This is a genomic window from Flavobacterium degerlachei (genome assembly GCF_900106645.1).
In the GTDB taxonomy this organism is placed as follows: domain Bacteria; phylum Bacteroidota; class Bacteroidia; order Flavobacteriales; family Flavobacteriaceae; genus Flavobacterium; species Flavobacterium degerlachei.
Genome location: NZ_FNMV01000016.1, coordinates 1 through 100,024 on the forward strand (window position 1 = coordinate 1; position 100,024 = coordinate 100,024).

Genomic DNA, 100,024 nt, shown 5'->3' on the forward strand with positions numbered 1-100,024 from the left:
TATTATCGAAGAATTAAAAGAAAAAGCAACAAGGAAGCTAAAGCAATTGAAGTCGTGTCAATGATTAATCAAGTTAGGAAAACAATGCTCAGGCTTGGTGGTAAGAAATCATATCACATACTAATGAATGATCTTAAGCCGATGAAAGTTGGAAGAGATAAATTATTTGATATACTCAGGGCTAATCATTTATTGATACAGCCAAAACGTAGTTATCATGTAACCACTAATTCTCATCATCGATTTAGAAAACATCAAAATCAAATTCTTGACTTAGAAATATACAGGCCTGATCAAGTGTGGGTTTCAGACATAACATATATCGGAAAACGAGAAAAACCGTGTTATTTGAGCATTGTTACAGATGCATATTCTAAGAAAATTATGGGATATTATGTTGCTGACAACATGAATACAGAAAGCAGTGTTAAGGCTCTTAATATGGCTATAAAGCAGAGAAAGAACAATGAAATACCATTGATTCATCATTCAGACAGAGGATTGCAATATTGTGCGAATGATTACCAAAATACTCTAAATAAAAACGGAATATTGCCAAGTATGACGCAAAACTCTGATCCATATGAAAATGCGGTAGCTGAAAGAATAAACGGAATATTAAAACAGGAATTCATGATTGATAAATACAATTTAGATTTAAAAATCATGAAGCAAATTGTGAAAGAATCTGTCAATATATACAATGAATTAAGACCTCATTATTCTAACTATATGCTGACTCCAAACAAAATGCACTTACAAAGTCAAATTAAAATGAGAACATATAAAACAAAAAACACTTGCAAAAACGTTTTTGCAAGTGTTTAATTAAATATTTTTGTTTAATAATCTGTATCGGTTATTCAGGACGAGACATAGGTAAACGGTATTATTCAGTTACCACTGCATCATTAATTCCAACCACTTCAAGGTCAAAAGTTAAATCTTTTCCTGCTAAAGGATGATTCCCGTCCAAGACGATGCTTTCTTCTCTCACTTCAGCAACAAGCAGATTCATTTCTTGTCCATCAGGAGATTTAGAAACAAGTCCCATTCCAACTTCAGGAGTGATTTCTTGTGGAAGTTCGCTTTTAGCAACCTCTTGTATCAAATCTTCTCTAACAGCACCATACGCCTCATCAGAAGCAATTGTGATGGTTTTTTTCTCATTCAATTTCATATTGATTAAGCCTTTTTCAAAACCTGGAATTAAACGTCCTTGTCCTAAAGTAAATTCTAACGGCTCTTTTCCTTCAGAACTATCAAATACCTGTCCATCAGATAATTTTCCAGTGTAATGTACTTTAACCGTGTTATTCTCTTTAACTTGACTCATAGTTTTATTTTTTAATTTTAAAAAATATTCTTCGCATAATTATTACGCAGCAAATATTTTAGTTTAAACATATGTTTCTACTGTCCGCCAAAACCAAGCCAAAGAGCCCTTATTTTAAAGAAAATCTTAGAAATCATTAAACAAAACAGGCTTTTTTTGACCAAATGGCAGTTTTATCTACTAAAAGTCGCTTTTTGAAATAGATATAGAATCATACCTCAAAATCACTGTTTGCGAACTTGAAAAAATAGCTTTTAATTGTATTTCGGTAACCTATTTTTAGAATCGTATTATAAAATCAGTTTTTAAATTTAAGTAGTATTTGCTCTAAATTTTTCTTTGGCGAAGACTCCAGAAATTCAAAATAGAATCTTCTTAATATTCATAAATAGTTCTATTACTTTTTGACTTCTTACATCAGTAAAATGAGGCTACCGCTCCAAAAAAAAAAGGAATATCAATTATCAAATTGAAGTATATACAATTCAATTCATTACTAATGGTCATAAAAGAGGATACTACTCATGCCGCTGTTTCTAAGTAGTGTAAAGCTTGTGATATCCTGATTTTAGATCTAATCAAAGAATAATTTCATTCGTTTTATTTATCAGTTTCTTTAAAATCTGTCTTTAGGTTGTTTTAAAAAAATGTTTCCTAACACACTTTATTAGCACAAAAAAGAATGTTTTGTTTATCAGACCGTTTTAGTTTGTCATTAATCGGAATCGAGCTTTATAATAGCCAGAATTTGGATCGATACCTTGAGCTTATTGGAACAAAAACAACAAACCCAATTTAGATTTTAAAGCTCATTTTCTCTAAGCTTAATTTATAAGCTTCCTTTTAGAATTAGAACGATAGCTTATTGCAACCGAAACAATAATTAGTAGCTAGCACATCAAATAGTATATTTATTTTAAACATTTTAGGAGCAACAACTACAAAGTTGTCATAGTGCCACATAATTTTCTGCAATAATGGCAGTTTTGAGTAAATCTCTAATGAAATGACTTCTAGACAAAGAGGCTAGCCATCTTTAAAGTGGATCCCTTTTTTACTAGTATCGAGTTTTCTGTAAGAAAAAAATGAAGTAAATTTGAGAATGCATTAAAAAAAGAATCCTCTACAAAAAGCTAAAGAAGACTTAAACTAGCTAAATAAGATTATATTTATCTTTCTTACTATAAAGCAACTATTGGCAATAAACAATATGAAAAATAAAACGATATCATTTCAAAACTCAAAAGGGATACTTCTTTCAGCTAAACTTGAATTACCGGCTGACCAACATCCTAAGGCTTATGCACTTTTTGCTCATTGCTTTACCTGTAACAAAAACCTAACAGCCATTAGAAACATATCAAAGGCGCTAACGCAGAACGGTTTTGGTGTGATTCGTTTCGATTTTACTGGATTAGGAGAAAGTGAAGGAGAGTTCTCAGAAACTAATTTCTCTTCTAATATTCAAGATCTAGAAGATATTTCGACTTATATGACTCAAGAATTGGAGTCTCCTAAACTTTTAATCGGACATTCATTAGGTGGAGCTGCAGCTATTTTTGCAGCTAAAAACATTTCTTCTGTTCAGGCGGTGGCTACGATAGGAGCACCATCATCTCCTCAGCATATTCAACATCTTTTTAAGGATGACATTAATGAAATTCAGGCTAATGGAAAAGCTATGGTTGATATTGGCGGAAGACCATTTTCGATCTCCAAGCAGTTTATTGATGACATTAGCAAAACAAATATGACTGAAGTGGTAAAGTCACTGCGAAAACCACTATTACTGTTGCACTCACCACAAGATACTGTTGTAGGCGTTAATAACGCGGCTGAAATTTATGCAGCGGCCTTGCATCCCAAGAGTTTCGTGTCATTAGATGGTGCAAATCATTTGCTTTCTAACAAGGAGGATTCAATGTATGCAGGTCAAATTATAGCGCAATGGGCTTCTAGATATATTGATAAAAATGACACTAAAAAGCTCACGACTTCTAAACAGGTTGTGGTAAGAATTGGAAATCAAGACCTCACAACTGATATTATTGCTGCAGGACACTCCTTGATTGCTGATGAGCCAGAAGAGGTAGGGGGTAATAATTTTGGTCCATCACCTTATGATTTGTTGCTTTCCTCGTTAGGAGCTTGCACCGCGATGACCTTACGTTTATATGCTGATCGGAAAGAATGGGATTTAGAAGAGGTAATTGTTCATCTTTCGCATGGTAAGGATTATGCAACGGATTGTAAAGAATGTGATCAACCGCAGGCAAAAATTGATCATATTGAAAAAAACATTGAATTAATAGGCAATCTAGATGAAACTCAAAAAAAACGATTGCTTTATATAGCCGAAAAATGTCCGGTACATAAAACACTGCAACAAACGGTTATGATAACATCTAAAATAATAGCATAAAGCCATTTACTTATAAATCCTAAACTGTACTAATGCGCAGTTTAGAGCTAGTACAGAAAAACAATTCAAAAATAGTGTAAAGCTTTCTTTAGTTTTAAAATTTGGCGAAAGCCAATTCCCATATTTACCATCTTTAGGCCGGTATTTACCTTTTAGGATCTGCCAATTTAAGTGAACTTTGAATTCTAATTTAAACCTAAAAAAAAAATTATGAGTCAAGTAGCTAATTGTCCATGCTGTGGTGGTAAATCTAAAATTAAAGAAAAGGATGGCGAAGTTAGCTATCATGCCATTCAGGATGAAGAAACCTTAAATAAAATAGGCCAACTTAAAAAAGCGATGGATAAATTCAAAGAAAAAGCGGAAGCATTGCAAAAAGAATTAAATCTATTACAATCCATAAAATAGCTATAGTATGAATTTAGATCAAAATAAAAAGAACGCGATTGCTTTTTATAAAATGGCTTATGAAGGCAATCCAAAAAAGGCTACAGAATTATATGTGGGCAATGAATACATTCAGCACAATCCTTTAGTAGGAGATGGGATTCAGGCTTTTATTGATTATTTTGATCGAATGCAAAGCGAGTATCCTGTCAAATCAATAGATTTTGTGAGAGCGATAGCTGAAGGAAATTTAGTTGCATTGCATACACACCAAATTTGGCCAGACAATGACGAGTATGTCACCATGGATTTTTTCAGGTTCACTGATGACGGAAAAATAGTAGAACACTGGGACAGCCTGCAACAAATTCCAAAAATGGCTTTGCATAATAACAGTATGTATTAAAAAAAAAGTTAAGTATGACATTTATTAAAAAAAATTATGGCTGGATGCTAGTGGCTATTTTAGCTATATTCCCTTTGTTTGTTATCTTTAAGATGATAAATATTGATTTTTCTAATGGCTTATCGATCACATTAATTGAAGGTGCAGCTAGTGAGGGCAAAACAACATTAGAAATGTTATATCATGTTTCTGGTGAGTTTGCTATACGATGGATGACCGCCGTTCTTACATGCACGCCATTCTTTATCCTTTTTGGTGCAAACAATCTTTTTGTACGACAAGCAATGGGAATTGCTACCGCAGTTTGGAGTTTTATTCATTTTATCCTATTTTTATTTGCCGAAGGTTTTTTAGAAACCTTTACAGAACTAAACTACATAGCTGGTTTTCTCGCTGTTTTAATATTGATTCCATTGTTTTTTACTTCTAATAGAAAATCAATGAAGAAAATGAAATCAAAATGGAAAAAGCTACAAAGCCTCGCTTATGCTACAATCTTTTTAAGTTTGCTGCACGTGGCTATTTTAGATAAAACTTGGATAATTTATGCTGTAATAGTAGGAGTAGGGTTTGGTATTAGAATTCCAGTTATCAAAGATAATTTGATTGGGTTTCGAAAAAAAAGAAGAATCACTAAGGTTTAAATAATTAATAATGAACGTAAGCGAAAAATACAAGGACATTAGGATGCAAACCATCGCGTTTTGTAAGCACCTCCATATTGAAGATTATGCATTACAAGTAGTGCAATTTGCCAGTCCGCCCAAATGGCATTTAGCGCATACTACTTGGTTTTTTGAAACCTTTATTTTAATTCCAAATTCAAAGAATTACACGCCTTTTAATCCTGATTTCAACTTCCTTTTCAATAGTTATTACAACAATGTAGGCGATAGAATTTTGCAAGCGAGCAGAGGAAATATGTCGCGACCAAGCACCGATGAAATTTACAAATATCGGGAATATGTTGATGCTAAAATGCAAGAATTGCTGGCTGAAGTTTCTGATAATACTATAATCGATTTGGTTATTTTGGGTTTAAACCACGAACAACAGCATCAGGAATTATTGATTACTGATGTCAAATATATGCTGGGGCACAACCCTCTTTTTCCTGTTTTCAATAAAGAGTACAATCTGGTAAGTGATGTGAATTCACACACAGGAACGATTAAAATAAATGGCGGTGTTTATGAAATTGGATACCAAGGCAACGATTTTTGTTATGATAATGAGCTAGGTGTTCACAAAGTATATGTTGATGATTTTGAGATCAACAACTATTTAGTGACCAATTCTGATTTTATAGAGTTTATGGAAGCTGGCGGTTATGCTGACTTTAATCTTTGGCTAGACGATGGATGGTCTTGGGTAAATGCTAACAATATTAATTCTCCTATGTATTGGCACAAAATAGAGGGAGATTGGCATTGTTACAGCCTTAGTGGTTTGCAAAAAATTGATCCATTGGCAGTCTTGTGCCACATTAATTATTATGAAGCGAATGCTTTTGCTGAATGGAAAGGAATGCGATTACCTACAGAGTTTGAATGGGAAATTGCCGCCCAGCAATTAGACTGGGGTAAACGTTGGGAATGGACAAACAGTGCTTACTTAGCATATCCAAGATTCAAAAAAGAAAATGGTGCTGTAGGCGAATACAATGGCAAGTTTATGAGCAACAGAATGGTGCTGAGAGGAGCGTCTGTAGCTACTTCAAAAGATCATAGCAGAACTACTTATCGCAATTTTTTTAACCCAACGGAACGCTGGCAATATACCGGAATCCGATTAGCTAAATAAGATGATTGAAACTTTCAAAAATGATGTAGAAAAAGGACTCAATACAACTCCCAAAATACTTCCGTCAAAATATTTTTATGATAAAAAAGGAGATGCTCTTTTTGTAGAAATAATGAATCTGCCGGAATATTATCTAACGCGATGTGAATTGGATATTTTTCAGAATAAAACACAACAACTAATTGATAAACTTCAACTTAGGCCCAATAGCTATTTTGAATTAATTGAATTAGGAGCTGGAGATGGTTTAAAAACTAAAGAATTACTGCGATTATTAGATTCACAAAATTTTAAGTTTGACTATTTACCCATAGATATCTCTATAAATTCCCTGAAGCTTTTAGAACAAGATTTAAAGAAAGAATTGCCCAATGTTTCTGTACAAACACAACAGGGCGATTATTTTGAGGTTTTAGCTTCTTTAAAAATGAGTTCAGCTCCTAAAATCGTGTTGTTTCTGGGTTCTAATATTGGGAATATGACTGATGAACAGGCCGCTCAGTTTATCTATAATTTAGGTGCTAATCTTCAGGCTGGTGATCAATTACTGTTAGGCGTTGACTTGATAAAACCTAAGGAATTAGTACTAGCTGCTTATGATGATAGTAAAGGTATTACAGCTCAATTCAACCTGAATCTTTTAGAAAGAATCAATGAAGAATTAGGAGGGAACTTCGACTTAAATTATTTTAAACATCAACCCGAATATAATGAGGAAGAGGGGATAGCTAAAAGTTTTATTGTAAGTACAATTCAACAAAAAGTAACCATAAAAGCCGTGGGAAAAACATTCGAATTTGCCGCAGCTGAAAAAATACATACCGAAGTTTCTAGAAAATATAATGATGGCTTAATCGAAAAAATCATTGCCAATACTGATTTTAAGATTACTGATAAAATAATGGACAGCAAAAACTATTTTGCCGACTATATTCTCAAAAGAAGCTAAAAATGGATAAGATGAAATTGGGAATATTAGGATTAGGAAGTCGTTCTACACTATTTTATATCAATGAATTGAATACATTGTACAATCAAGAAAAAGGGGGATATAGCAGTTGTCCTTTTATGCTGTTGAACTCCAATTTTGATACTATCAATTCACTTTTACCAGATACTTCAGATTCATTAAATGCGATAGTTCAAGATTATATTAAAGAATTAGAAAAAATGGATATCGAAAGTATCTTGATTCCAAATATTACGCTACATGAAACTATTGACCGATTAGTTATTAAAAAAAGGATTATTCACCCTATTCATTTAGCTATAGCAAAAATTAAAGAAAACAATTGGACTAAAATCGTGCTATTAGGGTCCTTACACAGCATGCAATCGCAGTATATTAGTTCCGCTTTTAAAGCCAAGGGCATCGAAGTAGCCCTTCCTTCAGAAGAAGATCGATTTCTGGTAGATGAAGTTCGTAAAAGGGTTTATGCTGAAACAGAAACTATAGGCCTTATTGAAGACTACTATTTGCTGATAGAAAAGTATACTAAAGATAATCCAGTAGTATTAGCTTGTACGGAGTTGTCTGTCTTTAAACCTATGAACAACAACAACCTTTTAGATATGGCACAACTTCAAATTATTGAAGCTGTTCAAATTGTTTTATAAACTAGCTTTCAATTTAACTAGTTTGATTTCCTTGAGCATTATTTAATTCATAACAACAGCCCAATTTTTAATTTTATAATCATACAAAATCATGAAAATAGCAGTAACATCAGCAAATGGACAATTGGGATCATCGATAGTAAAGCACTTAATTAAGGTAATTGGGAAAGAAAATGTAATAGGAATCGCCCGAACACCAGAGAAAGCAAAACACTTAGGAATTGAAATTAGAAAAGGGGATTACAACAGCCGTGAAGAATTTGAAGTCGCTTTACAAGGTATCGACGCTGTACTTTTGCTCTCGGGTATGGACGAACCTCAAAAGAGGATTCAACAACACCGCAATGTTATTGAGGCTGCAAAAGCTAACGGTGTCAAAAAAATAGTGTATACGAGCATCGTAGGAGACGAAGAGAAAAATGCTTTTAGCCCCGTTGTGCAAAGCAATCGTCAAACCGAACTTGATGTGCAAAACTCAGGAATGGAATGGGTTATTGGTCGGAACGGGATTTATATTGAACCTGATTTAGAATACATTGACAATTATGTGAAAGAAGGTGAAATACGTAATTGTGCCGGAGAAGGAAAATGCGCGTATACAAGTCGCGAAGAGCTAGGTTATGCTCATACAAAAATGATCACTGAAGCTGAACACAACGGAGAAATTTATAATTTAGTTGGCGAAGCCATAACTCAAACAGAACTTGGCTCTTATATCAATGAGGTGTACAATACTAACTTTGGCTATCATTATATCTCTTCAGAAGTTTATGCCATTGAAAGAAAAGCAGAACTAGGCGATTTTATAGGATCTGTAGTAACTGGAATTTATGAAGGCATACATAGCGGTGCTTATTATGTTCCTTCTGATTTTGAAAAAGCTACGGGTAGAACACACAAATCAGCAATTGAAATGATTAAGGCATTCAAAAACAAATAAAATAATAGGGTGGTTAGGCTTAGATCCAAGTCACGGTATTCTTACAGGAAATAAGTATTTCCCGATTGCTTCAAGTGCGCACTTCTCAAACACAATGCCCGTTCCTGGAGTTATATGAGGTAGTGGAACTTCTAAATTAGAAACCCAACTTTCGATAGAAAAATATAAGTAAACCATTATAGGCTGAAAGTCCATACATTTGCAGTTCCAGACAAAGGTCTAGAAGATTAAAAATTAACCTTGAATTTCACAAATTAATTAGTGCAAATCTGTGAAATTTGTCCTGAAAAATAGTTGCAGAAGCTAAAGCGAGATGAACTAAAGCGCAAATTTTTAGCTATAAATACATCAAGATTAAATTTATGAAAATATTTCAATGTGGTCATTGTGCTCAATCTCTGTTTTTCGAAAGTTATACTTGTGAAAATTGTGGGCATTTATCAGGTTTTAGAGATCAAGATCGCAAGATGCTAACCTTTGATCCTCTAGGTATATCTTTGATTTCTGATCAGGAGCACATTGAATATAAGTATTGTAAAAATAAAGAATACAACGTTTGTAACTGGCTAATTGAGAAGAATTCACCTGAAGAATTTTGTAATGCTTGCCAGCTAAACAGAACAATACCTAATCTTTCAGATACTGAAAATTTTGAAAAATGGAAAAATCTTGAAATTGCAAAGCACCGCTTGATTTATCAACTTCAAAAAATTGGACTTCCACTGCCAAGTAAAATAATCAATGACGAAGGATTGTGTTTTGACTTTGTTGTAAAACAAAATGATCCTGATTTAATGACAGGTCACGCAGACGGAGTTATTACTATCCTCTTAAGTGAGGCAGATTCTGCCCTAAGAGAGCAAATGCGAAAACAATTTCTAGAACCTTATCGCACATTGATTGGCCATCTTAGACATGAAGTAGGTCACTATTTCTGGGATCGTTTAATATATACTAACGAGCAATTATTAACCGAGTTTAGAGCCATTTTTGGAGACGAACAAGTGAGTTATGCCGATGCTTTGCAAAAATATTACAAGGAAGGAGCTCCAGCACATTGGCAAAAGTCATTTGTTAGCAAATATGCTACATCACATCCGTGGGAAGATTGGGCCGAAACTTGGGCACACTACCTCCATATTATGGATATGCTAGAAACAGCCTATTTTTTTGGTTTAAATGTGAAGCCAATCGATCCGTCAAACACTATGAAAGCTAATGTTTCTTTCGACCCTTATACTGTAGCTAATTTTGATGTGATTATCGAGACTTGTATTCCTTTATCATTTGCCGTCAATAGTATCAATAGAGCAATGGGAATTCCTGATGTTTATCCATTTATTATTACACCGAATATGGTTGAAAAAATGAAGTTTATTCATAAAATGCTATTACCAAAACGCTAGAAAAACTAGAAAAAAAAATTCATTTTTATATTTAAATAAGCAGCCATAACCATTGGATTATTAGACTAAAAAGTATGCTGTAATAGTTTATATTTTTTGAGCATGTCCCTTTAGTTAACTTCGTCGTTCCTCCTCGTTACTTTTGGGTCGGGCTATTCGCTATATCTTTTATTCCGCAAGCTCCATAAAAGGATACCACTACTATCCCTCATGCAAATTTGACTAAGAGAAATGATGGAGTTTTTAGACTAAATCAAAAATTTGTATTAAGATATTTTAGGTAGTAGAGTAGTGACTGCCTTTTAAATACTACTTTGGGATGTTTTTGCTATTTCGTATCTCATTTGCTTTACAGTAAAAGTACTTCCATCATGGCTCCAGCCGGGAGCGCCAAAAACATACTTGAACTTGTGATATTAATTGTTTGATTTTTTCATGTCTTCCCAAATATTTTTGTACTCAGGCGTTAAAATAACATATAGATTATAAAAAGCATTCTAAAAGTTAGTCAAAATCCGGAAATTCACGATTGAATTGTTTGAGAATCTGTTGCTGCCCAAGGTTTAGTTCATCAACTACCTTAATGGATTTAGACAATTGGCTTATGATGAAATTATATTCAAAAACTAATTTTAAATTTGTCCTTACTGTTGGGTTCAGACTACAAAATTATATCGAGAACTGATTTCAAAAAATGGAATTGGTCTCGATTTTTTTTGGAACGAAGTAGATATGATGTTCGAAGAGATCATTATCCCCGAAATTTCAAAATTTGGCAATTTATTATCATAATGCATTCTTTAATTGGACTGCATTTTTTTATTTTTATGCTTTACAGTAAATAACGTTCAAGCGAACTCAAAAAATATACATAATGGCAAGTACTACAACTATAAATCCGTCAACAGGAGAAAAAATAGCAGATTACAATCGTCTTTCGATAAATGAAACAAAAGATAAAATTGCTCAATCAAGAAAGGCATATGAAAGCTGGAAACAAAAAACGTATGAAGAACGAGCTCAACTGATGCACAAATTAGCGGATGTTCTAGATGAAAATAAAGAAGAATACGCGCAGTTAGCCACTAGAGAAATGGGGAAAACTATTGGTCAGTCCCGCAAAGAAATTGAAAAATGTGCATTAGTATGTAGGTACTACGCAGATAATTCCAAAGGTTTATTGTCAGACGAAATCGTAAAAACGGAGGCTACCAAAAGTTATGTCACTTTTCAACCCATCGGAGTAGTTTTAGCCGTTATGCCTTGGAATTTTCCTTTCTATCAAGTGATTCGGTTTGCTGCTCCAGCCTTGATGGCAGGAAATACAGGAGTTTTGAAACATGCTTCTAATGTGCAAGGTTGTGCATTTGCACTAGAAGATGCTTTTACTAAAGCCGGATTTCCAGTAGGAGCTTTTACCAACTTGAATATTGACTCTAAACTGGTAAAAGATGTTATTGAAGATAAAAATATTGTTGCCGTAACCCTAACCGGAAGCGATCCTGCGGGTCGTTCTGTAGCTTCAATTGCGGGACAAAATTTAAAGAAAACCGTAATGGAACTAGGAGGGAGCGATGCTTATATCATTCTAGATGATGTCGATATGCAAGAAGCTACTGATTTAGCCACTTTGGGAAGATTACAAAATAATGGACAAACTTGTATAGCAGCAAAAAGATTTGTGGTACTAGACAAAATTTATGATGAATTTTTAGCACTTTTCACAAAGAAAATGAAAGCCGCTAAAATGGGTGAACCTACAGCTGAGGATTCTTATTATGGTCCGATGGCAAGATTCGATTTGCGCGATGAACTACACGAGCAAGTACTAAAAACGATCGCTCAAGGTGGACGATTGGTTTTGGGAGGAGAAATTCCGCTCTGCAAAGGCGCTTATTATCCAGCTACTATCTTGGCTGATTTAGAACTAGGAATGGAAGGTTTTGACAATGAGCTGTTTGGTCCCGTGGCATCTGTAATACGTGCTAAGGACGATGCACATGCTGTTGAATTGGCTAATAACTCTCAGTTTGGTTTGGGTTCTGGTGTATTTACAGGAAATAATGAAAGAGGAGAAAAGCTGGCGCTACAATTAGAAGCGGGTAGTAGTTTTGTCAATAAATTAGTGGTTTCTGATCCTCGATTGCCTTTCGGCGGAATTAAAAATAGTGGATACGGAAGAGAATTAGCTGCTTATGGAATCCGCGAATTTGTGAATACAAAAACCATTTGGATAAAATAATTTAAATGACAGCAGCGATTAAACTTTATAACACCGAAGCATTACAATTGGATAAAAAAAAGCAAGAACCCCTTTAGATGAGGATTGAAACAACTGGATTGAAAAGTTAATATGACATTAAAAGAAAGTAAGATTGCCTTAGGCGGCGGCTGTCACTGGTGCACTGAAGCAGTGTTTCAGTCGTTGCTGGGTGTTGTAAAAGTAGAACAAGGTTATGTGGCATCGATAGGAGATAATAGCTCGTTTTCTGAAGGCGTAATCGTGTATTTTAATTCTGAAGAGATTTCTTTAAAAACCCTAATTGAAATTCATTTGCATACGCACAAAAGTACGTCAAATCATTCGATGCGAAGTAAATACGATCGGCAGTTTACACATTTTCTGAAGTCCAAAGACAAGAAGTTGAGCAAATCATTGAAAGATTTCAAGTGCTATTTGAAAACAAATTATTGACACAAGTATTTCCATTTCATAATTTTAAAGCTTCAAGATCCGAAATAACCAATTACTATTATAAGAATCCAAAGAAACCTTTCTGCGAAAGCTTTATAAACCCTAAATTGAAACTGCTATTAGATCAGTTTTCAAGCGCAGTCAATCAAGAGAAATTAAAACATCTAAAATAAATTATAACCATATTAATTGTATGTCAAAGACAGAAATACAGCTGCTGATTAACTATTAAGCTGGTTATTTTGCCTTTTTTTATAATTTTATGTTGGTAATTTTTCAGCATAAAACTCCTGTTCAAAATCATACTATTTCTTTTTTACCACATAGTATCAAAATAATGAAAGGTTTGTATTTAGTATTACCGGCATTCCATACTTTTATTTATTTCGACTTGGCTTAGTTATTTTAACCAGATATGCTTTAAAACCTTTAAAATAAAATTAATGACGTTATCTTTGCTATACACCGAAGGCAATAAACATGGAATCAAATAAGAAAATTACAATAATTGGAGCAGGAATTAGCGGATTAATAGCCGCTATAGAACTAGAAAAATTAGGTTTTAATCCCATAGTTATTGAAGCTACTGATCGTGTTGGCGGCCGTGTTAAAACAGATATTGTCGATGAATTTCAATTGGATCATGGATTTCAGGTACTTTTAGAAGCGTACCCAAAAGCAAAGAAATATCTAAATTACAAAACGTTAGAACTCCAAAAATTAATACCAGGAGCCGTTATTTATAAAAATAGGGAAACCACATTAATTGGTGATCCACTAAGGGATTTTTCACTATTGGTACCAACGATTTTGGCTAATGTGGGTTCGATAAAAGACAAACTTGCCATTTTTAAATTGAATTTAGAACTCAAAAACAAATCCCTAGAGGCTATTTTTGATTCTGAACAAGTAAGTACACTGCAATATTTAAGGGACAAAGGTTTTTCTGAACGTATTATTAAAAATTTTTTCAAACCTTTTTTTAGCGATATCTTTTTAGAAACAGATTTACGCACCTCAAGTGCCATGTTTCAGTTCACTTACAAAATGTTTGGTGAAGGTTTGGCAGTTATCCCAAAAGATGGTATTCAGGCCATTCCCAATCAGTTAAAATCACAACTGACCAAAACAGTATTCAGATTCAATACCAGAGTAAAAACAGTGGAAGAGGGGTGTATCGTTTTAGAAGACGATTCCGTTATCACATCAGATATTATCGTAATTGCGACCGATGCTTCCAAAATACTAGGTTTGGAAAAGCCTGTTGTTTGGAAATCCTGTGATAATCTTTATTTTGAAGTGGAACAGAATACTTTGAAAAAACCAATTATAGGTTTACTAGCTAATAATGATTCCTTAATAAACAATATTTTTTACACTACAAGCGTTGCTAATAACAACAAATCGAAAGGACATTTACTTTCGGTTACAATTGTCAAGAGTCATAATTTGGGTGAAACAAACTTAATTAGTCAGGTTAAATCCGAGCTGAAAAACAACTGCGGCATTATTGCCGGGCGCTTTGTAAAACGGTACAGAATAAAAAAAGCACTCCCAGATTTAGAACGAGTTGATTATAAAGGTAATGAAGACAATTTTAAGTTTTCTGAAACTATTTATCTAGCTGGAGATACGCAGCTTAACGGTTCTTTAAACGCGGCTATGACAAGTGGAGAAGCTGTTGCTAAGTTAATCGCTGAGCGTTTTAAATAGTATATAATCCTAATGACCCGTATTTTAGTGCCAATTGATCCGTTTCATTTAAATCTATTTTTGGAGCTACATCAGCTTTTTCAGCTTAAATAATATTCTTATAGCTATTAACATGCTGTATCTGATTTTTTTTTGTTTGGATTGTTTTGGAAATGCGCATAATAGATCTAATTTAGTATCAAACTTTTGCGGCAATGATATTGTATTTCATTTTGCTCAGATAACCGCGGTTTATCAAAAAATTCTAAAAAATACAATCTTCGATGAATAATAGACACGCAACTTGGCTGGAACTTTTTTTCGATTTGATTTTTGTTGTAGCCTTGGGAAAGGTAACTCATGTTTTGGCCTATACCCATAACAATCAATTAGATAAAGGTACATTTTTGAAATTCACAGTGTTATTTCTTCCTTTTTGGTGGATTTGGGTGCTACATACAGCATTTTCAAATCGATATGACACTGACAATCGTTTTCACAGAGCCTTTACATTACTCTTAATGTTCATGCTAATTATATTGTCAATCACATTAGATGGCGATGTTGAAAAAAATCATATGCCTTTTTTACTGGTATACGGCGTTGCAAAAATAATTATTGCGGGATTATATGCGAAGGATGTCCTTAAAATAAATAATCGCCCTATAAACAAAAGTGTAATGTGGGCGATGGGATTGGGAACTCTTCTGGCGACAATAGGGACATTATTCAACTACAAAATAGCCGCTGTGTTACTGACAAGTAGTATTTTTTTTGAAATAATAGTGATTGAAATCGCGCTTAATCATAAAAATTCTACCAAAGCTGCGGACAAGGAACATTTGGTCGAACGCATCGGTCTTTTTGCCATAATTCTATTGGGAGAATCCATCATTTCAATAGTATCTGGCCTAACAAAAGTAGATTGGACGGGCTTAACCATTATAACAGGAGCGGTTGGTTTCGCAATTATAGCCATCATATGGTGGATTTATTTTGACTCACTCAATTTTTTGATAGAAAGCAAAAAAGATAAAAACGGCACAGGAGTTATGTACTCACAGCTTTTAGTCTTTATGTCTTTTGCCATACTGGCAAATACAATAAGGCATGCGATACTGCAGGATTTAAATGATTTAGAATTTAAAATCATGGCCATTTCAGGAATGTTGCTACTTTACATAGGTAAACAGACAGCATATGCCATTAATATACCGGAGCATGGGAAGTATAGAGTTATAAACACTATTATAGCGTTGTCAATAGCCTCGATATCTTTACTACTACCTAAGCAAGAATACATTCTTATAGGAGTCGCATTATCCTTTATGGTGTACATTATAGTAAATTATAAATCCCAGATGAAATTGTACGGTAAAGTAAATTTTTGAAAACTTACTCGATAAACTATTCCTTTTTTCTCTGAATGGTTATAAATGACCATTTATAGTTTTTAAAAAAAGATACGTAAATGAACTTGATAATTTGCGATCGCTTGGAATCGCGTATTTGAAAAAAGACCGATATAGTTGTTCAGATTCGACTGTGCCTGTCCTATTTACTATACTAACTAAATTGAACTATAATTTATATTATGTAAAATAGAATTTATAAGGAATCCCTTATTCAACTTTAAATAAACAAAATACATATTCCTAATTATAATAAAATGACTAGTGCTACCAACACATAATTGTATTTCTAGCTTTCAAATACTTTTAAAACTACATTTTTCATAAATCTTATATTTTACAACAGATATCATTCTTTTATAAATGTTTATTTTATTATTTTTACTGAAAATATTATCAAAAGTAACATGAATACAATTGCAGCGCATATTGCGGATTTTTTAAAAGAATACTCACCGTTTGATCATCTGACAATTCAAGAGTTATCCGAAATTGCTGCGAATATTCGTGTAGTGAATTTACAAAAGCATAAATCCCTTTTCCAGATAAATGATATCGTGCATGATAGTTTTTATGTTGTAGCCTCAGGAGTTATCGATTTATCCATAATTGCTGATGCTGAAGAAACTATTTTAAACAAATGTCATGTAGGTGCTATTTTTGGTTTGCGTCCATTTTTCGCAAAAAACAATTACAGGATGACAGCAAAAGCGCGAGAAGAAAGCATTGTTTATGCTATTCCTATAGCTGTTTTCAGACCTTTTTTGGCTAATAACACTGAAGTTTTAAATTTCTTGCTGGAGAATTTTGCCACCAATACACCTAATTCTAAAGACAGTGAAAGTTTACGGGGAAATCTAATTTCTGATTCGGTTTTCTATACGGACCAACAATCTGAAATGCAATTTTTCCAGACGCTATCCTATAATACTAATCCGTTAACAACGACTGTATACGGCATTGTAAAAGATGTTGCGCAATTAATGGCTGAAACACGAATCAATAGCACTATCGTATGTGAGAATGATGTTCCGCTTGGTATTGTCACTGATACCGATATGTCTTCTAAAATTGCTACCGGCAGATATCCTGTTACAGTTACAGTTGATAAAATCATGTCAAAGCCAGTAATAACGGTTTTGGAAAATGTTTCTTTGGCGGAAGCCCAATTATTAATGTTAAAAAATAATGTGACCCATCTTTGCGTGACTTTAGACGGAACGGATACTACTATTGTAAAAGGTGTGATTTCTGAACATGATTTAATAATTGCACAAGCCAGTAACCCAGGGGTTTTAATCAAGGAAATCAAACGTTCCCAAAGTGCAAACGAACTGAAACAAATTCGAGTACGCTTAACAAATCTTGTTCAAACCTCAATTCAAAAAAATATTCCTCTTACTCATATTGCTAATATTACAAGTGAAATCAATTTTGCTATTTTAAAACGTGCAATTGAATTATCTATTTTGGATTTAGGCTCTCCTCCTGCTCGATTTGCTTGGTTAAGCATTGGAAGTCAAGGAAGAAAAGAACAATTATTGCTGACAGATCAAGATAGTATTTTAATATTTGAGGATGTTGCAGATGAAAAATATAGAGATGTAAAGGACTATTTTGTCACTTTAGGAAAAAGAACGACTTTGACTCTTGAAAAAGTTGGATATGAATTATGTCCAAATGGGCATATGGCAAGCAATATGATTTGGTGTAAGTCATTGACTGACTGGATTAAACAATATGACAGTTGGATGAAAGCTCCAGGAGAAAAGAACAACAATGTAAGCAGTATTTTCTTTGACTATGAGCTTGTTTTTGGAGACCAAAAACTAGAAGACGCTATTAGTAATGTAGTTTTTAAAAATGTAAAAAATAATACCCTATTCTTTGACTATTTAGGGAATGATGCTTTAAGGAAACATTCGCCATTGACTTTTTTCAAAAATTTCAATGTAGAGGAAGAAGGTCCGTATAAAAACATGTTTGATATTAAGACACGTGCCATCATGCCTCTTGTTGATAGTGCTCGTTTATTTACTTTGTATTTTGATCTAAAAGGTATTAACAATACATATGTTCGATTCAAGCAATTATCCATATCTGACCCTAAACACTCTGAAATATACCTGAACTGTGCAGAAGCTTATTTGATTTTATCTAAATTCAGGACCCTCGAGGGACTTAAAAATGAAAACTCGGGACAATATATAAATTTAGAAGAATTATCAAAAATAGATAAGGAAAAACTAAAAAATGCGTTGTTACCAATGAAAGAATTGGAGGAATTAATAAAAAGTAAATTTCAACTGACTCAATTTTCATAGTTATGCTAGACTGGCTAAAACATATCAATAAAGATTTTCCTGAATTCTGGAAATCCTACCTATCAAAATTCGATAAAAAATCGAAGCGTTATGTCATTTTATCTACTCAAACTTCAGGTTTAAACTTCTCTAAAGATGTTATTTTCTCTATTGGAGCTTTTGCCGTAGTAGATGATAGCATCCTTATTGGTGATAGTTTTGAGGCCATTTTATTGCAATATAAATTCCTTCATGACAACAAGCTTTCCAATACCTTTATTATTGAAAGCAAAATGAAGAAATTAGGAGAACCCGATGCAATTATAGAATTGATTGAGTTTATTGGAAATGCTATATTAGTAGGCCATCATATAGATGATCATGTTGAGATGATTAATGCTGCTTTGGAAAGATTAGATTGTGGTCGACTGAAAAATGAAGCTTTGGATATTGATATTATGCATCGAAAACTACATGCTATTACCGATCAGAAATTCACATTAGATGAGTTATCTGAAATTTATAAAATACCCAAAAGCGATAGGAATTCCGCATCGGAAGATGCCTATAAAACATCTTTGTTATTCTTGAAATTAAAATCAAGATTGGGAATCAATTAAGTATACTTTAAGCCACACTTACCCTGGAAATGAAACGCCCGTGATGACTTATGGAAATTGGCTTTAGCACATTTTTAGCGTCATTTACATAAGGAATACCATTTTTCTTATAGACTTGCACATTGGCCTGTAGCTCTTTTATTGCTTTAAAATCACATATTCGGCTAACAGCAACAGTCGATATTTTATCTTTTGAAACTTCTGTTTTAGTATAGTAAATATTCCCTTTACAGCATACAGAACCTGAACTCGCGGTCTCATAATTACATTCTAACTGCAGGGGTATATAAGCCCTAATTCCCGTTTGTCTATTGTAAATCTTATAAGCAGCTTCTTTCCTGCTCCAGAGATTCCAGACCATAATTTCAGGATTCTCAGCATTCAAAATAAGGAGCTGCTCTTTATTGGTGAAAATTTTCTCTAAAAAACCAGGCCGTTGCCAATTGCTTTCTTTTTTGGCTAAAGCCAAATCGACAATATCATTCCCAATCATCTATTAGCTAATTTAGTTTCAATAATTTCCAGAGTTGATTTTACATCAATCATTTTCTCCATCGATTCATTATCGATATGAATTTTAAAAGCATCTTCTACATCTAAAATGATATCCACCAGATTGGCTGAGTTGATATTCAAGTCAGTAATAAAATCAGTCTCTGCGGTAAAATTTTCAATTGCTAATTGATTGTTTGTGTAAGGCTTAATTATTTCCTTTAATTGGTTTAAGGTCTCTTCTTTATTCATTTTTGTTTAAAATTTAGGTGGTATACTTTTTTAAAATAATACAGCCATTGACATCTCCAAAACCAAAACTGGCTTTTGCGATAATATTCAATTCTGTTTCAATTAATTGCTGCGGTATTTTTGAGGCGTCAACTATACTGCTAATCTCGGGATGTATATCCTCACAATTGATATTTGGAAATATAAATCCCTGATGTAATTGTAACACTGAAGCAACAGTTTCAATACTTCCAGCAGCTGACAGACAATGCCCTACCATTGATTTCAATGAATTTATGTATGGAAAATCAGTTCCTTTTCTGCCCAAGGCTTCACTCCAATTCTGAATTTCCAAACTGTCCTTTGACGTAGCGGTAAGATGTCCATTAATAGCATCGATTGAACTAGCTTCAATTCCTGCATTTTCTATAGCGCTCTTTATACATTTTTTAACGGCAGTTGGGTTTGGGGCAGTCATAGTTCCAAGACCACGTTGCCCACCCGAATTGATATTTCCGCCTAGTACTTCTGCATAAATTCGAGCTCCGCGGGCCAAAGCCGTTTCCAGATCTTCTAGTACCAAAGCCCCTGCTCCACTTCCTGGAACAAAACCAGAAGCACTTACACTCATTGGTCTCGAGCCATCTTCAGGAGTATCATTGTGTTTAAAAGTACACACTCGCATCGCATCAAATCCTCCCCAAATATAGGGCCCGCTATCACTGGTGCTTCCAGCTAATATTCGTTTAGCCTGTCCTGATTTTATACGTTCGTAGGCCATTAAGATACTTTCGGCGCCAGTAGTACAGGCAGAGGAATTGGTTGTGACTTGATTCCCCAGACCCAATTTCCCACCTATATAAGCGCTTACACCACTATTCATAGTTTGAGCCACGGCGGTGCTTCCTAATCTACGGGTTTGTAAATCGTCAATTTTATAGATGCTTTCGCGAAATTTATCAATTCCCGAAGTACCTGTTCCAAAAATTGTTCCGCTGTCCCAATCAGGCTCATCAGCTATCGCAATAGATAAACCTGCGTCTTTCCATGCGTCCATACCAGCAATCACTCCGTATAAAATACCAGATGAGTTAAAATTTCGAAGTTCCAGCTCAGTGAAATAATTCAAGGAGTATTCAGTTGAAATTTCCGGCTTTCCTGAAATCTGACAGGAAAACTGTAATCTTTCCAATTCAGGATCCTTTTTGATTCCAGAAATTCCATTTCTTATCGCGATAGTAAACGCATCTAGCCCCACTCCATTTGGAGAGACAACGCCAAGTCCTGTGATTACAACTCTCCTACTCATTTTTTCGCCTCTTTTAAGTTTAGAAAATCTAAAAATTATTTATGAAAACTTATATTTTATTAACTATCATTCCCGCAATTTCTCCCATACAAACTAGCTCACCACTTTCATTTGTCATCCTGAGCTTGCATTTCAACTTTCCAAATCGAAAGTATAATTTCTCTGAAACAACAGTTACTTTTTCATTTGGAAAAACAGGTTTTACAAACTCAACAGACGTTGATGTTAAGGCAATTGAAGTGCTTTCATTAAACGTATCGTCTAACAAGTAAATCCCTAAACAAACCAAGCCAATTTGAGCCATAACTTCCGTCAAAATAACCCCTGGTGTCACTGGATATTCTTTAAAATGTCCTTTATAAAAATCTAAGTTTTTATTGAAAGTAAAACTCCCAGTTACGCCGTTTTCATTAATTTCCGTTAGTTCGTCAACAAATAAAAATGGTTTAGAATACGGCAATTTCGAAATGATTTCCTGATGTGTCATTATATTGTTTCTTGATTTAAGAATTCTAAAACTGCAATAAAACTCTTTGGGCCGAAAAGCCAGGTCCAAAACTCAACATTAAAGCTTTTTCCCCTTTTGCAGGCTTCTCATCAATAAAACGTTCTAAAACATATAGCACCGTTGCACTAGACATGTTTCCGTACAAACGCAAGACTTCTTTTGTGTGATCAATATTTTTACCTAAATCTGAGAACAAAGCTTCAACTGTCTGCACGATTTTTTTTCCTCCAGGATGAAATATCAAATGATCGATATTTTCAATCGTTAAATCGTTTTTCTCTAAAAAAGGATGAATGATTGCCGGAAAATGAGAAGCTATGGTGTCCGGAACATCAATATCTAGAATCATTTGCAAACCTGAATTTGTAAGTTTAAAACCCATCATGTGCTCGTTATCATAAAAATGATACATTTCTTCGGCTAATACTTCAGGTCCTTCATCATCTTCATGTGACGAAAGCAGGACACAAGCCGCACCATCACCAAAAATGGCAGCGCTAACAATATTAGCCATCGAGAAATCGTCAAGCTGAAATGTTGCCGTGGGGCTTTCGACCGCAATTACTGCCGCACGTTTACCGGGATTGGCCTGCAGGAAGTTCTTCGCATAAATTATCCCTGAAATTCCAGCCGCACAACCCATTTCTGTAACGGGAAGCCGCACTATATCCTGACGCAGTTTCAATTTATTAATTAAGTAAGCATCTAACGAAGGAATCATTATGCCAGTACAACTTACAGTGATAATATAATCCAAGTCTTCTGGTTTCCATTTTGATTTCTCTAATGCTTTTTGAAGCACCTTTTCACCTAGGTCAATGACCTCACGGATATATATGTCATTTCTTTCCTCAAATGATGTTTTTGTAAAAACTTCAATTGGATCCATAATGGAATAGCGTTTATCAACTGCTGCCCCTTCAAATATTTTTTTTACTTTTCTGATGAATCGCTCGTCCTGCCCGTCCAACCAAGCGTCCAAAAACGGGATGATTTCTTCAGTCGTTCTTGAATATTTGGGTAGTTGTTTTGTTACGGTATGTATTTTTACACTCATATTTTTGAAATTATCCATTGGTAACGGAAAGCCCATTTCCACTTAATGATATAGTTGCTGAAATTTAATTTTTTTGAAAAATCTATCAAATCGTCTCTTTTAAATCCTCTTAAAATAGAAATCAAACCATCCTCACGGGACATGGCATTCAATTGAAAAACAAAACATAAAGATTGAAATAATCGGTAGGCCAGACTGCTACGTTGTAAATCATTAATCACGACACCATGAGAGGCGTTTGTATGAAACACATTCATTATATCTAGAATTTCAATATCTTTAAAATGATGTAATGTCAACGTACATAATACGATATCGTACTTCAACTCTCTAAAAGGTTTATCAAATATATCTTCACATCTGTAAGATATATTAGGATAATTCTCTGATAGTTTAAGTGCATGATTACAGGTGAAATTATTGGCGTCAACTCCGATTAAATTAAACTTTAAATTATTTTTCACTGCGTAATCTGCAAGGCTTCTTAACATATCGCCATTACCACAACCTACATCAACAATCGTGATTTCAGAGTTATTAGGAACGTCAGCTATCAAAGCTTTCACTCCAAGTAAAGTTAGTTTGTTTCCACCCAAAAGCTGATTAATTTTGGCAATTTTATCCAAAGCCTCACGTAAAACTTCACCTTCCATTTCGAAATCATCCATGATTTCAGCTTTATCAGTCCTGTATTTGGTATTTAACAACATTTAATATTTGTTTATAATAGGTTTGCCGTGCGTCTTTTTTATTATGATAGGCAATAAGAAAGGGAATCTCACTAATATACGTAATAGTACATCGGATAGGTTTTGATGTTGCAATATTTTTGCTAATAGTCTTCCCGTTTTTAATCTTTTACCAAAATTCTCATGCCATTCCCTAAAATATCTATTTTCTAATTCCGCTCTTGTTTTAATTACACCATTAAAATAGTCTGCAATCAATTCCGAAACAATTTTAGCGCTATGTATGGCCATCGCCATTCCATTTCCACACAAAGGATGAATTAACCCCGCCGTATCTCCTACCATTAAGATATGATTTTCTACGGTTTGTTTTTTATCGAAAGAAATTTGGCTAATCGTTATAGGCTTGTCAAATACTAAATTGCAGTTATCAAAAATATTCTTCATATGAGGATTTCCAGAAACTACTTTATCTTGATACTCTTCTATATTCTTATATCGTTTAAACGTTTCATAATCTGCCAAATAGCAAATGTTTATTCTTTCATCTTCCACTTTTGAAACACCACAATATCCTCCTTTAAAATTATGCAAGCCCACTAAATCATTCGGAAAATCACCTGAATAATGCGCTTTGACTGCTAGCCAAGACGATTTTTTTTGAATAAAAACTCTGTTTAATTTTTGATCTATATTAGAACGTTTCCCAAAAGCTCCTATAACAACATCGGCTTTAAGAACCGTGTTATTTGAAGTGGTTACAGTAAATGCGTTATTATCAAAAACTATGTTTTCTGCTGTATCTTGTAGTATTATGCATCCGTTAGCCAAAGCTTTTTCATATAGAAACAGATCCAAAGCATAACGACTGATACCGAAACCTCCTAGAGGTAAATCGCCATTAATCAGTTTTCCTTTTATGTTTGAAAATTGTAATTTATAGATGGAAGTTGGCTGTAATTCAGATACTTTTATATCTAACCAATCAAAATAGGGTACAACTTCATTTGAGATGTATTCCCCACATACCTTATGTTTAGGATAACTATTCTTTTCAATAACCGTAACTTGAAGCCCTAACTTAGACAGATGTATAGCCGAAGTCAATCCAGCTAAGCCTCCGCCAATAATTATTACTTCTTTGTCTTTCATAGTAAAGTAAATTTATGGATTTGTTTGATATAAAAGCCATAACATATCATAAAAAACTTACTAAAACCACTTATTTTTTTTCAATAATAAAGAAAGATTATCAATTATTTTAAACAGGATAGTCATAATTATCTGATGAAATTTCGAAAGTCATTTCCTGTAGGCTCTTCAAAAACTTCCAGTTCAAAATCAGAAATAATGGTATATAGATGATCAAATATATTTGAAACAACACTCTCATATTTTATCCATTCTCTTTCTGAAGTAAAGCAGTAAATTTCTAACGGCAATCCTTTGGATGTAGATTCCAACTGACGTACCATTAATGTCATATTCTCATTAATTTTAGGATGAGCCGTAATATATTTTTCAGCATAAATTCTAAAAACACCTATATTAGTTATCCTTCGATTATTTACAGAATCTATCTCATTGTCAATCATTTTCGAATTGAATTTCTTCACATCATTTTCATTTTCAATGATGAAATCTTCAATTAGCTTGTATTTTTTAAATTGTGAAAGCATTTTTTCATCACAAAACTTAAAACTGCTAACCTTTAAGTTTATGGCTCTATTTATTCGTCTTCCACCAGAATCATTCATACCACGCCAGTTCTTAAAAGAGTCTGTGATAAAAGCATAAGTAGGTATTGTAGTAATGGTTTTATCCCAGTTCTGAACTTTTACTGTGTTTAAATTGATTGACATAACATCACCATCTGCATCATATTTTGGCATCGAAATCCAGTCTCCTACACGAACCATGTCATAAACGGACATTTGAATACTAGCAACAAAACCCAGAATGGTATCTTTGAAAATTAAAAGCAAAATAGCAGTCATCGCTCCCATTGCACCTAAAAAATAGAAAGGACTTTTTCCTAAAATTAAAGATAAAACTAGAATTCCCCCAATGAAATATACCCCAATTTTAAGAACTTGGATATAGGTCGTAATGGGCTTGTCTGCTAAAATAACAATATGGGATAGAATTTCATCAAAGACTGACAATAAAGTAATTGTGGAACGGATTATTACTATAATTATAAAAATATTTGATAGGAAAACGGCATACTCAATTACTTTTGGGAAATCTCCAAAAATGTATGGAGCAACCAAAACGATTATAAAAGCAGGTACCAAATAAGCCATTTTTTCGAAGACTTTTTTTTCTACTAGGACATCATCCCAAACTACTTTTGTTTTTAAAAAGATTTTATGGACAGAACGAACAATGATTATTTTCGTTAAGTACCAAGACAACGTGCAAATTATAAATAATACTACAATAAGAGTCAAAAGTTTTAAATACAAAGCCAACATTGGATCTAAGCCAAAATCTTCAATAAACCATTTGTCTAACCAGAGTGCGATGTTGTATTTTTTTTCAATTTGAATCATAGAAAATTTAGCTTTTTTTGTAAATATAACCTTCCTATGCTACGCAGTCTAAAACTAGCTTCGTATTGTGCTTACATTAACATCTAAACTAGTTATCTAAAACCGTTTTTACCGCATTAAAAGACATATTAATCATTGAATTTCAGTCATTTAAAACAAAAGACCCTTTCAGAATTTCATTTCCGAAAGGGTTTTAAAAAATAAAGGGATACTATAAGCACCCCCTTTTTATGTAAAATGGTATATTAATTCTTTCCTGCAATAATTTCTTCAATAATCTCTGGGTTTAACAGCGTGGATGTATCACCAAAATTTGAAAAATCACCTTCTGCTATTTTTCTAAGAATACGACGCATGATTTTACCAGAACGTGTTTTTGGCAAACCAGAAACAAATTGTATTTTATCTAATTTGGCTATCGGCCCAACGTGATCTGAAATATGCTGGTTTATCTCTTTAAATAAGTTTTCTTTATTTCTTAGCTCACCTGTTTCTTTCAAGATAACATATCCATATAATGCATTTCCTTTTACATCATGCGGAAAACCTATTATAGCACTTTCTGCAACAGCTGGATGTTCATTTATAGCATCTTCGATTGGTGCAGTACCTAAATTATGCCCTGATACAATCACAACATCATCTACACGACCTGTAATTCTATAATAGCCTACTTCATCACGTAAAGCACCGTCACCAGTAAAATAATTACCTGGATAAGCAGAAAAATAAGTGTCTTTGTACCTTTGGTGATTTCCCCAAATTGTTCTGGCAATTCCTGGCCATGGAAATTTAATACATAAGCTACCCACTTCTTGATTTTTTTCAATTTCAACACCCTTATCGTTCATTAACACGGGTTGAATTCCAGGCAATGGTAAGGTCGCATAGGTTGGTTTTGTAGGTGTAATGAAGGCTAAGGGCGAAATCATGATTCCTCCTGTTTCTGTTTGCCACCAGGTATCAACAATTGGACACTTTTTTGTACCAACATTATCATTATACCAATGCCAAGCTTCTTCATTAATTGGTTCACCCACAGAACCTATAACTTTTAAGGTTTTCAAATGGTGTTTTTGAACATATTCTAAGTTTTCTTTTGCCAAAGCACGAATTGCAGTTGGAGCTGTATAGAACTGGCTCACCTTATGCTTTTCGATAATTTCCCAAAAACGGCTGAAATCAGGATAAGAAGGAACTCCTTCAAAAATAACTGTGGTTGCACCATTCAATAAAGGACCATATAATATATAGGAGTGACCAGTTATCCAACCGATATCTGCAGTACACCAAAAAATGTCGTTTTCTTCGTAATTGAAAACATTTTTAAATGTGTAAGCCGAGTAAACCATATATCCAGCGGTAGTATGAACCATTCCTTTAGGTTTTCCTGTAGAACCGGAGGTATAAAGAATAAATAACGGATCTTCGGAATCCATTATTTCTGCTACACTATTATCTGAAGCTTCATCTAAAAGAGGCTGTAGCCAAATATCTCTACCTGACTTCATGTCTATCTCAGTATTGGTTCTTTTTACAACCAAAACTGAACTAACTGACGGGCATTTTTCTAATGCTTCATCAATGATTGATTTTAATTCTATCGTTTTATTACCACGGTATCCACCATCAGATGTGATAACCATTTTACAATCACTATCAAGAATACGAGTAGCTACCGCTGAGGAAGAAAAACCAGCAAAAACAACAGAATGAATTGCTCCTATCCTTGCACAAGCTAACATTGATACAGCAAGTTCAGGAATCATAGGTAGGTAAATACAAACTCGATCTCCTTTTTCTATTCCTTGCTCGCGTAAAACATTGGCCATTTTACAAACACGTTGATGCAATTCATTATATGATATATGTAATGCTTTTTCGGTTGGGTCGTTGGGTTCAAAAATAATAGCAGTCTTCTCCCCTCTTTTATTCAAATGTCTGTCAATACAGTTTTTGGCCATATTAACTTTTGCTTCAGTAAACCATTTTATTTCGGCATCAGCCATATTGAAATCTACAACTTTATCCCACTGTTGATACCAAGTAAAGTTCTCTTCAGCGATCTTACCCCAAAATTTTCGGGGTTCACGCACAGATTTGTTGTAATGTTTGAAGTATTGCTCCAGATTTTCTATCTTATAGTAACTCATCCGATTTTTTTTTTTATAAATGTATTAAATCTCCCTCGATTGCAAAAGTGTTTTGTTTTATAAATTAGTATGAAAAATTAAATACTTTTCACAAAATCACACTATTTTGTAAGTATTCGACATTATCAAACTAAATTAGACAAAACTATGGTACTATAAAAATAAAAAAGACGCAGAAGATAAACCTCCACGTCTTTTTAAATTAACAATAATTATAACAATTAATAAAGCGATACAAAAATAAACTACTATAATCAATTCATTTTGTAAATTGATTTTTGTCTTTCTATACCACTTAACTTTTAAGTATCACTTACTTTCTCTATCAGCAATTAGTAACACACAATTAAGTTCCTTATATATTAAAGGAATTACTTCACTTAACTTCCAAGTTCGAAGTAAGTTAAGTGAATGTAATAATGCTACCATATTCATTATCAAGTTTAATATGTTGTTTACTAATCCAAAATAGTAGAAAAACAAATGATATAGTGCAAATCTCAACACACTCTCATGTGTGGTAATTCCTAAATTTAATCTATCCAATTTTTTTCATTGCAGTCATAGACTCTCTCAACCATGTTCCAACTTCTTCAATTGGATGTTGACGAATACTTTTATTAACAGCAATTAGTACTGCATTGTCAACTCCATTTGTAGTTGAAAATGGTTTTCCAATAATATTAGTTTCAACCGTTTTCATGAATTCAGTTAATAATGGTTTACAAGCATGATCAAATAAATAACAACCATATTCAGCAGTATCCGAAATGATTCTGTTCATTTCATACAATTTTTTTCTTGCTACTGTATTTGCAATTAAAGGCAATTCGTGTAATGACTCATAATAAGCAGACTCTTCAATAATTCCAGATTCTGTCATAGTCTCAAAAGCTAGCTCAACACCTGCTTTTACCATTGCAATCATTAATACTCCATTGTCAAAGTATTCTTGTTCAGAAATCGCAGCTTCAGTTGGAGCTGTTTTTTCAAAATTAGTTTCAGCTGTAGCTGCTCTCCAAGTCAATAAATTAACATCATCGTTAGCCCAGTCAATCATCATATTTTTAGAGAATTCTCCCGAGATGATATCATCCATGTGTTTTTGAAACAACGGACGCATGATGTCTTTCAACTCATCAGCTAATCTATAGGCTTCAATTTTTGAAGGATTAGACAAACGATCCATCATATTTGTAATTCCACCATGTTTCAAAGCCTCAGTTACAGTTTCCCAACCGTATTGAATCAATTTTGAAGCATATGCAGGCTCAATTCCTTTTTCAACCATTTTGTCGAAGCATAAAATAGATCCCGTTTGCAACATTCCGCAAAGAATAGTTTGCTCTCCCATTAAATCTGATTTTACTTCGGCAACAAAAGAAGAGTTCAAAACTCCAGCTTTATGACCACCAGTTGCAACAGCATATGCTTTTGCTTGTTCAAAACCTTCATTATTTGGGTCATTTTCAGGGTGAACAGCGATAAGTGTTGGTACACCAAAACCTCTTTTATATTCTTCACGAACTTCTGATCCGGGACATTTTGGAGCACACATAATAACAGTGATGTCTTTACGTATTTGCATTCCTTCTTCAACGATATTAAAGCCGTGAGAATAAGCCAAAGTTGAACCTTGTTTCATCAACGGCATGATTGCAGTAACCACTGCTGTATGCTGCTTGTCTGGTGTAAGGTTACAAACCAAATCAGCAGTTGGTATTAATTCTTCATAAGTTCCCACATTGAAACCATTATCAGCAGCATTCATAAAAGAAGCTCTTTTTTGAGCGATTGCTTCTGCACGTAATGCGTAAGAAATATCTAAGCCTGAATCTCTCATGTTCAAACCTTGGTTTAAACCTTGAGCTCCACAACCTACAATAACTACTTTTTTACCTTTTAAAGCTGCTATTCCATTTGCAAACTCTGCTTGATCCATGAATTCGCAAACGCCTAATTGTTCTAATTGTAATCTTAGTGGTAATGAATTGAAATAATTTGCCATTTTTTAAATTTTATTTTTGTTTTAATTCTTCTAATAATGCTGAGATTTCCATTTTTTCTTTAGAAATCGATATTCTTCCTGAACGCACAAATTGCATGATTCCGAAAGGTTTTAATTTTTCATATAATTCTTCTATCTCTGAACGTTTTCCTGATTTTGAAATCACAAAAAAGTCTCTTGAAACTGTAACTATTTCCGAGTTACTTTCTTTGATAATATTTTGAATTTGTCTTTCGTCGAATAATAAACTAGACTCGATTTTGAATAAAGCATTTTCCAAGAAAATAGTTTCCTCATCAATATGATAAAACGCTTTAATCACCTCAATTTGTTTCTCTATTTGACCAACGATGTTTTGAACCCATTTTTCGGTAGTATTTACTACTATAATAAAACGTGAAACTGTCTCAATTTCTGATTCTGAAACATTTAAACTCAATATATTAATGTGACGCTTTAAGAATATACCTGATATTCTATTTAAAAGTCCAACGTTGTTTTCTGAATAAACAGAAATCGTAAATGTTTGATTTTCCATACTATTAACTTAATCTGATATCAGAAACGGATGCTCCTGTAGGTATCATTGGGAATACATTATTTTCTTTCTCTACCATAACTTCAAGGAAGTATGAATCTTTTGACGCCATCATTTCGGCTACAGCTGCATCCAAGTCTTCTCTTTTAGTTACCTTTTTAGCTTTGATATAATATCCTTCGGCAATAGCAATAAAGTTAGGATTTGTCATCTCTGTCGAAGCATATCTTTTGTCAAAGAACAGTTGCTGCCATTGGCGCACCATTCCTAAAAATTCATTGTTCAACACCACAATTTTCACAGGAACTTTGGTTTGAAAAATAGTTCCTAATTCTTGAATGGTCATTTGAAAACCACCATCACCAATAATAGCAACCACTTCACGTTCTGGCATTCCCATTTTGGCACCAATTGCAGCAGGTAAAGCAAATCCCATAGTACCTAATCCACCTGAATTAATGATACTTTTAGAATGATTAAACTTTGCATAACGACAAGCAAACATTTGATGTTGACCTACGTCAGGAACAATAATAGCATCTCCTTTTGAATGTTTATTAATCATTTCAATAGTTTCTCCCATAGAAATACCTTCTTTCTTAGGTGCTAACTCATCATTGATTACTGTATCTAACTCAATTTGATATAATTTCTTGAATTCATTATGCCAAGACTCGTGTGCTCTTTTTTCGATTAAAGGAATAATAGCCGCCAAAGATTCTTTAACATCAGCTAAAACCGCTACATCTGTTTTTACATTTTTATCGATTTCCGCAGGGTCAATATCAAAGTGAATCACTTTGGCTTGTTTAGCATAAGTAGCTAAATTTCCTGTTACACGGTCATCAAAACGCATCCCTAACGCAATTAAAACATCACATTCGTTAGTCAATACATTAGGACCATAGTTACCATGCATACCAAGCATCCCTACATTTAGTGGGTGATCAGTAGGCAATGCCGAAAGACCTAAAATAGTCCATGCAGCAGGTATTCCTGATTTTTCAATAAACTCTTTTAATAATGCTTCAGCCTGACCAAGTATAATACCTTGACCAAAAACAATCATCGGTTTTTTGGCATTATTAATTAAAGCTGCAGCAGCTTCTACTTTTTTTAATTTTAATTTAGGATACGCTACATAGCTTCTAATTCCAGTACATTTTTCATAACTGAAATCCAATTCATCAAATTGTGCATTTTTAGTAATGTCTACTAAAACCGGACCTGGACGCCCTGATCGAGCTATGTAAAATGCCTTTGCCATGATTTCTGGAATCTCAGAAGCCTCAGTAATCTGGTAATTCCATTTTGTTACTGGAGTCGAAATCCCAATAATATCAGTTTCTTGAAATGCATCAGAACCCAATAAATGTTTTCCAACCTGTCCCGTAATACAAACCATGGGAGTTGAATCGATTTGCGCATCAGCTATACCTGTAACTAGGTTAGTTGCTCCTGGCCCTGAAGTAGCAATTGCAACTCCAACTTTCCCAGTAGCTCTTGCAAATCCTTGAGCAGCATGTGTTGCACCTTGTTCGTGGCGTACTAATACATGATGCAATTGATCTTTAAATTTATATAATTCGTCATAAACTGGCATAATCGCACCACCTGGGTAACCGTAAACCAAATCTACTCCTTCTTCTAATAAGCATCTAATAACGGCTTCAGCGCCTGATATTTTATTTGTTCCCATTGATTAAAATTTATTGGCTTTGAGCCTTACACTCTTCGCTTTATTTATCAGTTACACATCCTGTTGAAGCACTTGAAACTGATCTGATATATTTTAGTAAAACTCCTTTTTTAATATTTGATTCGGGTTGAACCCAATTTGCTTTTCTTGCTGCAAACTCTTCATCAGAAATTTTTAGATTGATTGTGTTTTTGACTGCATCAATAGTGATAATATCCCCATTTTGTACAAGTGCAATTCCACCACCATCAAAAGCTTCAGGTGTAACATGTCCTACAACAAAACCATGTGAACCACCAGAAAATCTACCATCAGTAATTAAAGCTACACTCTTACCTAAACCTGCACCCATAATGGCTGACGTTGGTTTAAGCATTTCAGGCATTCCTGGCCCTCCTTTGGGTCCACAATATCTGATGACGACTACATTACCCGGTTTTACATCACCGTTACGAACTCCAGTTATTACATCGTATTCGTTTTCAAAAACAATAGCATCTCCTTCGAAATACTCTCCTTCGTTTCCACTAATTTTAGCAACACATCCTTCTTCTGCAAGATTTCCATAAAGAATTTGGATATTTCCAGTCGCTTTTAACGCTTTTTGAATTTCGTGTATTACTTCTTGTCCGTCATTTAAATCTGGAACGCTAGCTAAATTTTCAGCTAATGTTTTTCCGGTAACAGTTAAACATTCTCCGTGCAGCAATCCTTCTTTTAATAAATATTTCATTACTGCAGGAACTCCACCAGCTTCATGTAGATCTTCCATCAAGTATTTACCACTTGGTTTCAAATCGGCTAGCAACGGTGTTTTATCACTGATATCTTGGAAATCTTTAAGTGTAATCTCGATATCAACTGAATGAGCCATTGCAATTAAGTGCATAACCGCATTTGTTGATCCTCCTAAAACAGCTACCATGGTAATCGCATTTTCAAATGCTTTACGTGTCATGATATCTCTAGGTTTTATATCTTTTTCTAACAAGATTCTAATTGCCTTTCCTGCATCAACACATTCTTGTTTTTTCTCTTCACTAAGTGCTGGATTAGATGAACTGTATGGCAAACTCATACCTAAAGCTTCAATAGCCGATGACATTGTATTGGCAGTATACATTCCGCCACAAGCACCAGCTCCTGGACAAGCATTTTGAATAACTCCTTTAAAATCCTCAGGAGCAATCGTATTACTAAATTTTTTTCCTAATGCTTCAAAAGCAGAAACAATATTCAATGATTCCCCTTTCCATTTACCAGAATGAATAGAACCTCCATAAACCATAATAGCAGGGCGATTTACTCTTCCCATTGCAATTACAGAACCTGGCATATTTTTATCGCAACCCGGAATAGCAATTAAACCATCGTACCATTGTGCACCCATTACAGTTTCGATAGAATCTGCGATTACATCTCTAGATACTAAGGAAAAACGCATTCCGTCAGTACCATTTGAAATACCATCACTAACTCCGATGGTATTAAAAATCAAACCAACTAAATCTTCTTTCCAAACACCTGCTTTAACATCTTTGGCTAAATCATTTAAATGCATGTTACAGGTATTCCCTTCGTAACCCATGCTAACAATACCAACTTGTGCTTTCTTTAAATCTTGTTCAGTTAAACCAATACCGTACAACATAGCTTGTGCTGCTGGTTGAGTTTCATCTTGAGTTATGGTTTTACTGTATTTATTTAATTCCATTATGTATCTATTTGTATAAGTATTTCTTTTATTTTAATCTTTAGTAAGCTTTAAACAATAGTCGATTGTCCTAAATTGACGTTGTCCATTTTAAAATACAAATCGCCTTTTTCTAATATATAGTTTGCTATATAATCGCCCACTTCATTAGTTCCAAATTTAGAATCCACTTTTAAATCTATGGTCACAATATGATTGATTATTGCTTTTTCAACTGCTTGAAAAACGGTTAAAGCCTCTTTTATTAGTCCAAAATGTTCTAATAACATCCCTGCTGATAAAATTGAAGCAATTGGATTTGCACAGTTTTTATCTTTCACTTCATTATAACTCCCGTGAATAGGTTCAAAAAGTGAATATTTTTCACCTACAGATGCTGATGCCATTAATCCTTTAGAACCTGCAATAACACTAGCTTCGTCTGATAATATATCACCAAACAAATTATCAGTCAATATAACATCAAATTGTCTTGGGTTCAATATTAGTTGCATGGCTGCATTATCTACATATAGAAAATCTACAGTTACATCTGGATATTGTTTAGCAATTTTTTGAACTACTTTTCTCCACAAGCGAGACGTTTCTAATACATTAGCTTTATCTACTAATGTTAATTTTTTGCGTCTTTCTTGCGCTGATTTAAATGCCAAATGTGTTATTTTGGAAATTTCCTCTTCGCTATATTCACAAAGATCAGAAGCGTATGTTCCTTCTTCGTTTAAATGTTTTTTACCAAAATACATTCCTCCATTTAATTCTCTATAAATTATAAAATCAGTTCCTTGAAGAATTTCTTTTTTTATAGGAGAGGCATCCATTAATTTTGGATATGCTTTTATAGGTCTAATATTAGCATATAAACCCAATTCCTTACGAAGTTTTAGTAAACCTTGTTCAGGACGAATTTTAGATTCTGGATCGTTATCATACATTGGATCACCAATGGCACCAAACAAAATAGAATCAGTGTTCTTACATAAATTTAAGGTTTGGTCCGGTAACGGTTTCCCTGTTCTTTCTATTGCGACTGCTCCAATTAAAGCATCTTCAAAAGTAAACTCATGACCAAATACTAATGCGATGGCACCTAACGCTTTTTTGGCTTGCAAAATCACCTCTGGTCCTATCCCATCACCTGCTAAAACGGCTATTTTTAATTTCTTCATAGAATTAGGTATAAAGGCTGTTAATTTCTAATTAAATCACTTTCTATTTTACAAACTTCAATTATTTGATGAATATCATCATCCATCACTTCTTTTTTAATATCTGCAAATTTTAAAAACTCTACATATACAATATCCAATTGCACTTTTGTAAGTTCATAACCCACTTTCTTAGCTCTATATGCTAATGCAGCTCTACCACTTCTGGCAGTAAGTACTATTGAAGATTCATTAACACCTACATCAAGAGGATCCATGATTTCATAAGTAGCTCTATTTTTTATTACACCATCCTGATGAATTCCTGAACTATGTGCAAAAGCATTTGCTCCTACTATAGCTTTATTAGGCTGTACAATCATTCCCATGCTTTCAGAAACCAAACGACTCATTTCGTTTAATTGCTTTGTATCTATATCAGTATATAAATTTAAGTAAGGATGTTGTTTGAAAATCATTACCACTTCTTCAAGTGCTGTATTTCCAGCTCTCTCTCCTATTCCATTTATAGTACATTCTATTTGTCTTGCTCCGTTTACAGCTCCTGCAATAGAATTTGCAGTTGCCATACCTAAATCATTATGACAATGACAAGAAAGAATTACATTTTCAATCCCTTTTACATTCTCTCTTAAGTACTTTATTTTTGCACCGTATTCTTCTGGCAAGCAATATCCAGTAGTATCTGGAATATTTAATACCGTAGCACCTGATTTAATTACTTCCTCACAGACTCGCGCTAAAAAATCATTATCAGTTCTACCTGCGTCCTCTGCATAAAATTCAACATCTTCAACATAAGATCTAGCATGTGCCACAGCAAATTTTGCTCTAACAATAATATCTTCTCTAGTTGTATTTAATTTATGTATTATATGTGAATTTGAAGTACCAATTCCTGTGTGTATACGTGGTTTTTTTGCATGCTTTAAGGCCGCAGCTGCTACATCAATATCATTTTTAACTGCTCTAGTCAATCCGCAAACAGTGGCATTTTTTACAATTTTACTTATTTCAGAAACAGATAAAAAATCACCTGGACTAGATACGGGAAAGCCTGCCTCAATAATATCAACACCCATTTCATCCAGTCGATTTGCTATAACGAGTTTTTGTTTGGTATCTAATTTACATCCTGGGACCTGTTCTCCATCTCTTAAAGTGGTATCAAAAATTTGGACTTTCTCTCTATTCATTTTCATTTATTTAATGTAATTTCACGTCTCAATAACAAATTTAGATTTCATTAGATTAAAATAAAACTCAATTTAACGAAATATACTGTTCATAAAACAACTAAAAACTTTGTAAACTATTGTTTTACAATGAATTAAGCTTCTATATTCTACAATGGCTAACCATCAAAAAGATTTCTTATTTGTATTAATAAAATCGCTTTCAAAATCTGAAAAAAGACAATTTAAGATTTTTGCAAGCCGACTTGAGACAAGTTCAAATACAAAATTTATAGAATTATTTAACATTTTAGACAAATCAGAAGTCTATGATGAGAAAATTATATTGAAAAGTGGCATCATCAAAAAAGTGCAATTATCAAATTTAAAGCACTATTTATATAAGCAAATTCTGGTAAGTATTCGATTGAATATTCCGAGTCAAAACATTCGATATCAGCTGAGAGAGCAGATTGATTTTGCAACTATTTTATACAATAAAGGACTTTACAAACAAAGTCTTAAAATATTAGATAAGACAAAAATACTAGCGTTAGAAAATGACGAAAAGTATATGGCTTTTGAAATTGTTGAATTTGAAAAATTAATCGAATCACAGTACATCACCCGAAGTATTCAAGGTCGTGCAGATGAACTAGTCATTCAAGCCAAAGAATTAAATTATCGCAACACTATTTCGAGTAAACTGTCTAATCTTTCCTTACAGTTGTACGGAATCATGTTAAAAACCGGTTATGTAAAAAGCGACGAAGAATATCAATATATAGACGACTATTTTAACAAGCACATTTCGAAATTTGACGAGGAGAAGTTTGGTTTCCGAGAAAAATACTGGTTTTACAATGCTAACCTTTGGCGCAGTTTTCTGGTACAGGATTTTTTGGGGAGTTATAAATATGCCTATAAATGGGTGACTCTTTTCTATGATAATCCAAATATGATTTTTCTAAATCCTGTGTTTTTCATAAAAGGAAATCACTATTTATTAGAATCGTTGTTTATGTTAAAATACAAATCAAAATTCAAAAAATACCTCCTTCTACTTGAGAAGACGATTGCAGATCCTCGCTTTCCTGTAAATGATAATATTGCATCGCTGTCATTCCTTTATTTGTACAATAATAAATTAAACTATCACATTCTGGAAGGCTCATTTGATGAAAGTGAATATTTGATTCCAGAAATCTTAGAAAAGATAAAACTGCATAGCGAACATCTTGATGAGCATCATGAGATGATGTTTTATTATAAAATTGCCTGTATTTATTTTGGAACAGAAAAGTACGCTGAGTCTATTTATTATTTGGAAAAAATAATAAACAATAAAAATCTTATCATGCGTGAAGATCTAATGTGTTTTGCGCGTCTTCTTTATTTAATTGTCCATTACGAAATGGGTAAAGATTTTAATTTGGAGTCCCAACTTAAAAGTACCTATAAATTTTTATTAAAAATGAATGATTTGCAAGAGGTGCAAAAAGAAATTATTCGCTTTTTGAAAAATCTAAATACATTATACCCAGGTGATATTAAAAAGGAGTTTATAAAAATGAGGGAACGTTTTATCGAATTAGAGAAAAACACCTATGAGAAAAGAGCTTTCCTTTACTTGGACATTATTTCTTGGCTCGAAAGTAAAATCGAAAACCGAAGAATAAGTGATATCATAAGAGATAAAGCTAAATTGAATAATAGATAATATATAAAAAGCTCCTTCCGCAATTGTCAGAAGGAGCTTTTTATTTTTTGAAAGATATTTATGCTACTCTCGAAGTGCTGTAAACTATAGGCTCTACTTCTAAAAGTGTTTTTGCAGTCGCAAAAAACTCTTGAATATAACTTTGTTGATTGTGATTATCAAGTCCTTCTTTATCCTTCCATGTTTCGTGGAAAATAAAAATGCTAGGATCTTCTTTACTTTGATGTAAATCATATTGCAGGCAAGCCGCTTCTTTTGTAGACTGAGTCACTAATTCCTTTAATTTACTTGCAAAGAGCTCAATATTTTCTGTTTTACTTTTTAGTATTACTGTCAAATGTATTTTCATAATTAATTTAAAAATAGTTTTGTTAAATGCTTTTGATACAAACCAAGGTCTTTTTCGATATCAGCATTTTTTTCAATATCATGAAAATGGATACTCTCTAAGGGTTCCATTCCGGTAAAAGCATTCATTCTATGAAATCCAAATAATGCACCATCATCAACACTACGTTGATTAAAAAATTCCCCTGCTAAAGTAAATGCTTCTTTTGGAGCATTCCAAGAAGAAGTTACCATGTATTTTTTTCCATGGAGCATTCCGCCTGTACCATAGTTAATTGTAGGATTAGCAGAAGACCTTCCATCACTTTTGTAGATTCCTTTAGCATGCCCTTCAGTAAAGACAACATCAATGTACTTTTTGAAGCCATGCGGCAACTGAAACCACCAGATTGGGGTGTGGTAAATAATGACATCTGCCCAAACATAATTAGCTACTTCTTCAGCCGGATCATATTCATCATTTATATTAGTTGCTCTAACTTCAAAACCTGTGTTGGATTCAAAGAAATTTAAAGTTTCATTTGCAATGGTTTCGTTAAATCTACCTCCTGAATGGCCAAACTTTTGTCCACCATTAATTATAAATATTTTTGTCATAACTATTTTCTTTTAATTTGATCTTGCAAAGGTAAAACCTCAATTACTATAATTAAAATAATATAAATCATACCTTTGCATCATAAATATAATAGTAATGGTAAATCTAGAATGGTATCGCACTTTTAAAGAAGTCTATAAAACGGGAACATTAACAAAAGCCGCAGCAGCACTGTTTATATCACAACCGGGCGTTAGTTTGCATTTAAGCGCACTCGAAAACTATGTAGGCTATAAGTTATTTGACAGAACAGGAAGAAAAATGGTTCCTACAGAAAAGGGAAAGGTTCTTTATAATTTTATTATTGAGCCTTTAGCTAAACTGGAAGAGGCCGAAAAAAACTTTCAAAAAAGTACCGAGAAGAATACACCGACAATCAGTATTGGAATGTGTTTTGAAACTTTCCAAATTACTTTAGAACAGTATATTTCGAGTTTGCCATTTAACGTTATCATTCAATTTGGTGAATATCCTGATATGGTGGAAAACCTCGAAAAAGGAATTTTAGATTTAATAATTACGCCTCAAATGGTGGTTAAAAATGGGATTGAATACCAAGAATTTTCATCAGAAACAATTGTGCTTGTTGGTGGTAATGAAATTGATACTACTGAATTTAACGACATTGAAAAAAAGGCAAGTGTACTTGAATTAGAACAATGGTTAAAACAACAAAAATGGTATGGAACGACAGGAGACATGGAACATTTGAGGCATTTTTGGCAGTTAAATTTTAATAAACACCCCGATTTCAGACCCAATTATATTGTTCCAAATTTAAATTCTATTGTCCGTTGTTTAAGCAGTGGAAAGGGATTAGCAGTAGTTCCTGATTTTTTATGCCGAAAAGAAATCGAAAGCGGATTAATAAAACTCATCTGGGAAGGAAAAACTCCGCTAACAAACATACTCTATTTCGCCACCAGAAAGAAAACAATGTATGAAGAAGAAATCCAGAAGATTAAACAAATTTTCATAGAATTAAACTAAACATAAAGTAGTTAACGCTAAAAGTTTAATATTTAACACGAATTAATTTATCAGAATTAATGAGATTCGTATTTTTCCTTATTCGTGGTTTCAAAATCCATAATTATCAATATTATAGCATTTTGTTTCAAGATTTACAGTTCTTATTTTTCGTATTTAATAAAAGATTATTTTTATAAAAATATTTAAACAAAAAAGATATGAATGGTTTTTTCAAAACAATTATTGCGGGCTACGGTGCCAAAAAATTAGGCGGAGGATGCTTTGGGACGATTCTTTTATTTATAATTCTATATTGGATATTAGGCCAATTTTAGAATTATAAAAGTAACTAAGCTCAAAAAATGTAATTATTTTTTGAGCTCTTTCAACATTAATCCTTTGATGTATTTTACAGGAGCACTACCATAACTTAGAAATTTTTCGTGGAATTGTTTCAAATTAAAATTTGCTCCTTGTTCTTTCTTCAACAAATCTCTAAATTCATATATTTCAGTATATCCAGTAAAATAGGAGCTCAATTGCACTTGCGATAATGTTACCCTTTTCCATTTGCCTTCAGCCTCTGCTTTTTGTTGAAATGCCTCTACAGTAAGTAATTTCATTGCATCATCCTGACTCATGTTCTTAACATGAACTCCATAGTCTAAAATGGTATTACATGTTGTTCTCAAATTCCATTTATAATACATCAGCCACATTTCGTCTGAGTTTTTGTATCCGTTTTCTAACATCATCAATTCCGCATAAACAGCCCAACCTTCAACCATAGCTCCGTTTCCAAGAATTGATTTAATAATACTTGGTGATTGATTACTATATACTAATTGAGTATAATGCCCCGGAATCGCTTCATGAATGTTTAGAATTTGCAATATATAATCATTGTATTCCCTTAAATAGCTTTCTGATTTCTCAGTGCTCCACCCTTTCATGCTCCCTACATTATAATAGGTATTTGCATTTTTATCATATGGTCCAGGTGCTGATATGGATGCTCCAGCAACACCAGCCATATAGTCTGGTTCTCTGCGCACAACCAAAGGTTTTGAAGGATCAATATAGAGTAAGTCCTTTTCTTCTATAAATGTAACCAATTCCGGAATTTGCTTCTCTATTGTTGATTGAAACTTTTGAGCGGTAGTGTGTTGCAACGAAATCTTATCTATAACCGTTTTAATAACTACTAAACTGTCCAGGGGCTTAGGCTCCGTTTTCATGTATTTTGGCCATAATTTATCAGCCAAAACAAACATTTTTTTATGCAGTTCTTTTTTATGATCAACCGCTTTCTTAAATATGGTATCGGCTTTATAACTTGATTGTATGTCCAAGTTGAATTTTTCTCTATACAAATCTTCCCCAATTCTAAAGGAACGCGGGTTTAAATTGTCCAAATCCTTCAACCAATTAGCATAAGTTGTAATTGCGTTTATAGCTACTTTAGACCTATTTTTTATTGCTTTTTTTTCAGATTCAGCTAATTTACTTTTGCCTAAAGCGATAAGCAAGTCCTTTTCAAAAACAGATAGTCCACCTAAATTTTGGTCGATTGCTAGGGAAGTATGCTCTAAGGTAGGATTCTTAATATTACTTTTTGCGGCCTCATAATAAGCTGGAATTGCATTCATTTTTAAGTAAAAACTATGCAGTCGCACATCTAAAGAGTCATATTTTCCATTTAATATCTCAGCAAAAGCACCACAAACATTATATTCAGCTGGGTTCCATTGGTATGATTTTAATTTATCTATTCTAAAAATAGAGCTTTGTAACTGATTTTTTATAATGTAATAATCAATTATATTATTATCCGAAAGATCATCAATGGAATAATGCTGCAACGAATCTAATTGAGCATGGGAAAAATCGAGCTCCTTTTTTATACCTAGGGAATCCGAAACTACTAGTACACTATCCAATTTATGATAACCTTGACTGGCTGCCCAATCTGGATTTATTTCCCAAAGACCTATTACAAACCCTTCTTTATATTTATCAAATTGTTCATTCAGTACTTTGGTATCAATCGTTTCTGCTTTTTTACTGCATGAAAACAGCAAAATGGAAAATAAAATCGAAACAAATATTTTTTTCATGTGTAGTTAATTCAGAAAAATAAAGATATAAAAAATGCCGCTCAGTGAACGGCATTTTTTATTCTAAATTATTAATAAGCTAAAAGTGCCATTAAATCTGTTTCAAATCTGCCTTTCGGCAAATATTGATCCTCTAGTGCTTTGGTGAATGGAATTGGGGTATCTAAACTGGCTACTCTTTTTACTGGAGCATCCAGATATTTAAAACATTCCTCCATAATCATTGCTGAAATGTCACTGGCAACACCACCAAACATAGAATCCTCTTGATAAATAATCACCCTTCCCGTTTTCTTCACAGATGCAAAAATAGCTTCAGTGTCTAAGGGTTGCAACGTTCTTAAATCTAATAAATCAGCTGAAATTTCTGGATTTTTTTCTAAGGTATCCAAAGCCCAATGTACTGCTGCTCCAAAAGATATGATAGTTACCTCATTTCCTTCTTTCAATAAAGCCGCTTTCCCTAATGGCAAAGTGTAATAGTCTTTTGGTACTTCTTGGTAAACACTTCTATATAATTGTTTGTGCTCAAAAAACATCACCGGATTCGGATCGTTAATTGAAGCGTTCAACAAGCCTTTAGCATCATAAGGAAAAGCAGGATAAACTACTTTCAGTCCAGGAGTTTTGGTAAACCAAGCCTCGTTAGTCTGAGAATGAAAAGGTCCTGCCTGGGTTCCGCCACCGCATGGCATTCGAACCACAACATCCGCATTTTCTAACCAACGGTAATGTGACTTGGCCAGCAAATTTACTATTGGATTAAAACCAGTTGAGACAAAGTCAGCAAACTGCATTTCGACAATTGCTTTATATCCGTTTATTGACAATCCCATTCCTGCAGAGACTACGGCGCTCTCACAAATTGGAGTATTTATAACACGTTCTTTTCCAAATTGTGCTACAAATCCATCAGTGATTTTAAAAGCACCACCGTATTCAGCAATGTCTTGTCCCATAATAACCAAGTTTTCATGACGTTCCATAGATTGTTTTAAACTACTGGAAATAGCATCTATAAAACGTATTTTTTCTTTTTCTTCTGTAGGCTTAACTTGTTCAAATACAAAAGTTTTGTATACATCATTTAATTCTTCACTTAATGAAGCTTCAATCTCAGGCTCAGCATTGGCAATAGCCAAACTTTCGTCAATATCTTTCTTAATTTCACTTCGTAAAGTTTCATCAAACTCTTCAGTAAGTATTTTATTTTCTTTTAAAAATGTTCTGTAATTTTCTACAGGATCTTTAATTGCCCATTGATCCATTAATTCCTGAGGGACATATTTAGTACCACTAGCCTCTTCATGTCCACGCATTCTAAAGGTTTTAAATTCCAATAAAACGGGACGCGGATTAATCTTCATCGAAGATTTCAATTCTGATAATAAATTATATACTTCTAAGATATTATTACCATCAACAATATGACTTTCCATTCCGTATCCTTTCCCTTTATCGGCTAGATTTTCGCAACGGTATTGCTCATTTGTAGGTGTCGAAAGACCGTAACCGTTATTCTCTATAACAAATAGAACTGGTAATTCCCAAACTGAAGCAATATTCAATGCTTCATGAAAATCACCTTCAGATGTAGCTCCTTCTCCAGTAAAAACGGCAGTTACTTTACCGTTTTTCTTCAATTTATTGGCTAATGCAATTCCGTCAGCCACACCTAATTGTGGACCTAAATGCGAAATCATTCCAATAATCTTATATTGTTGTGTCCCAAAGTGAAAGCTTCGATCTCTACCTTTAGTAAAACCATTAGCTTTTCCTTGCCATTGCGAGAATAAACGGTAAAGTGGAATATCTCTTCCTGTAAATACACCTAAGTTTCGGTGCATAGGCAAAATGTATTCATCCTTATCTAAAACAGCGGTTACTCCCACTGCAATAGCTTCTTGTCCTATTCCTGAAAACCATTTAGATACCTTTCCTTGCCGAATTAGGATTAGCATTTTCTCCTCTATAAGCCTCGGCCTTAGAATTCTTCTGTATAAATCTAATAAAGTTTCGTCAGTAAGATTTTGTCTTTCAAATTTCATTTGTTGGGCTTTAATTCGCATTTCAAAGATAAAAAAATATAACAGTATCGGCCTAAATTGTTATATTATTTTGTTTTGTTTATAACTTTTAAAATTCTAATTTAAATATATTCAATACCTTTGTGATTGGAAGGCTCTTAAGGCCTTCTAAGTTATTAAAAAATATGTATAGTATGCAAAACATTCCTAGTGTTGACTTGCGTGATTTCCTTTCGGACGACCCGAAACGTAAACAAAAATTTGTAAATGAAATCGGAAGTGCATTTGAAGATATTGGCTTCGTAGCATTAAAAGGTCATTTTTTAGATGACAAATTGGTAAATGAACTGTATGGTGAAATAAGAAATTTTTTCGCTTTACCTCTAGAAACAAAACACAGCTATGAAATTCCAGGTATTGGAGGTCAGAGAGGTTATGTTTCTTTTGGAACAGAACATGCCAAAGGCAGAAAAGAAGGAGATTTGAAAGAATTTTGGCATTTTGGCCAGTATGTGAGTGAAAACTCAAAATACGCTTCAGAGTATCCTGAAAATGTTGAAGTAAAAGAATTACCTCGCTTTAATGCTGTAGGTAAGGAAGCGTACCAAATGCTTGAAAAAACAGGTGTTTATGTCTTGCGTGCTTTGGCATTGCGTTTAGGTTTAGATGAATTCCATTTTGACGATTTTGCCAAAGACGGAAATTCAATCTTGAGACCTATTCACTACCCACCTATTACTTCAGAACCTGCAAATGCGATTCGCGCTGCAGCTCATGGTGATATCAACTTGATTACCTTATTAATGGGAGCTCAAGGAAAAGGACTTCAGGTTCAAAACCACAACGGAGATTGGATTGATGCCATTGCTGAACCAGATGAGTTGGTTATTAATGTAGGTGATATGTTATCTCGTTATACGAACAACAAATTGAAGTCTACAATTCACCAAGTGGTAAACCCACCAAGAGAATTATGGGGAACTTCACGTTATTCAGTACCGTTTTTTATGCACCCTGTGAGTGATATGCCATTGAACTGTTTAGAGAACTGCGTTGATGCAGAACATCCAAAACAATTTGAAGATATTACTGCTGGTGATTATTTATACGAACGCTTAGTAGATTTAGGATTAATCAAAAAATAATTCCTAATTTTACTTCTAGTAATAAAAGACATTGAGTTTACTTAATGTCTTTTTTCTTTTTGTTCAACACTGAAATAACTGAGAACGTCAATTCAGCTTTAAAGTAATTGGAACACGGATAACACTGATTTAAACTGATTTTCGCTGATCTTAAATTATTAGAATTAAATAAAAAGGACAATGTCTCAATATTCAAAAAAGTATAAATATATATGAGTAGTATTTTACATCGAGACATAACTCAATCTATTTTAAAACACTTTTATGATGTTTACAATGAACTAGGATATGGTTTTCTTGAGAGAGTATATCAAAATGCATTATTTTATGAACTTAAGGAAAATGGCTTTAAAGTTGAAGCTCAGAAAAAAATAAAAGTTTATTATAAAGAAATTGAGGTCGGAGAATACTTTGCAGATATAATAGTAAACGATTTAATAATTTTGGAGTTGAAAGCTCAGGAGTATCTGATTGAAGCAAATGAGTTCCAATTAATAAATTATTTAAAATCTACTCATTGTGAAGTTGGTTTACTTTTGAATTTTGGAAAAAAACCTGAATTTATTAGAAAAATATATCAGAACAACAGAAAGTAAATTTATAATTAAACAATTTAAAATAGTGAGTACTCGATTTAAATCTGCGTGATCTCAGTTCTATTATGAAAAACCATATTCATATTAAACAAAGCGATAAAAGAAAGCAAAATTACAAGTAAACAATAAAAAATCCGCGATTTCTCATTTTAAATCCGCGTAATCTGCGTTCGATTAATTGACATAAAAAGCAGTATTAAAACATAAAATATGGATTTACAAGACCAATTAAAAAACCTTTTCCCAGATCATGAGCCCGCTCCAGTAGAAAAAACTGAAGAGGTTGCCCATGAATTATACGTTCAAAAAGAACCTATGATTTGCAAATTTGAAAAAAGAAAAGGCAAAGCAACAACCATCATCGAAGGTTATGAAGGAACCGACGAAGACTTTAAAATTTTGGCTAAAGAAATCAAAACAAAATTGAGCGTTGGCGGTACTTTCAAAGACGATTCCATTATCATTCAAGGAGACTACCGCGATAAAATAATGGAAATACTTAAAGTTAAAGGTTTCAAAGTAAAACGAGTGGGAGGTTAACCAATTGATAATTGAAAATGTATAATTAATAATTATTTTTTTTTCAATTGTCCATTGTCAATTATTAACTATCAATTAAAATAAAATGATACAATCATCAGAATTAATACTTAATCCAGACGGAAGTGTATACCACTTAAATCTAAAACCGGAACACGTTGCACACAATATCATCTTTGTAGGAGATCAGAATCGTGTCGAAAAAATCACCCAATTCTTTGACAGTATTGAATTTTCGACTCAAAAAAGAGAATTCAAAACCCAAACTGGAATTTTCAAAGGAAAAAGAATTACCGTAATGTCAACAGGAATTGGACCTGACAATATTGATATTGTAATCAACGAACTAGATGCGTTAGTGAATATCGACTTAGAAACTCGTCAACCAAAAGAAAAACTTACTTCCTTAAACATTATCCGTATTGGAACATCAGGCTCTTTGCACGCCGATATTCCCGTAGATAGTTTTGTGATGTCTAAATTTGGTTTAGGTCTTGACAATATGCTTCGCTCCTACTTGATTGATGCGGTTTCGAATATCGAAATGGAAGATGCTTTTGTACAGCATACCAACTGGGATTTACGCAAAGGAAAACCCTATGTGATTTCTTGCTCTGAAAAATTAGAAAAAATCATAGAAAGCGACAAAATGCATAAAGGAATTACGGCAACTGCTGGAGGATTTTATGGTCCTCAAGGACGTGTTTTACGTTTGGATATTCAGGATGAAAAACTGAATTCCAAAATGGATAATTTCAAATTTGAAGAAAACCGAATCACAAATCTAGAGATGGAAACAGCTGCTATATATGGTCTATCGGCACTTTTAGGACACAATGCCTTGTCATTGAATGCGATTATCGCCAATCGTGCTAACGGTACTTTCAGTGAAGATCCCTACAAAGCCGTGGATGAATTGATTGCTTATACCTTAGAAAAATTATCTCAACAGGAATAATGCACTTTAGGAGCTATTTCCCGCTATACGTTTCAATCTTTTTATTTTAAAGAAAAATAAAAAGGATTTTCACTGCTATCGGGGCTATAATCTGGTCACTATAAAAATTTTAAATAAAATGAAAATAGGAACTATTGAAACCGAACGATTAATTTTAAGAAAACTAATTCCTTCTGACGATGAAGGAATGTTTTTGTTAGACAGCAATCCAAATGTACACCGATACCTTGGAAACAAACCGGTCACCTCCATTGAGGAAAGCAGGGAGTACATCAATAACATTCTAATACAATATATTCAAAACGGAGTTGGCCGATTTGCAGTAATTCTCAAGGAAACTAATGAGTTTATCGGCTGGGCGGGATTGAAATTCATTACAGAACCAGTAAACGAACGTCTTAATTTTTATGACATTGGATATCGATTCATAGAAGATTATTGGGGCAAAGGATACGCACAAGAAGCGGCAAAAGCATGGCTTGACTATGGTTTTAACCAACTGAAGATTCAAAAAATATGTGCCTATGCTGATATCGAAAACAAAGGTTCTAGGAAAATATTAGAAAAAATAGGACTGCAGCATATTTCAGAGTTTGATGATGAAGGAACAACATGCGCTTGGCTAGAATTGACTAAAACAGACTACTTAAAATGAAAACAATAAAAATAGCTGGAGTACCAGAACATTTCAATTTACCTTGGCATTTAGCCATTGAAAATAAAGAATTTGAAGCTCAAAATATTGATTTAAACTGGACAGATGTTCCCGAAGGAACTGGTAAAATGTGTCAAATTCTTCGTTCTGGAGAAACTGACATAGCTGTAATCCTAACAGAGGGAATTGTTAAGGATATCGTTGCCGGAAATCAGAGTAAGATCGTCCAGGTTTATGTAGAATCTCCTTTAATATGGGGAATTCATGTTGCCGCTAATTCTAAATATAAAACAGCATCTGATTTAGAAAATACAAAAGTGGCTATCTCAAGATTGGGTTCTGGGTCACAATTAATGGCGTATGTAAATGCCGATAATCAAGGCTGGAAAACTGATGATTTGCAATTCGAAATCATAAATACAATTGATGGTGCTGTTGAAGCGCTTACAAATGGTACTGCTGATTATTTTATGTGGGAACGCTTTATGACTAAACCTTTAGTCGACAAAGGAGTTTTTAGGAGAGTTGGCGACTGCCCTACTCCTTGGCCTTGCTTTGTAATCGCCGTTCGCGATACGATTTTAGAACAACATCCTGAAGTTATTAGAACAATTCTCGAAGTAATAAACAAAAAAACGGCAACGTTTAAGGATATTCCAAATATTGATAAAACATTAGCAACAAAATTTAACCAAAAAACTGAGGATATTCAGCAATGGTTGTCACTAACGGAATGGTCACAAAAACCATTAGCTAAAGAAATGTTAAACAAAGTTCAAAATCAGTTATTTCAGCTGAAAATCATCGATAAAAAAGGTACTTTTGATGAAATTGTAAAAACAGTCTAGTTTTTACATTTTTTTGGTTTCTATGATAAACAGTAAAAAATTTTCTTTTCAAAATATAAAACAAAAACTTCAGGTTAAAAAACCCTGGGATGATGTCATTATTTTTGTCCTGAATATTTTAATAGCTGTGCCTGTTTTTATAATTGCACATCAAAATTTAATAGAACTTAATTGGTTTTTCAACATAGACAGAATCCTTCTTTTTTTACTAATAATTGTAGTTATACAGCTAATATTAAGACTGTTACGTACAGTGATAATTGTGTGCAGTATTTTATATATATTGGTTTTGTTATATGGTACTGCTTCTGGGAATTATGGGTTCAATAGCGTTTATGAAGATTATGACTCGATGATTTACACCATGTCTGATAACCCATTCCCTCAAGACATAATCATTGCAAAGCTGCTCCCTTTTCCCAATAAATCAAAGATTCTTAGTGCTATTGAGTATCAAAATCCAAAAGTTAGAAATTTTGCTATTATGGCTACTTCTAAAAATTTCAAAAACATAAAAGGATATTCTGATTATAGAACCATCATACAATGCTTTGCAGTTTTTAAAGAAATAAACAGCCGCTGGAATTATGTAAGTGATCCAAAAGATACTGATTACATTGCTTCTGCCAGTGAATCATTAGAATATTTTTCTGGGGATTGCGACGACCATTCCATATTAATGGCTGCAGCAGTTAGAGCAATTGGCGGAACTCCAAGACTAATTCACACCAAGGGACACATTTATCCCGAAATATTAATAGGATCTCTAAATGATCTGGAAACGGTGAATTATTTGATCAAAAATGTTTTGTTTATTAATGAAAGTTACAAAAAACAACTTCACTATCATATAGACGAACGTGGCCAAGTATGGCTAAACTTAGATTATACTGCAAAATATCCTGGCGGCCCTTTTATGTCAGAAGAAATTCTGGGTGCCTTAACATTGAACTAAATAATGTAATAGCTCTTTGGCGGAGGAATTGCTACTATTGTTTTATTATCTATTTCAGCTAAAGTATTTTCAATCATTTCTGACATCGCTTCTAAGGCCAAATCATTAGGTTGAGTACCAAAAGGATCTTCGAGTTCATCAGCTATCGCTTCTAAAGCGACAAAAGTGTAAGCGATAAAAACAATCACAAAAGGCGTAACCCAAACCGTTGACTCTACAAATCCAAAAGGAAGTAAAAAGCAATAAATATAAACGGTACGATGCAATAAGATGCTGTAGGTATATGGAATTGGAGTGCTTGCAATTCTTTCGCAGCCACCAATTATATCTGATATTTTATTCAAATTTGCATCAAAAGCAGCTTGAGTAATTGAATCTATTCTACCAGAAAGTTTCGCTTTATTAACCCAAACACCTAAGTCTTTCAAAATCATGATTGGTTTAAAAACCATAGGTCTAAACTTATCATCCTCTGAATTAAGTAGTAATCTTTTCAAATCACCATCGGCCTCTGTTTGCCTTAATTGGTGTTTTAAAGCATGGACTAAAGCAGTCAACAAGCTAATAAAATGAGTTCGTTCCTTGTTATAATCGCTTCCTTCAACAAGTGTATGGGCTTGTCTGGCTAAAGAACGGGTATCATTTAATAAGGCACCCCATAATTTTCTACCTTCCCAAAATCGATCATAGCTTACGGTATTCCTGAATCCTAAAAATATAGCTAATGCTATTCCAAAAAGAGTGAAAATGGCCGGATTAATATAAATATTATAACTAAGTAAATCTTCTCTAAAATAGACAACTAACAGAGAATAAATAAAAAGGATAGATAAACGTGGCAAAAGTTGCGGCAGCACAGATCCATTCCACTCAAAGAGCATTCTGAACCAATTTGTTTTTTTCTTAGTGATCATAACACAAATCTAATGCTTTATGAGGGTTTAAGAATGAAGTTTTCTTAGAAAAACAAAGTATCGTCTTTATGATTTATTTTAAACTGTATCCAACTTGAAAATCATTTTATGTAAGATTTAAAGAAAATTGTAACATCATAAGTTAATCGTAAATATTATTTTTAAATTCGCATTGTGAAAATATGGGTAACAATTTTATCGTTTATTGTGCTGTTTCTTTCAACAGTACCTTGCTCTGCTTACGCTAAACAATCAGAATGTGCAGTAGAGAAAACCTGTGAGAATGAATCTGACGATTGCGGTAATGATTGCAACGGAAAGTGTTCTCCATTTTATTCTTGTGGTAGCTGCATTGGTTTCGCAATAAACTTCAGTTTCACCCCTCTCAGTGAAAAACTAGATTTTTCTACAGATGAGATAGTACAACCATTATCATATGATAAATTTGTATATTCTTCATTCATTTGTAACATTTGGCAACCGCCTAAAATCGCTTAATATAAAACAGTTATGACTTGCTTGATTTTGATATCAGGCAAACACCTTATGTTTATTAATATTAAGAAAATTTAAATGTTTAAATATATTTTATTGATTGTGGCAATCGCAACTATTGGCACAGCACAAGCACAGAATACAATCAGAATCGTTATTAAAGATGCTGAAACAAATCAGCCCATTAATGCAGTGACGGCTAAAATTGAGCAAACTAATTTAGTATCTACATCAGATGCGAATGGTACTATTATTTTTGAAAACCTTCCAGAAGGTATTCATAATGTATCTTTCTTTATTGAAGGTTATAGCAAACACAATACATCATTTACAATCCCTTTTACTAGCGAATTTTTAGAAGTTTTATTAGAAAGTGAAGCCGAGGAAATGGATGAAATTGTCATTACTTCTACCAGAGGAACTAGAAGTATTAGTAACATTCCCACCAAAGTAGAATTTATTGCTGGAGAAGAACTGGAAGAAAAAGCTAATATGAAACCAGGTGATATCCGTATGATGCTAAATGAAAGTACAGGTATACAAACACAGCAAACATCTGCGACCTCAGGAAATTCATCTATTAGAATACAAGGTTTAGACGGAAGATACACTCAAATATTAAAAGATGGTTTTCCTGTTTTTTCTGGCGCTTCAAGCGGGCTGGGGTTACTACAAACACCACCTTTAGATTTGAAACAAGTGGAGATAATTAAAGGATCCGCATCTACCTTATATGGTGGTGGAGCAATTGCTGGTTTGGTTAATCTTATTTCTAAAACTCCTACAGAAGAAAGAGAATTACGCTTTTTATTAAATGGAACTTCCGCTCTTGGACTGGATATTAACGGGTTTTATTCACAAAGATTCAATAAAGTTGGATTGACAGTTTTCGCATCACATGATAGAAATGCTCCTTATGACCCTGCGGATATTAAGCTTACCGCTATCCCCAAGTTTGAACGTTTTAATTTTAATCCAAAATTATTTCTCTACCTTAATGAAAATACAAATCTTAATTTTGGTATAAATACGGTTTTTGAAAATAGAATTGGTGGAAACATTGATTATATCAAAGATCAAAGTAGTTATCCAAACAGTTATTTTGAAAAGAATAAAACACAAAGAATAAGCACACAGTTTACTCTTACTCATAAATTCAACGAAAAGGAATCCGTAATATTCAAAAACAGCTTTAACAATTTTAATCGTGTTGTTACTATTCCAGATTATGTTTTTGATGGTTTGCAGAACAGTACTTTTTCTGAACTTGCCTATTCTTATAATGGTGCTAGCTCTGAATGGGTTGCAGGAGCGAACTTATATACTGATAATTTTACTGAAGACGGCAACACAGCTTTTCCTTTGAGAGATTACAATCAAATAACGTACGGTACTTTTGCTCAAAATACGGTGAAAGCGAATGATTGGTTGGATATAGAAACGGGACTTAGAGGTGATTATGTTGTTGATTATGGCTTTTCTCTTTTACCAAGAGTTTCTGCTTTATTTAAAATTAACAACCAACTTACTTCTAGAGTTGGTGGTGGATTGGGTTATAAAACACCAACCATATTTACTGAGGAAAGCGAACGCATTCAATATCAAAAAGTACGTCCTATTGATAGCGATTTCAATACACTTGAAAAGAGTTATGGGGTAAATTTCGATATAAATTATAAGACTTATATTACTGAAGATCTATCTCTAACTGTGAATCAGTTATTCTTTTTTACAAATGTTGACAATCCTCTTGTTTTAACTCCTCTTTCTAATGACGACTATCAGTTCGTTAATATTGATGGTTATTTAGATACTAAAGGAACTGAAACAAATGTAAAATTAGGACATAAAGATTTCAAATTATTTCTTGGTTATACCTACACCGATGCATCGGTAAATGATTCTGGTGTAAAATCTGAAAACCCATTAACATCTAAACACCGATTAAATAATGTTTTAATGTATGAAGTGGAAGATCAATGGAAAGTAGGATTAGAAGGATATTATTACAGTCCACAAAAATTGAATGACGGCACTACAGCAAGAGAATACTGGATTTTTGGTTTAATGATCGAAAAGTTATGGGAGAATTTTTCAGTTTATTGCAATTTTGAAAACTATACAGATACTAGACAAACCAAATTTGGTAGTATATACACAGGAACACTTTCAAATCCTGTTTTCAAAGACATTTATGCGCCATTAGACGGCTTTGTAGTAAATGCAGGGATTAAAATAAAAATTTAAACATTATAAATCATTAACCCAGATATTTTTGGGATCGATCCCTGAAAAAATGATGCAGCATTAGTATAAAATAAAAAAACTCCATTATATCTAATGGAGTTTTCTGTGGGCAAATAGGAAAGCCTTTTAAAACTTAATACTTTACTTTAAAAACTATTATGTTGTAACAAATTTATTTTAAGAATTATATATTGCAGTTGAAGACTATTTTTTATCAAATCATATTTTGCAGAAAGAAATTGATTTTTTACAGAAGAATAGAGAATTGCTTCTACTCTACCGTTAGTAAACTTTGCCTGCATAGTATTAAAAGAAGCCTTAGCATAGCTTAGTCTGTCATTTAATTTTTCTTGAAGAAGCAAATAATTTTTTTTGTTTTGTTCCTCTAACACAACTTGTTTATCCAACTCTTGTTTTTCCTGATTAATAACTAGTTTTGCTTTCTCACTTTCAATTTTTGAAGCAATTATTTTTTTGTTATTTCTAAATCCATTAAAAACAGGAATCATCAACTGCATTCCTACCTCCTGATTTTTATTATCAGATAATTGAGTTGAAAAAGAATCAGAGAAATCGCTTGCTTCTTTTATATTTTTATAATAAAAGGTCGAATACCCATAATAGGCTGATAATACTGGTAAATTATTAGCTCTCTCTAAATGAATGGTTTTCAGACTATTTTGATATTGAAATTCAGCAAGTTTTTTTTTTGGATTAGAATGAGTTTTTTTAATGTTATCCACATTATTTTCATCAAAATAAATTTCTAGAATAACTGCATCCGTTTCAACATTCGAAACATTTATCAACTGAAACAATTGTGTTTTCTGTATGCCGTAGAGTTGTTGTGTTTCTAAATAGCTATTTTCCTCTTCTGAAAAGCTCAATTGCATATCGTATAAATCACTTTGGGGTTTACTTCCAATGGCAACTTCTTTAGAAATTCGGTCTAAATTAAAAGTAGCTTGTTTCAATTGTTCTTTCTGAATTTTTATTAATTCCTGCGTATAAAGCGTCTGATAATAACTTTCTAAAAGCTGCAATTTATATTCATTTTCAATGACTTCTTTTTCTGCTTTAGCAATTTCAATACTAATTTTATCTTTTTGAGCATTTGCAAAAGCACTAAAATCAATCAAATTTGTTCTTGTATTGATATAAAAATTATCATTCTGAATGTTTGAACTTACTCTTCCATTAGTTGATGGATCAATGGTAGAACCGAAACTATACTGTTGCTCTCCATATAAACTTACAGTGGGTAACATTCTATTTAAAATAGAGTTTTGTGACTTCAGAGTTTTTTTTATTTCTAACTGTCTAATTTTTATTTCAATATTATTCTGCAAAGCCGTTTCAAAGCATTTTATAAGCGACCAAGAAACTTCCTGACCGCTTGCAAAAGTACAAAATGCTAAAAATACAACTGTTAATACTCTTTTTCTATTCATATTTTAAATATTTCAAAACATCTGTTTTAGTTGCCTGATATGCTCTAGACAGCACAATGATTAGCGTTAAAACCAATAGAATTAGGAATCCAAAAATAAATGGATATACAGTGACATCGATTCTAAAGGCAAAATTTTCAAGCCATTTATTCAATAAATAATACACCGGAAATACTGCAAGTAGAAAACCGATGATGCAATACATAATGTACTGTTTTGATAATTCTTTTAACAAATTATTCGTTTCGGCACCAAGCGTTTTTCGAATAGCAATTTCTTTCATCCGACTTTGTATCGAAAAAGAAGCCAAGGCAAACAATCCGAATAGAGCGATTAAAATAACCACTACATTCAATGATGAAAATAGATTCTTTTGCTTTACATACGATTCATAGGTTCTCGCGTATTGTTTATCTACAAAATCATATTTAAAAGTATATTCATTATCTGCTTTTACCCATAACTTTTCGATATCAGCAATCGTATTTTCAATATTATCCGATTTTAGTTTTACGAAAACCTTATTGATATTTTGAGCAATATCTACCGTTTTAAGATGATAGAAATACATCCCTGACACCGCTACTTCAGGACTTAATAAATTAAAATCTTTAACAACTCCTATGATTTTTAATTTTCTTTGTTTGATAATTAGTTCTTTTCCTATAGGCTCTTTCATATTCATCAACTTTTGTGCTGTTTCATTAATCACCACAGAAGTAATAGTATCCGAAGCATATTTCTGACAAAGAGACCTTCCTTTAACTACTTCTATTTTCATCATTTCGAACATACCAAAATCAACTGCAATTGTTCGTGCTTTAAAAAGTTCATCATTATACAATACACCTCCTAAAGAATCATCTGAACCATCAAATGAAATCAATCCTGTGGAAGCTTGTTCTACCCCTTTTATTTTAGCCAGCTCTTGTTTTATTGTACTGTATTTGTTGTAAATATTTTGCCCTACGCTTTCCACTTCATAATCCGAATTAGGAAAATCCAAATTAATTTCAATCACTTGATCTCCTTTAAAACCTAAATCTTTATTGGTTAGATAATCGATTTGCTGATACACAATATAAGAACCAACAATAAAGAAAGTAGCCACTGTAAACTGGAAAATCAACATTCCGTTACGCAACCAGATTCCGTTTTTACTTCTTCCAAAATTGCCTTTCAGAACTTTTAAAGTTTCGAAATTAGCAACATAAACCGCTGGAAGTATTCCTGCCACCAAAACTGTAATACTGAAAATTAGAATTAATTGCAGATAAAACTGACTGCCAATTATTCGTAAACTCTTATTTAAAAAATCATTGTAATACGGCAAAGTCAACTCAACAATAACCAATGCTAGTAAAATCGAAAACAAACTTATTAGAGCAGTTTCAAAAATAAATTGAATAACAATAGTATTTTTTGAAGCACCCACAACTTTACGAACACCAACTTCTTTAGCACGTTTAACTGCATTAGCTGTAGCCAAATTGATATAATTTACAATCGAAAGAATGAGTATTAAAACAGATAAGCCGACCATAATCAACAAAAACTGATAATTCCCTCTGCCTTCAGGATATCCATCTGCAATAGAATGTAATCTCGCTTTTGAAAGTGGCTCTATAGCTACATTAAAATGACCTATTTTACTGGCCATTTCTTCGTAAGTAAAACCTTCTTCCTTAGCATTTCTTTTAACAAAATCAATATTGTATAAATTTCCCAAGCTCTTTCTAGTATTCTCAATTTTTGACGGATCTTTTACTTTTAAAAGTAATTTAAGGACAAAAGGAGATGTCATATTCCCACTCGTCCACTCTTTCATTTTATTCATTACAACATCTGGAGCAATTGAAGAATTCCCTGGAATATGATACACAGCGCGTACTACAAACATTTGATCCAAACATATTATTTGTTTTCCAATTGGGTTTTCATCACCAAAAACTCGTTTGGCAATAACATCTGAAATAGCAGCACTTGAATCATCTTTTAATGCCGAAACATCATCTCCCTGAATCATTTCAAATGGAAAAAGAGTAAAGAAATCAGCTTCAACATTAATAATTTTATCAACTATTTCTTTCTTGCCTTTGTAGGTAATTTTATCCTTTTGATACCAGCTGTCAGCATAAACTACATTTTCAATATTAGCATCTTTATCTAAAATAGGTTTTAGGAATAAAGCACAATCTGAAAAAACGGGCATTCCAGTTAACTGTACTAATACTTGATGTACCTTTTCCTTTTCAGGATTCCAAGCGTCATAACTTTGCTCGTCATTCCAATACAATAAGGCAAAAATCAATCCTGCAATTCCAATCGCCAATCCAAAAACATTTAAAGCCGAAAAAAGCTTGTTGTTTTTAATGTGGTATAAAAAAATATTTGTCCAATTTTTCAGCATTTTTTTTTAGGATTTATTGACTTATTAAAATATCAATATTTTGATTATTCATTTTTTCGGAAAGTATCATTCCATCTTTCATCAAAATAGTTTTTTGAGAAAAGGAGGCATCATAATCCGAATGAGTAACCATCAGAATCGTGGCTCCATTGACATGTAAGTCAGTCAAAAGCTCCATTACTTCATTGCCGTTTTTACTATCTAAATTTCCTGTAGGTTCATCAGCAAGGATAATCTTAGGATCGTTGATTAAGGCTCTGGCAACGGCGACGCGTTGTTGTTGCCCTCCGGAAAGTTGCTGTGGATAATGTTTCAATCGGTATGAAATACCTAATTTATCTGCGATTGCTATTACTTTTTTCTTTCTCTCCTCCGAAGAAACTTTATTGTAAATCAATGGCAACTCGATATTGTCATATACTGATAATTCATCAATTAAGTTGAAATTCTGAAAAATAAAACCAATATTTTCTTTTCTCGCTTTTGATTTTTCTTTTCCTTTCAAACCAATCATTTCTTGATTCAATAATTGAAAACTTCCGCTAGAGGCGCTGTCCAACAATCCTACTATATTCAACAAGGTCGACTTTCCGCATCCTGAAGGCCCCATGATCGAAACAAAATCACCTTGCTTGATACTTAACGAAATCTCGCTCAAAGCTTTAGTTTCCACTTCCTCCGTTCTGAATACTCTTGAAAGGTTTTTAATTTTTATCATAATTGTAGTTTTAAAAATTTGATGTTATTCTATGTCTAATATTTCGATTTCATTATAATCTTTATAAGAAGAAGTAATCACTTTCTCATTCGAATTCAATCCGCTCAAAACTTCGTAATATAGCGGATTTTCTCTTCCCAATTTAATAGCTCTTTTTTCTGCTTTGTTTCCCTTGACAACAAAAATCCATTTTCCATTGGTCTCTCCATAAAAACTTCCTTTTGAAAGTACTTTTGTTTTTGTTTTTTCTGACAGATTTAATTTTACCCCAAAACTCAATCCTTGTCTTAAATCTAATTTTTTAAGGGAAACAAAATCTAATTCCACTTGAAACCTCCCGTTTTTAATTTCGGGATTCAATTTAGTTATTTGGACTTCAATAATCTTATTGACAAAATCTACCGTTCCTTTCTGTCCTACAGCAATTCTAGCTAAATAAAACTCATCTAAATCTGCCACTAATTTGTATCCTTTCCTGTCATCAATAGTTCCAATACTTGTATTTTGCGCATAGGTTTTTCCGAGGATTGGTTCAAACGAAGATAGCCTTCCTGCAAGGGGCGCAGCGATTAAAAAATTTTTCTTATTCGTTCTGAGGATCCCGAGACTTTTATCCATTATGGTTATGGATTGGTTAAGTTGCTGTATTTGAATTTGATTTGCCTGTTTTTCCTTTTTAACACTTTGCTGAATAATATTCATGCGTTCCTTTTGAAAACGATAATTTTCTTTTGTTTTCTCCCATTCATTTTTAGACAGAATTTCCTCTTCAAAAAGCTTGGTATTCAAGACATATAAATTTTTAGCATCCAAATAATCATGTTCAATCGAAATCAAATCTTTCGCTAAATTCAACTCTTGGTTTCTCAGATCAAGTTTCGCTTTATTTAAATTATTGATTTGCTCTATAATAGCCGTTTCCTGCTGCATATAAGCAAGTTCTGAATTAGGATTATACAATCTTGCCAAAGGCTGCCCTTTTATAACTTTATCTCCATTTTCGACAAATATTTCCTGAACAGCTCCGCCTTCAATGATATTAATGAACATGGAGTTTAACGGAACCGCTCTTGCTTGAAAAGCCATAAAATCTTCAAAAAAATCATTTTCAACTGTCTTGATTGTAATTTCGGATGCTTTTATTGTAAGGCTTCTTTTCTTGGTTACAGAAGTAAAAATGAAAAAACCAAAAAGTAAGATAATAGGTAATGCGATTAAAAGATACTTATTTTTGTTAGTTTTACGTTTGATTATGGTGTCCATAGTTACTGATTTGATAAACCTATTGGGATTTTCATGCCAATAAATTAAATAGTGTAACCACCTTATTTTTAAGTTTTTAATTTCAATGAAATTTTAAAGATGTTCACTATTGAACAGCTTTTGTCCGAAACCGCACACTAATGAAAAAGACCAACGCCTCTATTTTAGTAATAGACGATCAAGAAGATATACTTTTCGCCTCAAAAATGCTTCTAAAAAAGTATTTTGAAAACATTTATACACTCAGTAATCCAAAAAATGTGGTTGAATTATTAGCAAATAATGATATCGATGTGGTTTTGCTCGACATGAATTACCGAATAGGATTTGAAGAAGGCAAAGAGGGTTTGTATTTATTAAATGAAATAAAAATGCTTTCGCCAAAAACAGTCGTTATTTTGATGACGGCTTTTGGTAAAGTAGAAACTGCTGTGGAAGGATTAAAATCAGGTGCTTTTGATTATATTTTAAAACCTTGGGAAAATCATAAATTACTTGAAGTTGTTAAACTAGCCGTTGATAAATCTCGAAAAGAAAAAAAGAAAAAAGTCAATATTCCTGTCTACAATGATTATTTCTTAGGTACTTCTGAAGTTATTAAAAAAGTATATTCGGTAGCTGATAAAGTAGCTAAAACAGATGCTAACGTATTAATTTTAGGAGAAAATGGAACAGGAAAATTTGTGTTAGCACACCATATTTACAGTCATTCTGAACGAAAAAACAATCCTTTTATACATGTTGATTTAGGTTCATTAAATTCTAATATTTTTGAAAGTGAATTGTTTGGCTACGCTAAAGGTGCTTTTACGGATGCCAAAATTGATACTCCAGGACGTTTTGAAATGGCTGAAAACGGAACGATTTTTTTGGATGAAATAGGGAATGTTCCTTTGCATTTGCAGTCTAAACTCTTGCAGGTAATCCAAACTAAAACCGTAACCCGATTGGGAGAATCGAAAGCGAGAGCTTTGAATGTGCGTATTATTTCAGCCACCAACTTAGATTTGAAACAAGAAGTCGCCGACAAAAACTTTAGGGAGGATTTGTATTATCGAATCAACACCATGGAAATTGTATTACCTCCATTGAGAGATCGCGATGAAGATAAAATTCCGTTAGCCGAATATCTTTTGCAAAAAATGATAGTCAAATATGGTAGAGACGAAATCACTTTTGACGAAAAAGTATTAGAACAATTTGAAAAACATGCTTGGAATGGGAACATTCGGGAAATGGAAAACAGGATAGAACGTGCTGTGATTCTTTGTGAAAACAATCATATTAATCCTTCTGACTTAGATTTAGAAGAAATTACAAAATACAAAGAAAACCCAGAAGACATTCAACTTTCGTCAATCGAAAAAACAACTGTTGAAAAGGCACTTTTAAAAAACAACAATAATATTACTAAAACGGCGGATGAATTGGGTTTATCAAGGGCTTCATTGTATCGTCGCTTAGAAAAACACAACATTACTCCCAATTAAGATGTTTAAAGCCTTAAAAATATACCAACTTTTATTTCTTCGCATATTACTTATTCTTGTGAATGCGGGAATTTTAATTTGGCTACTTCAAAATGAATTGATTTTTACAACTGTATTTGCATTTCTTATAATCCTACTTCTAGTTATAGAAATTTATTTTTATCTCAAAAAAGCATTTTTAATTTACGACAGAACCATTACCTCTATTTTGCAAAATGATTTCACCTCTGATTTTTCAAAGCATAAGTTATATAAAAACTATTCCAACTTATTCAAATTGTATGAAAATCTTAAAAACAAACAAAACGAAGAGGTTTCAAAAGACATTATTTACCGTTCTATTTTAAACAATATTGAAACAGGAATTATAATTCTTCAAAAAGAAGAGAATGATTGGAACATTTTTTTAATGAATGATTATTTTTCCAAACATTTTGATGTTCCAAAAGTGAGTAAATGGAAATATCTGAAAAATCAATTACACTCCTTATGTGCAATTATTGAAGAAGAAAAATTTCAAGAAATCAAAACTTCATTAGAAATTCGTGTGAACCATCAAGATACACAAACTTTTGTTTTACAAACTTCTAGAAGTCAAGTTTACAATCAGGATTTTTTTATTATTGTGCTCGATTCAATTCAAAATGTTGTGGAGAAAAAAGAAAAGGAAGCTTGGGGTAATTTAATGAAAGTTATTTCACATGAGCTTTTAAATTCGATTACTCCCATTCGGTCACTTTCTCAGAATTTACAGGATTTAGTTCAACAGGAAACTATTTCTCAAGAAGACCGCGATGATATGAAAAACAGTGTCGCTACAATGTTGCGTAGAAGCGATCATTTACAGCAATTCATAGAAAGCTACCGTAAATTAGCCATGTTACCATCTCCCAAAAAAGAAAAAGTAACACTTCAAAAACTACTTAAAGGGAGTTTAGATATTATGTCTCCATTGTTTAAAGAAGAAAACATAGAAGTCACGAATACGATCTCTATGAATAATTGGCTAAATATTGATTCGCAACAAATGGAACAAGTCTTAATCAACTTGCTGACAAATTGCATTTATGCGTTGAATGATACGGAGCAAAAAAAAGTATTTATTTCGGCGGAGGCCAAAGAAAATAGAACATTTATTACTATTGCAGATAATGGAAAAGGAATTGAAACCGAAATTGAAAATAAAATATTCCTGCCGTTTTTCACTACTCGTAAAGAAGGTGCCGGAATTGGATTAACTCTATCCAAAAGTATTATTGAGTCTCATGGTGGCTATCTTGTATACAGAAAAGAGGCTGAAAAAACTTCGTTTGTAATTTGTCTGCTCACTGATTAAGGATCTATTCCAAATATTTCTAGAAAAATCTAAAGCAAAAAAAAACTCCTCAATTTCTTGAGAAGTTTTGTGGGCGATGAGGGGTTCGAACCCCCGACCCCCTCGGTGTAAACGAGGTGCTCTGAACCAGCTGAGCTAATCGCCCTATTTCAACAATTAAAGATGTTTTGTTATCCCTTATTGCTGGTGCAAATATACACCTAGAATTGGTATTTACAAGAATAATTTAAAAAAAAATCAATAAAAAATCACTGCTAAATCCTTTCATACTCTGTTACAACGGATTAATCCTTTTTTATAGGAATACTATTTTTTTGTAATGAATCCCTATAGTATTACATTTGCGATATAAACAAGATATAATGGCAAGGTTCAAAGAAAATGATTTACCAAAATCAAAAATTACAGCAACTTCACTCAGTAAAGCAACGCTAATATTTCAATATGCGGGGAATCACCGTTGGAAATTTTATGTAGGCCTATTATTCTTATTGCTTACTGGTGCAACTGCTTTAGCATTTCCTAAATTAATGGGAATGTTAATTGACTGTGTTAAGAATAAAGATAACGGCCAAGCCAACAATATTGCCTTATTATTGATTGGTATACTTTTTATGCAATCGATTTTTTCGTTTTTTAGGCTATCCTTATTTATCAATTTCACCGAACATACTTTAGCTAACCTTAGACTATCATTATACAGTAATCTGGTTAAGCTTCCTATGACTTTCTTTTCGCAAAAACGCGTTGGTGAATTAAACAGTAGAATTAGCTCAGATATTACCCAAATACAAGATACTTTAACATCCACGATCGCAGAGTTCTTAAGACAATTTATCTTAATTATTGGTGGAGTTGCCCTATTAGCCACTGAGAGTATCAAACTAACATTATTAATGTTATCAGTTGTTCCTTTAGTTGCTGTGGCTGCTGTTATTTTTGGCCGATTCATTCGAAAATATTCGAAAAATGTTCAGGATCAGGTTGCCGAAAGTCAGGTAATTGTTGAAGAAACTATGCAAGGAATCAGTATTGTTAAGGCTTTCGCCAATGAATGGTACGAAATCGCCCGTTATGATGGAAAAATAAAAGAAGTGGTTAAAATTGCTATTAAAGGAGGAAAATATAGAGGGTACTTTGCTTCCTTTATCATTTTCTGTCTTTTTGGAGCCATTGTTGCCGTAGTTTGGTTTGGTGTTCGATTAAGCATTAGTGGCGAAATGAGCGTGGGACAATTAATCTCGTTTGTCCTTTACTCTACTTTTGTAGGAGCCTCATTTGGTGGAATCGCTGAATTGTATGCCCAAATCCAAAAAGCTATTGGAGCAACCGAACGTGTTTTTGAATTATTGGACGAAACTCCTGAAAAGATCAAATCAGAACAGAACACAGCACCAATTGAAAAGATAAAAGGAAATGTAACTTTCAAAAATGTAGCTTTCAGCTATCCTTCCAGAAAAGAGATAAAAGTATTGAAAGACGTGAATTTTACGGCAAACTTTGGTCAAAAAATAGCGATTGTAGGCCCTAGTGGAACAGGAAAGTCAACTGTTGCTTCCCTTCTACTTCGTTTTTATGATATTGATAGTGGAGAAATCTTGGTCGACGGAAAAAATATTTATGATTTTGACTTGGAAACCCTCAGAGGAAATATGAGTATTGTTCCCCAAGATGTGATTTTATTTGGTGGAACTATCAAGGAAAATATTGCTTACGGAAAACCCGATGCAACTGAAGAAGAGATTCTTCTAGCTGCAAAACAAGCTAATGCCTTTAATTTCATCGAAGGTTTCCCAGAAAAATTCGAAACCATTGTTGGAGAAAGAGGAATCAAGCTTTCCGGAGGACAAAGACAACGTATCGCCATAGCTCGTGCGCTTTTAAAAAACCCGAGTATTTTAATTCTTGATGAGGCAACGTCATCATTAGACAGCGAAAGTGAAAAATTAGTTCAGGAAGCTTTAGAAATTCTAATGGAAGGAAGAACGAGTATCATCATCGCACACCGTTTATCTACTATTCGTAGTGCAGATCAAATTTTAGTACTTGATAATGGTGTCATTTCTGAACAAGGAACACATCAAGAATTAATAATCTTAGAGAACGGGATTTATAAAAACTTAAGTAATCTACAGTTTAGTAACTCTTAAACTTTAGAATAAATATCCCACAAAAAAACTCCAATTAGTATAATTGGAGTTTTTTTTTATTTAAAATTGAAGTAAGTCTTTTCTAAAAAATACTTAATCTATTCTATTTTCCTTTTCTTCTTTTTCTTTCTGCTTTTATCAAAGATAATTCTCTGCTGGTTTGCCCAGCTACTGAGGTGTTTTCTTCGGCACGACGTATTAAGTAAGGCATAACATCTTTTACAGGACCAAAAGGTAAATATTTAGCAACATTATAACCTTGTTCTGCTAAGTTGTAACTAATATTGTCACTCATTCCGTATAATTGACCAAACCAAATTCTGCTATCATTTGTTTTGATTCCTCTTTCTTTCATCAAGTTCATCAAGAAATAAGTGCTTTCTTCATTATGCGTTCCCGCAAAAATTGACATACTGTCTAAATGATCTACCATATAGCTAACTGCAGCATCATAATTAATATCCGTAGCTTCTTTTGTAGAGCAAATTGGTGACGGATATCCTTTTTCCTCAGCACGTACATTCTCCTTTTCCATGTAAGCTCCGCGAACTATTTTTATTCCTATAAAAAAACCTTCGTTTTTAGCTTGCGTGTGTAAATTTCTTAAATAATCTAACCTATCCCAACGGTACATTTGAAGGGTGTTGTAAACAATAGTCTTTTCTTTATTGTATTTACGCATCATTTCAGTCACTACTTCATCAGCTGCATCTTGCATCCAGCTTTCCTCAGCATCGATTAGTAAGCCCACATCTTTTTTATGTCCTTCGCTACACACTAAATCAAAACGAGCTACTACTCTATCCCATTCGGCTTGTTCCTTTGGACTTAGCGCTTGTTTCTCTCCTACTTTTTGATACAATTCAAAACGGCCAAGACCTGTAGGTTTAAAAACTGCAAATGGAATTGCCTGACGTTCTTTGGCAAAATCAATTGTTTTTAAAGTCATTCTCAAAGCAGCATCAAATTGATCTTCTTCTTCTTTTCCTTCAACTGAATAATCCAATACAGATGAAACCCCTTTGGTATACATTTTATCAACAACAGAAAGACAATCATCTTCATTTACACCTCCACAAAAATGGTCAAAAACGGTGGCACGAATTAAACCTTCAACAGGTAGATTTACATTCAATGCAAAATTAGTAACTGCTGCTCCAATTCTTACTAAGGGTTGGTTTGCAATCATTTTAAAAAGAAAATAAGCTCTATCAAGTTCTGTATCGCTTTTTAATGAAAAGGCAACTTGTGTATTATTGAATAATTTTTCCATCTATTGTGATATTTTTGGACAAATATAGAGAGACTTTTCAATATTATTTAGCAAAAATTACCTTATTTTGCGCATTCAATTAATCTACAATGATGCAATCAATACAAGCCAGTAATTATCCGATTCATTTTAATGAAAAAGGATATGAAGCCCTAAACCTTCATTTAAAAGAAAATAAGTATTCTAATTTATTTATTATAGTAGACAGCAATACAAATGAGTTTTGTTTGCCCAAATTTCTACCCTTTATAGAAACCGATTTGACCATTGAAATAATCGAATTTGAAAATGGAGAAGAGAATAAAAACATTGAAACATGCGTCCAAATTTGGAATGTTTTAACCGAGCTTGGCGCTGACAGGAAGACTTTAATAATCAATCTTGGAGGTGGAGTTGTTACTGATTTAGGCGGCTTTGTATCTTCTACTTTCAAACGCGGAGTTGATTTTATTCATATTCCTACTACCCTACTTTCCATGGTAGATGCTTCTGTAGGAGGAAAAAACGGTGTCGATTTAGGTAATTTAAAAAACCAAATTGGAGTTATTAATACTCCAACCATGGTACTGATTGATACTGAATACCTTGAGACGCTACCACAAAACGAAATGCGCTCTGGATTGGCAGAAATGCTAAAACACGGCTTAATATATGACAAGGTATATTGGGAACAATTTCTGGATCTTAAAGCCATCGACTTTGTTGATTTAGATGAACTTATTCATAGATCTGTAGTTATAAAAAATGAGATCGTTTCGCAAGACCCTACAGAAAAACACATTCGAAAATCATTGAACTTTGGCCATACATTAGGGCATGCCATTGAAAGTTACTTTTTAGAAAATGAAAATAAGACTACATTATTACATGGTGAGGCGATTGCTGTGGGGATGATTTTAGAAAGTTACATTTCATTAGACAAAAAACTAATAAACGCTGATGAATACAACCTTATTAAGACCACAATAAAGTCTATCTTTGAAGATGTCACAATTTTAGATAACGACATTCAACCAATCTTAGAATTGCTAATCCATGACAAAAAAAATGAGTATGGAACAATTCAGTTTGCCTTGATAGAAGGCATTGGTCAAATCAAAATAAATCAATCTGTTGAAAATGAATTAATTCTTAGAGCATTTAATGATTATAAATCATAATTATTTTTTAGCCAAAAGGATTGGATTACGTATAAATTATTTTTTACATTTGCCCCAATGAAAAACAGTCGAAACCAAAGAAATTACAGCTCGCATGAGAATAGAAACAATAGATCTTTAAAGAGGATCTTGAAACGTTTCTATTCAATTAAGGAGAACTTCAGTTTTGACTTATCTCAATATCTAAAAGTGGATCACGAAAAGCTACAGATAATATATGCAAATATTAGGGTTTGAATTTTAGCTTATTTTATTTCAATTTAATTAATATAAAACACTAAAAGCTAAATGAATACTAAATATACAGACTTAATAAATCAAACATACTATTTTCCACAAGAGGAATTTAAATTAAATAAAGACAACCTTCAGTTTCATAATATTGATTTAATGAAATTGGTAGAACAATATGGTACTCCTTTAAAGTTTACCTACTTACCTCAAATTTCCAATAATATTAACAAAGCCAAAAGCTGGTTTCGTAAATCAATGGAAAAAAACAAATATGAGGCGAAATACTATTACTGTTACTGTACTAAAAGTTCTCACTTTGAATTTATTATGAACGAAGCGTTCAAGAACAATATTCATGTTGAAACTTCATCTGCTTTTGATATCAACATTGTTGAAAATTTAATGGCTAATGGTAAAATCAATAAAAGTACGTTTGTAATTTGTAATGGATTCAAAAGAGATCAATACATTGAAAACATTGCCCGCTTAATCAATAACGGACATAAAAATACCATTCCAATTATTGACAACTATGAAGAACTAGATTTACTTCAAGCTGAAATCAAAGGGAAATTTAAAATTGGTATTCGTATTGCTGCAGAAGAAGAACCAAAATTTGAGTTCTATACTTCTAGACTAGGAATCGGGTACAAAAACATTGTTAGTTTTTACAAAAAACAGATTCAGGAAAACGATAAGTTGGAGCTGAAAATGTTGCACTTTTTCATCAATACTGGTATCAATGATACTGCTTACTATTGGAATGAATTAGTGAAATGTATAAAAGTATACATAGCGCTTAAGAAAGAGTGTCCAACATTAGATGGTTTAAATATTGGTGGTGGATTCCCAATCAAGAATTCATTGGCCTTTGAATATGATTACCAATATATGATTGATGAAATTATCAATCAAATAAAGATTGCTTGTGACGAAGCTGAAGTAGAAGTTCCTAATATTTTTACTGAGTTTGGTTCGTTCACAGTAGGTGAAAGTGGCGGAGCCATCTATCAAATTTTGTATCAAAAACAACAAAATGACAGGGAAAAGTGGAATATGATTGACTCATCATTCATTACTACTCTACCAGATACTTGGGCAATCAACAAACGTTTTATCATGTTGGCAATAAATCGTTGGAACGAAACCTACGAGAGAGTATTACTTGGTGGTTTGACCTGTGACAGTGATGACTACTACAACTCTGAGCAAAATATGAACGCCATTTATTTACCAAAATACAACAAGGAAAAACCATTGTATATTGGATTTTTCAATACGGGTGCATATCAGGAAACAATAGGCGGATATGGAGGTTTACACCACTGCTTAATTCCACAACCCAAACACATTTTGATTGATCGAGATGAGAATGGAATAATTGCTACCGAAGTCTTTTCAGAACAACAAACTTCTGAAGATGTATTAAAAATTTTAGGTTACAATCAAAAATAAATATTAAACACACAATTAGTCAACTTAAAAATTCATTATATTTGAATCTATTCAATTAATTGATTTTTAAATCTTTAAACCAAATAAAATGAGTAAAGGACCTATAAGTCAGTTTATAGAAAAGCATTATTTGCATTTCAATTCTGCGGCTTTAGTAGATGCAGCAAAAGGCTATGAAGAACAGCTTGCTAATGGAGCTAAAATGATGGTAACTCTTGCGGGAGCAATGAGTACTGCCGAAATTGGAAAGATTTTTGCAGAAATGATTCGTCAAGACAAAGTGCAAATTATATCTTGTACTGGTGCAAATTTAGAAGAAGATATCATGAACTTGGTAGCTCATTCACATTACGAAAGAGTACCAAACTACCGTGACTTGACTCCAGAACAAGAATGGGATTTATTGGAAAGAGGATTAAATCGAGTAACAGATACTTGTATTCCTGAGCATGAAGCATTCCGTCGTTTGCAAAAGCACATTTACAAAATTTGGAAAGATGCAGATGATAAAGGAGAACGTTTTTTACCGCATGAATTTATGTACAAAATGCTTTTATCAGGCGTTTTAGAAGAATATTACGAAATTGATTTGAAAGACAGCTGGATGTATGCTGCAGCAGAAAAAAACTTACCAATTATCTGTCCAGGATGGGAAGATAGTACTATGGGAAATATTTTTGCTTCCTATGTCATTAAAGGAGATTTAAAAGTCTCTACAATGAAATCTGGAATAGAATACATGACATTTTTAGCAGATTGGTATCCTAAAAATTCTGCTAATGGAGTTGGATTTTTCCAAATTGGTGGTGGTATCGCAGGAGATTTCCCAATTTGCGTGGTTCCAATGTTATACCAAGATATGGAAATGCCAGAAACACCTTTTTGGAGCTATTTCTGTCAAATTTCAGATTCAACTACTAGTTACGGTTCTTATTCTGGAGCAGTGCCAAATGAAAAAATTACTTGGGGTAAGTTAGATATTAAAACTCCTAAGTTTATTATTGAGTCAGATGCTACAATTGTGGCACCTCTAATTTTTGCTTATATATTAGATTTATAGAATATCCTTATGAAAAGAGTAATTGTTGATTATGCAAAACTTACCAATGAAATTTTAAACCTTTTGGTTGAAAAGTTTCCTGATGGTTATGACGATTCGAACATTGTGCGTTTTAGAAATGCAAAAAACGAATTAATTGAAGCGGTTGAAGTACGTACTGAGGACACTATTTACTTAGTAAAAGTAAGTATGAAACTAGCTGATAGAATTGAAAATTATGATGAAGACGAAGAAATTGATGACGTTATAGAGCCAATCATGCCAATGAAAGCTCTTGGTATGACTGACGACGACATGGATGACGACGATGATGATGACGATGACAATCATGACAAACCTGATGTTGATGAGGATGATGAAGATTCTGATACCTCTGATTATTCTGACGAGGGAGAAGACGATGATGAAGATTAAATTTATATGATTAAATAATAAAAAAAGGAACTCACAAACGGGTTCCTTTTTTTAATAGGGCTCTAAAATATTCAAAATAGCGTTGCCATAATGCTCCAAAAATTCCTTATGATTACATCTCAAAAATTACATGAAACGCTTAAGGAAAATTTTGGTTTTGAAAAATTCAGAATAAATCAAGAGCAGGTAATCAATGCAATTTTATCTGGTCAAGATACTTTAGCTATTATGCCTACTGGTGGAGGTAAATCAATTTGCTTTCAGCTACCAGCATTATTATTTCCAGGAATAACGATTGTTATTTCACCATTGATTGCCTTGATGAAAGATCAAGTTGACAGTTTGAAAGCAAATGGAATCCAAGCCTGTTTTATTAATAGCTCTCAAACAGATGCAGAACAGCAATCGCATATTCAGAATCTAATAGACAATAAAATTAAACTTGTTTATGTTGCTCCAGAAAGTTTATCCTATTTAGAAAATGCTTTTAGCCAAATAACCATAAGTCTTATTGCAATTGACGAAGCACATTGTATTTCTTCATGGGGGCATGATTTCCGTCCTGCTTATACTAATCTAGGTTATCTAAAAAAACGCTTCCCTTCTACTCCAATTTTAGCTTTAACTGCCACCGCTGATAAAGCTACACGTAAGGACATTAGCAAACAATTAAACTTAAAGGACCCAAGGTCATTTATCTCTTCTTTCGACAGAAAAAACTTAAGTTTAGAAGTTCGTCCAGCGCTCGATAGAGTAAAGCAAATCGTTGATTTTATTAGTGCTAAACCACGCGAATCTGGAATTGTATATTGCTTAAGTAGAAAGACTACCGAGGAGCTTGCAGAGAAACTTCAGAAAGCAGGCGTCAATGCTAAAGCGTATCATGCAGGTTTAGATAGTGCCGTGCGCTCTAAAACACAAGATGATTTCATCAATGATGATTGCCAAGTGGTTTGCGCCACTATAGCTTTTGGAATGGGGATCGATAAATCAAATGTGCGCTGGGTAATTCACTATAACTTACCAAAAAACATTGAGGGTTATTATCAAGAAATTGGACGTGCAGGCCGTGATGGATTACCATCAGAAACCATATTGTTTGAAAGTTATGGAGATGTAATCCAATTGCAAAAATTTGCTTCACAAGGTTTAAATGCCGAAGTACAGTTAGCAAAACTAGAACGAATGAAGCAATATGCTGATGCTTTGAGTTGTCGCAGGAAAATCCTACTATCTTATTTTGGAGAATTAGTTACCGAAAATTGTGGGAATTGTGACATTTGCAAAAATCCACCAGCATTTTTTGACGGAACTATAATTGCCCAAAAAGCATTATCGGCTATTATGCGTTTGAAGGAATTAGAACCATTACCCGTAATCGTTGATTTCTTAAGAGGATCCAAGAACGCTTATATTTTCGAAAAAGAATATCAAAATCTAAAAACATATGCCGTTGGTGCTGATATATCTTGGTACGACTGGAATCAATACATTATCCAGCTGATAAATCAAGGGTATTGCGAAATTGCATTCCATCAGCAAAACAAAATAAGACTCACCACACTTGCGCGTGAAGTATTATTTGAAGGAGATAAAGTCCAACTTACAACAGTTCAAAAAAATATCGTTGAAAAAACAGATGTAAAAGAGGCTAAAAGCAAATCTACAGCCAACTCACTTTTCGAAAAATTAAGAAAACTACGATACGAAATTTCCAAAGAGGAAAGTGTTCCAGCCTATGTGATTTTTAGTGATGCGGCTTTGCGCCAAATGGAAACTAAAAGACCAATGAGCGATTCCGAATTGATTGCCATTGATGGTGTTGGGAAGGCAAAACTGGAAAAGTATGGAGATGCTTTTATAAATGCCATTATCGAATTTCACAAGAATAAAACAGTAAAACCTAAAAAAGAAGCAGGCACCTACAAGGAAACACTACTTCTATTCCAAAGCGGAATATCCGTGAATGAAATAGCATTAAAAAGAAAATTAGGCCTAGGAACAATAATGTCTCATTTAGCCAAATTATATTCTGATGGTGAAAGAATCGATTTGCATCAATTTGTTTCCAAGCATGAAGTAGAACTCATACATAAAGCCCATATAAAACTAAAAAAGCCAACCACCCTAAAGCCGTATTTTGACTTTCTTGAAGAAAATATAGGGTATGACAAAATAAGATTAGGTTTAGCAATTATAGAAAAAGAAAATAGACCAACTTAAACAAGTACTATGATAAGCTCCTTTACTCCTTTTGTAAGTTCAAATACTGAAACACTAATTCTAGGAACCATGCCAGGTATTGCTTCTCTTGAGAAACAAGAATACTATGCACATCCGAGAAATCACTTTTGGAAAATTATCTATACGTTGTTTAACAACATGCCTATTTCAGAGGATTTTAATGAAAAAATAAAATTTTTAGAACTTAACCGAATTGGACTTTGGGACGTTTTACAAAACTGTGAAAGAAAAGGAAGTTTAGATATTCACATAAAAAAACAAACTGAAAATGATTTTGATACCTTATTTCAAAAATATCCTTCAATTAACAAAATAATCTTTAATGGAAAAGAAAGTCACAAGTACTTTTTAAAAAAATTTGGACAAAAAGAAGGCATCACTTATTACGTGATGCCTTCTACAAGTCCTGCAAATACAATGTCTTTTGAAAATAAGCTTAAAATCTGGTCAAGCTGCTTTCTATAATTTACAAATATCTTTCCTGATAAATCCTCTGGTGATGCTTTTGGTGTCCAATAAGGATAAAGCCAATTGCACGTACAGAAACTGGGCTATCAGAAGCTGTTCCTATAATATTTAGTTGTTCAGCTGAAAAACTTTTAAACAAGGACAAAGTAGATTGTCTTACAACTGCCATTTCTGTCAATAATTCCTGAAGACTTCGCGCATTGGCATTTGTATTGTCAACATAATGGTTTTCTTCAAAACCAGCTAATGGCGTCATATCATTTCTAGAAATACGCATTGCACGATAACTAAAAACGCGTTCCGCATCAATAAGGTGTTGAATAATTTCCTTTATAGTCCATTTGCCTTCCGCATAACGGTAATCAAATTTATCCATGGGAATGTTCTGTACGAATTTGATGAATTCGTGTACACAAATCTCTAACTCCTCTATCAATTCTACATCCTCTAAAGCTTGAATATAAGCCTTATAAAATGGAGCATATTCAGTAACAGGCAATTGGTTTGATTTCATCTTTATGTTGTTTATGCTGAATTTCTACTTGCGTTTGTATTTCCAAAAAGAGAACGCATTACTATTTTTTCGTATACTTTAATTAACTCTTCGTTAGGAACGTTTTCTTTATTTAATTCATTTATTCTTAATAAAGCATATTGTTGTATTGTTAACAATGGCAATACAATACGCTCTCTTATTTGAATAGATGCTTTACCATCAGGATAATTTTCCATCAGTTCTGTATGACCTGCTATTTTCAACAACAATCTCTTAGATTCTAAGAATTCATCATAAATTATTTGCCAAAAAGCACCAAACTCGGGATCCTTTTTCATGTATGCAGTTAGAGGAAAGAAAGATTTCGCTAAAGACATCATACTATTTTCCAACAGTGTTTTAAAGAATAAAGAATTGTCATATAAATCCTGAACTCTATCCCACTGACCCATATCTTCAAAATGTTTCAGTGCGGTACCTACTCCAAAAAATCCGGGAACATTTTGCTTTAATTGACTCCAAGAACCCACAAAAGGAATTGCTCTTAAGTCCTTAAAGTCTAATTCTGCCGACTTACTTCTTTTAGAAGGTCGGCTTCCTATGTTGGTTTTAGCATAATATTTTAAAGTACTCATTTGTTCCAAATATGGAATGAATTTGGGGTGGTTCTTAAAGCTTAAATACTTTTCGTATCCAAAATCAGCTAATTGCCCCATTACCGCTTTCTCTTCGGCAGATAATTCGTTTTTATTTTTACTAAACACCTGGTTTGTGACCCCTGCACTTAATAAATTCTCTAAATTATAACGACAGGAATCCAAAGTTCCAAAATTAGAACTGATAGTTTGTCCCTGAACAGTAATCTGAATCTCTTTATTCTCAATAGTTGGTCCTAATGAAGCATAAAACTTATGTGTTTTTCCTCCTCCACGTGCCGGTGGCCCACCACGACCATCAAAAAAGATCACTTTAACCCCGTATTTCCTAGAAATTGCAGTAAGCTCCTCTTTGGCTTTGTAAATACTCCAGTTAGCCATTAAATAACCTCCGTCTTTTGTACCATCAGAAAAACCTAGCATTATAGTCTGCTTCATTTCTCTATTAACCAAATGATCAGCATACATTGGATTCGTATACAACTGTTCCATGATATTGTGCGCATTCATCAAATCATCAACTGATTCGAATAAAGGAACTACATCAACTGTAGGAGTTTCCCAATCACTTAAGCGGATCATAGCAAAAGTTTCCATTACATTAAGAGCACTTTCGTTATTGCTTATGATATAGCGATTAGCTCCAAGTTCTCCGTTATTTTCTTGAATAACTTTGATAGCCTGAATAGATTCAATAGTTGATTTTGTTATTTCATTTTCAAAATCAGCTGAATCAAGATTTCCTTTTACATTAGACAAGACTTCAAATTTCTCGTCTTCCGTTAATTCATAATAATTTTTAGGAAAAACGGCTGTATCTGAATTTACATAATACTCATATACATCTTTAAAAACAGCATCGTGTATTCTACTATTCTGACGTATATCTAAGGTAGCAAAATGAAAGCCGAACAAATTGACTTTAATAAGAAGCGCTTCTAATTCGTCTAAATAAAGCGATTGATGCTGGTCAATTATTATAGTTTTAATCTTATTTAATTGCGCTTTCAGCTCATCTAAAGTGATGTATATTTCACCTTTCGAATAAAAAACAGAACGATAAAGCTTATATTCAAGTTCAGACACTAAAACATCAACTCCTGAGAACGTTAGCTTTCTTTTCAAACCTCTTACTTCTATATAATAACACTTTAAAATAGACGTTCTTAAACGTTCCGCCACATTCAAAGTTATTTCTGTTGTTACAAATGGATTTCCATCGCGGTCTCCTCCTGGCCAAAAACCAAGTTTAATCAATGAATTTTGAATTGAATTGCCATGAAAAACATTTTTCTGAAGATAATGCACCATATCTCCCGAAGTACTATAAAATACATTTTCGAGATACCAAATCAAACTAACCGCTTCATCAAATGGATTAGGCTTTTCTTGTTTTATAAAAGGAGTTTTTCCTAATTGCGCTAAAAGTTCCTTAATATCAAGTAAGTTATTATCTCTGATCGCATCAGTCAAATCATTGATAATACCTAATACAGAACCGGGGTAAAATTGCGTAGGATGAGCTGTTAGTACAGTTCTAATGTTAAAATCTTCAAGAAATCCAATAAGCTCTTCTCTCTTCCCTTTTGCATCTGCTTTTTCCTTAATATCCCTTAAAGACCCTCTACCCTCCATATTATTTACAATAGGAAAAGCAGCATCTTCAACTGCGTCAAACAAAACAATCTGACGCTCAATATATTGTATAAAACGAAACATTAAATCAATTTTATCAGCTTCAACATCGCTGTGCAAGTACTTTTTAGAGAAGGACTCTATGATTTCTTTTGGTGTTTCTTGTTTTTTGAAGCCAATTTCACAAACATCTGTAAATAAAGGGAGTAAAGCTCCTGTATTATCTATGGACTGAAAGGGCAAAGTGATAAAAACACTATTGTATATATTATATTTAGAGAGCACGTTTTCGTTAAAACGTTCTATTTTGGGTAGTGTATACATAATTTTGTTATAGTTGGTTTGGTTTAGCGGAAAATAGTTATAAAAAAATAACCCCAAGAACTAACTTGAGGTTATATTAAAATATAGCGTTCAAGTTTATTACATGTTTTTAAAGATCGTGTGCATTAAACGCTTTTTATCGTTAATGCTTTCTTCAAGAGAAATCATAGTTTCAGTTCTATATACACCATCAATATCATCAATCATAAAAATTACATCCTTAGCATGCTTAGTATCCTTCGCTCTAATTTTGCAAAAGATATTAAACTTACCTGTTGTCACAGAAGCCACTGTTACAAACGGAATCTCATTGATACGTTGTAAAACAAACTTGGTTTGAGAAGTGTTATTAAGAAAAACCCCTACGTAAGCAATAAAAGAATAACCTAATTTATCATAATCAAGTACTAAAGAAGAACCCATTATAATACCGGCATCTTCCATTTTTTTAACTCTAACATGAACAGTTCCTGCAGAAATTAATAATTTTTTTGCAATATCCGTAAACGGAACTCTTGTATTGTCTATCAACATATCTAAAATCTGGTGATCTACTTCATCTAAACGGAACTTACTCATATTTCTTTAATTAACATTATTAATGGCTATAACAAAGTATAAAAATATACATAAAAACGACAAAATGACATAAAAATTTAATTTTTTATCAATCCGTTAACAATTTTAATACTATTTTCTAAATAAAAATCGGCTTTTTGATTTAATTTCGGAAAGCTGCCAAACTCATCTTTATACACTGCTTCTTTTGCATCATACTCAAAATGACCGTAATAGCCTTCCAATTCTCCAATTTCTACAATATAAGCATTAAAAAATATTTCATTTTCAATTAATTCTTCTTTGTATTGTGCAGCAAAATTCGTGATTTTTTCAACACCATCATAATTTAATCTGACATTTTTGTATATAAAATCATAAAAAGCGACTTTATTTTGAGGAATACTCAAGTAATTGTCAATTCTATTGTCAACTATATCGTTTTCGCTAAGTATCGCAAAACTAGAAACTAAGGCCATAAATACATATTTTCTTGTTTCTTCTCTTTCATAATCATTTGGAAAATGTCCCGCTTCAAATAATAAAGTTGTAGCGCCAAGTGATTGAAATGTATCACCAATACAATTTATATTAAAAGAATCATCAAAACGCCCAATTTGATTAGGGATATACTGCTGCAAAACAGTATTAATACCAGCAATAAGATTTATAGCTTTCAATCGACACTCATTAACCTCTCTTTCTTCATTATAAGAAGGAGCGAGAAAAGACATTGTAGCAGGTTTCCCTGTGCTTGCGACACCAAAAATAGTACGCTGGTCATGTAGATTGTAGCAGTAATCCGGTTTAAAAGACTCGAAAGAACCTCTCAGTACCTTACTTTCCGGCTGTGTAAGATCTTGAGAGTCTCTGTTTAAATCGACTTCATTAGCATTAATACGTGTGTAGCGTTTTGCTCCGTCAGGATTTAACATTGGAATACAGTAAAAAGTAAAATTAGCAAGCAACTCCTTTGCAAATTCCGTATTCCCATTTAATAGGTTTAAGAAATCAAACAAGCCTTTTGTAGTTGTACTTTCATTTCCATGCATCTGAGACCAAAGCAATATTTTAGTCTTCCCATTTCCAATTTGATATTTATAAATCGGTTTTCCAAGCACCGATTTGCCAATTACCGCAAGCTGATTATTGGTATTCATTTTCTCTAATAAAGGCTCAATCGATTCTAAAGTTAGATACCTACCTGAGATAGATTTCTCTTTATTATAGATGAATAATTGTTCTAAATCCATGTTGTATTATTTGATTTACAAAAGTAAACAACTTTATTTTTACAATTGTAAACAAGTGTAATTAAGCATTAATTAGAAATGTAACCAACATCACCCTGATTATAAGCATCTATTCCACTGGCTTATTTGACAATTGTTATCTGTTTTTAATTATCTATTTTAATGGCTGTTTACCAGTCATTTACAACCGAATAACTAATCTTTTACTTTACTTAATTTTGTATATAAATCACTATTTACAGTTGTAATTTTGGTGTTAATGACTATTTTAGTTACATTTGTAAATAGCTTGTCTCTAATTACAATTTACAATGGTAAACACAGAAGAATTCATTAAACGTCTCGAAGTAATACTAGATTATTACAGTCTCAACGCTTCTGCATTTGCCGATAAAATTGGGGTACAGCGATCCAGTTTGTCCCATCTCCTTTCTGGGAGAAACAAACCAAGCTTAGATTTTATTCTTAAAATTTTAGATGTATTTCCAGATGTAGATTTGTATTGGATTCTGAATGGTAAGGGTAGTTTTCCTAAAAATAATGAGACCATTCAGATGCAGGAAGAAAAACAGCACAAAGAAATCACACCCTCTACTTCTGATGCTATCAGCGAACCTTTACCTACTCAAAATTTATTTTCAAAAGAAAATGATACTAATCAGCAAAACAAAGTAAGTCCTAAAAAAGAGGAAATTCAAAATGTTGCAGGCAGAGCTGTTTCCGAGGAAGTGGAAAAAATTGTGTTTTTTTATAAAGATGGAACCTTTAAAGAATTTAAACCGAACTAGTCTCTTGGGTAATTTTAGAACTTTTTACAATAAAAATTAAAATTGAAATCCTTTTTCAGGAACCTTACCTTTTACTCCTGTAAAATGTTCCATTAAAATAGGCATTTCTTTTTCTATATCTCCAGAGGGCATTAAGGGCCTTCCTAAATTAACTTCTTTTTTACCAAAATCAAATGCAACAGGAATTATAGGAACATTTGCTTTTAAGGCGATATAATAGAATCCCGTTTTTATTTCTCCCACTTTTTTTCGGGTACCTTCCGGAAGAACTGCCAAACGAAAAATTTCTCTTCTATTAAATATTTCTGCAATCACGTCTACTTTGTTCATTCCACCAGATCGGTCTAATGGTTCACCCCCCATGTATTTAAAATAATAACCAATTGGAAAAACAAACAATTCCTTTTTAGCGACAAAATTCATTTCTAAACCTGTGATGCCTCTTGTGAATATTCCTAGATAAAAATCATGCGCACTTGTGTGAGGCATAACCATCATGACGCATTTCTTAATGTCCGCATCGATAGTCCCAACAATCTTCCAACCCATGAGGTTAAAAAATATCCATTTGTAAATTTGTTTCTTCATTGTTTGGCAATTTAAGGCCAAATATATAATTTAAAACTTATTTTTGATAAAAACTGCTATTGATGATAGAAAAAATATTGAGTTATTTTATTCCCATTAAAATTCACACTGTTAAATCAGAAGTAAGTAAAGCGATTGAAGTGACTTGGACAAATGGAGAATTAGTTATGGATTCTGAAAACACAAACTATTCTTATGGTAGTTTGCAACGAATTCTGCGACTAGGTTTAAAAACTATTGGCTTTAAAAAAATAGTAGCTATGAATCATATTTTGGTTTTGGGAGTAGCTGGTGGAAGCGTTATAAAAACATTAGTTGACGAAATTAAATTTGAAGGAAAAATAACTGGAGTGGAAATCGATCCAAATATTATAAAAATTGCAAATCAATATTTTAATTTGGATGAAATAAAACAACTTGACATCATAATTGATGATGCCTTTGAATTTGTTTTAAAAACCAAGGAAAAATATGATTTAATCATTATTGATGTTTTTCAGGACACAACGATGCCTAATTTTTTATACGAAACTTTTTTTACTGATCAGGTTTGTTTTCTATTGCGAAGCAAAGGGGTTGTCCTCTTTAATACCATGCTTTTAAATGAAAAGCAAAATGCCAGAAATTTAAAATACATTACTGAATTCAACAATGTGGATTACAATGTCAAGTCCATTCCACGGGTAGAAAGACATAATGAATTGATAGTGATTGAAAAAATCCATTAAATGGATCTACCTTTTAGATAACCGATAAATAGTTTTAAAATTATATTGAACAGATGAAAAAAATTATAAGTAAGCTTCTGCTAGGAAATATCACAAAGGTAGATTCCCCCAAATTCAATCCTATTCAAAAGCGGATTCAAAACATAAAATCAATATGGAATAATGACCATCAGGATGATAATGGAATTGAAAAGATTGTTCGTTTATTTCTATCTTCTTCACTATTATTTTTTCCTGGAATTTATATTAAATACTTCTCTGCAAAAAAAGGACCTGAATATGAAGATTTAGCTTTAGATATATATGTCCTGCTAAAAGTGGCGCTGCCTTTACTAATTCTGATTAACCAGTGGCAAAACAACCATTTTATTCTTGTAATAATGGTTTATGTGATGTTAGAAACTGTTTTATACATTCCCACCTTAATTTTTGCATCCGATTTATTTTCAAAACCACGCTCTTATAAAAGATCGATGCTTTTATTATTCTTTAATTATATCGAAATGGTATTTGCTTTTGCTGTACTGTACAGTTGTGATAATTATTTAAACAAACCTTTTACACATTGGTTTGATGCCATTTATTTTAGTACAACTACTTCATCAACAATTGGATTTGGTGATTTCTATCCCGTAAAAACTTTTGGAAGATTTTTAGTAAGCATGCAAGCTTTATTTGTTTTGCTTTACGTGGTATTATTTTTGAATTTTTTCTCTACCAAAATAAAATCCAAAGGCTATTTTGACCAGGACAATAAGGAATAAACCCTATTATTTATTCCATCTATAAATACCTATGGAAAAATATAAACAAAAAAAAGAGAGGATCACTCCTCTCTTTTTTTGCTATTAACTTTTAGTAATTAGTTTCTTTTTTTAATATCATCGTCTATTTGGACTTCTGATACTTTACCATATTTTTCAGCTATTTTCTTTATGTCTTCTGACTTACCTACTAATACAAATTGCAGCTTATCCTTAGGGAAATATTTAGCTATTATTTGATTGGCTTTCGCCAAGTCAAGGCCATCAACATTTTTCTCGAAATTATCGATAAATGATTTGTCAAAATTATACCAAAACATTTGTGACAACAAATTGGATAATTGTCCTGTGGTTTCATAACGAGGAGGAAATTGTCCTTTTACATAATTCTTTGCTGAACTCAACGACTTTTCGTCAAGGCCATTAGTGTGCAATTTATTAAGAACTTCTAATGCCTTATCAATAGCGGCTTCAGTGGTTTTAACTGCGGTAAAAGTGCTGATTACAAATGAACCTCCATTTTTTAAAGAATTAAACCTACTGTTAGCACCATACGTTAAACCTGAATTTACTCTAAGCTCATCATTTAACATTGAAGTAAAGCGTCCTCCAAAAAGTGTATTGACAACTTCAATCGCTACATAATCAGGATTATTTCTACTTATTCCAGCTGATCCAATATAAAATGTAGTCTCTTTTGCATCTCCTTTATTTACTAAAAGTACTTTGTTTTCTGTAGGCACATTAATTGAATTCGATGCAGGGTTTTCTTTTTCAGCAACTGATTTTTCCCAACCAGAGAATAATTTGCTTAATGCTATCTTCATATCATTGCTAACAAAATCTCCTACAACAGTGATTGCAGCACCATTAGGCTTATAGTTTGTTTTATAGAAATCCTTCAAATCATTTACAGTTAATTTTCCAACGGTAGCTTTGTTACCATTAATTACATTTCCATAGGCATGATTCCCGTATAAAAGGGTATCAAAATAGGGCCCTATAACTGATCTTGGACTTTCTTTTTGCTGCTCTAATTGAACCAAAAGTCGGCTCTTTTCTTTCTCGAACTCTGCTGCATCAAAAGCTGGATTAAGTAGCAACTCTTTGATAATTGCCAATACTTTATCTCTATCTTTAGCGGCAAATTTAGACGAAAGACCTGAAAATTCCTTAGATGCATAAGTATCCACATTGGCACCAATGAAATCTAATTCTTCGTCAATTTTTTCCTTAGTGAAACTTTTAGTACCATGTTTAAGTGCGGTAGCCGTAAGTGATGCTACTCCTGCCCTATCATAATCATAAATTGCTCCGGCAGGCAATATAGCCGAAACACTAATGACAGGCACGTCATGTTGTTCCATTAAATAGATGGTCAGACCATTGGCTAATTTAAAGCTAGTGTAATCAGGTAATTTAAAGCTTTGGGCCGAAACGGTAATACCACTAATCAGCAGTAGGCTGAATATCATTAGTTTGTGCTTGATTCCTTCCATAATTTTATTCGTCTACATTTGTTTTTAAAATACCTACAGTTCTATTACTTTTCGTAAAATACTTATTGGCCACTTTCTGCACTTCCGCAGTTGTAATTTTGTTGTAATTAGCCGGAGCATTGAACATTTTTCGGTAGTCGCCAAAAAACACTTCGTAAGTACCTATATTATTTGATTTTCCGTTAATAGTTTCTACTTGCTCGTAGAATTCCATTAATTTCTGATTTTTTATTTTCTGAAGTTCCTGATCACTAATTCCTTCTTTTTTGATTCTTTCAATCTCCGCATAAATAGCCTCCTCTAAATCAGATTCTTTTATATCTTTATTAGCAACAGCGTATACATTAAAAAGACTAGGGTCAAAACTATCTCCAAAATCAGTAAATACCTGTGTAGCTAATTGCTTTTGGTCCACTAATGAAGCATACAAACGTGATGAATTACCACTTGATAATACTGAACTAAGAATATTCAAAGCATAATAATCCTCGCTTTTAGACTCAGGTGTGTGGTAGCCTATCATAAGATAAGGAGTTGCCACTTCTTTTTTTACTGTAATTCTACGTTCGCCAGTTTGAGCTGGTTCAACAATATGAACTTTAGGTGGAGCTACTTGAGCAGGAATTGGTTCAAGATACTTCTTCGCAAACTCTTTGACTTTTTCCATTTTTATTGCGCCAGAAACTACAACTACACAGTTGTTAGGTGCATAATATGTTTTAAAATAGCGTTCTAGGTCTTGCTGTGTCCAGTTTTTCATGTCATCTTCATAACCGATAACGGGCCAATGATAAGGATGTTCTTGAAAAGCGGTTGCTTGTACAGACTGCGATAAAAGTCGCCAAGGGGAGTTTTCAAGACCTGTACGACGCTCGCTTAACACAACGCCTCTTTCACTTTCTACCATGGTAGAGTCTATACTCAAACTAGAAATCCTATCGCCTTCAAGATCAAATATAACTTCTGTGGCTGAGGCTGGAAACCAGTTAGTGTAAACTGTTCCATTTTCAGTCGTATAGGCATTATTTGCCCCTCCATTAAACTCCATTGTGCGATCAAAAAGTTTTGGCCCGTACTTTTTTGCACCATTAAACATCATGTGTTCAAAAAAATGGGAAAGACCTGTGATCCCTTGATACTCGTTTCGGCTTCCTACCTTGTAGAACAAATACATATTCGCATTTGGGATAGAAAAGTCTTCCACTACCAGAAACTTCATTCCGTTTGTTAAAGTAAACGTTTTTACATCATCCGCTTTCATTTGTGCTTGTCCCATTAAGGGTAGCAAAAGAAAAAGATGGAACATTATTTTTTTCATCGATAAATAAATTAGTTACCGATAAAACTAATAAATATAATTGACTATTTTAAATATTATAACAATAAGCTTCCGTTAAAAGTATATTTCTAACATTTTAGTCTCTCAAAAAAAACAACCTAAAAACAGTAAAGAATAAGCAGTATTAAATCATAGCCCTCGCCTTTTCTAGATCCTCTGGAGTATCTATTCCAATTCCGACATGAGTCGTTTCAATCATTTTAATTCGTCTTCCAAATTCCAAATAGCGTAATTGCTCTAATTTTTCGGATGCTTCCAATGATTTCATTGGCAAACTGTAAAAATCAGACAAAGCTTGTTTGCGAAAAGCATAAATCCCAATGTGCTGCATATAGCGCACTCCCACGTTTTTCTCTCTTGCATACGGAATCACCGAACGAGAGAAATACAATGCAAATCCGTTTTGATCCGTTACAACTTTTACATTATTAGGATTGTTGATTTCGTCTTCGTCTTTTATTTCTCTCATTAACGAAGCTAAATCTACTTGTTTGGCCGAATCTTTTCTAAATGTCTCGATTAATTTTGCCAAAGGTTCCTCATTGATAAAAGGTTCGTCTCCTTGCACATTCACTACAATATCCACATCCAGATTTTCAATTGCTTCTGCAATTCGGTCACTGCCCGATTCATGTTCCTTAATACTACGAATAGCCTTTCCTCCATTCGAAACAATCTCATCATATATTAGATCAGAATCCGTAACCACAAAAACATCGTCAAACAACTTCGTGCTCATGGCGGCTTCATAAGTTCTTAAAATCACTGTTTTACCTCCCAAATCCTGCATTAGTTTTGCTGGAAATCGTGTGGAAGCGTAACGGGCGGGAATGACGGCTATTATTTTCATTATTGTATTTTAGAGTGCTGAATTATTCCTTTATTATAAAGATATAAGATAGCTATTAATTTTTTATGTACTATCTTTTTTATTTATGCTGACTTCTGACCGCCAATTTTTTGTTTTAAAATCGTTTTGAAATATTTGTTTAATGGTTTTTCAAACCAAATAAAACTAATATAACTAACAATCAAGGCAACTGCTAAAATGATAGCTATAATATAGTATTCATTTCTAATATGTAAATAAAGTTCATTAAGAATTAAAAAATACTTTAGTACAAGCTGATGAAACATATAAAAACCGAAACTTATTTCTCCAAGGAGTAGCAATGTCTTATTTGATAAAAAATTAGATATGACTCCCTTTTGAAAAGAAAAAATCAATATTAATAAGCTCATTGGTAGCCAGTAATAAATTGAATATCTTACAACTAATGGAACATCCGTATGAAAAATAAAGAAAAGCAATAGTAATAAAATAGCCCCAACTTCGAGTAAATCATAATTGATTGTTCCTTGTTGAATTTTAATTTTTAAATAGATTTCAAATAATATAAGTCCTATGATAAAATCAAAGACTCTAAAAAAAGGATTTACGTAAAAGAGATCTTTATAATAATTTGTTGGTATGATTAGCATAAGAATAGGAATTAACAATAATGACATAGTTAATAATCCTTTTTTATACCTATTGTCTTTTACTTTTGATCCTAAAATTATTAAAAAAGGAAATAACAAATAAAAGAATAACTCATTTGAAATACTCCATGAGGGAGAATTGAATGAAAAATAGATATACTTTATTGGTATAAAACTTTGGGTTAAAGTGGCATTAAAAAATAACTGAGTCAGCCATGTTGATAAATTAAAGGAAACGTCTTTAAGTGTTATTGGAACGGCAATCAGTAAACATAACAAATGAACGGGGTAGATTCTTGCGATTCTAGCAATGTAAAAATCAGATTTTGAAATGCTTTTGTTTAAAATGGAGTCACGATAATTATAAGCTAAGATAAACCCACTTAAAATAAAAAAAAAACTCACACCAATAAACCCTTCTTTTAGGATATTTTCATGAAACCATCTCAAATAAGCTGTCTTACTTTTACCCAAGAAAGTTAAGTGATGGGTAAATATAATAAATGCAAAAAAGAATCGTAGCGAAGTAAGAGGCTTAATCATTTCTGTATAACAAAATTAGTTTCGTTTTTAACAGTCCAAATATAGGATTTATTTTATTTAATGATTCTCATAATACTTATCAATACTGTACTTTAAAAACACGTATGATAAAAAGGGAAATATTATTATAAGAGAACGATTTTTAAACGGAAGACTGATTGAAAAACACACTTATGACATAGTTTACTATTAAGTTATGACAACAATTACTCCAGAAAATTGTCATCCTTAAACCCAATCAAATATAATTTATTCTTGGCTCGGGTCATCGCGGTATACAGCCAACGGATATAATCTCTATCAATTCCATTTGGTAAATACGGTTGTTCAATAAAAACGGTGTTCCATTGTCCACCTTGCGATTTATGACAAGTGATCGCATAGGAGAATTTTACTTGCAAGCCATTAAAATATTCATTGGCTTTCACTTTCTGGAATTGCTTGTATTTGGTTTCCCCTTCATAGTCCTTCAGTACTTCCTGATACAAACGATTCGATTCTTCATAAGTTAAAGAAGGAGATTCACTTTTTATCGTATCCAATAACAAAACGGTTTCAAACGGAATCTGTTTTGGATAATCGACCATTCGTATTTTTACTTTGGCAAACTTAAAACCATACAGTTCTTTGATATTAAATATTTCAAGGATTTCGATAATATCACCATTGGCAATAAAACCAGCTTCATCCGTTTCTTTCAACCAAAAATAATTATTCTTGACTACCATCAAAAAATCACCCGTCGAGAGTTCGCTTTCCTTATCGAGGATTTTAGTTCTAATTTGTTCATTATATTGATTCGCCCTTTTATTAGAACGAACGATAAAAGCAGTGTCTTCTATACTATAATTACTGTAGGCAGAATTTATAGCATCCTGTATATCGTAACCGTCAACTAGTCGAACAATATCTTTGAATTTTTTTACATCAAATTGAAAATCGGTTATGAAAGAATCCTTCAGCAATTCCCGAAGTTCAGTTGCATTGTATAAAATCCCAGAATCTTCTTCCTGACGCATTACTTCGTCCAGTTCTATATGTTCTACTTCTTTATTGTAATTCAAACTCAAGGTTTGAATGTCTAAAGCCGGACTGATATCTAAATTAACTGGTGGAAGCTGCGCAGTATCTCCCAATAGAATCATCTTGCAATTAGTTCCTGAGTAGACATACGAAATCAAATCGTCTAGCAAAGAACTGCTTTCATAAAGTTTAGAATCTGAATTAGTATCTGATATCATCGAGGCTTCATCGACAATAAATATGGTGTTCTTATGTTTGTTTTGCTGCAAGGTAAAAGATACGCCACCACCTGAGGATTTCTTAGGGAAATAGATTTTCTTATGAATGGTAAACGCGGGTTTCTCTGAATAATTAGCAATTACTTTGGCGGCACGCCCCGTTGGCGCAAGTAAAACATATTTTTTATTGATACTTAAAAGGCTATTTACAATGGTAGAAATTACCGTTGTTTTTCCGGTTCCCGCGTATCCTTTTAGTACAAAAATGGTGTCGTTATCTGGTTCTGTCAAAAAAATAGCTATTTTCTGAAAAAAAATATCCTGATTGTATGTTGGACTAAAAGGAAAACTTTTGCGTAAAAGGCTATAAAACAAGGAGGAATTCATTGTGGAATGGTTACTGTAAAATGAACTTCAAATATAGGAATCAAAATTGAGGGAAGCACATTAAATACCATTAGAATAAAAAAAAATTGTAAGTTTGTCATCGCATTAAATCCTTTCTTGATTGTATGGAAAGAATGGATTACAAATCTGAATATGTCTACACAAAATACTAATATTACCGAAAAGAAATATAAAAAACTGTCCATTCAAGTTTCCTTGACCGGACTTTCTTTTTGTTGTTTTGACACACTTAATAATACAATCACTTCCTTTAATGAAGTGCGGTTTGACAGCTTTCATAAAGGAATAAAAATAGAAGATTTATTTTCGAATGCTTTTAGAGATTATCCAGAATTGAATGAGGACTATGATGATGTACTCGTTTTGCACAATAACAATCTATCTACATTTGTCCCTACTCCTCTTTTTGATGAGAATTTTATGGGAAGTTATTTACAATACAATACTAAGGTCTTTGAAACTGATTTTTTTGCATTCGATGAAATCAGCAATTATGAGATCAATTCAGTTTACATTCCGTATGTCAACATGAATAATTTCTTTATTGACCAATTTGGCACTTTTGATTATAAGCATGCAAACAGTGTTCTTTTGTCAACCCTTTTGGATGCTTCAAAAAACAATGATGACAAAAAGATGATTGTACATTTTAGCCAAGGCCATTTTGAAATCATAGTCATCCAAAATCAAAAATTGTTACTATTCAACTCTTTTGATTACGAGACGCCTGAAGATTTCATTTATTACGTCTTGTTTACCGCAGAACAATTAAACTTGAATCCAGAGAAATTTGCTTTGGAATTGATAGGAGATATAGATTCTGAAAATGAATTTTACAAAATAGCATACAAATACATCCGTAACGTTTCACTAATTGACGTTGAAGCCTTACGATGGAATAATTATTTTTCTGAGGCCGAAAACAGAAAACATTTTATACTTTTCAACTCATGAGAATAATTTCAGGAAAATTTAAAGGGAGACGTATCTCTCCGCCAAAAGGACTACCCGTTCGCCCTACTACCGATATGTCTAAAGAGGCATTATTTAATGTATTGAATAACCATTTTAGTTTTGAAGGACTGAAAGTTTTGGATTTATTCGCAGGAACCGGGAACATAAGTTACGAATTTGCCTCAAGAGGTAGTTCACCTATTACTTCTGTAGATGGTGATTTTGGCTGTGTGAAATTCATCAAACAAGTCGCTGCAGAATATGATTTTAATATTGCTGCTACCAAAAGTGATGTTTTCAAATTTTTAGAAAGAAACAATGCCACTTTCGATATTATTTTTGCGGATCCTCCTTATGCTTTAGACCAAGCCACATTTGAAAAAATTGTTTCAGTTGTATTTGAAAAAAACACACTTAATGAGGATGGAATGATGGTGATTGAACACTCTAAATATACCAAACTCGATCACATGATTAATTTTTCTTTCAAGAAAAGTTATGGCGGTTCTATATTTAGTTTCTTCGAGTTAGCTAAAGGTGAAGAAGAATTGGACGGTGATTTAATGGCAAGTGATAACGAAGAGGAATAACTATTCCTATTTTACTTTATATAGAAAAGCCCTTGTTATAACTAACAAGGGCTTCTTTATTTGTTTATAATCTGGAATTTGAATAGGATACTACATTAAACCGCTTCATTAAGCTTCGATAATTTATCCAATACCAATTGATAGGTTGGGGTTTCCATTTCGTATTTTATCCCTTCATTGACTACAAATTCGGTCAATGAACCAAGCTCAAATTTTCGTTCTGCTAAAACATCACGATGCATTGACGAGGTTGCTGTATGAGGCATTTTCTCTAATTTCAGAATGGTTTGCATAATAATATCATTAGGCAATTCCAATCCTTTTATTGCAGCAATCATGGTGATTTCGTTAAGTAAATCAGCATAAAATTTTCGGCTAGAAGCACTTTCGAGAATCTCTCCTATATTCTGATTTAAATAAGAAGTGGCTGATGCCAATGCTGAAATAAATATGAATTTTTCCCAAACCGTTTCTTCAATAGCCTCCACAAGCTTACTGTCAATATTCGCTTTTTGAAAAATAGATTGCAGTGCATTCAATTTATAAATAGAGGCAGTTCTAGATCCGAAAAAAAGTTTTTCATATGGCCCCACTTTCTTTATAACTCCAGGAGAATCAATCATTGAAACAATATACACACAACCTTGTAATACTTCATTATCAGGAAATAATTCGCTGATGCGTTCTGGAGCGTCAACACCATTATATAAAGGTAGAAAAATCGTGTTTTTGTTTATGCATTTATTTAGAGAAAGAAGACTGTCTTCAATATCATACGTTTTTGTTGCACAGATAAGATAATCCAGTTTTCCTATAACTTTAGGATCATTAGAAACAATAGTTGGAAATGTAATTATTTCAGTTTCATCAGTAATGATTTTTAAACCCGATTCTGACACCACTTTTTGAGTTTCTCCACGAGCGATAAAGATGATTTCAATTTCGTCCGATTCGGCATACGCTTTGGCTAAAAGTCCACCAAAATAACCACCTACACCACCTAATCCTAAAATCCCAATTCCTGTTTTCATAACTACTATTTGTAATAAAAATTAAACCATTGAGAAATTTAGAAAATTAAGCATAATCACTTAATGAAACTTAATTTCTCAATGGTTCCCTTTTAGATTTTACAATCTTTTATTTATTCTTAGAATAAAAATAAAAAAACAGACCTATAAGCCGGATTCTGTATCCGCCGAGGCGAACCCTTATCATTTATCTAGGCTTACAATTACTCGTGAGCTCCAACTATCTACCCTTCAACAACGGACGAGACGCCCTTAAATGCTGATATACTTGATATTTCACCGCATAGAGTTTACCTGGTTTCACTACAGCATTACCTGTACATACTTTCTGTTGCACTAGTCCTAATCTCATTCTTGCGAACAAAACCGACGGGTGTTACCCGCTATGCTTCTCTATGGTGTCCGGACTTTCCTCCTTCTTGATTGCTCAAAACGGCGATAAGGCGGTCTGTGCCGCGAATTTACGATATTATATCAACGAAGTCAAGTTTTCATAATTTACTTTAACATGTCTTTTATAAATACTTAAATATAAAATGGTTATCTTTAAATATTAATTAAATCTTCCTAATCATGAGACCTATATACCATTACTCGACTGTTTCTGAAGCCTTAGATAACTTAAATGAAATGGGATTCAGCTATGATTTTAATATTCATGAAGACGAAATTGTAAATGATCCACATATACATCAAGTAAAGCACGTCTATCGTTATGAAGGTAATTCTGACCCTGGAGATTCAGCCATTGTTTATGGTATAAAATCAACTTCAGGTAAAAAAGGAGTTTTTGTTGCTGGTTTTTCAGCTAAAACAAATAGCGAAGCAGCTCGCGTTTTAGATAAAATATGCATTGAAGGTAGCAATCAATGTTAAATTTAAAATTTTCACATCCATATTAACAACAACTAATAAATATAAAAATATGAAAAACATATATCATTATGACTCCGTTTCGAAAGCCTTAGATGATTTGAATGAAAAAGGTTTTACCTATGATTTCAACCTACACGAAGAAGATATCTCAAAAAATCCCGATAAATATGAAATTGTTCATATTTACCGTTATGAAGGAGATTCTAATCCAGATGATGAGGCTATGGTCTTTGGTATTAAATCAAAATCCGGAAAAAAGGGTGTCTTTGTTACTGGTTTTGCAGCAAATTCAGTTTCTGAAGCTGCACAAGCGCTAATCCAAATAAGTATTAAAGACAGGATAAAGTAAAGAATATCTATTATCTAAAAACCACAATAGTTAAATTCCATAAGATTCCAGACCGTATTTTTATTTCCCCAGAAGCTATATTTTAAATTAGAGTCAATATTGATCTAATGATGCTTTCAGAATAATTAGTAAGGAGGATTTTATGGAAATTACTTTGTATTTCCCAGCGTTGGTGTGTAATAATTCTACAAGACTAAATGGGAGTTATATATCTAAATTTAAAGTAATTAGTACTATTCAAAAGTAAGCTATACCTTTTCATCGATGTTAATTTTCGAATTAAACAAATTATCCTTTTCATAATATAACCGCTTTTCCTATATTTGCTTTCGAATAAAAATTCTATGGAACAATTTGTAGTATCGGCGCGAAAATATCGTCCTCAAACATTTAATGATGTAGTGGGACAAAAAGCCATTACAAATACTTTATTGAATGCCATAGACAGCAACCATCTTGCCTCTGCCCTATTATTTACAGGCCCTAGAGGAGTTGGAAAAACGACATGTGCCAGAATTTTGGCCAGGAAAATCAACCAACCGGGTTATGATGACCCCAATGAGGATTTTGCCTTTAATGTCTTTGAGCTGGATGCCGCATCGAACAATTCTGTTGATGACATACGTAGTTTGATTGATCAAGTTCGTATCCCACCGCAAACCGGAAAATACAAGGTTTATATTATTGATGAGGTGCACATGTTGTCTTCGGCCGCATTTAATGCTTTCTTGAAAACATTAGAGGAGCCGCCAAAGCATGCCATTTTTATTTTGGCAACGACCGAAAAACATAAAATTATTCCAACCATATTATCCCGTTGTCAAATATTTGATTTCAAAAGAATCACAGTAAAAGACGCCAAAGAACACCTTGCAGAAGTAGCTACGAATCAAGGTATTGATTTTGAAGATGATGCTTTGCATATCATTGCTCAAAAAGCAGATGGTGCTATGCGTGACGCATTGTCTATTTTTGATAGAGTCGTTTCCTATTGCGGTACTAACTTAACTCGTCAAGCAGTTACAGAAAACTTAAATGTTCTTGACTACGAAACTTATATCACTGTTACTGATTTAATTCTTGAAAATAAAATTCCTGATTTATTAGTAACATTTAATGAAATACTAGCAAAAGGATTTGACAGCCATCATTTCGTATCGGGCTTAGCTTCTCATTTTAGAGATTTATTGGTAAGTAAAACGCCTTCAACTTTGTCGTTATTAGAAGTTGGAGAACAAGCACAAAAAATGTACGGATTACAAGCGCAAAAATGTAGTCAAGATTTTTTATTAAAGGGAATCGCTATTGCAAATGATTGCGACTTAAAATTCAAGCTCAGCCAAAATCAGCGATTACTTGTTGAACTTTGTTTAATGCAACTAGCCTCTATCACTTTTGATGGAGAAAAAAAAAAGTTGACGCATTTATAATTCCACCCACTTATTTCAGGAAAAATGATTACTCAATAGCTGATACAACAAAACCTACTGAATCAATACCTGTTGCAGTTATTCCTGCTGTAAACACTGTACAAGTTTCTGCAAACAAAGAACCTGAGTCAAAACCGGTTCCCACTGAGCAGAGCAAAACAGATACTTCACTTTCAGACGGGCCTAAAGTTTCTGCCTTTTCATTAGCAAGTATTCGTGCAAAAAAAGCACTTGAAGAAAGCAATAAATCGTATGTAAAAGAGGAACTCCACCTGCCAACTCAAAACTTTACTGAAACAGAAATGTTATTGCATTGGACTAAATACGCAAAGCGACTAGGAGAAAAAGGTTTCAGGATAATGGAATCATTACTACTTATTAATGATCCCGTTTTAAATGGTTTTGCTATCACACTAGAATTACCAAATGAAGGTTCAAAATTAGATTTTGAAAAAGAATTAAACGGCCTATTAGGTCATTTGAAAGGGCATTTGCATAATCATGACATTACAATAGAGGTGATTGTCAACGAAAGTATTCAAAGTAAAAAGAATTTTAACGATCAGGACCGCTACAATAGACTTCATGAAATAAACCCAAATATTGACCTCTTGAGGACAACATTTGGATTAGATTTAAATGTTTAAATATAAAACTGCTCTAATATAAATTTAGCTTTTTTTAAATATTACCATAATACATAGCCTTTACAATCCCATCTGAAAGTCCTATTTTAGGAACATAGATTTGTCTAGCACCACTCCATTTCATCGCATTAAGATAAATACGAACCGCTGGTATAATTACATCGGCACGATCTGGATTCAGTCCTAATTCAGATATTCTTTGTTCATAGGTCAATGAATTTAGAAAAGCATATTGAGAATTTACATAGATAAATGACAACGGTTTTTCCTGTGCTTTTCCTGACATTTTAAAAAGTTTATTGATGTTTCCACCAGAACCAATTAGCGTTATTTCTTCAAAGCCCTCCGTATTTGTTTTGATCCATTTTTCTATTTCATCCCAAACAGCGTCAACAACCATCTCATTTAACAAACGAACGGTTCCTGCCTTAAATGATTTAGAGGTTACAATCTTACCATTAGAGAATAAAGTAAATTCGGTACTTCCACCTCCCACATCAACAAATAGGTATGTTTCGTCTGTATTTAGCAAATGAAGTAAATCAGTTGATGCAATTATAGCTGCTTCTTTTTTACCGTCGATAATTTCTATCTCAATGTCGGCTTTCTCTCTGATAATATCGACAACTTCCTTACCGTTATAGGCTTCTCTCATTGCCGATGTTGCAAAAGCTCTATAACTCTGTACTTTATGTACTTTCATCAAAAGGTTGAATGCTGTCATCGCATCACGCATTCTATCAATATTTTCTTCAGATATTTCCCCTACGGTAAATGCATCCTGACCCAAGCGGATAGGAACCCGTACCAATGAGCTCTTATTAAATTGAGGTTCTTTTCCCTCCTGCTCGACAATATTCACTATCAATAAACGCATAGCATTTGAACCGATATCGATAGCAGCATATTTCTTTATTTTAATCATTCTATATTATGATTTTATATTTAAGTTTTTGGATATTAATAAGCAAAAACTTAAAATTTAAATTTCTAAAATTTTTCGTCTAATAAATCAACTTTATTTTGATAGTACTTATAAGTTTCGATCTGAGCCCTAAATATAGGTTCGCCATTTCGCTCTCTATATTTATTATCTAATTTATAAGAGTGATAGCGTGCTTTTACATTACCCTTCCATCCTAAATCAAAATTATCTATTAATTCATTTTTTATATCTTGATCATAAATAGGACAAGTCACCTCTACTCTACCATCTAGATTTCGAGTCATGAAATCAGCTGAGGAAATAAAAACTTCTGTTTGTCCTGCGTTACCAAAAATATAAATCCTAGCATGCTCTAAATAATTATCAACGATACTTATGGCTTCAATATTAGAACTCATTCCTTTGATTCCAGGAATCAAAGAGCAGATTCCTCTAACCTCCAATTGTATTTTTACTCCTGCATTACTGGCTTCATATAATTTATCTATCATTGAAAAATCAGATAAACTATTCATTTTTAACTTTATATGTGTTTTTCTCCCAGCACGAGCGTGTAGAATTTCTCTATCTATTAATTTATAGAATCTCATACGCGTATAATGTGGTGACACAATAAGATGTTTGTAACGATGGATTCTATAATTTATATCAAAAAAGTCAAATATTTTAGAGATGTCTTTCAAGATTTGCTGATGACTTGTAAAAAGAGTTACATCTGTGTATATTTTCGCAGTTGCCTCATTAAAATTTCCTGTCGAAATAAAGCCATAACGTTTTATTTTCCCCTTTTCAAGTCTTTCGATTACACATATTTTACTATGTACTTTCAAGCCTTTTATTCCAAAAATAAGTTCAATACCCTCTGTTTGCATTTGTTCAGCATAGGAAATATTTGAAGCTTCATCAAAACGAGCCTGTAATTCTATTTGAACAGTTACTTTTTTTCCGTTTTTGGCGGCATTAATCAGTGAACTAATAATTTGGGAATTTTTAGCTAATCTATAAAGCGTGATTTTAATCTTGGTTACTTTAGGATCAAGCGCAGCTTCACGCAGAAACTTAGTTAAATAAGAGAAAGACTGATAAGGCGCATTTAATAAATAATCCTTTTTACTAATTCTTTCCAGTATACTCCCTTCAAGGCTTAAGCCAGGGATTGGTAATGGATCATTGGTTTTATATAAAAGATCGTGTCTACCCAAATTAGGGAAATTCATATAGTCCCTCCTATTGTGGTATCTACCTCCGGGAATGATACTATCTGTAGAAACAATTTTCATTTTATCTAAGAAGAATGCCAATGTATCTTTTTCTATCAATTGATCGTATATAAAACGAACTGGCTCCCCTACTAATCTGTCCTTTACACTAGTCGAAATTTTTTCCAGCATACTTTTACTTAAATCGCTATCAATATCTAACTGTGCGTCGCGACTTATTTTTATCATATGCGCCGAAACACTTTCATAGTCAAAAATATTAAACACACTTTTTAAATTATGTCTAATCACATCATCGATCAGTATAACATATTGTTTATTAAGATAGGATGGTAAAACAACAAATCGATTCATCGTTTTTGGGATTTCGATAATTGCATAACGAACCTCGGAATCCTTCTTCATTACCAATTTTATGGCTAAATAACCAATGTTATCTCTTAATAATGGGAACTCTGATAAATCATTTAATATTATCGTAACCAACTCTGGACTAAGCTGTTGGATAAAAAAATCTTTTAAAAATATTTCCTGCTCTTCAGAAATTTCATCTTCATTTATAATAAAAATGTTTTTTGTTTGCAGTTCATTTTCAATTCCCTTCAGTATAAGTAGGCTTTCGGTTTGGTGTCTGATTACAATTTCTGTTATGTCTTTAACTAATTGCTGAGCTGAAATACCTCCAAGAATTTTCTCTCCTGATTTTCCTGAGAGACTTAATCTTCTTATTGCTGCAAATCGAACTCTAAAAAACTCATCTAAATTATTGGAGAAAATCCCTAAAAATCGTAATCTATCTAAAAGTGGTACTGATTCATCTGCTGCTTCTTGAAGTACTCTTGCATTAAATGCTAACCAACTTTTTTCTCTATCTATATATTTTATTTCTGGCACTATATGTATTATTTTAAATCTTTTGGAACTATTATTTTTTTTGTCTTGCCCTTTTTTATTTTTTCCCAATAATCAGTATCGAATTGCAAAGATACAAATCCGCAGGTAGGCACATTACTAATTAAAACATCCCCAAATTTATTAACAAAATTTGTCATAGCTGCATTATGTCCAAAAATAATCAAGCTCTCAATTTTGTTGTCACAGGATTTGATGATTTTTTCTAAATGTTTTTCATCAAAAGTATAGAGTTCATCCTTAAAAACGATGCATTCCAAAGGGTATAAAATGTTATGCGCAAATATTCGTGCTGTATCTGCGGCCCTTTTGGCAATACTACTCCATAAAACATATGTCTTAGGGACAAAATCATGGATATTTAAAGATACCAAGTGAGCATCTTTCATACCTCTTTGGTCTAATGGTCTATCAATATCTTGTAAAGGTGCATCCCAATTAGATTTAGCATGTCTTATTAATATTAGATTTTTCATATTTGGAATTTTTCATATTAATTTCGATGAGATTAATTTGGCTTAGAAAGATACAATATATATTATAAATCTTTATTTATTTTCATGAAAAATTACCAATACTTCATCATTTATCTAGATTAATAAAAATGGATTTTCGTCTATTTAACATCTATAAATTAATAATTGACTACTTGTTAAAATTCACTAAACTCATCTCCTTTCCAAAATTTAATAAAATTTATCCTTTATTAAATACGGCAATTAATTTCAAGTTAAACTAAAAAACTTAATTAGAATTTTAATCAAATTAACAAGAAATGCTGAAATTCTATGTCATCATTAGTCCTCAACATTTTCTTACGTAAATCAAAACGATAATTTCAAATTATTAAATATCAATGAATTAACATATCTGAAAATTGAATATTGGATATAGATGTTAAAAAACAGAAGTCTAACCATTCAAAAACATTAAATTTTAACATAAAATATAGTTAAGTGTAGGATTCAATTCACAATTTTTCATAAAAAAACAAAAAAAACACGCATTTTAACGAGTTTTCAGGTCATTCAAAGAGAAAATTCATAAAAGATGTTAATTGTAATTACATTAGTATAAAATTACATATTTCTGATTATTAACATCCTCGATATAAATTAGTCCCACGTATATTATATACAACTCAATTAAAATTTAATTGTTATGAAAACTAAAATTACTCTACTTTTACTGACTTTCTTCTTGTTTGTCGGTAATTCTTATTCTCAAACCGAAACTGATCCTGATAAACTCGGTGGTCCTGTTTTGATTGGAAAGGTAGCTCCGTTCACTTTACCAGTTGATATTACTGGTATACAAACAAAATCGAGCGCCAAACTTACAAATAAAACATCCCTTACTTCAAAAGTGGCTGTTGCTCCTAGTTTAGAGTGGCCAAACCCGGGTGCGGTTCACATTGAAAAAACCGCTGAGGCAACTACTACCCCTGGAAAATGGAAAATAAACATATTAACTCAAGGAAAGAATATCCCAACTACAACTGATGTGGTTCTGGTAATTGACAACTCAGGTAGTATGGGGGGAAATAAAATAACAAGCGCAAAAGCTGCAGCTAACACTTTTTCCAGTGAATTATTAAATGGTTCGTCAGGGATTCGTGTTGCAATTGTTACAATAAACGCTACTGGAAATTTTGGAACTCCGTACGTAAATCAAAGTTTTACTAATAACACAACTACTCTAAGTACTGCAATTAACGCTATATCTGCTAGTGGAGGAACTAATTTACAGGGTGGGTTTTATGCCGCAAGAGAGCTGATAGCTGCTACAAGCACAGCTGACAAAAAAGTGGTGATTTTGCTTTCTGATGGGGCTCCAACTTATAGTTATCAATCGAATAATATTACAACAGATTTTAATGTTTCTTGTGGAAGCATAAGTAATTTTAATATTTCACGAAGTGATTTTGAAGCTTCCCATTTGTTTATTGGCTCAAGTACTTATACAACTGTCGTAGGAACTGGAGGCAGCTTCAATACAACTTTATATTCTAAATCTTTAAATTGTAGTGGAACCAATAGAACTTTTAATGCTGGGAACCATGGAATTCCTACTATATATGAGGCGGGGCTTGTTATGAATAATGGTATAGATGTATACACTATTGGATTCGAAGTACCATCAGCTGGAGATGAAGCAAATGTTCTAAATAGTTCGCAAAACAAAGGATATTTCGCCGCAACAAGCAGTAATATTTCAAATATTTATTCTCAAATAAGATCAAATATTGCATTTGCTGCATCAAATGCAATATTTACAGATCCAATGAGTACTTATATTGTGCTACAAGCTGGAGTAACTCCAACTTATTCAGTGAGCCCTAGTACTACTGGTAATGTTGTAGTCACTAAGGGGACAGTAACATTTGTCAATAATGGCTTTGTTTTAAATGATCCTGATATTCCAACAAGTGGAAATAGTAATTTAATTAAATGGAAAATAGTTTGGAATATAGGTACTATTTCAGAAATAGGTGATCAAATGTATTATTATGTCACTATGGCTCCTAATACAAATCCAACTATATTATATGACGCCAATGAGAAAACTTACATGGATTATACTGATGTAAATGGTAATACAACTGCACATCAAGAGACGCCAACTGATTTTACAATACCTAAAGTGAGTGGAGGAAAAGGATCAGTTGAAATTATTTACTATACTGTCAATGAAAACGGCGAACCTATTAATAGTGTTGGAACTGTTGTTCCAATAGAAAATGCTGTGAAAATAATTCCTGGAAGTAGTAAATACTTCGAATATAATGGTAGTACTGCTTTAGAAGTCAACCAAAACTACACCATTTCACCTGAAGGCCTATATACATCAAATAGTATATTATATCAATTATATTGTACTTTTGGAAACATATCTGTTACCCCCACGCCAACATCACCAAACAAGGTAGTTTGGTTTGGTTATAGATTAGGTAAAGCACCTGAAACATCTGTGGTGCAACCAATTTGTGGAGTAGCAACAGGAAGTGTAACCATAACAGTACCAGTAGCTGGTAGTGGGTTCACATATACTATTACTGGTACAAATCCAGTTACAGCCCCAATAACTAATTCCAATGGTGTATTTAACTCACTTACGTCAGGAACTTATTCTGTTACTTCAAAATCTACTAATGGTTGTATTTCTGTTCCTTCAGTTGTCATTATCAATGACCAACCATTAACTCCTACGACTGCTACTGCTGGTGTGGATCAAACTGGAAGTGCTACTTGTGGAATGACTATAGTAACACTTGCAGCAAATACACCAACGGTAGGAACTGGTAAATGGACTATTGAAAGTGGAACAGGTGGGTCTTTTGTATCTGATACAAATCCAACAACTGATTTCTCTGGTACTCCGGGAATGGCATATGTATTAAAATGGACAATTTCAAATGCACCTTGTACTGCTTCAAGCGACGAGGTTAATATAAAATTCAACCAAAACCCTACAACTGCTACTGCTGGTGTAGATCAAACTGGAAGTGCTACTTGTGGAATGACTACAGTAACACTTGCAGCAAATACACCAACGGTAGGAACTGGTAAATGGACTATTGAAAGTGGAACAGGTGGGTCTTTTGTATCTGATACAAATCCAACAACTGATTTCTCTGGTACTCCGGGAATGGCATATGTATTAAAATGGACAATTTCAAATGCACCTTGTACTGCTTCAAATGACGAGGTTAATATAAAATTTAATATAATACCCAATCCACCTATCTCTGGTGGTAATCAAACCGTATGTACTGATGGGAATACTACGCAAACACTTACTGCAACCGCTACAGGTGGAACTATTACTTGGTATGACGCTGCTGTTGATGGTACGGAAGTAGCGAATCCTATTCAAATAGGTGTAGGAACTAAAACTTATTACGCGCAAGCTTCTAATGGAACTTGTTCTAGCTTGACACGTACTGCTGTGATATTAACTATCAATAATGGACCTATGCCTCCTACATCTGGCGGTAATCAAACAGTATGTGAGACCTTGCCGCTACAAACACTTACCGCAACAGCAACTGGTGGAACTATTACTTGGTACACTTCCGCAACGGATGGAGAATTGGTAGAGAATCCAACACTTAACACAGTAGGTTCAGTAACTTATTATGCTCAAGGTGATAATGGTAATTGTTCTAGC

The 100,024-nt window shown here is 33.0% G+C and carries 86 protein-coding genes, 1 tRNA gene, 1 other RNA gene and 1 pseudogene; 46 read left to right on the plus strand and 43 right to left on the minus strand.

All coding sequences use genetic code 11. The features are described 5' to 3' along the window. Positions 1–828 (plus strand): IS3 family transposase (locus tag BLV91_RS14500; RefSeq protein WP_139262350.1); only part of this gene is annotated, 828 nt, incomplete at its 5' end. A gap of 61 nt (positions 829–889) precedes the next feature. Here the strand turns inward: BLV91_RS14500 and BLV91_RS14505 are convergent. Further along, positions 890–1,336, minus strand: coding sequence for an FKBP-type peptidyl-prolyl cis-trans isomerase (locus tag BLV91_RS14505; protein WP_091434560.1), 447 nt, complete (start codon positions 1,334–1,336; stop codon positions 890–892). 1,210 nt (positions 1,337–2,546) lie between these two features. On the opposite strand from BLV91_RS14505, the gene BLV91_RS14510 reads away from it, so the two are divergent. The 15 genes and pseudogenes from BLV91_RS14510 to BLV91_RS14585 all read left to right on the plus strand — a co-directional run bounded on the left by BLV91_RS14510 (position 2,547) and on the right by BLV91_RS14585 (position 19,039). Further along, positions 2,547–3,758: a bifunctional alpha/beta hydrolase/OsmC family protein gene (locus BLV91_RS14510; RefSeq protein WP_091434562.1), complete on the plus strand. Its 1,212-nt coding sequence runs from the start codon at positions 2,547–2,549 to the stop codon at positions 3,756–3,758. A 210-nt stretch (positions 3,759–3,968) separates the two neighbouring features. Then, on the plus strand, positions 3,969–4,166 hold the full coding sequence (locus BLV91_RS14515) for a hypothetical protein (RefSeq protein ID WP_091434563.1): 198 nt from the start codon (positions 3,969–3,971) through the stop codon (positions 4,164–4,166). Positions 4,167–4,173: 7 nt separating this feature from the next. Continuing rightward, complete coding sequence (locus BLV91_RS14520; protein ID WP_091434565.1) at positions 4,174–4,551, plus strand: nuclear transport factor 2 family protein; 378 nt, start codon at positions 4,174–4,176, stop codon at positions 4,549–4,551. A gap of 14 nt (positions 4,552–4,565) precedes the next feature. Next, on the plus strand, positions 4,566–5,195 hold the full coding sequence (locus BLV91_RS14525; RefSeq protein WP_091434566.1) for a ferric reductase-like transmembrane domain-containing protein: 630 nt from the start codon (positions 4,566–4,568) through the stop codon (positions 5,193–5,195). Between the two features lie 10 nt (positions 5,196–5,205). Beyond that, a complete protein-coding gene (gene egtB, locus BLV91_RS14530) occupies positions 5,206–6,354 on the plus strand; it encodes an ergothioneine biosynthesis protein EgtB (protein WP_091434568.1) in 1,149 nt (382 codons plus the stop codon). Between the two features lies 1 nt (position 6,355). Further along, the gene (locus tag BLV91_RS14535; RefSeq protein WP_091434570.1) at positions 6,356–7,303 is read left to right on the plus strand and encodes an L-histidine N(alpha)-methyltransferase; all 948 of its coding nucleotides are present in this window, start codon (positions 6,356–6,358) and stop codon (positions 7,301–7,303) included. A 2-nt stretch (positions 7,304–7,305) separates the two neighbouring features. Continuing rightward, entirely contained in the window at positions 7,306–7,971 is a 666-nt protein-coding gene (locus tag BLV91_RS14540; RefSeq protein ID WP_091434572.1) for an aspartate/glutamate racemase family protein, read from the plus strand. 91 nt (positions 7,972–8,062) lie between these two features. Continuing rightward, positions 8,063–8,911 carry an NAD(P)H-binding protein gene (locus BLV91_RS14545; RefSeq protein WP_175514021.1) on the plus strand — a complete coding sequence of 283 codons (849 nt, stop codon included), beginning with the start codon at positions 8,063–8,065 and terminating at the stop codon, positions 8,909–8,911. A gap of 362 nt (positions 8,912–9,273) precedes the next feature. Next, positions 9,274–10,317 carry a zinc-binding metallopeptidase family protein gene (locus BLV91_RS14550; protein ID WP_091434576.1) on the plus strand — a complete coding sequence of 348 codons (1,044 nt, stop codon included), beginning with the start codon at positions 9,274–9,276 and terminating at the stop codon, positions 10,315–10,317. A gap of 874 nt (positions 10,318–11,191) precedes the next feature. Continuing rightward, a complete protein-coding gene (locus BLV91_RS14560; protein ID WP_091434578.1) occupies positions 11,192–12,559 on the plus strand; it encodes an NAD-dependent succinate-semialdehyde dehydrogenase in 1,368 nt (455 codons plus the stop codon). A gap of 111 nt (positions 12,560–12,670) precedes the next feature. Further along, positions 12,671–13,185: pseudogene (locus BLV91_RS14565) on the plus strand (peptide-methionine (S)-S-oxide reductase). A gap of 307 nt (positions 13,186–13,492) precedes the next feature. Beyond that, positions 13,493–14,725 carry an FAD-dependent oxidoreductase gene (locus tag BLV91_RS14570; protein ID WP_091434580.1) on the plus strand — a complete coding sequence of 411 codons (1,233 nt, stop codon included), beginning with the start codon at positions 13,493–13,495 and terminating at the stop codon, positions 14,723–14,725. 263 nt (positions 14,726–14,988) lie between these two features. Next, on the plus strand, positions 14,989–16,095 hold the full coding sequence (locus BLV91_RS14575) for a low temperature requirement protein A (RefSeq protein ID WP_091434581.1): 1,107 nt from the start codon (positions 14,989–14,991) through the stop codon (positions 16,093–16,095). Positions 16,096–16,523: 428 nt separating this feature from the next. Beyond that, positions 16,524–18,440 (plus strand): DUF294 nucleotidyltransferase-like domain-containing protein, encoded by a 1,917-nt coding sequence (locus tag BLV91_RS14580; protein ID WP_091434583.1) that lies wholly within the window; start codon positions 16,524–16,526, stop codon positions 18,438–18,440. 2 nt (positions 18,441–18,442) lie between these two features. Beyond that, positions 18,443–19,039, plus strand: coding sequence for a 3'-5' exonuclease (locus BLV91_RS14585; protein WP_091434584.1), 597 nt, complete (start codon positions 18,443–18,445; stop codon positions 19,037–19,039). Between the two features lie 7 nt (positions 19,040–19,046). Here BLV91_RS14585 and BLV91_RS14590 read toward each other — a convergent pair whose 3' ends face one another. The 15 genes from BLV91_RS14590 to BLV91_RS14660 all read right to left on the minus strand — a co-directional run bounded on the left by BLV91_RS14590 (position 19,047) and on the right by BLV91_RS14660 (position 36,357). Beyond that, positions 19,047–19,532, minus strand: coding sequence for a 4'-phosphopantetheinyl transferase family protein (locus BLV91_RS14590; protein WP_091434586.1), 486 nt, complete (start codon positions 19,530–19,532; stop codon positions 19,047–19,049). Beyond that, complete coding sequence (locus tag BLV91_RS14595; protein ID WP_091434588.1) at positions 19,529–19,783, minus strand: acyl carrier protein; 255 nt, start codon at positions 19,781–19,783, stop codon at positions 19,529–19,531. Before BLV91_RS14595 ends, BLV91_RS14590 begins: the two co-directional genes overlap by 4 nt. 13 nt (positions 19,784–19,796) lie before the next feature. Beyond that, complete coding sequence (locus tag BLV91_RS14600) at positions 19,797–21,071, minus strand: beta-ketoacyl-[acyl-carrier-protein] synthase family protein (protein WP_091434590.1); 1,275 nt, start codon at positions 21,069–21,071, stop codon at positions 19,797–19,799. Positions 21,072–21,120: 49 nt separating this feature from the next. Then, positions 21,121–21,558, minus strand: coding sequence for a 3-hydroxyacyl-ACP dehydratase FabZ family protein (locus BLV91_RS14605; protein ID WP_091434592.1), 438 nt, complete (start codon positions 21,556–21,558; stop codon positions 21,121–21,123). 25 nt (positions 21,559–21,583) lie between these two features. Then, a complete protein-coding gene (locus tag BLV91_RS14610; RefSeq protein ID WP_091434705.1) occupies positions 21,584–22,636 on the minus strand; it encodes a type III polyketide synthase in 1,053 nt (350 codons plus the stop codon). Beyond that, positions 22,633–23,346, minus strand: a complete 714-nt coding sequence (locus tag BLV91_RS14615) for a methyltransferase domain-containing protein (RefSeq protein WP_091434595.1) — start codon at positions 23,344–23,346, stop codon at positions 22,633–22,635. The genes BLV91_RS14610 and BLV91_RS14615 overlap by 4 nt, the downstream gene beginning before the upstream one ends. Then, positions 23,347–24,477 carry an NAD(P)/FAD-dependent oxidoreductase gene (locus BLV91_RS14620; RefSeq protein WP_091434598.1) on the minus strand — a complete coding sequence of 377 codons (1,131 nt, stop codon included), beginning with the start codon at positions 24,475–24,477 and terminating at the stop codon, positions 23,347–23,349. A 128-nt stretch (positions 24,478–24,605) separates the two neighbouring features. Further along, entirely contained in the window at positions 24,606–25,880 is a 1,275-nt protein-coding gene (locus BLV91_RS14625) for a mechanosensitive ion channel family protein (RefSeq protein WP_091434600.1), read from the minus strand. 245 nt (positions 25,881–26,125) lie between these two features. Next, positions 26,126–28,033 carry an acetate--CoA ligase gene (gene acs, locus BLV91_RS14630; protein ID WP_091434602.1) on the minus strand — a complete coding sequence of 636 codons (1,908 nt, stop codon included), beginning with the start codon at positions 28,031–28,033 and terminating at the stop codon, positions 26,126–26,128. Positions 28,034–28,571: 538 nt separating this feature from the next. Then, a complete protein-coding gene (gene ilvC, locus BLV91_RS14635) occupies positions 28,572–30,041 on the minus strand; it encodes a ketol-acid reductoisomerase (RefSeq protein ID WP_091434605.1) in 1,470 nt (489 codons plus the stop codon). A 10-nt stretch (positions 30,042–30,051) separates the two neighbouring features. Continuing rightward, complete coding sequence (gene ilvN / locus BLV91_RS14640; protein WP_091434607.1) at positions 30,052–30,579, minus strand: acetolactate synthase small subunit; 528 nt, start codon at positions 30,577–30,579, stop codon at positions 30,052–30,054. Between the two features lie 4 nt (positions 30,580–30,583). Further along, the gene (gene ilvB / locus BLV91_RS14645; protein ID WP_091434609.1) at positions 30,584–32,278 is read right to left on the minus strand and encodes a biosynthetic-type acetolactate synthase large subunit; all 1,695 of its coding nucleotides are present in this window, start codon (positions 32,276–32,278) and stop codon (positions 30,584–30,586) included. A gap of 40 nt (positions 32,279–32,318) precedes the next feature. Then, positions 32,319–33,992 (minus strand): dihydroxy-acid dehydratase, encoded by a 1,674-nt coding sequence (ilvD, locus tag BLV91_RS14650; RefSeq protein WP_091434611.1) that lies wholly within the window; start codon positions 33,990–33,992, stop codon positions 32,319–32,321. A 50-nt stretch (positions 33,993–34,042) separates the two neighbouring features. Further along, positions 34,043–35,161, minus strand: a complete 1,119-nt coding sequence (gene leuB, locus BLV91_RS14655; protein ID WP_091434612.1) for a 3-isopropylmalate dehydrogenase — start codon at positions 35,159–35,161, stop codon at positions 34,043–34,045. A gap of 20 nt (positions 35,162–35,181) precedes the next feature. Then, positions 35,182–36,357: a 2-isopropylmalate synthase gene (locus BLV91_RS14660; RefSeq protein WP_091434706.1), complete on the minus strand. Its 1,176-nt coding sequence runs from the start codon at positions 36,355–36,357 to the stop codon at positions 35,182–35,184. 154 nt (positions 36,358–36,511) lie between these two features. Between BLV91_RS14660 and BLV91_RS14665 the strand changes: the two genes are divergently transcribed. Continuing rightward, complete coding sequence (locus tag BLV91_RS14665; RefSeq protein WP_091434614.1) at positions 36,512–38,056, plus strand: hypothetical protein; 1,545 nt, start codon at positions 36,512–36,514, stop codon at positions 38,054–38,056. A gap of 58 nt (positions 38,057–38,114) precedes the next feature. Here the strand turns inward: BLV91_RS14665 and BLV91_RS14670 are convergent, their stop codons facing one another. Next, a complete protein-coding gene (locus BLV91_RS14670) occupies positions 38,115–38,405 on the minus strand; it encodes a putative quinol monooxygenase (RefSeq protein WP_091434616.1) in 291 nt (96 codons plus the stop codon). Positions 38,406–38,407: 2 nt separating this feature from the next. Beyond that, entirely contained in the window at positions 38,408–39,001 is a 594-nt protein-coding gene (locus BLV91_RS14675; protein WP_091434618.1) for an NAD(P)H-dependent oxidoreductase, read from the minus strand. A gap of 97 nt (positions 39,002–39,098) precedes the next feature. Between BLV91_RS14675 and BLV91_RS14680 the strand changes: the two genes are divergently transcribed. Then, the gene (locus BLV91_RS14680) at positions 39,099–39,992 is read left to right on the plus strand and encodes a LysR family transcriptional regulator (RefSeq protein ID WP_091434620.1); all 894 of its coding nucleotides are present in this window, start codon (positions 39,099–39,101) and stop codon (positions 39,990–39,992) included. Positions 39,993–40,342: 350 nt separating this feature from the next. Here BLV91_RS14680 and BLV91_RS14685 read toward each other — a convergent pair whose 3' ends face one another. Next, a complete protein-coding gene (locus tag BLV91_RS14685; protein WP_091434621.1) occupies positions 40,343–42,091 on the minus strand; it encodes a DUF885 domain-containing protein in 1,749 nt (582 codons plus the stop codon). A gap of 71 nt (positions 42,092–42,162) precedes the next feature. Beyond that, positions 42,163–44,139, minus strand: coding sequence for an alpha-ketoacid dehydrogenase subunit alpha/beta (locus BLV91_RS14690; RefSeq protein WP_091434624.1), 1,977 nt, complete (start codon positions 44,137–44,139; stop codon positions 42,163–42,165). A gap of 173 nt (positions 44,140–44,312) precedes the next feature. Here BLV91_RS14690 and BLV91_RS14695 point away from each other — a divergent pair, with 173 nt between their 5' ends. From BLV91_RS14695 to BLV91_RS14725, 7 genes are all read left to right on the plus strand, one after another. Continuing rightward, complete coding sequence (locus tag BLV91_RS14695; RefSeq protein ID WP_091434708.1) at positions 44,313–45,263, plus strand: isopenicillin N synthase family dioxygenase; 951 nt, start codon at positions 44,313–44,315, stop codon at positions 45,261–45,263. A gap of 212 nt (positions 45,264–45,475) precedes the next feature. Beyond that, the gene (locus tag BLV91_RS14700; RefSeq protein ID WP_091434625.1) at positions 45,476–45,859 is read left to right on the plus strand and encodes a GxxExxY protein; all 384 of its coding nucleotides are present in this window, start codon (positions 45,476–45,478) and stop codon (positions 45,857–45,859) included. 210 nt (positions 45,860–46,069) lie between these two features. Further along, entirely contained in the window at positions 46,070–46,399 is a 330-nt protein-coding gene (locus BLV91_RS14705; protein ID WP_091434627.1) for a translation initiation factor, read from the plus strand. 85 nt (positions 46,400–46,484) lie between these two features. Beyond that, a complete protein-coding gene (locus BLV91_RS14710) occupies positions 46,485–47,357 on the plus strand; it encodes a nucleoside phosphorylase (RefSeq protein WP_091434629.1) in 873 nt (290 codons plus the stop codon). A gap of 118 nt (positions 47,358–47,475) precedes the next feature. Beyond that, complete coding sequence (locus tag BLV91_RS14715) at positions 47,476–48,012, plus strand: GNAT family N-acetyltransferase (RefSeq protein WP_091434632.1); 537 nt, start codon at positions 47,476–47,478, stop codon at positions 48,010–48,012. Beyond that, entirely contained in the window at positions 48,009–48,860 is an 852-nt protein-coding gene (locus BLV91_RS14720; RefSeq protein WP_091434634.1) for a substrate-binding domain-containing protein, read from the plus strand. The genes BLV91_RS14715 and BLV91_RS14720 overlap by 4 nt, the downstream gene beginning before the upstream one ends. A 22-nt stretch (positions 48,861–48,882) precedes the next feature. Further along, positions 48,883–49,815 (plus strand): transglutaminase domain-containing protein, encoded by a 933-nt coding sequence (locus tag BLV91_RS14725; protein ID WP_091434635.1) that lies wholly within the window; start codon positions 48,883–48,885, stop codon positions 49,813–49,815. On the opposite strand, the gene BLV91_RS14730 is transcribed toward BLV91_RS14725, so the two are convergent. Then, positions 49,812–50,729 carry a bestrophin family protein gene (locus BLV91_RS14730; RefSeq protein WP_091434638.1) on the minus strand — a complete coding sequence of 306 codons (918 nt, stop codon included), beginning with the start codon at positions 50,727–50,729 and terminating at the stop codon, positions 49,812–49,814. The two genes, BLV91_RS14725 and BLV91_RS14730, sit on opposite strands and share 4 nt — an antisense overlap. Positions 50,730–50,903: 174 nt before the next feature. On the opposite strand from BLV91_RS14730, the gene BLV91_RS17305 reads away from it, so the two are divergent. Together BLV91_RS17305 and BLV91_RS14740 are read left to right on the plus strand one after the other, a co-directional pair. Further along, positions 50,904–51,227, plus strand: a complete 324-nt coding sequence (locus BLV91_RS17305; RefSeq protein ID WP_091434640.1) for a DUF6660 family protein — start codon at positions 50,904–50,906, stop codon at positions 51,225–51,227. Positions 51,228–51,302: 75 nt separating this feature from the next. After that, a complete protein-coding gene (locus BLV91_RS14740; RefSeq protein WP_091434642.1) occupies positions 51,303–53,471 on the plus strand; it encodes a TonB-dependent receptor in 2,169 nt (722 codons plus the stop codon). Positions 53,472–53,617: 146 nt separating this feature from the next. On the opposite strand, the gene BLV91_RS14745 is transcribed toward BLV91_RS14740, so the two are convergent. Genes BLV91_RS14745 through BLV91_RS14760 form a run of 4 tightly spaced genes read right to left on the minus strand, consistent with a single transcriptional unit; the run spans position 53,618 to position 59,313 of the window. Further along, positions 53,618–54,922: a TolC family protein gene (locus BLV91_RS14745; RefSeq protein ID WP_091434645.1), complete on the minus strand. Its 1,305-nt coding sequence runs from the start codon at positions 54,920–54,922 to the stop codon at positions 53,618–53,620. Next, the gene (locus BLV91_RS14750) at positions 54,915–57,332 is read right to left on the minus strand and encodes an ABC transporter permease (protein ID WP_091434646.1); all 2,418 of its coding nucleotides are present in this window, start codon (positions 57,330–57,332) and stop codon (positions 54,915–54,917) included. The genes BLV91_RS14745 and BLV91_RS14750 overlap by 8 nt, the downstream gene beginning before the upstream one ends. A gap of 13 nt (positions 57,333–57,345) precedes the next feature. After that, positions 57,346–58,050 (minus strand): ABC transporter ATP-binding protein, encoded by a 705-nt coding sequence (locus tag BLV91_RS14755; RefSeq protein ID WP_091434648.1) that lies wholly within the window; start codon positions 58,048–58,050, stop codon positions 57,346–57,348. Positions 58,051–58,074: 24 nt separating this feature from the next. Further along, a complete protein-coding gene (locus BLV91_RS14760) occupies positions 58,075–59,313 on the minus strand; it encodes an efflux RND transporter periplasmic adaptor subunit (RefSeq protein WP_091434649.1) in 1,239 nt (412 codons plus the stop codon). Positions 59,314–59,453: 140 nt separating this feature from the next. Here BLV91_RS14760 and BLV91_RS14765 point away from each other — a divergent pair, with 140 nt between their 5' ends. Further along, positions 59,454–60,803, plus strand: coding sequence for a sigma-54-dependent transcriptional regulator (locus BLV91_RS14765; RefSeq protein ID WP_091434651.1), 1,350 nt, complete (start codon positions 59,454–59,456; stop codon positions 60,801–60,803). A 1-nt stretch (position 60,804) separates the two neighbouring features. Beyond that, positions 60,805–62,139 (plus strand): sensor histidine kinase, encoded by a 1,335-nt coding sequence (locus BLV91_RS14770; protein ID WP_091434653.1) that lies wholly within the window; start codon positions 60,805–60,807, stop codon positions 62,137–62,139. A 70-nt stretch (positions 62,140–62,209) separates the two neighbouring features. Here the strand turns inward: BLV91_RS14770 and BLV91_RS14775 are convergent. After that, a tRNA-Val gene (locus BLV91_RS14775) sits at positions 62,210–62,284 on the minus strand. Between the two features lie 217 nt (positions 62,285–62,501). On the opposite strand from BLV91_RS14775, the gene BLV91_RS14780 reads away from it, so the two are divergent. Beyond that, positions 62,502–64,289 (plus strand): ABC transporter ATP-binding protein, encoded by a 1,788-nt coding sequence (locus BLV91_RS14780; RefSeq protein WP_091434654.1) that lies wholly within the window; start codon positions 62,502–62,504, stop codon positions 64,287–64,289. Between the two features lie 103 nt (positions 64,290–64,392). Here the strand turns inward: BLV91_RS14780 and BLV91_RS14785 are convergent, their stop codons facing one another. Next, entirely contained in the window at positions 64,393–65,562 is a 1,170-nt protein-coding gene (locus BLV91_RS14785) for a proline dehydrogenase family protein (protein ID WP_091434656.1), read from the minus strand. A gap of 92 nt (positions 65,563–65,654) precedes the next feature. Here BLV91_RS14785 and aroB point away from each other — a divergent pair, with 92 nt between their 5' ends. From aroB to BLV91_RS14815, 6 genes are all read left to right on the plus strand, one after another. Beyond that, positions 65,655–66,722, plus strand: a complete 1,068-nt coding sequence (gene aroB / locus BLV91_RS14790; protein WP_091434709.1) for a 3-dehydroquinate synthase — start codon at positions 65,655–65,657, stop codon at positions 66,720–66,722. A 288-nt stretch (positions 66,723–67,010) separates the two neighbouring features. Next, the gene (locus BLV91_RS14795; RefSeq protein ID WP_091434658.1) at positions 67,011–68,411 is read left to right on the plus strand and encodes a type III PLP-dependent enzyme domain-containing protein; all 1,401 of its coding nucleotides are present in this window, start codon (positions 67,011–67,013) and stop codon (positions 68,409–68,411) included. An 88-nt stretch (positions 68,412–68,499) separates the two neighbouring features. Continuing rightward, entirely contained in the window at positions 68,500–69,471 is a 972-nt protein-coding gene (locus tag BLV91_RS14800; RefSeq protein WP_091434660.1) for a deoxyhypusine synthase family protein, read from the plus strand. A gap of 9 nt (positions 69,472–69,480) precedes the next feature. Next, a complete protein-coding gene (locus tag BLV91_RS14805) occupies positions 69,481–69,885 on the plus strand; it encodes a DNA primase (protein WP_091434661.1) in 405 nt (134 codons plus the stop codon). Between the two features lie 108 nt (positions 69,886–69,993). Beyond that, positions 69,994–72,108: a DNA helicase RecQ gene (gene recQ / locus BLV91_RS14810; RefSeq protein ID WP_091434663.1), complete on the plus strand. Its 2,115-nt coding sequence runs from the start codon at positions 69,994–69,996 to the stop codon at positions 72,106–72,108. A gap of 9 nt (positions 72,109–72,117) precedes the next feature. Then, positions 72,118–72,594 (plus strand): DNA-deoxyinosine glycosylase, encoded by a 477-nt coding sequence (locus BLV91_RS14815; RefSeq protein WP_091434665.1) that lies wholly within the window; start codon positions 72,118–72,120, stop codon positions 72,592–72,594. 1 nt (position 72,595) lies between these two features. On the opposite strand, the gene BLV91_RS14820 is transcribed toward BLV91_RS14815, so the two are convergent. The 4 genes from BLV91_RS14820 to BLV91_RS14835 form a co-directional block, all read right to left on the minus strand. After that, positions 72,596–73,111 (minus strand): DinB family protein, encoded by a 516-nt coding sequence (locus BLV91_RS14820; protein WP_091434667.1) that lies wholly within the window; start codon positions 73,109–73,111, stop codon positions 72,596–72,598. An 11-nt stretch (positions 73,112–73,122) separates the two neighbouring features. Beyond that, positions 73,123–75,708: a phosphoenolpyruvate carboxylase gene (locus BLV91_RS14825; protein ID WP_091434669.1), complete on the minus strand. Its 2,586-nt coding sequence runs from the start codon at positions 75,706–75,708 to the stop codon at positions 73,123–73,125. Positions 75,709–75,807: 99 nt separating this feature from the next. Beyond that, positions 75,808–76,287, minus strand: coding sequence for an Lrp/AsnC family transcriptional regulator (locus BLV91_RS14830; protein ID WP_007139244.1), 480 nt, complete (start codon positions 76,285–76,287; stop codon positions 75,808–75,810). A gap of 77 nt (positions 76,288–76,364) precedes the next feature. Continuing rightward, positions 76,365–77,519 carry a M14 family metallopeptidase gene (locus BLV91_RS14835; RefSeq protein ID WP_091434671.1) on the minus strand — a complete coding sequence of 385 codons (1,155 nt, stop codon included), beginning with the start codon at positions 77,517–77,519 and terminating at the stop codon, positions 76,365–76,367. 311 nt (positions 77,520–77,830) lie between these two features. Between BLV91_RS14835 and BLV91_RS14840 the strand changes: the two genes are divergently transcribed. After that, on the plus strand, positions 77,831–78,307 hold the full coding sequence (locus BLV91_RS14840) for a helix-turn-helix transcriptional regulator (protein WP_091434673.1): 477 nt from the start codon (positions 77,831–77,833) through the stop codon (positions 78,305–78,307). Positions 78,308–78,343: 36 nt separating this feature from the next. On the opposite strand, the gene BLV91_RS14845 is transcribed toward BLV91_RS14840, so the two are convergent. Next, positions 78,344–78,895, minus strand: a complete 552-nt coding sequence (locus tag BLV91_RS14845; RefSeq protein WP_091434675.1) for a 1-acyl-sn-glycerol-3-phosphate acyltransferase — start codon at positions 78,893–78,895, stop codon at positions 78,344–78,346. 62 nt (positions 78,896–78,957) lie between these two features. Between BLV91_RS14845 and BLV91_RS14850 the strand changes: the two genes are divergently transcribed. Next, on the plus strand, positions 78,958–79,623 hold the full coding sequence (locus BLV91_RS14850) for a spermidine synthase (protein ID WP_091434677.1): 666 nt from the start codon (positions 78,958–78,960) through the stop codon (positions 79,621–79,623). A gap of 53 nt (positions 79,624–79,676) precedes the next feature. Next, positions 79,677–80,387, plus strand: coding sequence for a potassium channel family protein (locus tag BLV91_RS14855; RefSeq protein WP_091434679.1), 711 nt, complete (start codon positions 79,677–79,679; stop codon positions 80,385–80,387). Between the two features lie 98 nt (positions 80,388–80,485). On the opposite strand, the gene BLV91_RS14860 is transcribed toward BLV91_RS14855, so the two are convergent. The 5 genes from BLV91_RS14860 to BLV91_RS14880 form a co-directional block, all read right to left on the minus strand. Beyond that, positions 80,486–81,886 carry a M16 family metallopeptidase gene (locus BLV91_RS14860; protein WP_091434681.1) on the minus strand — a complete coding sequence of 467 codons (1,401 nt, stop codon included), beginning with the start codon at positions 81,884–81,886 and terminating at the stop codon, positions 80,486–80,488. 4 nt (positions 81,887–81,890) lie between these two features. Beyond that, positions 81,891–83,204 (minus strand): M16 family metallopeptidase, encoded by a 1,314-nt coding sequence (locus BLV91_RS14865; protein WP_091434683.1) that lies wholly within the window; start codon positions 83,202–83,204, stop codon positions 81,891–81,893. A gap of 145 nt (positions 83,205–83,349) precedes the next feature. Beyond that, the gene (kdsB, locus tag BLV91_RS14870; protein WP_091434685.1) at positions 83,350–84,075 is read right to left on the minus strand and encodes a 3-deoxy-manno-octulosonate cytidylyltransferase; all 726 of its coding nucleotides are present in this window, start codon (positions 84,073–84,075) and stop codon (positions 83,350–83,352) included. A gap of 83 nt (positions 84,076–84,158) precedes the next feature. After that, positions 84,159–85,250, minus strand: a complete 1,092-nt coding sequence (locus BLV91_RS14875; RefSeq protein ID WP_091434686.1) for an acyltransferase family protein — start codon at positions 85,248–85,250, stop codon at positions 84,159–84,161. 206 nt (positions 85,251–85,456) lie between these two features. Then, positions 85,457–86,878, minus strand: coding sequence for an ATP-dependent DNA helicase (locus BLV91_RS14880; protein ID WP_091434688.1), 1,422 nt, complete (start codon positions 86,876–86,878; stop codon positions 85,457–85,459). A 153-nt stretch (positions 86,879–87,031) separates the two neighbouring features. On the opposite strand from BLV91_RS14880, the gene BLV91_RS14885 reads away from it, so the two are divergent. Then, entirely contained in the window at positions 87,032–87,853 is an 822-nt protein-coding gene (locus BLV91_RS14885; RefSeq protein ID WP_091434711.1) for a DUF3822 family protein, read from the plus strand. Next, positions 87,850–88,443, plus strand: a complete 594-nt coding sequence (locus BLV91_RS14890) for an RsmD family RNA methyltransferase (RefSeq protein ID WP_091434690.1) — start codon at positions 87,850–87,852, stop codon at positions 88,441–88,443. Before BLV91_RS14885 ends, BLV91_RS14890 begins: the two co-directional genes overlap by 4 nt. 95 nt (positions 88,444–88,538) lie before the next feature. Here the strand turns inward: BLV91_RS14890 and BLV91_RS14895 are convergent, their stop codons facing one another. Then, positions 88,539–89,474, minus strand: coding sequence for a ketopantoate reductase family protein (locus BLV91_RS14895; protein ID WP_091434692.1), 936 nt, complete (start codon positions 89,472–89,474; stop codon positions 88,539–88,541). Between the two features lie 131 nt (positions 89,475–89,605). After that, positions 89,606–89,929: RNase P RNA component class A (rnpB, locus tag BLV91_RS14900), an RNA gene on the minus strand. Positions 89,930–90,047: 118 nt separating this feature from the next. Between rnpB and BLV91_RS14905 the strand changes: the two genes are divergently transcribed. The 3 genes from BLV91_RS14905 to dnaX all read left to right on the plus strand — a co-directional run bounded on the left by BLV91_RS14905 (position 90,048) and on the right by dnaX (position 92,129). Continuing rightward, positions 90,048–90,350 (plus strand): hypothetical protein, encoded by a 303-nt coding sequence (locus BLV91_RS14905; RefSeq protein WP_091434693.1) that lies wholly within the window; start codon positions 90,048–90,050, stop codon positions 90,348–90,350. A gap of 49 nt (positions 90,351–90,399) precedes the next feature. After that, on the plus strand, positions 90,400–90,699 hold the full coding sequence (locus BLV91_RS14910; RefSeq protein ID WP_091434713.1) for an SH3 domain-containing protein: 300 nt from the start codon (positions 90,400–90,402) through the stop codon (positions 90,697–90,699). 344 nt (positions 90,700–91,043) lie between these two features. Continuing rightward, positions 91,044–92,129 carry a DNA polymerase III subunit gamma/tau gene (gene dnaX, locus BLV91_RS14915; protein WP_091434695.1) on the plus strand — a complete coding sequence of 362 codons (1,086 nt, stop codon included), beginning with the start codon at positions 91,044–91,046 and terminating at the stop codon, positions 92,127–92,129. Between the two features lie 28 nt (positions 92,130–92,157). On the opposite strand, the gene BLV91_RS14920 is transcribed toward dnaX, so the two are convergent. Further along, entirely contained in the window at positions 92,158–92,373 is a 216-nt protein-coding gene (locus tag BLV91_RS14920) for a hypothetical protein (RefSeq protein WP_091434697.1), read from the minus strand. A gap of 115 nt (positions 92,374–92,488) precedes the next feature. On the opposite strand from BLV91_RS14920, the gene BLV91_RS14925 reads away from it, so the two are divergent. Beyond that, entirely contained in the window at positions 92,489–92,776 is a 288-nt protein-coding gene (locus BLV91_RS14925) for a DNA polymerase III (RefSeq protein ID WP_245709718.1), read from the plus strand. Between the two features lie 34 nt (positions 92,777–92,810). On the opposite strand, the gene BLV91_RS14930 is transcribed toward BLV91_RS14925, so the two are convergent. From BLV91_RS14930 to BLV91_RS14940, 3 genes are all read right to left on the minus strand, one after another. Continuing rightward, the gene (locus tag BLV91_RS14930) at positions 92,811–93,701 is read right to left on the minus strand and encodes a Ppx/GppA phosphatase family protein (protein WP_091434701.1); all 891 of its coding nucleotides are present in this window, start codon (positions 93,699–93,701) and stop codon (positions 92,811–92,813) included. A 65-nt stretch (positions 93,702–93,766) separates the two neighbouring features. Further along, a complete protein-coding gene (ppk1, locus tag BLV91_RS14935) occupies positions 93,767–95,836 on the minus strand; it encodes a polyphosphate kinase 1 (RefSeq protein WP_091434715.1) in 2,070 nt (689 codons plus the stop codon). Between the two features lie 8 nt (positions 95,837–95,844). Continuing rightward, entirely contained in the window at positions 95,845–96,330 is a 486-nt protein-coding gene (locus tag BLV91_RS14940; RefSeq protein WP_091434703.1) for a SixA phosphatase family protein, read from the minus strand. 685 nt (positions 96,331–97,015) lie between these two features. Between BLV91_RS14940 and BLV91_RS14945 the strand changes: the two genes are divergently transcribed. Beyond that, the coding region (locus tag BLV91_RS14945; RefSeq protein WP_139262352.1) for a VWA domain-containing protein at positions 97,016–100,024 on the plus strand (3,009 nt) is incomplete at its 3' end.

Coding starts and splice junctions, on each gene's coding strand:
- BLV91_RS14585 (WP_091434584.1), top strand. CDS start 18,443: ATGCTAGACTGGCTAAAACATATCAATAAAGATTTTCCTGAATTCTGG.
- aroB (WP_091434709.1), top strand. CDS start 65,655: ATGCAATCAATACAAGCCAGTAATTATCCGATTCATTTTAATGAAAAA.
- BLV91_RS14700 (WP_091434625.1), top strand. CDS start 45,476: ATGAGTAGTATTTTACATCGAGACATAACTCAATCTATTTTAAAACAC.
- BLV91_RS14880 (WP_091434688.1), bottom strand. CDS start 86,878: ATGAATTCCTCCTTGTTTTATAGCCTTTTACGCAAAAGTTTTCCTTTT.
- BLV91_RS14895 (WP_091434692.1), bottom strand. CDS start 89,474: ATGAAAACAGGAATTGGGATTTTAGGATTAGGTGGTGTAGGTGGTTAT.
- BLV91_RS14925 (WP_245709718.1), top strand. CDS start 92,489: ATGGAATCATTACTACTTATTAATGATCCCGTTTTAAATGGTTTTGCT.
- BLV91_RS14560 (WP_091434578.1), top strand. CDS start 11,192: ATGGCAAGTACTACAACTATAAATCCGTCAACAGGAGAAAAAATAGCA.
- ilvB (WP_091434609.1), bottom strand. CDS start 32,278: ATGGGAACAAATAAAATATCAGGCGCTGAAGCCGTTATTAGATGCTTA.
- BLV91_RS14805 (WP_091434661.1), top strand. CDS start 69,481: ATGAAAAGAGTAATTGTTGATTATGCAAAACTTACCAATGAAATTTTA.
- BLV91_RS14515 (WP_091434563.1), top strand. CDS start 3,969: ATGAGTCAAGTAGCTAATTGTCCATGCTGTGGTGGTAAATCTAAAATT.
- BLV91_RS14505 (WP_091434560.1), bottom strand. CDS start 1,336: ATGAGTCAAGTTAAAGAGAATAACACGGTTAAAGTACATTACACTGGA.
- leuB (WP_091434612.1), bottom strand. CDS start 35,161: ATGAAGAAATTAAAAATAGCCGTTTTAGCAGGTGATGGGATAGGACCA.
- BLV91_RS14540 (WP_091434572.1), top strand. CDS start 7,306: ATGGATAAGATGAAATTGGGAATATTAGGATTAGGAAGTCGTTCTACA.
- BLV91_RS14795 (WP_091434658.1), top strand. CDS start 67,011: ATGAATACTAAATATACAGACTTAATAAATCAAACATACTATTTTCCA.
- BLV91_RS14855 (WP_091434679.1), top strand. CDS start 79,677: ATGAAAAAAATTATAAGTAAGCTTCTGCTAGGAAATATCACAAAGGTA.
- BLV91_RS14675 (WP_091434618.1), bottom strand. CDS start 39,001: ATGACAAAAATATTTATAATTAATGGTGGACAAAAGTTTGGCCATTCA.
- BLV91_RS14625 (WP_091434600.1), bottom strand. CDS start 25,880: ATGATTCAAATTGAAAAAAAATACAACATCGCACTCTGGTTAGACAAA.
- BLV91_RS14660 (WP_091434706.1), bottom strand. CDS start 36,357: ATGAATAGAGAGAAAGTCCAAATTTTTGATACCACTTTAAGAGATGGA.
- BLV91_RS14520 (WP_091434565.1), top strand. CDS start 4,174: ATGAATTTAGATCAAAATAAAAAGAACGCGATTGCTTTTTATAAAATG.
- BLV91_RS14590 (WP_091434586.1), bottom strand. CDS start 19,532: ATGATTGGGAATGATATTGTCGATTTGGCTTTAGCCAAAAAAGAAAGC.
- BLV91_RS14570 (WP_091434580.1), top strand. CDS start 13,493: ATGGAATCAAATAAGAAAATTACAATAATTGGAGCAGGAATTAGCGGA.
- BLV91_RS14860 (WP_091434681.1), bottom strand. CDS start 81,886: ATGGAAGGAATCAAGCACAAACTAATGATATTCAGCCTACTGCTGATT.
- BLV91_RS14580 (WP_091434583.1), top strand. CDS start 16,524: ATGAATACAATTGCAGCGCATATTGCGGATTTTTTAAAAGAATACTCA.
- BLV91_RS14550 (WP_091434576.1), top strand. CDS start 9,274: ATGAAAATATTTCAATGTGGTCATTGTGCTCAATCTCTGTTTTTCGAA.
- BLV91_RS14545 (WP_175514021.1), top strand. CDS start 8,063: ATGAAAATAGCAGTAACATCAGCAAATGGACAATTGGGATCATCGATA.
- BLV91_RS14940 (WP_091434703.1), bottom strand. CDS start 96,330: ATGAAAAATCTAATATTAATAAGACATGCTAAATCTAATTGGGATGCA.
- ilvC (WP_091434605.1), bottom strand. CDS start 30,041: ATGGCAAATTATTTCAATTCATTACCACTAAGATTACAATTAGAACAA.
- BLV91_RS14725 (WP_091434635.1), top strand. CDS start 48,883: ATGATAAACAGTAAAAAATTTTCTTTTCAAAATATAAAACAAAAACTT.
- BLV91_RS14705 (WP_091434627.1), top strand. CDS start 46,070: ATGGATTTACAAGACCAATTAAAAAACCTTTTCCCAGATCATGAGCCC.
- BLV91_RS14930 (WP_091434701.1), bottom strand. CDS start 93,701: ATGATTAAAATAAAGAAATATGCTGCTATCGATATCGGTTCAAATGCT.
- BLV91_RS14785 (WP_091434656.1), bottom strand. CDS start 65,562: ATGGAAAAATTATTCAATAATACACAAGTTGCCTTTTCATTAAAAAGC.
- BLV91_RS14875 (WP_091434686.1), bottom strand. CDS start 85,250: ATGATTAAGCCTCTTACTTCGCTACGATTCTTTTTTGCATTTATTATA.
- BLV91_RS14830 (WP_007139244.1), bottom strand. CDS start 76,287: ATGAGTAAGTTCCGTTTAGATGAAGTAGATCACCAGATTTTAGATATG.
- BLV91_RS14740 (WP_091434642.1), top strand. CDS start 51,303: ATGTTTAAATATATTTTATTGATTGTGGCAATCGCAACTATTGGCACA.
- BLV91_RS14780 (WP_091434654.1), top strand. CDS start 62,502: ATGGCAAGGTTCAAAGAAAATGATTTACCAAAATCAAAAATTACAGCA.
- BLV91_RS14765 (WP_091434651.1), top strand. CDS start 59,454: ATGAAAAAGACCAACGCCTCTATTTTAGTAATAGACGATCAAGAAGAT.
- egtB (WP_091434568.1), top strand. CDS start 5,206: ATGAACGTAAGCGAAAAATACAAGGACATTAGGATGCAAACCATCGCG.
- BLV91_RS14670 (WP_091434616.1), bottom strand. CDS start 38,405: ATGAAAATACATTTGACAGTAATACTAAAAAGTAAAACAGAAAATATT.
- BLV91_RS14835 (WP_091434671.1), bottom strand. CDS start 77,519: ATGGATTTAGAACAATTATTCATCTATAATAAAGAGAAATCTATCTCA.
- BLV91_RS14750 (WP_091434646.1), bottom strand. CDS start 57,332: ATGCTGAAAAATTGGACAAATATTTTTTTATACCACATTAAAAACAAC.
- BLV91_RS14850 (WP_091434677.1), top strand. CDS start 78,958: ATGATAGAAAAAATATTGAGTTATTTTATTCCCATTAAAATTCACACT.
- BLV91_RS14665 (WP_091434614.1), top strand. CDS start 36,512: ATGGCTAACCATCAAAAAGATTTCTTATTTGTATTAATAAAATCGCTT.
- BLV91_RS14610 (WP_091434705.1), bottom strand. CDS start 22,636: ATGAGTGTAAAAATACATACCGTAACAAAACAACTACCCAAATATTCA.
- BLV91_RS14760 (WP_091434649.1), bottom strand. CDS start 59,313: ATGGACACCATAATCAAACGTAAAACTAACAAAAATAAGTATCTTTTA.
- acs (WP_091434602.1), bottom strand. CDS start 28,033: ATGAGTTACTATAAGATAGAAAATCTGGAGCAATACTTCAAACATTAC.
- kdsB (WP_091434685.1), bottom strand. CDS start 84,075: ATGAAAATAATAGCCGTCATTCCCGCCCGTTACGCTTCCACACGATTT.
- BLV91_RS14730 (WP_091434638.1), bottom strand. CDS start 50,729: ATGATCACTAAGAAAAAAACAAATTGGTTCAGAATGCTCTTTGAGTGG.
- BLV91_RS14905 (WP_091434693.1), top strand. CDS start 90,048: ATGAGACCTATATACCATTACTCGACTGTTTCTGAAGCCTTAGATAAC.
- ilvD (WP_091434611.1), bottom strand. CDS start 33,992: ATGGAATTAAATAAATACAGTAAAACCATAACTCAAGATGAAACTCAA.
- BLV91_RS14755 (WP_091434648.1), bottom strand. CDS start 58,050: ATGATAAAAATTAAAAACCTTTCAAGAGTATTCAGAACGGAGGAAGTG.
- BLV91_RS14865 (WP_091434683.1), bottom strand. CDS start 83,204: ATGAAAAAAATAATGTTCCATCTTTTTCTTTTGCTACCCTTAATGGGA.
- BLV91_RS14685 (WP_091434621.1), bottom strand. CDS start 42,091: ATGAAAAAAATATTTGTTTCGATTTTATTTTCCATTTTGCTGTTTTCA.
- BLV91_RS14770 (WP_091434653.1), top strand. CDS start 60,805: ATGTTTAAAGCCTTAAAAATATACCAACTTTTATTTCTTCGCATATTA.
- BLV91_RS14620 (WP_091434598.1), bottom strand. CDS start 24,477: ATGAAAGACAAAGAAGTAATAATTATTGGCGGAGGCTTAGCTGGATTG.
- ilvN (WP_091434607.1), bottom strand. CDS start 30,579: ATGGAAAATCAAACATTTACGATTTCTGTTTATTCAGAAAACAACGTT.
- BLV91_RS14510 (WP_091434562.1), top strand. CDS start 2,547: ATGAAAAATAAAACGATATCATTTCAAAACTCAAAAGGGATACTTCTT.
- recQ (WP_091434663.1), top strand. CDS start 69,994: ATGATTACATCTCAAAAATTACATGAAACGCTTAAGGAAAATTTTGGT.
- BLV91_RS14680 (WP_091434620.1), top strand. CDS start 39,099: ATGGTAAATCTAGAATGGTATCGCACTTTTAAAGAAGTCTATAAAACG.
- BLV91_RS14910 (WP_091434713.1), top strand. CDS start 90,400: ATGAAAAACATATATCATTATGACTCCGTTTCGAAAGCCTTAGATGAT.
- BLV91_RS14615 (WP_091434595.1), bottom strand. CDS start 23,346: ATGTTGTTAAATACCAAATACAGGACTGATAAAGCTGAAATCATGGAT.
- BLV91_RS14745 (WP_091434645.1), bottom strand. CDS start 54,922: ATGAATAGAAAAAGAGTATTAACAGTTGTATTTTTAGCATTTTGTACT.
- BLV91_RS14690 (WP_091434624.1), bottom strand. CDS start 44,139: ATGAAATTTGAAAGACAAAATCTTACTGACGAAACTTTATTAGATTTA.
- BLV91_RS14575 (WP_091434581.1), top strand. CDS start 14,989: ATGAATAATAGACACGCAACTTGGCTGGAACTTTTTTTCGATTTGATT.
- BLV91_RS14595 (WP_091434588.1), bottom strand. CDS start 19,783: ATGAATAAAGAAGAGACCTTAAACCAATTAAAGGAAATAATTAAGCCT.
- BLV91_RS14715 (WP_091434632.1), top strand. CDS start 47,476: ATGAAAATAGGAACTATTGAAACCGAACGATTAATTTTAAGAAAACTA.
- BLV91_RS14845 (WP_091434675.1), bottom strand. CDS start 78,895: ATGAAGAAACAAATTTACAAATGGATATTTTTTAACCTCATGGGTTGG.
- dnaX (WP_091434695.1), top strand. CDS start 91,044: ATGGAACAATTTGTAGTATCGGCGCGAAAATATCGTCCTCAAACATTT.
- BLV91_RS14605 (WP_091434592.1), bottom strand. CDS start 21,558: ATGACACATCAGGAAATCATTTCGAAATTGCCGTATTCTAAACCATTT.
- BLV91_RS14800 (WP_091434660.1), top strand. CDS start 68,500: ATGAGTAAAGGACCTATAAGTCAGTTTATAGAAAAGCATTATTTGCAT.
- BLV91_RS14710 (WP_091434629.1), top strand. CDS start 46,485: ATGATACAATCATCAGAATTAATACTTAATCCAGACGGAAGTGTATAC.
- BLV91_RS14695 (WP_091434708.1), top strand. CDS start 44,313: ATGCAAAACATTCCTAGTGTTGACTTGCGTGATTTCCTTTCGGACGAC.
- BLV91_RS14885 (WP_091434711.1), top strand. CDS start 87,032: ATGTCTACACAAAATACTAATATTACCGAAAAGAAATATAAAAAACTG.
- BLV91_RS14600 (WP_091434590.1), bottom strand. CDS start 21,071: ATGAGTAGGAGAGTTGTAATCACAGGACTTGGCGTTGTCTCTCCAAAT.
- BLV91_RS14840 (WP_091434673.1), top strand. CDS start 77,831: ATGGTAAACACAGAAGAATTCATTAAACGTCTCGAAGTAATACTAGAT.
- BLV91_RS14890 (WP_091434690.1), top strand. CDS start 87,850: ATGAGAATAATTTCAGGAAAATTTAAAGGGAGACGTATCTCTCCGCCA.
- BLV91_RS14720 (WP_091434634.1), top strand. CDS start 48,009: ATGAAAACAATAAAAATAGCTGGAGTACCAGAACATTTCAATTTACCT.
- BLV91_RS14525 (WP_091434566.1), top strand. CDS start 4,566: ATGACATTTATTAAAAAAAATTATGGCTGGATGCTAGTGGCTATTTTA.
- BLV91_RS14815 (WP_091434665.1), top strand. CDS start 72,118: ATGATAAGCTCCTTTACTCCTTTTGTAAGTTCAAATACTGAAACACTA.
- BLV91_RS14535 (WP_091434570.1), top strand. CDS start 6,356: ATGATTGAAACTTTCAAAAATGATGTAGAAAAAGGACTCAATACAACT.
- BLV91_RS14820 (WP_091434667.1), bottom strand. CDS start 73,111: ATGAAATCAAACCAATTGCCTGTTACTGAATATGCTCCATTTTATAAG.
- BLV91_RS14825 (WP_091434669.1), bottom strand. CDS start 75,708: ATGTATACACTACCCAAAATAGAACGTTTTAACGAAAACGTGCTCTCT.